Below are 115,343 nucleotides of genomic sequence, written 5' to 3'. Positions count from 1 at the left end.
CAATTTGATTAAAATCATAATAAGATGGAATAATATTAAAATATCTTTCGTATAAGAGCATACTAACAAATAGGAAGGAAAGACATAAATTTAAGAACAATAAAAAGTATGCAGACCATGAACGCATCAGCAGGGAAATGATAAAAAATATACTAATGAAGATTGGCAGCTCCAGTAGAACCAGATTTAGAGGATTTCTGTCACCAAGCAACAAATAACGTAGTACTAAAACTTTTAACATTAAACCCAAAAACAGCAAAACATGTGGAGAAACAAGCCAACGAGTAAATTTAATCATTTTATAACACCTCGTTTACAATTATCTCACCCCCACCCTTTAATGTAAATATAATGTAAATAATATTACAGAAAAAAGTCTGCTTGATTCCTTTCTGGAATCAAGCAGACTTTTTAATAATCTTTAGATCTTACTCCTCAAGATAGTCATTTAATTGCTGAACAACATCGTCAGAAACAGCAATCGTTCCACCAATGACTTTCACATACTCAAAATCTTCATCAACTAGATGGTTACCAAGGCCTTCTGAAACGGAAGAACCAACCAAGAACAAGCCAGAATTATTTTTGGCTGCTACTGCTGCACCGGATAAAGCATCTGCATAATCTTTCCCAGTTGCAACATAGGCAATGTCGGATTCCTGACCGAAGAACTTCGCTACTTCAAGTGAAGTCAGATAACGATCTTTGCCTGAAATACGGTACGCTCCAGGTGCTTGGTCTGCAACAGCATCCGGGATAGCCAATGTACCACCGACTACATACGTGGTTTCCACACCAAGTTTAACCAGCGCATCCTTGGTGGCTTTTGGCATAGATTTGTCACCAGTAAGGAGAATTGGCAGATTCTGTTCAGCTGCGTAACTTGCAACAGAAAGTGCATCTGGGAAATTTCTGCCGCTTACAAGCACCGCTTCTTTTGAAGCTCCGACCTTCTCAGCAATCTTGCTTGCTGTTTCATAACGGTCTTTGCCTGAAATTCTTTCAACACTTACGCCACTGTTTTTAAGAGCAGTTTCTACTTCAGCTGATATTGCAATTTCTCCACCAAGTATAACTACTTTTTTTGCACCAAGACGCGCAATTTCATCCATTGTAGATTGCGGAAGAGAAGCTGTTCTTGAAAGCAGCAAAGGAGCGTCATGCTTCTTCGTTAATGGAACACCTGCCAATGCATCCGCATAGTTGTCACCGCGTGCAAGAATGACTGTGTCAGCTGAATCCCATTCAGTCTGGCTAAGTTCTACCGCTGTTTCGTAACGATTTTTACCTGAGATACGCTCTACAAACAACTCAGAATTATTTCGAGTGATCGACAGCTCGTAAACCGTTTCGTTGCCTGCTGCGTCATTTGCTGTAAATTCAAATGTGTTCGAGCCTTTTTCCAGGTCAAGTGTAACAGGAACCTTTCCTTCAAACGGTTTCGTGTATTCCCCATTTGAATTAAAGCTGCTGAATAGTACATCGTCTTCGAGGGACAATTCAACTTCATTGAAATTGTCGCTCAGCAGCACGTCTACATCAACCTGATCCGTTTCGTTGTTAACCAGTTCATCCGTATTGATAACAACCTCTGGTGCAGCCGTATCCACCCAGAAGCCGCGTGCGATGCTAGTTGAATTACCATTAACATCCGTTGCTTCTATTGTAACATCATGCTTTCCGTCAGACTCTACGGTTACTTCTGTAGAGAAAACAAACCCGTCTTCAGTAGAAGTGAAAGGTACTTCCTTGCCATTCACTTTGACTGACTCAAGAGCATTTTCTTCATCAATCGTACCAGCTACAGGAATGGTACGCGTATTGTAGTAATTTAGCGCAATTGGAGCATTGTCGTTCAAATAGATGATCGGTGCATCTCCATCATCTACAAAGCTTGCTTCATAGCCGACATTCCATGCATGATCCACTGGTACAATTTCCACTGCTTGAACCTCATCCGCACTAAACCCGTAATCACCAAGGTTAACAGAAGTCGTATCCCCATCAATGAATTCTGATTCAGTGATATACTGCCCGTTAACGTAAAGGTCATATCCCAGAATTCCTACTCCCTCTTCCACTCCAGTAAAGCTTAATGTGTTAGAATCTTTGTCAAACGACACATCTTTCACTTCAGGTGCTGTGTTATCAACATAAACTGGCACTTTTTTCGATTGCCATTTAGCCCCGTCGTAATCAACTCTCGACTTGATTTCATAGAAATACAGGCCGTCATCGACTGTTTTATCTTTAACTGAACTGTCCCAGGCTCTTACAGAGCTGTATGAATACTGGCTCGCTGCAAAGTAATTTTTTCGAATATTATTTTCCAGGGAAATCGTTTTTAATTTTGTGTTGTCCTCTTTCAATACATTAAACTGTACTTCTTTTGCATTTCGCAGGAATGTAGGGATGGCATTAATATCGTCATAGAAGCCATCTTTATTTTCAGTAGATAATGGGAAAACCAATTCCCCATCTACTTCTACTCCATTCTCAAAGAAGCCGGATTGGATAATGCTTGAGGGAACATCATAACGTGGATCCGGATCGTTCAAATAATCTTCATAATAACGATCTTTTCCTTCGAAAGTCATATTATCCACAATTTCAGGATTCTCCCATTTCCCGTAGAAGCCAAGATAAGGAACCGCAAGATCAGGGTTTGCAAGATCCTTAGATACTAACTTCACAAATCCTTCTACAAACTGATCTGCTGGAAGATCGATAAGTTCTTCGTTTCCATCTTCATCTGTCCCTTTAACCTTTGCATTTGTTAGATCAATAGAAACCGTTACATCTACTGAACCGTTTGCAGGTACAGTAACGGTTTCAGGACCACTTATGACAGCCCCTTCTAAGTCCCCGGCAGCAAGGGCATTGTATGTTGTGTCACCGTCTTTTGCAAATGTATCAGCAAGGACTGAGGTGTCGACAGTATACTCAGCATCCTCTTCTGTAAGGTTTGTTGCAGTCAGCGTCATCGATACAGTTTTAGAAGTGAAATCTTTCAAATTCACTTTCGCTTCCTTTGTTTCCTTATCCGTTACAAAAACCGGCGTGGAAACAGCGGCATAAGTCTGCATCATCCCTGCACCCTGTCTTCTAGGCGAGAACGGCTGACCCTGCAGATCATGGATAATGTCTGCTGTGTTCATAAGCAGTGTTTTAGCCAAGCGTGTCCGTTCGTCAGAAGAATAATCGTTAAAACGGTCATCCCCTAAAAGATACTGCTGAACTAGGGCACTTCCTCCTGCTACATGAGGAGCTGCCATGGAAGTACCACTCATGACGGTATACTCATCATCGTTAACGGTTGATAAAATGCCGCCGCCCGGAGCTGTTATTTCAGGCTTGAATTCAAGATCCGGCGTTACACCCCAAGATGTGAAGTCGGTTACACGTCCTACCTCAGGTCCATCTTCTTTAGCTGTTTGGGTTACATCCATCATAAGGGACGAGCCGTCTTGAAGCACCTCTTCAAGATCAAGTCCGGCTGCTCTCTCCGTCAGCATAAATGGAATATCCCAGCCACCCTGATTTTTAAAGAAGCTAGTGGCACCTGCTGAATTATAAACAATGATTCCTGCCGCTCCTGCTTTAGCTGCATTGATAGTTTTGTCTACAAAAGTGTATTCGCCGCGCTCAACTACAACTACTTTGCCTTCAACGTCGATCTCGTTGTAATCATCCGGACCCCCAAGCGCTTCTAAATTGCCTGTCAGAGCCTTTAAGCTCACTACTTCTATTTCTCCAAGCTCACTCCAGTCATCAATGCCGTAGCCGCTAAATTCCGGCACCCCTTCTCCATTGACTGAATGAGTGTAATAATCCATTTGATTTCCGGAAGCTGCTACCTGTAGAGTATCTGCATTTAAACCGGGAGCCCCTACAAGACCAATATCCGGATTTTCGTATAGAGGGTTGCTGAAACCAGTACCTATGTGACCGGAATTCCCTGCAGAAACGGTTGAAACAATCCCATTTTCAACTGCACGTGTGATGGCCAAATCTTCAGGAGATTCTTCTTCATAGAATGAAGCAGTCGATCCAAGACTCATATTCAAAACATCGGCGCCGAGTTTAATAGAGTCATCAATCGCTTTTAAGTAAATATCAGAATATGTAGACGGGAAGTTAGGATCATTCGAGAAAACTTTCATTCCAAGGATCTGTGCTTCCGGTGCCACTCCTTTGATCCCGCCATTTTCGGTGTCGCCATTTGCAGCAACAGTACCCGCTACATGCATACCATGCATGGACGCATCAGGTCCAAGATCTTCCACGGTATCATTTAAATCGTAATAGTTATATGCATATGGGACTTTCTCGTTGTAAAACTTTCCGGTAACTGCGTTTTCTGCTTTTAAAGAAGAAACTTCTTTTTCTGTCAGTTCGCCTTCTACACCTTCACTTAACACGAAATCACGGTGGTCGACATCTGTTCCGCTGTCGATAACGGAAACGACCATTCCCTCACCTTTATATTTTGCATCTGCCCAGGTTTGATAGGATTGAATAAACTCATGGCTTGTCACCATATCTTTTTCAAATTCAGGACGCTCGTATTCGTTGGCAATGTAAACTTTCTTTACACCTGGAAGCGATTCAATCGCACCAAGATCTTTATATTGAATTAATCCGCTGAATCCATTAACTGAAGCAGAAAACGAATTCTTGTATTCTATGTCTACGCCTTTGGACGCGATTGATTGTTTAACAGATTGCTGAGAGGATGCAGCTTGCTCCTCAAAGCTTGCTTTCTCTGATTCTGTAAGCTCTTTATACAGAACGCCTTTTTTTGTAGCATGTTCAATTGCTGTCTCACCGGTTACTTCAACAATGACCCTAACCTCATCGGTATCCTTCAATGATGCCTTATCTTCGGTCACTTTAGCCTCATCAAACTTTGCCATTTTTGCTTGAGCATTTGATAATACGTTTACCGGCACTTCTCCGTTTGCGTCTTTCTTCGGTAGTTCATTCTGATTGTCCTGCCCTAATGCTACAGAAGAATTCCCTAAAACCAATGATAATGCCAAGGCAGCTGTTACGTTACTTTTCCACTTCTTTGTCAACTTGTTTCCCCCTTAAGAATATAGATACCGTTGCAAAGCTGAAACTAATTTCACCTCACTTTTCCATTTATATCCGAACAAACATAATATTATATAATTTATTCAGAATAGTCAATAATTTTTGATATATTTATAATAGATTTGTAATGTGAGTAATGCGAATTAAAAGAAATGTTATCTAAAGGAAATTTATATAAATATCACTATTTTCTAGTTATGTATTATGTATAAAGATCTATTTTCTATTAAAAGCAAATTGAAAAAGCTTGCATTCCCTTTGTCTCTGCCACTAAGGCAAGAGAGCAATAAAGAATACAAGCTTTTTATAATGAACTATTATTTGTTAATCACATCTACTGCCCCGATATAAGCGGCTTTCCAGTAGGAATTATTTAAAGATGAAATTTCAACGCCATCATTACCTGAATGGATAAACTGATTGTTTCCTATATAGATTCCGCCGTGAGAAGCACCCGGCTTATAGGTTTCAAACATTACGATGTCACCTATTTTTGGTGAGCTTACTTTGATGCCGTAATCCCAGATCGCAGCTGTTGTACGAGGGATATATACATCATGTTTATTTAGTACATAACCAAGAAAGCCGCTGCAGTCAAATCCTGAAGGGGTTGTTCCTCCCCATAGATACGGCACACCAAGATACTGCTTAGCTGTTGATACTACTGCGTCTGATGTTTTAATAGATGGAGACGGTTTTGGTGCTGGTTTTGGGGCTGGAGGCTTAGGCTCCGTAAAAGCAGACGCCTGAATAGCTAACTTCCCACCAATGACATTTATATTTTTAACTTTTTTACGTTTTAAAACATCCCATATAGCCTGAGGCATAGAAGACTGCTTTACCAATACGATTGGCTGATTCTTTTTTGCAGCGTAGGTAGAACCTGTTAGTGCATCGGCAAAGCTCTGGCCTGTTGCTGCTGTCACTGTACCAAAGGTTGGTGGATACAGAGCTTGAACTACTTTTGCAGATGTTTCGTACCGGTCTTTACCAGCTAACCGTGTTGCGTTTGGCAGCTTATTAAAAAGTTGATCTGAAATGGCTATTGTTCCGCCTACTACATATGTACTCGTATAGTTTTTCAACACATTGCTTACAGATGTATGCATAGAATCTTTATTAGCTAACAGGATCGGCTGCTGATTTCGTGCAGCATAGGCAGCGATAGATAAACTATCGGCGAATGTTTGACCATTTACAACAATTGCCTTTGAACCGCCAATCCTCTCAGCGATTTTAGCTGAGGTTTCTGCACGGTTCTCACCACTGATTCGATCTATTTCAACGCCGGAAAGGGAATTTTTTAATTGTGATTCGACATTTGCTGTAATAATAGATTTGCCGCCTAGGATAACGATGGTTTTTGGCTGCAACCTTTTAATTTCCGCCATTGTAGAGGCATTAACACTGTCTTTGGCAGTCAACAGGATGGGAGAATTCAATTTGTGAGCTAGAGGAGCACCTGCCAGCGCATCGGGAAAATTATTTCCTACAGCCAGCACTACATGACTGGATGTACCTTTCCAAAGGCTTTTTGATACAGCTACAGCGGTTGAATATCTATCTTCTCCAGAAATTCTGTTTAATCCAAAAGATGATGCTTCAGCAGAATTAATCTTTATGACTGAGAGGAACATGAGGACAACAACAAAACTTAAAAAAAATTTGGTTTTATTCAATACTGATGATCTTCCTTTCAAGTATAAAGTCTTTGTAACGTGTTTTATTGTAGCATTATCTATTAATCTATTACTTTACAGTTCGATTACAATTAGATTAAATAGGTTTAATTCACAAAACTTTAATAAGAGAAAGAAAGCTATAATTATTTATTTGTAGTCGTTATGAAGATAAAGATATTCAGAAAGCTTCCACATTAGGGTTCGTTCAATTTCACTTACTACCCATCGCTTAGGAATTTCTCCAGTAATAGTCCACTCTTCGTCACTCTGTAAATAAAAAGACACATCTATATACCAGGAATGCATAACGGAACGGTCAATAAACTCTCTTTCTAAACCATTTATGCCTTGTTCAGAAGCTAAATATTTATGATAAAATTTATCGTGATTGTGAGTAAGAAGATCATCCATGGAATTTCTGATCCTAGACTGAAATTGAAGAATATGCTGATCAAGAGCAGGAAGAGATTCAAATTTGTCACCACGAAGAAGATTAGTAATTGTACGTTTTATTTCTTTTTCCACCTCTAAAAAGTAGATTATGTTTCTCAATAAAGAATATTTGTAATCATCTTTAGAAGGGTTTGCAAACCTTTTTTTATCAATTTGTAATTTAATTTTTCGTTGGATTGACTCTGCAGAATAAGGTTTGAGCAGCCCATCTGTCATTTCAAGCACCCTTCTTTGAAGAATAGCTTTTTCTTCTTTAATCATTATTTGGTTTTGTCCAACATCTTTCTTGCTGCCATTACCCCTTTTTTTGCCAAATGATAGAAAACCCATGCTTAAAATCTCCCCTTATAATAAATTAAACTTATATGAATATTTTAACTATACCATACGTAATCTTTAATTAAATTCGGTAAAAACATAGAATTAAATAAAACTAAATACCACTTAGCCTTAGGAACCTTTCATCTTATTAAGTAACAGGAACAGCTTAAAGCACCGATATAAATTATCCCCTGTCTCCTCATCAATTTGATAATCAGGCAGATAAAATAGTTTATATCAAAAAAATGCCCTCATTTATGAGGACATTTTAGTTTGATTTATATTACGTAACTCTTTTAGATTTTTTTGAAATGATCATAGCCATAAACTGAGGGATCGAAATCATTCTTTTCCATCTGGAGGGCTCCTGCACCAAACGAAACAACCATTCTAAATAAAGTTTTTGAAAAATCTTTGGTGCCCGTTTTAAATTACCCGAGTAAACATCAAAGCTGCCTCCAAGCCCAACAAAGAGACCTTGTTGAAACTCATTTAAATTTCTATCTATCCATTTTTCCTGCAATGGATAACCTAACGCCACAAATACAATATCTGGTTTTAATGCATTAATTTCTTTTACCATATGTGCATCAGTTGGTAAATCATAGCCCGACTTAAAGCCTGTTATAATAATATTTTCATACTCATTATTAACTTTTGACACAACTTTTCTTACATTTTTTTCTTCTGCGCCCAGAAAGTAGACCTTTTTTTTATAGGTATTCGCTTCTTGAAGAAGTCTAATAAAAAGGTCATATCCCGCTATTCTTTCCGTCACTGGTTTATTTAGCCATTTGGAAGCCAAAACAATTCCGATCCCGTCTGGAACAATAAAATCAGCCCTTGTAATAATAGATCGAAAATCATCATGTTTATTTGCATACATAACAATTTCAGGATTAGCTGTTACTATAAAATTTTTTGCTCTAGCTTTTATTTTGGGTAGAATGTGATCCTCCATGAGCTTGTCCATAGAGCGACTGTAAAATTCATATCCTGCCAGATTGACCGTTTCGGGATCTGTTGAATGTTTGTTCATATACACTACACTCCATTTTCAAGATAATACTTACGACGACTGCTGATGATTATACTCACTTTGAAGATTCGTACCCTTTTCTCTAAATACTTTTTGCTCTTTTTTAGACATTTTCTTATAATCCTGTAAAAAAGCTTCATACTTTGGCATTACGTCTTGTATATTTCCATATTCTTTTATTTTACCGAATTCAAGCCATAGTGCTTTTTCACAGAATTCCTTCATCTGGCCTATGGAATGACTGACAAAAAATATCGTTTTTCCCTGTTTCTTAAATTCGTTCATTTTATCCAGGCACTTTGCTGCAAATGCTTTATCCCCAACAGAAAGGGCTTCATCAATTATCAGGATGTCAGGATCAATGGTAACGGAAATCGCAAATCCAAGACGCGATTTCATACCACTTGAATAGCTTTTAACAGGCTGATCAATAAATTTACCCAAATCAGCAAATTCGATAATTTCCGGTTCCAATGTTTTGATCTCTTCTTTAGTAAACCCGAGCATCAGACATTTAAGTTCTATGTTTTCACGACCTGTTAAATTGTTGTTCAAGCCTGACTGTACTGCGATTAAGGCTGACTGACCATTAACTTTTATATTGCCGTAGGTTGGGGGAACGATTCCCGCTATAATATTCGAAAGTGTGGATTTTCCCGAACCGTTTACGCCTATAAAACCTATTACATCACCTTTTTTTGCCTCAAAGCTTAACCCTCTAAGTGCATAAAACTCTTCTCCATAGCTTTTAGGAAGGATAAGATCGAGTATTTTTTCTGATTGTTTAGTATATAGCTTGTAGCGTTTCGCAATATTATTGACAACCACTGAATTATCCATTTAACTCCACCCTAAATTATAAATAATCAATTAACTGATCTCTGAATTTCACATGTAAAATTGACCCCAGCCACAGCAGAATAAAAATCAGCACCCAAAAATATAGTGTATATTCCCATTGCTCAACCATGTACCAGGTTTGATAAAAAAATGCTGCCCTATACCCTTCTATTAAATAATACAAAGGATTTAATCTCATAATCGTTTGAACAAAGTCCGGCAGACTAAAAGAAATCCATAGAATAGGTGATACATAAATCAGCATTCTTAGCACAGCTTGTACCACCATTTGAACATCGCGTATAATTGTAGCCAGTGTGGAAGTAATCAAATTGATCGCAAAAACCAAAATGATCGTAGCGCCTAGGAAATAAGGAATCTGAAGATAGTAAATGGATACGGGAGAGCCGGAAAACTGAAAAATTATAATAGCAATAGCGAGTAGTGCAAAATGCGGATAAAGCTTTGAAAACATTACATAGCTGGGAATAGCACTTGTTGGAAAACTCATTTTTGCTATCATTTTTATTCGCGTATAGATTGATTTTGAGCCATGCAGCAAAGCTGGCTGAACAAAAAACCAAATCAGCATTCCTGCAAGCAGCCAATGAAAGAAAGGGACACCTACTACAGGTTCTCCTCTTCTAATTGCGTACCCAAAAACAAACCAGTAAATCGCTAGTTGAATCCCTGGATTGATTAATTCCCATGCCAGACCAAGGTAATTATTATTATTCGTACTTTTTATTTCATATATAGCAAGTCTTTGTATCAGGTAAAAGCTATTTATTTGTTCTTTTATTACATTCCATAAAGCATTCATTTAATTATCTCCCTGTCACTGGCGCTTGGAAGGATTCCTGGATAGAAACACTTCGTTTACCACTCTTTGAGAAGCATGTCCATCTTCCCAGGCACAATATTTTTCTCGAAAGCTGCTGCTTATGCATTGGTTGTCATGTTGCTTTTCAAGCCCTTTGATCGTCTTAATAATTTCATCTGTTGTTGTCACAAGCGGTCCTGGGGCAGAGGTTTCAAAATCAAAATAAAATCCCCGAAGCTCTTCTTTGTATTTTTCTAGGTCATACACATAGAAAATAACCGGACGATTTAAATTGGCGTAATCAAAGAAAACTGAAGAATAATCTGTTATAAGCAGATCTGATACTAAGTAAAGTTCCCTAATGTCTTCCCAGTTGGAAAAATTAAAAGCAAACCCTCTAAATTCGTCCAGTTCCAGTTTTTCTGCAATTAAGTAATGCATACGAAGAAGTACAATATATTCGCTCCCCAGCTGTTCCTGCATTTTCTTTAAATCCATTTGTAAGGAGAATTTATATTTACCTACTTCAATAAATTCGTCATCCCTCCACGTTGGAGCATATAAAATGATTCTTTTGTCTTTTGGAAGATTTGTTTTCGTAATAAATTCGCTCTTTACGTTTTCGTCGTCGCTTTTATATAAAATATCGTTTCTTGGATAACCCGTCAGCAACATGTTTTTTTCATATTTAAATGCTTTTTTGAAAATTTCTGCAGAATATTTGTTTGGCGCAATCAAATAATCCCAATTACTGGATTCAGTTATAAAATTCCTTCTGTATTTTTCTGTCGTTGTGCCAGGCATCTTAACATCAGAAATATCGAGTCCCAACTTTTTTAAGGGTGTCCCATGCCAGGTTTGTAAATAAACCGTTTTTTTAGGTTTTTTCATCCAGAGAGGCAAACGGGTGTTAATAACCCAGAATTGAGCAGTTGCCATATAAAAAAGCCACTTTAATCTAAACCTGGTTAATAATTTCAGTCCCAGCCCTTCAAACTTATGCCGGTCCGATTTATTCACACTCCAGTACATATTATATTCAGGATGATGTTCGTTTAAATATTCATATACCGCACGTGGATTGCAGCTGAACTGCTTTCCATGAAAACTTTCAAATACTATTACATTCTTTTTTCGAGGAAGCTTCCCTAAAATCAAGAATGCTTTTCTGTAAATCCTGGAAATACTGTTTTTTGCTCTTGAACTTATTGAGGCTGCTAACACATTTTCACCCCCTAACACTATTTCTATAGTTTCGAGAGAATATAGTCCACCAAGTTTTTGGAAGAGGAACCAGTTGAATAGCGATTCCATCTTTCACAAAAAGAATGATAAAATTCAGGGTTATATATCTTCTCTTCTTTAATGGCTTTAACCAGCGCTTGATTAGTCTCAACGACAGGTCCAGGAACTAATTTATGGTAATTGTTCCATATGCCGCGCTCTTTTATATATTTATCTAAATCATAAGCAAAAAAGATCATTGGTTTTTTTAATAAGCAAAATTCAAATGGGATGGATGAATAATCTGTAATCAGGATATCAGTAATTTGCAAAAGCTCATTCACATCGTAACCAGCATCTATTCGCAGAAAGAGGTTCTTCAGGTGATCTGGTATAATGAGTTCTTGTTTTGTAACTGGATGCAGTTTAATGATAAACAGATAATCATCCCCGAGTTCATTCCCTAGGAAAGAAAAATCTAACAGATGGCTGTGACTGGAATAATCCCTGAAAGTAGGAGCATACAATACTATTTTTTTCTGACGAGCCTGCTTAAATTGATTAAAAAAAGAAGAACGTATTCTTTCCTTTTCAAATTGCTGGTAGAAAAGATCGGTTCTAGGAATGCCCGTTTTAAGAAAAACCTTATCCTTTACATTAAACGCTTTTTTAAAAACTGAAGCCATTTCTTCGGAACCAATCACGATTTTATCAAAACGATCATATACTTTTTGAAACCTTTTCACAGCTGCTTTTGATCTTAATAACGTACCTTCATCCTCCAGACCGAAACTTTTTATAGCTCCGGCAGCGTGCCAAACTTGTATACATTCCACATTTCTTTTAAATTTGGTAACGGCAAGAAATGGAAAATAGTTGTCAACAACAATTATTTTAGAAGAAGCTAAATGGTAAATTCTCCGTATAAAGGATTTCCTGCTCTCCAGTGAGATGATCTTAACGCGGTCATCACTCAAGTTCTTAAATGTTTCGACGGAATGACGATTGCACACTAAAACTATCCGCATATCATCATTAAGTTCCAGCAGCTCATGAATAATAAATTGAGCGTTTTGCTTAAACGTTACATAAAAAGTAATTTTTCTGGCAGCAGGCATGACATTGCACACGACAAAAATCAGCTTGAAAAAAAGTAAATACAAACTTTTTAACCAATCTATCATCACGTATGACGGGACCCGATCAATAGATCTTTCTTTATTTTCGTCGTGGAAATGCCATTTGTTCGATCGAGATAAACTACCTCACAATACTCCTTCAGAAAATCAAATTCGCCTTTCCAGTCATCACCCATTACGAAAATATCTACTTTATGCGTTTTCACATCACTTATTTTTTGTTCCCAATTTTCTTCAGGAATAACTTTGTCCACATATTGAATTGATTCAAGTATCAATTTGCGATGCTCATAGGAATGATACGCATCTTTATGTTTCAATTCATTAAACTCGTCTGTCGATAGTGCAACAATCAATTCATCTCCTAAATCTCTCGCTCTTTTAAGCAAGTGAATATGACCCCAATGAAGTAAATCATAAGTTCCATATGTGAGAACCGTTTTACCCTTTTTCATGGTTTTTCACCTCTATAAAGTTTCAGAATTTAACCTGAAATTAATACTTCCTTAACAATGTAATACTATAATAAATTTAAATACCTTTATTAGACGTATTTTTGTGAAAATAGTTTCTTACCTATTTTACAATCCTGAATGGAAATATACATCTTAAGTTAAGACAAGTTCGTGAACCTTTACCCTACAACGCTCAAATCCTCAATTTCTTGAGCGTTTCTTCTGAATTTCTTTCTCTACTTCGTTCCAGATGCGTTCACAATTTTTTTGATCTATATGGTCAAAAATAAGATGTTTTTTATTATTTGCTTCAGCATTTTCATGGAAACCAATCTCAATGCTTTTCTTAATGCATTCTATTAACTCTTCTTCCGTGTGAACTACATCACCCAGGAAAGTTTCTTCAAAAGGCCTCATAATGCCTCCTTTAAAAAATGAATCACGATCAAAATGATAGTAAATAACCGGTTTGCTTAGGTAAGAAAAATCAAAGGACACACTTGAGTAGTCCGTTATCATTAGACTATTTTCTTTTAAAAGATCCTGAACATTTTTTTCTCCCAGACGAATAAATTTAATAGAATCATCAAAAGATACGCCAAAGTCATCAAAAAACTGCTGCATTCTATAGTGCGGATAAAAATTTAAGGTGAGATTATACCTCTTTAAAAGCTTAATGAGCTCCGGATTTTTAAGAAAGCTTGTATACCTCTTTAAGTATTCAGACTGCATGAGAGCATCTGTAGTGTTCAACCACTCACGCCAGGTAGGAATCAATAGAATCTCTCGTTGAGGGTCATGATCTTTTATTAATTCGTCAAACCTTGACAAACCCGTTACTTTAAGATCATTGTCTTCGTAGCCGAGCTGTTCCACCACCATGTTTTTTTCATCTGTAGAACTGACACAAAAAATATCAAACGGATACTTATAAAATTTTTTGTTATATTCTACCATTTTCCTCCCTAATACCCCATGCTGCAAAAATACTTTTACTGCTCTTTTATAGTTTTCTGTCTGCGCTCCTTTAAACGGAAGAAAATAATCAAAGTCATGTGAGCCAATTAGCGCAGTTGCCATTGATGCTATCTTAAAATGCTCAGGAGAACCTGCTATTAATACATTACCAAGATCTTTTATGTTTTTTAAATCATGTGAACCTTCTTCAATCGCATAATAAACTTTTGCATTTGGATGTTCCAAACGGCAATACCGGAAAAAATGATATCCTGTATCTTGCGCAGTATCCGGTCTTTCACCGATTAGCCAGATGTCATCATCATTGTCTGAATTAGAATTTACAGACATAAAGTTCTCATTAATTTTAAAAGTTTCTAACTTTACATTCCCTCTGGGGGTCATCGTCAAACAGTAGTTAATGTTTATATGTTCATATTTAGAAGGAAGAGAAACGGAGGACAGCACGTCATCCTTATAGTAATTATAATGGCGCAAACCGATTTTTTCCCTTCTGTTAAATGAACCTGCAGTAACCTGTACATAGAAATCAATTATCTCTTTAGAAGAATCAATTAAAGACTGAAGTTCAATTAAAGAAATCTCAGCGGAAAATTTTGGCATCTTAGTTCCAATAGAGTCGTTCTTAATTGCAGCAGGAAAGTAGATTTCTTCCTCACTTAATCTATTTTGAGCGATGAGTTGAATACTATCTACTCGATCTTCACCTTCAATATAGGCCAACCCTCTTAATGTCAAATTCAATCCATTAAACTTATAGCCAATAATATTTCTTTTTAAAGGTACTAACGAATAAACGATCGAAAGTCTTTTGTAAATAGTGGGATAAAAATACATAGAATACATAGAATCTCTAAATTCATAGGATTGTCTGGATTCCACCTCAAAATTGTTGGAACTAGTTGTTTTGATTCTAAACCTTCTTATCCCGTCCCCAACCTTAGCGTCCAGATATACATCCCAAATTTTCTTTTCATGTGTGATCTCTTGGTAAAGATTCTTATAGTTAAAAGAGCCTTCAATGGTGTAAAGATCATCTGTTAAACTATGCCTTATTGGAATATAATACCCTTCATTCGTATCACGCTGTCGGATGAACAGTTCTATTTCCGTAGCATCCTCGTTCCCGGCCAAATAAAGAAATCTTCTTTTAAATTCAGCATCAATTTGAACATTTTCATCTTGATTCGTAATTTTTAATGCACTAAGAGATAGTATACAAGGCTTCATCACCATAGATAAACCCTTTTGCTTTGATCGGTAATGTATTCCTCGTAATGACTCTTTTGATGAAGAGTAGAAAAAATCCCGCTCCTCTTTAAAAATCTCTTTTTCAAATATTCTCATCCTGAATAGCAAATGCTCTTCGCTAGTATCCAAGAATAAATAGTAATCCCAAATTCCCTTGCTGAAATCCACATCATCTAAATTTAAGATACTTTCCCATCGATCATTTTGAAAATTCAGAGGAAAATAATGCACATGATTAGAACCTCTTCTCTTTACCCCTGCTTTTAAATCAGCAGAGTTTATACCAAAGAAGCGTAAATAGTGTGCATCAACCCAGCCTTTAATAGTCAAATTATTACCTTGTAGCTTATACTCCTCCACTCGATTGGGCAAGTTTCTAGATAACGAAAGATCTTCTTTGCCTAAAGACAAGACACTTAAATTTCCGTGAGTGGTCCGATAAGGTACCAGCAGATTCTCTTGATAACTACCATAATAATTTATTACCTCTTCTTTAATATTCTTTACGGGCAAATACAATTTGTATTTCCTAGTTACATTTGTGGAAAAATTCATTAAAAATGTCCACTTATGTTGATTAAAAGTTTTATTCTCCAATTTGTTTAAATCAAATACCACAGAAAATTTCTGTGTGTTTCCTGGAATAAGAATGTGATTTGACGAATTAATTTTTATAATTTCTGTTAATTCGTTTTTATTAGAACTTGTGGAGATCAAGGACATTGTAACAGGGTGTTTCCGAGTATTAATTGGGCGTATGAATTTTACCGTTCCTTCAATTGTCAACTTACTTTCCTGAAGAGTAATTGCACTTGCATAAACTTGAGTGCGAATTTTTTCCCATAAACCGCTGCGTGCCGATTTTATTTTATTTGCTATGACTCTTCTCGTTACTCTTGCTATTTTCCCAGTAAAGGTTTCCATAAAAATGTTCTCCTTCATGATAATGTCATCAACGTATTATTGCGTCTATCTCTATCGACTAATACTATAGTGCACTTATAAACTATGCAAATTTCATTTCTGTAACAGTTATTACTTTTATTTTTAATCATAATAAAGCCACTATGCAATGGACATAGCGGCCAGAATCTATATACCGTTAGTTCTAATGACGGTTACATTGCTTTTTTTATTTTTATGATTTAACGACTTAGCAGCCTTGACCAAAATCCCTTCATCTTCATCTCCATTGGGGGATTCAGATGCAAAGACTGTCCTTTTAGAAGTCTCTCCGCATTTTCCGACACCCCAAGGTCATGTCCATGCGAAGCTTCAATTACTTCCAAAGCCCGCGTTACTGCAAAGCCTCTACTTTTTGTATCATGAGCATCGGAAGCAATAAAATGCGCCAGCTGATGTTCTAGCAGCTCCATAGAGAATTTTTGAATTTTCTTCCCAAAATCTCCTGCAATGCTTGCTGCAGTTACCTGCGAAAGAGCACCTTGATTAATAAGTGTATAAAGCTTACCCGGGTCTTCCATAATAGCGGAATTTCGTTCCGGATGGGCAATGATTGGGACAAGTCCTGCTACCTGCATTTCGTATAGAACCCGCTCAGTATAGGCGGGCACCTGGCTTGAAGGAAGCTCCACGAGTACGTAGTTTGTTTTGTCTGCTAAGGGTAAAATTTCGCCTCTTGCGTAATCTTCAGCAATCTCTCCATAAATCCGTATTTCTTGACCGGGATGAATAGCAACGGGAAGACGGTTTTCTTTGGCGAGAGCATTTACTTTATCAACCCCCGCCAGAACATCCGGTTTTTCATTTATATAATGACGGTTCCGGTGATGAGGAGTAGCAATAATATCCGTTATGCCGTCTTCAACTGCCTTATGCAGCATTGCCAAAGTATCCGTTTCATTCTGAGGCCCGTCATCCACACCATATAAAATATGGCAATGAATATCAATCATGCAATGGCCCTCCTATCAACTGTTTCCATAATAGTAATATTCATCGTTGCTCTTCATTTTTTTATCGTTCAGAACTACTCCTAAAATCTTCGCTTTAGCTGCAGTCATTGCTTCTTTTGCTTTTGATACTTTGTCTTTATCCGCTATTCCGGCTCGTACGACCAGAATCGTTCCGTCACATTGATGAGACAGTACCTGTGCATCCGTTACGGCAAGGACAGGAGGCGTATCAAAAATGATCAGGTCATACATATGTTTAGCTGCATCAAAGAAACGGTTCATGACTCGGGATGATAAAAGTTCAGACGGGTTAGGAGGAATAGGCCCGGATGGCAGAATATCAAGGTTCTCGATTTCCGTCTGCTTCGCTGTCTTATCAAGCTCCGATTGTCTAGTCAAAACAGTGGTTAATCCGATCGTATTCATGATATTAAATGTAAAATGAACAGTTGGCTTTCTCATATCAGCGTCAACCAAAAGAACTCTTTTTCCCTGCTGAGCAAACACAATGGCAAGATTTGCTGCAGTTGTAGACTTTCCTTCACCGGGACTTGATGAACTGACTGTTATTGTCCGGATGTCTTCCTCAATGGCTGAGAACTGGATGTTTGTTCGTATTGTACGGTATTGTTCTGATGCGACAGATTTAGGATTGTATTCTGCAATTAAATTTCTTTTTTTGTTATCCATGCCGCCTTTTTTTGCTTTAGCTGCCATACCGTTCACTCCTAACCTGACTTGTGCGGGTGCTTTTGCCCTGAGGTTCTTCATCCACCATATTCGTAATGTTTCCAATTACGCCCAATACAGGCAAGTCCAGTGTTTTTTCAATATCCTGCTCGGTTTTAATAGTATTGTCAAGGTACTCTAATAGAAAAGCAATCCCGACTCCAACCATCAATCCGACGACAAGCGCAATGGCCATATTTAAAAACGGCTGAGGACTTACAGGTGACTGGTCATTGGACACGACTGCAGGTGTTAAAATACTTACGTTATCTACACTCATTAAGTTTACAATTTCATCTTGAAACGCATCTGCTGTGCGGTTTGCGATATCAGCGGCAACATAAGGATCCGGATCTTGAACGGTTAGGTTTACGACCTGAGAATCCTGTTCTGTCTGAACCGTGATTTTTTCATTTAACTGACCAGCTGTAAATGTTCCATCCAGCTGTTCTGAGACTTTATCGAGAATGACCGGGCTTTTAATAATTACATTATATGTATTTATTAATTGTAGGTTTGCTTGAATATCTGAAACGTTCAAATTCGGCTGATCACTTTTCTCCTGATTGACTAAAAGTTGCGTTGAGGACTGATAAACAGGAGTAATTAAAAAATATGAGACCGCCGCACTAATTGAAACCGCAAGCAGCGCAATTACTATAATCATCGCCATACGTTTTCTGAGCGTTCCAAATAACTCCTTCAAGCTAATAGTTTCTTCCATAACAAATGTTTCCTCCTGACATAGATAAAAATAACCACTTCATTATAGCATAGGGATTAGCAGACTAGCTTTATATTTTTCAATTTTCGTTAAAGATTTACAATCATTCTATCAATTGGACAAACTTTCTTATATAATTATAACGTACTTTTTTATGTATCTTTTATATCATATTGCAAAGGGAGTTTTAACCTATATGCTGAAAAAAATTTTGATCGTTGCAGCTATTGTTATAACAGGGGCAGTCATTTATTTAGGACAGGCAGCTTGGGTAAATTCTCAAAAAGAAGTTCACCGATCTGTACCAGCTGTGGTAGAATCTACTAGTAATGCCAATTCAGAAGATTCCGGTGGTTCCTCCGAATCTAATGAAGCCGAATCTCAAACACCGGAAGGTACTGGTGATCTGGCAGACTTAATTTCCAGCCAGCCGGAGGATGTACAGGAATTTTGGCTTTCCAGTCAAGAATCCGGAGAAACGGTCGATATTACGTTTGTAGCTACTGAATCTGCTGTTACACAGGAAGAAAACTGGACGACATTAGTGGAAGAAGGATTTCTTTCTTCATATGAAGAAGTTGATTTTACTTTTTCCCTGATTACCCATGAAAACGAAGGCACTTCTCAGGACTGGCTGACCTCCCTTCAATCCGAAGCGGTTTCCTTTGAAGGAAAGGATATTATCCTTTATGAACTTCCCGTGATCAATGATAATGGGATGCTCTCAAGCCAGGACCAAGTCTATTATACTAATCGCTTTATTGAAGAAATGCAGTCAGATTTTCCTGATGTACATTTATTTACACTTCCTTCACAGCCGCTTTACAATTCTACCTATTATCCGGGTGAATTGGAGACAGTGAGAGAAGTCGTCGAGGATCAGGATATTCCTTTTTTAGATCATTGGGAAGATTGGCCTTCCATAGATGATGAAGAGCTGGAAAACTATTTAACAGAAGACAATGACCCTAACGAACTTGGCAGCAGCGCCTGGGGCACATACCTGGTCAACTATTTTTCTGCAAATTAACTTATCTATAGGAGAGTGGAGAGTCAGATGAAAAAAACATTATTCGCCGTAGCCGCAACAGCAGCTATCACAAGCTTTTGGGGCTTTGATTCAGAAGCTGAAGCAAGTACTACACATAAAGTCAGCTCAGGTGATTCTTTATGGAAAATTGCCAATCGTTACAATACCACGGTGAATAATTTAAAAGATTTAAACAAATTATCATCCGATATGATTCATCCTAATCAGGTGCTTAAAGTTTCAGGCAGTACTGCTGCACCTTCTTCAAACCGCCCATCTTCTTCTGTATCCAATTCTTCAAGCGGAACGTATACAGTTAAATCTGGTGATACTTTAGGGGCAATTGCTCAAAAACACGGGATGTCATTGTCAAAATTGCAGAGCCTGAACAATGTGTCTGGACATTTAATTTATCCAGGACAAAAATTAAAGGTCAGCGGTTCATCACAGGGATCTGCTCCTGCACCGTCTCCTTCTGTTTCTCAGCCAAGCCCAAGTACATCTAGCTCTTCCTATACCGTAAAATCCGGAGATACATTAGGTCGAATCGCATTAAACTACAAGGTAACAGTAGCGAACCTGAAATCCTGGAACAACCTGTCTTCTGATTTAATTCGTGTAGGTCAGAAATTATCGATTAAAGGCAGTTCTGGATCAACTCCGTCAACCCCATCAACACCATCTGCGCCGCCAAGCAGCAGCAACGGTGGATCTGTAACTGCTATAGCGATGGAACAAATGGGTGTTCCTTATGTATGGGGCGGTTCTACTCCTTCAGGTTTTGACTGCAGCGGTTTTATCTATTATGTCTATAAACAAGCCGGTTTTGATATTTCCCGCACGAACGCAGAAGGTCAGCACGCCCGTTCGTATGAAGTCTCTTCTCCTACTGTCGGCGATTTAGTATTTTTTGAAAATACATATAAAAGCGGCATTTCTCATGTAGGAATCTACATTGGAAATAATCAATTTATCCATGCAAATGACGGCGGGGTTCAGATTACCAGCTTAAGCAACAGTTACTGGAAATCGAAGCTTGAAAGCTTTAAGCGCTTCTATTAATCTATATAAGTAAAAAGCTGCTTCAACAACCGATGTCCTCGATTGTTGAAGCAGCTTTTTTTACTCGATCGATTGATCGATTCAATTATGCTGCGAAATCTGAAGAGTCTTTGCTGCAGCTTAATGATCCAGCATTTTCATTCTGAAAAGGTCAGAGACTTTTTCGACGGAAAATGTTTTTCCATATATACTTAAGACATGCCCTACTATTCTAAAATCGAAAGGACGATCACGGTGAATGTAGGTTCAATTATAAAGTATTACCGCACGAAGAAAGGGCTGACTCAGACAGACCTTGCTGAAGGCATCTGTTCCACCTCCCATTTAAGTAAAATTGAAACGAATATGTACACAGCAAATGAAGAGACCCTTAACATGCTTCTTGAGCGTCTCGATCTTCGCCTGGAAGATGAAAAAAACAGGATGAATGAAATAGAAGATTTGTTACAAGAATTTATTGAATCTCTGTTTGCTTATGATGAGGAACAAATTGATCATCTTTACGATCAGATTGCTGAAATAAAGGATTATATTGAAACAAGTGAATATGTGAATTTATATCATATTTATATGTACCGGTATTTCGTGTGGGGTAAAATGCCCGAAAAAGAAAAAGAAATGTTAGGCATACTTCAGCGAATTAAAACAACTTTTACACCAACAGAACAAAATTTATATTTGTTTATCCAGGCTTTAAATTCATCTTTTTCAGGAGACCACAAAGCCTCAATCAAACTTTTTAAAGAATTTCTGGATAACCCCCTTCCGGTCAGCAAATTCTGGATCGGAGAGGCGCATTATCAATTGGCTTTATCCTATAGTCATATTAATCAGCATGAAGCCTCTGTTATCTATGCGAAGAAAGCATCAGAGGTTTTTGAAAAAGAAAGCAACTGGAAACGTTTAATTCATACACAAATGATATTGGGCATTTGCTATATGGAGTTAAGACTTTTTACTGAAGCCACGGAGTTATATAAACCGCTCGTCAGAAACTCCCGCATTTTTTTCCGGGACAGCGTTTATCCACATATTCTGTCTAATTATGCGAGATGTCTGTTGACGTCTAAGGAGTATGTAAAAGCCAGAAAATTAATGGAAAAAGCACTGGATTTGCTGGGGAAAGGCTCAGAACAGTATATGATTGTGCTGTTAAATTGGCTTGAAAGCGGTCTAAAAATCGACCTTATAACTGAAGAGTGGGAAAGAAATCTGAATGATTTTCACGATTTCAGTCTAAATTTAGAGAATAAATATTATTTTTACTATGCTGTTTACTTAAAAAAAATGCAATTTTCCCAAGTCGATGGCATTAAATATGCGATAAAATGGTTGTATCCCTATTTAATCAAAAATTCCTATTACCAAGAAGCGGAAGAATTGGTACCGGGCATCATTGATTATTATAGTGAAAAAAGAGATTCGGAAAAAGTGATTTACTATTACGGTCAGTGGAGAGAGCTGATCAAAAAGGAGAGGTCGTATAATGAAGAAGGCTTTTAAAACCATTTTAACTGTATCTTTTGGAGCTGCCATCCTGTTTGCTGGTATCGCTTCTGTTCCCACAGCAGATGGAGATTCTGCTGAGAAATTGCGTGTAAATGTAACGCCTGATTCAGGAAAAGTAATTTACCCGCCGGATAAAAGAGTCGGTTAATGATCAGAATTTTCCCAATAGACGAAAGGGTTATTTTATTCTACAATAAGATTATGAAATGACCCAGCAATACCCTCTCATTGGCCGCCCGCTTAAAGCAGGCGGCATTTTTTTGTGTATACATGAGTTACGTAGGATCCAGTTGTTAACTGTACCTATTTTGTTAAAAATGCATTTAGTTTCATTAACTCTTCATTCGTGACCTGAAATTTAAAATATTGTCGAAAAAAACAGAACTTTGTCCAATTTTCCCAAGTGTTTGTAACTTCGGCAAAATAAAACCGCCTAGCTCCGTAAAGAATTTTTTCTCTTCACGCAGTCAGGCGGTTACGTATTTTTTAGCGGCCGAAGCATTAGTGAGCCGCCTCCTCTAGTTTAAGACGGTCTGTCAGCTCCATAAATAAGTCTTTGTCTCCAGTAAGAAGCGCTTTATCAATTAAACGGCGAAGATTTTGGCGCTCAAGAAAGAGAATTTCTTCATTTAGTGCCTCATCCTCCTGGTCTGACTTAATTTGCTGGACATAAAATGTAATAATGGATTTTAAATGATCTACTAAATCAGATATTTGAAGAAGCTGAAATAGTGGAATTCGGAAAATTCGTGTTCCCCGTTGAAAGACAAAAGTGTCCGTTAAATTTTCGATTTGTTTTGTTTTTAGATTTATCCGAATCTCATTGGCTTCTACAGGAATAAATTGATACACTTCTTTTCCTTTAACAACAGAGAAATATTGATAAGCAAACACCAGCTTAAGATCATGTCCTTCTTGCAGCGTATAAAAAGGCTTCATCATTTTGATCGTCAGCAACATATTCCCTCCCCCTGTCTTTATGTTGGAATATTCAGTTATTTAATTATATTATCAACTATTTTATGAAAAAGATAAAGGGTTAATGCTTACCAAATATCTTTCATTCTTTAGGAGATAAAATTAAATGCTTTTTGGTAAGGGATCTTTCATTATTTTTTCTATAGTATTCAATTGGCTGCAAACTTGCCTCATCCTTTTTCAGCAAATTATTAATTTTTTTATCATCAGCGCTGCAAAGAAAACACGTTAAAGAGTAGAAGGCAATGATAAAGAAAAGCCACCTCCGGATGGAGATGGCATAAATAGGAGTTACCCTATACTATTCAAGGATTTTAACTTGTACTTCTTGAACGCCATAGTTTAGCGCATCTTGCTGAGAAGGAATGAACAAGTCAATTTTGTTGCCTTTAATTGCGCCGCCAGTGTCTCCAGCGATCGCTTCACCGTAGCCTTCAACCCAGACTTTTGATCCAAGTGGAATGACATTAGGGTCTACTGCAATTACTTTTTGATTTGGATTTGCTCGAAGATCAATTCCAGTTCTTGTTACACCAGAACATCCATTGCAATATGCTGTGTAAGCAGTTGCTGTAACAGTTAATTCCTGAACGGCTTCAGAAGAAGCTTCTTCTCCGCCAGTTCCTGCTACGCCTTCTTCAGATTCAGTATAGCCTGAATCTTCTGCAGGTGCTTCTTCAGCTGGTGCTGTTTCTTCAACAGGCGCAGCTTCTTCAGCTGGTGCCTCTACTGTTTCTGGTGCCGCTTCTTCAGCTGGTGCTGCCTGAGCTGTACCGCCAGCTACAGTTAATTGATCACCAGGGAAAATCAAGTCGCTTGATAAGCCGTTCCAGCTGTAAAGCTTGTCTACTGAAGTACCATGATCTTTTGCGATTCCGGATAATGTATCACCGCTCGCAACTGTGTACGTTTCAGATTGCTTTACGTCTTCGCTGCTAACCTTGATCTCTTGGCTAGGATATATAATATGGGATGATAGGCTGTTCCAATCTTTTAGTTCTTGAACCGTGACGTTATTTGCTTTTGAAATTGCCCACAGCGTGTCTCCTTTTTCTACCGTGTGGGAAGATGATGCTGATGCCTGACCTGCTGCCCCAGCAGTCAGTGCTGCTACTGCAGTTAGTGCTACAATTTGTTTTTTCATGAAATGAAGCCCTCCTTTTCACTAACAGTGCCTATCATATCATCTATAGATTGCAAGAACATATCAGTAGAGTTAGAGTGTGGTAACAATTACATTACGCCATTTACTGTTCTCCACTCATTGACACATGTCCTTCGTAGAACTATACTAAGACCTATCTTTGTGAAGAAAGTTTCATAGTTTAGCAGCTAATGGAGAAAATTAGAGGAGTTGAGTGACATTGGATCGCGTAGTAAATTTTTCCGCAGGACCTTCTGCTCTTCCGCTCGAGGTGTTGCAGCGAGCACAGTCTGAGCTGGTTAACACCAATTTTAGCGGCATGTCGGTAATGGAAATGAGTCATCGATCAAAAGCATTCGAACGAATTTTAATGAACGCACAATCCCGCCTTAAAAAAATAATGAATATACCGGATTCCTACAAAATTCTTTTTTTACAGGGGGGTGCATCATTACAATTCTCCATGATTCCATTAAATTTGTTACAAAAAGATCACAAAGCTGCCTATTTAATCACAGGTTCCTGGTCAAAAAAGGCTTTTCAGGAAGCAAAAAAAGCAGGAAAAGCAGAAATTTATGCAACTTCTGAAGAAGAAGGCTTTAAATCGATTCCGTCTTTTGCAGATTCAACTCTTTCGTCTGATACAGCTTATCTGCATATCACAGGCAACAATACTATAGAAGGAACTCGTATTACAGAGCTTCCCGATACCGGATCTGTTCCAATCGTGACCGATCTGTCATCCAGTATTTTATCAGAACGAATAAACGTGGAAGACTATGGCGTCATCTATGCGGGCGCGCAGAAAAACCTTGGTCCATCCGGAGTAACTGTTGTGATTATTAGAGAAGACTTAGTGGGAAGGGCCAGTCCATCCACTCCTGCCATGCTGGATTATGCCACACATGTAAAAGCCAATTCACTTTATAATACACCACCCACATTCGGCATCTATATGGTTGGACTTGTACTTGAGTGGATTGAATCGCTTGGGGGACTGGATGAGCTTGAAGCCCGGAATAAGGAAAAAGCTTCTTTCCTATACGAAGCAATTGATCAGTCACCCCTGTTTTCTTCTCCGGTTCATAAAAACGACCGGTCCTTGATGAACATTCCTTTTAAATCTGATGACCCGGATGTAGACTCGGCATTTCTTCATTTTGCAGAATCAAAGGGGCTGGTAGAATTAAAAGGACATCGATCAGTTGGAGGAATGCGGGCAAGCCTTTATAATGCAATGCCTTTTGAAAGTGTTGAAAGACTCGTCGCCGCTATAAAAGAGTTTGAAAAAATGACCGTAGCAACACCCGATAAAGGAGGATACAAACTGTGACCTATCAGATTCAGACGTACAATCAAATTGCAGAAGCAGGCCTTTCATTACTGCGTGACCCTTATGAGCTTAATACAGCAGAAGAGCCGGATGGTATATTGCTGAGGAGCCACTCCCTTCACGAGCAGACTCTTCCCCGTTCTGTTCAGGCGATTGCCAGAGCCGGTGCGGGAACAAATAATATTCCGCTGGACAGATGCTCAGAAAACGGCATAGTTGTTTTTAACACACCAGGAGCCAACGCAAACGCAGTGAAAGAATTAGTCCTGTCCTGTTTAATTGCCAGTGCAAGAAATTTATTCTCTGCAATCCGGTGGACTCATACACTCGAAGGCACTTCTAACGTAGCCTCTCAGGTAGAAGCAAATAAAAAAGCGTTTATTGGAAATGAAATCAGAGGCAAGAAGCTCGGGGTAATTGGTCTTGGAAATATCGGCTCTATTGTGGCAAATGATGCGCTCGCTCTCGACATGGATGTAATGGCGTATGATCCGTTTGTATCCGTTGATGTGGCCTGGACCATTTCAAGGAATGTTCAACGGGTTCATCAGCTTGAAGAGCTGCTGTCTTCCTGTGATTACATCACAATCCATGTACCGTTGTCTGAAAAAACAACTGGATTTATCGATAAAAAAGCGTTTCGTTCCATGAAGAAAGGAATGCAATTCATTAATTTTGCACGAGGGGAATTAGTGGATGAACAAGCGCTGACTCATGCCCTGGAAGATGGCACGGTTGGAAAATATATCACTGACTTTCCAAATGACCACATCTTCAGCCTTGATAATGTAGTTGCCATTCCGCATTTGGGAGCATCTACAACAGAGTCTGAAGAAAATTGTGCAATTATGGCTGCTCAGCAGTTAAAAGTGTTTTTGGAAACAGGAAATATTCGCAACTCTGTGAATCTGCCTAATGTCAGTTTACCGCTGACCTCTCCGGGCAGACTGACCATTATGCATCAAAATATACCGAACATGGTCGGTCAATTTTCCACTCTTCTCGCTGAAAGAGAATTCAATATAGCAGACATGCTTAACAGAAGCCGTGGTGACTGGGCTTATACATTAATAGATATTGATAATAAACTTACAGATAATCAGGCAGAAGATATTCTGAACCGGCTGCAGAAAATCCAAGGTGTAGTAAGAGTAAGACATCTTGTCAATGGGTGGCATGAATAAATTTATTTTTGAGAGATATATGAGAACATAAGTAGTATATAGAACTTATTAAAGGACGCCTCAGGTATTTAGTCTGAGACGTCCTTTTCTGCTGTTTAAGTAACCAGCTTTCGTTCTGGAATTGAGTTTGTCCTGTGCATAGGCTTCTTAACCTTTCCAATTCCCCATTCACCATACGGAAGAACGGAGAGCATCTTAACGATTATGATAGAAATAATCAGAGTCCCAAAGAAAATTGAAAGAAGCTGAAGAATCCGGTTATCGAAAAGCTGAACCAGGTCAGCTGCAATAAATCGTTGCACCTGCCAATGCACTAAATAAATACCAAAGGAAAATGCACTGATACGATTGATTATGAAGTAATATTTCACTCTCTTACCAATTGTTAAGAGCAGCAAAGCAAAAGAGATAGTGAATGGCAGCAAGTCCAATCTCCTTGAGTTGACGAGTGTGTACCCATTAAAGTAATTAAAAATTATAAAGGATGCTGTTAGAAATGTCGTAAGCGCAATAACCCACCAATTTTTATGTAGGAAGGCAGATACTGCACTATAATGCTTACCTATAACAAAACCTGTTGTGAAATAACCAAACCAAGCCAGAAAAGGTAAATGAAGAACAGTCCCATAATCAGCAAAAGCAGGGATATCTAATGTAATAATATAACTATAACTAAACATGACCACATAACTAATTGGCAAGAGCCAATTCATAGATATTTTCCATTTAACTACTGCATAATGAAGAATGTAAAATTGAAATATTATAATAATAAACCAGCCTATAAAAGAACCTAAAAAGATATTATTAAAGATCTTCAACGGAACATCTATAGCTGGATTAAAATGATAACGGACCAAAGCATCCACCACTGCAAAAAATAAATATGGACCAATGATCCATTTTATTCTCTTACCGAAAAAATTTTTAGGTAATTTATTATTATAACGATTAGCCAAGATAATCTCAGACAGCACTATAAATACTGGTGTGGCAAAACATAACAGGATCCGTATTATATTAAACAGATCTCCATCAGGATAACCTGAAGCCCTCCCAAATTGAGTAGTACTATGAAGCATGACAATACTTAAACAGGCAGCGGCTCTAAGAAAATTAAATTCTTTTATCATTAATGTTAACCCTCAATCAATAAAGAATATCCTCATTTAATATGAGCTTCTTATTATTAGTAGTTTTATACATTCGTATATACTCACATGAAAACAGCAGTTAGTCAATGTCTTTCAGGAGAATTTGTATATAATCAAATTTTTCTTTTAATTGAATATTTAGTTTATGAATAATTCCTTAAACGTTTAGTTGGATTTTTATGAATAAAACCGCTATAGTAGAAATATACGTAGAAAATGAGGGGCAAGCCCCCCATCTCCGCAGCAGCTTTTCATATAGACTGGCTGACTCGGAATCTGATTATTAGGAAATAACCGTTATCCTTGCCAAGGGGGACGGTTATTTCTTTTTTTGGCTGATGATTAAGGAAACGACCAGAGTGAGGACACTGATCGCCAGGACACTATATTGTGCTACCACACTCACTGCCTCATACACTGTCACCCGCACCACCTCCCTCCATTGGGAAGTAGCCTGCCAACTAATTATTGCTGCGCACAATCATTATATCACCTTTCGAACATATGTTCTATTTTATATTGGAATAAGTTCCATTTTACTGCTATGTATCTAGACAAACCAATATTATGAGTACTTAATACTATTTTAATCAGTCAAATTCGCAATAATCGACATATTATCATCAAACTTTCAATGAATCTTCGTGTTAAGATATTCCTTTTTCACTCCCATCGTGCTATCTTAATAAGAGATAATTCTGAAATGAGGGACAATGTGTGAGAAGAGAACGGAAGAAAAAGAAATGGCTGAAATGGCTTTTACTCAGTTTCGCAGTTTTGCTGCTGGGGGCTGGAGCCTACGTTTTTACAGTCTATCAATCTTTAAATACAGCTACAGAAAAAATGCATGATCCTATAGAACGTGAATCCTCTGAAAAAAGAGTAGAGCAGGTAAAATTTAATGAACAGGATCCCTTTTCTGTCCTTATGCTGGGGGTAGATGAGCGCGGTGATGATCAGGGAAGATCTGATACTATGATCGTTATGACCGTCAACCCGAAGGAAGAGACAACTAAATTGCTGAGCATCCCTAGAGATACCATGACTGAAATCGTGGGTAAAGGGATCGATGATAAAATAAATCATGCCTATGCGTTTGGCGGAATTCCTATGGCTATGGATACGGTTGAAAATTTTCTAGATATTCCAATAGACTATTATGTACAGGTAAATATGGAAGGTTTTGAAGATATTGTAGATGCAGTCGGAGGAGTGACAGTCAATAATTCCTTTGCGTTTGAGCATGGCGGACACAACTTTCCTGAAGGAGAACTCACTCTCGACGGAAACGAAGCTCTCTCCTTTTCACGTATGAGGTATGAAGATCCTGACGGAGATTTCGGACGTCAGGAAAGACAGCGTCAGATCATCCAGGGAGTTGTACGTGAAGGCGCAAGCATAAATTCACTTTGGAATTATGGAAATATTTTTGATGCGCTGGGCAACAATATAAAAACCAACCTGACATTTGATCAAATGGTAGATATTCAAAGCGAATATCGCGCCGCTGCATCAAATTTCGAACAAACTTCTATTCAAAGTGGCTATGGCGAACGCATTGATAATATTTATTATTATATTGTACCGGACGAAGAAATTCAGTCCATTCAGGCTTCACTAAAAGATCATTTAGATATATAACAGATGAAAAATCCACTGCATGCATCCATGCAGTGGATTTTTTATGTAGTAGACGAAATTAAATTATTTTTCGAAAGGTACACATTTCCTTTTTCAGTGAGCTTGTAATGAATTTTGTTTTCCACTTTTACTTTCATAACCATCGGACGCGCTCTGCTCAGCGCAGTTTGAACAGTTCGGGGACTGCCTTTATATTGCTTAAGCTGCAAAAGAATTTGATAAACCATGATGGTTCGCACCAAATTTGTGATCCCCTTTTCATGCAGATAATACAAAATCAAAAGGAGCTGCTCTTCAAAGTTTCTCAGCTTTTTAAGCTTTGCGTACTCTTCAGGCTCAATTGTTTTTACGAAAAGATCCACCTGTTTTTTTTGTTCATCGGATTCAAATTGATCAAGCAGAATTTTCCCGTTTCTTTCCTTCCGGCTATATTGAATGCGGTCTTCAATATGTTTAATGCCTAATGGAGTCATTTTATATACCTGTTGGCTGCTGGAAGTGCCCACTAATTCCAGAAAACCTTTATCTACACATTGAAAAATTGAAAAATGAATATTATTTGGCAGAAGAATTTCTGCCTTCGGGTAGAGTTTGCTAAGGGTACGTGCAGTCGTAACCTCATTTCGCTGAAATAAAGAAAGGTAATACGAAAAAGAAAGTACATACAGCCATTCTGTAGAAGGTTCAATCTCCTCAAGCAGCGTCACAAGTTCATTTTTTTCTGCGTCTAGGGCTGATGCTTCTGCCTTCTCTTCCTCAGTCACCTCATTTTTACGGGTAGGGGAATTTGTGTTGATTTGAATTTTAATTTCTTTTTCTAAAGAAGATGAATCTCTATTATCGGACAAATGATCTAAAAGAGTTCTGAGGTGATGTTCAATGACTTGTGGAGATCCTTTTATGGAATGCTCACCATCTAAATATTGAAGGGTAAGAAGTAACTCTTGATTCTTCAAAAAGTCGCCTCCTAAAAGAGTAGTTTTCATCCTTTTACTGGTAAAGGATGTAGGACTTTCATTAAAGATTAATTTTATCATAACTTCTTCATTTAAGCATAGGGTATATGATTTTCTTTCTGTTAAAAATTTCTCCTTTTTCGAAGCAAAAGGACGAAAAAGAGTGCCACAAGAATGAGGCCACCCATGACCAGCCATGAGATCTTAAAGCTGCCGGAAATGTCCGATATCCACCCAAGCAATGGCGGCAGTACCATCACGCCCATCGAGCCGATCGTTAAACTGAAGCCACTTGCAAGTCCAGCCCTCTGTGGTTCTGTCAATTCCGTTGCAATATTCATCCAGAGGCCGTTAAAACCTGAAACCGCAAATCCAAGGGTAAATAGAAGTATACATAGAATCCAAACAGGGGTAACCGGAGTAAGAAATATCATTGCGACAGCTCCAGTGGAAGCCACAACCATCAGGATGAGTGTAACCGGGAATCTCCTTCCTTCAAACAAAGCATCACTTATCGTTCCCCATACAATCCTGCCTGCAGAACCCCCTATTTCAGAGAGAACATACATCGTCCCTGCAATGCCCAGTCCAAATAAAAGCTCATTGCCTATGTAAAATAAAACATAGATTGTCAGACTCATCTGAGAGCCATTTAATATAAAAGCAGCCAAACTAATCAAAAGCAGATCACGGTTCGTTGCCATATGCTTTATTTTAGTTACAAGCGATTCTTCATTTTGATTTTTCTTTTTATTTACGACAGCGTTCTCATTGTATAGAAAAGATGAGATCACCCCGACAGCAAACAGGATTAAACAAGAAGCGGTCACGGCCATTTTCCAATCTGTATAAAGAGCAAAAGGAAGAAGAGCAGCTGCTGCGAGCGCAGATCCAAGAGTAATTCCCATTTGTTTAATTCCCATTGCCATTCCTCTGCGTCTTTGGGGAAACCAGTAGAGTATTCCCCTGTTTGTAACCGGGTGCATCGTGCCATACGCCATTCCCCCCAGTAAAATACACAGCAATAAAAAAGCATAAGAAGTCACGATAGTAGTGGCTGCATAAAAAACACCTAAAAGGAGACATACAATAAATAGAAGCTTTTTTGTTCCGATTCGGTCAACCACTATTCCGCTTGGAATACTAACGAGCATTTGACCTGCAAATAATGCAGATGGAAGTCCGCCAACCTGGGCATTAGATAAACGTAAATCTGAAGCAATTAGGGGAGAAAGAGGTGCGATCCCTCTGCCAACCAGTGCGACAAGAACTTGAGCAAGCAGCAGCAAACCAAGCATCTGCCAGGCCCGTTTTGCCTGATAGACCGATCCATCCACTGTATGGGGGTGATTCTTCATGTCATCTCCTGCCTTTCAACACTCATCCTGACCGGCAATCTAATAACTACATCTTGTTAAATACAATTATAGAAAAGATAGTTTTTTTCCTCAGTGGTGGTATTTATCTTTTTTCCTCCACTACCCTGCACATCTAGTATTTTTCAATACTAAAATCAGGGGGTCTATGATGAGCTTTACAATTCTTAATTATATCTCCTGGAAATCCGATACACGTAGTATACTGCTATCGCCAGCATCCCCCCCGACATATCCAGCAAGACGTCCTGAATGAGTGGTGTCCTTCCGCCTGTTAAATGTTGCCGATACTCATCAAGAGAAGCAAAGAATAGCAAAAATACAAAGGTCGCTGTTGAAGAAACAAGAAGTTTAGTATAGACATAATGCAAAAAGCTGCTCAAAAACAACCCGATCATAAAAAAGAAGCCTACATGCGCCCCTTTACGAATAAAGAACTCGATAAACCCTGCATATCCGATCGCTTCAATACTTACAACAGACTTCGCATACGTAAATTCAATCCAGGAAAGCTGGTCGCTAAACAGCTCCCTCGCTGTGATCCGGTCCAAAATCGGAACTAATGATTGCTGTTCATAGGTTTGCGAGGAGGAAAACCAGATTGCGCCGCAAAAAAGAATAAAAGGAAATAATCGCAGCAAAGCACCTTTTAATTGTTTCTTCTTGTAAGTTTCTCTTCTCTGCCTTCTCAATTTAATTCCCCTTTTCTTTAACGATGCAAGCTTTGGTAGACTAACTCTCTTTTTCTATTATATGTATACTCTCTAGTAAAGTTCTTTTAACTATCGATCATACCATGAAATGAATAAACAGTCCCTGTTCACTTCAAGCGGCTCTATCATTTCTGTCAACAGAACTGGCAGGTAAAAAAAGAAGACTGCTTAAAAGTTCGCTCACACGAATTTTTAAGCAGCCTCCTATAGAAGCCATTTAGCGCTTGCGTCCGGAACTGTCCGGTTTTTTCTTGCCGCAAACAATGCAGGTGTCCGTATAAAAGTTATATCGATGCTTTTTCTTAAATCTGCAATCAAACCAATATTTTAGCTTCATAGGGTCACAAACTCACTCATCCAAGTTACTTTCAACTTTATTCCTCCTAAAATACAAGAATATCGTATTTCAGCGGCTCAGCCATCGTAGTAAACCTACCTTAGATCTGTAGCTTTGCAGTCTCAGCTTTTCAGCTGGTTTGCCTTTTATAGTACTAAAAATATTCTTTTCTCTATGAATATAATAGCATTCTCCATTACAAAAGCAAGAAAATTATATATTATGTATATTGTGTGGGTATATATAACTAGCACACGCTAGTTTATGTATCCAATATTTAATGAAGAGACTGAGACGAATAACCCTTGTCCCAGTCTCTTGATCGTATACTTTTTAAAGGTTCGTATAAATTTATTGCGCTGTAATGCGCCCTTCTATTTCAGGGATTTGCTGACCTGATGAAATGGCTTCAATTAAAATCGCGCTTAGTAATTCGCCACTGTTGTATTCAATAAATTCTTCACCAAACATGGTATAGCCGTCTCCCCCAATAGCGGTGAAGTCATTTGTTGCTACTGTATATTCCTTTGTTTCGTCCAGAGGTTCTCCGTCAACCAGCACTTCCTTCACTCGTGATCCTTCAGCAAGGGATGGATCGTACGTGAAGCTCATACCTGAGACATGCAGAAACCCTCCATTCTCAGCTGGAGCAAGACGAACTGAGTGCTCAAGAGCTGCTTTAATCGCAGCACCGTCTATCTTCATTTGCACCAGTGTATTAACAAATGGCAGCACTTCTTCAACATCTCCGCGGGTGACCTCCCCTGCTTCGATGCTTGCACGGATTCCTCCGCCATTAGTAAAGGCAATATCGCTGCCAAGAGTCGTTCTCATAGAGTCTGCGATTAAGTTGCCAAGATTGGTTTCCTGAGTTCGTACAAGTCTTCTGTCACCTTCAAGCTTTACATCTGTGCTCCCAATCACAACATTTAGCAGCTCATCCACCTCATCCTTATACGGCTGAATGATGTCATTGATGCCTGATTTCCCCTCTATTGCTGGATTGTCACGATAAAGAAATCCGTTGATTCCTATCAATTCATCTTCATGGAATACAAGATTGGTGTGTCCAAGTGCTTTTCCGTATTCAAAGGCTTGAGTAACATATGCCTCATCATACTTCACAGGAGTTTCAAATGTGTCATGGCTGTGTCCGCCAAGGATCAAATCTACTCCTTCTACCTCATCAGCAATCATTTCATCCGTGACTTTTCCGGAATGAGAGAGAAGAATGATATGGTCCACTTCGTCCTCAATTGCATCAACAATTTCCTGCGTACGGGTAACTTCATCTTCAAAAACGATGCCTTCCAAATTTTTCGGGCTCGTTTTTACAGCTGTGTCCGTAGCCGTCATACCGATCACACCGAATTTTCTACCGCCGCGCTCCAGCACAATATAGTCTTCCAAATATGGGTCCCCATTTTTGAGAATATTTCCGGAAACGAGCGGGAAATTCATTTCTTCAGCAGCTTCAAGCAAATATTCATTGCCGTAATTAAAATCATGGTTGCCAGGAACCATTGCATCAAAGCCCATTTCGTTCATAGCTTCTATTGCCGGCTGGCCATTAAAATTATTCACGACAGCCGTGCCGTGCAAGGTATCGCCCATATCAAATAATAAGGCACCTGGATCGTGATCTCTGACGTCGTCTACAATCTGGGCTACTTTCGCAAGACCCATTTCTCCAAGCTCTTCATTATGCAAAATCCGACCGTGAAAGTCATTTGTATGGACAATGGGCATCATCTCAAAAGACGAATCAAACGTTTCCATCAAATCTGCCAGTTCGTAAGTTGTTAAAGGCTTTTTAGGATGTATTGTGTTTCTCTTATGTGTTTCAATCAGACCAAGGGCCGCGGCTGCAGACATTTCCTTAATATATGCCGGTTTAATGGCCCTGAAATCTTTGTAGGAAAATAGATGTCTGACAGAATAATAGTCTCGAAGATTTAAGGAGCGGACTAGAAATACATAGGCTTGCTCTTTCGTAATTTTTTCGTTAGGACCAAATTCTTCAATCATTTTTTCATCAAGAATACCAACTCGGATCGCAGCATCTATGTACGGTTTATCTGCATCTGAGACATCATCAAAAGGCAGTTCTTCAGGAGTTTGCAGGTCAATCCCAATGGTAGTGACCAATTCCTTTAAGAAGATAGTTCCTGTAATCTTTTCATTTTTGCCAGGTGCATTACCTGATAAAGCATCCGACGAACCTGTAAATGCTGAAAACGAAAGTGAGAACGCTAACAAAAGTACTAAAAAAGCTTTACATCCAGCTCTCAAACTAAACCCTCCCTATTTAACTAGTCGTATTACCTCTTTATCATAAAGCTTGAGCAATAGCTGAAACAACTCTTAATTTGTAAAATTTTATTAAATATTGACAATTTTAAAAAAGCTCTTCATTCGACAGTTATTTCCTGGGACATAAGCACAGTGAGTGATGAAAGCTTTCAAAATTAATTACATTGAACTGTTTCTTTGAGCTGATGACCATAATCGTGCCAGATTTTCAGCCGTTGTTTCGACATTCCTTGAGCCATCTTCTAAAGCAGCTTTCAGGGAAACGGCTCCATTTACTATACTGAAGGCCGCATCGATACCGTAATCATAGACAGCTTCATATCCCTCTCCAAGGCTGCCCGCCAACGCAACTACCTTTGCTTCACCACATATTTTTGCTCTTTTCGCTACCCCGACAGGCGCTTTGCCTTGTATCGTTTGATAGTCCATTTTCCCTTCACCTGTAATCACAAGGTCCGCGTCATACACTTTTTGATCAAATTGAATGACGTCCAGCACCAGATCAATTCCGCTTGTCAGTTCACCGTTTAAAAAAGCGATAATTCCTGCTCCGAGACCGCCAGCTGCTCCTGCTCCTGCCTCTCCGTCCACCATCTTATGCAGCTCTTTTTCAAGTATGGCGGCATAGTGCGTAAGAGATTGATCCAGCACGGCAGCCATCTCCTCATCTGCCCCTTTTTGAGGTCCGAATACCGCTGAAGCACCGTGCGGACCGGTTAAGGGATTCGTTACATCGCAGGCAGCTTTTATTTTCACCTGCTTAAGTCTCGAATCAAGGCCTGTGATGTCTATGCTGGCTAAACGCTTTAATGCCGCACCTCCGGGAGAAAGTTCCTGTCCGGATTTATCGTATAGTTTTACGCCAAGCGCCTGAGCCATGCCTGCGCCTCCATCATTAGTAGCTGACCCGCCGAGTCCAAGTACGATGGTTTCAACTCCCTGATCCAGTGCATGTTTAATCAGCTCACCAGTCCCCCTGGTAGTCGTATATAAAGGGTTTCGTCTGTCTCGGGGCACCAGATGAAGACCCGATGCAGCTGCCATTTCTATAACAGCCGTTTTTCTGTCGCCTGTTAGTCCATAAAAAGCCATGACCGGTTCACCCAGCGGACCGGTCACATTCACCGGCAGGATCTCCCCTCCAGTGGCTGCTGCGATTGAGTGAACGGTTCCTTCTCCTCCATCGGCGATAGGCAGCAAAACATAATCTGCCTCAGGGAACACTTTTTTAAAGCCTTTTTCGATTGAAAGACAAACTTCCATTGCTGACATGCTTTCTTTAAATGAATCCGGTGCGCATACGATTTTCATTTATCCACCTGCCTACTCATTATTTTTCATACTTTTAAAAGTCCAGTAAATTCATATCTTCTCATTTATTTTACTACTTTATAGTGCCCTGTTGAATTATCCTTATTACACCTTCTTGAAAAGAGGACAAAACTCCTCTTTTCTGTCTCATAGTTCTCCCTTCATAGACAGAAGAAGGAAAGTACCCTAAAATAAATGATAGATTAAGCTTGGGAGGCGTTTCAATGACCACTATAAATGATATAGCGAAAATGGCGAACGTGTCCCGTACGACAGTTTCCAGAGTATTTAATAATGGCTATGTAAGCGAGGATGTACGCAAGAGAATTATGAAAATCGTTGAGGAAACCGGGTACACACCCAGTCTTTCTGCAAAATCATTGCGCACAAAAAAATCCGGTGTAATCGGCGTTATTCTCCCAAAAATCAGCACAGAAACAGCAAGTCGTGTTGTCAGCGGGATTAATGAAGTGGTCGCTAAAGAGGACTTTCAAATTCTATTAACGGATACCGAGCTGCAAAAAGAAAAAGAAATCGAATATATACGCCTGTTGAAAAGCCGGCATGTAGACGGAATTATTTTACTTGCCACCAACATTAATGCTGGTTTAATTAAAGCGATCACAGCAGCGGACCTTCCTTTCATTTCAATTGGCCAGGATTTGCCTGGTGTTACGTCTATTTTGTATGATGACTACCACGCAGCTTCCGACGTGACCACTTTGCTCATTACCCATCAGCATACTAAAATTGCATATATCGGAGTTGGAGAAGAAGATCCTTCAGTAGGAAGGCAGCGAAAAATGGGCTATCTGGATACGTTAGCGAAATTCAATCTTCCGATCAAAGAGGAATGGATTGAAGAAGGCGACTTCAGCATTGAATCGGGGTATGAATGTACGAAAAAAATCATAAAGAATAGTGAAACTGACTTGCCATCAGCCATTTTCGCGGTAACAGACCGGATGGCGATCGGCGCTATGGAATATTTACGCGAACAGGGCTTTGGAATACCAAAAGATATGGCAGTTGCAGGTATTGGTGCTTCCACGATGTCAAAATATCTAACGCCATCGTTAACAACTGTGGACTATTTTAATAAAGAAGCAGGTGAAAAGGCAGCAAGGCATCTGCTTGCTCAAATGATTCAAAAAAAGGACAAAGAAAAATTCACGCAAACCTATAGACTGATTAAAAGAGATAGTGTATAGTACTAATCATTAAAGGACATGTAATCGATTCCACACATGTTCCTTTTATTTTTTACAGATCATTACAAACGCTTACATTTTTATTTTTCCAATATGGAATCGATCACATATATTGAACACTTAAAGTGAGCTGGAACGATTTTAATAGGTGTGGAATCGATCACATATTAACGATAAAAGGAGGAATTATCATGGCTGAATATTCAGATATTGCAAAGCAAGTCATTGAGGCGATCGGCGGAGAAGAAAACATCCAGTCGATTGCACACTGTGCCACCCGCTTAAGAGTGATGGTGCACGACCGCGAAAAAGTAGATACAGAGGCAATTGAAAATATTGATAAAGTGAAAGGGGCGTTTTACAACTCCGGACAGTATCAAATAATCTTTGGAACCGGTACGGTAAACCGGGTGTTTGAAGCGGTAGAAGCGCTTGGCATTACGGGCAGCACAAAGGCGGATATTAAAAATGAATCCGCTAAGCAGGGAACTGCATTTCAACGTGCCATCCGGGTATTTGGAGATGTATTCGTTCCGATCATCCCTGTACTTGTAGCAACAGGACTTTTTATGGGACTTCGCGGTCTGCTATTGCAGGAAGCAGTACTCGGCTGGTTTGGTTTAACTCCCGACAGCATTCCAGAAAATTTAATTCTTTTTACAGAAGTATTGACGGATACGGCATTTATTTTTCTTCCGGCACTCGTAGCCTGGTCAGCGTTTAGAGTCTTTGGCGGCACTCCGATTATCGGTCTCGTGCTCGGACTCATGCTCGTTTCACCTGCCCTTCCAAACGCCTGGGCTGTTGCTGAAGGGGCTGCTGAACCAATTTATTTCTTTGACTTTATTCCGATCATTGGCTATCAGGGATCGGTTCTTCCCGCGTTTTTCGCCGGATTTGTTGGGGCTAAACTTGAAAAAGCGCTTCGAAAACGAATTCCAGAAGCACTTGACTTAATTTTAACTCCTTTTCTTGTTTTGCTGATCATGATTGCGTTGTCTCTATTTATTATCGGTCCGATTCTTCATGCTGCTGAAAACGGTATTTTTGAAGCGATGCTTTTCCTTCTTGACCTGCCATTTGGCTTGAGCGGCCTGATCATTGGTGCTACCCATCAAATCATTGTTATTACAGGGATTCACCATATCTTTAACTTCCTTGAAATCCAGCTGCTCGAGAATCTGGGCTTCAATCCATTTAACCCGATCATTACAGGAGCAATCGCAGCACAAGGTGGAGCTGCACTTGCGGTTGCAGTAAAAACAAGCTCGAAAAAGCTAAAGGCACTTGCTTTTCCTTCTGCTCTCTCAGCCTTTTTAGGGATTACTGAGCCTGCTATTTTCGGTGTTAACCTTCGTTATATGAAGCCGTTTGTCATGGGCTTGATCGGTGGAGCGGCTTCTGGCTTTCTTGCCTCTATTCTTAATTTGCAGGGTACAGGTATGGCCATTACCGTTATTCCGGGAACGCTGTTATACTTGAATGAACAGATCTTTGGCTATTTACTCGTAAATGCAGTGGCAATTGGCGTAGGCTTTGCCCTGACCTATCTATTCGGCTTCTCAGATAAAATGCTGGATAAAAAATAATAAACTAAAAAGAGACCTGGATCACGTTCTGGGTCTTCTTTTATTATAAGGAGCTCTTGATGATGAGTCTTAATAAAGAACTTACAAAACAAGCGTATGAAGAAGTTGAAAAACACACGGAAAGAGTTCAAAAAGATCCATATTTTCCTGGTTTTCATTTAGCTCCTCCTACTGGATTGCTCAATGATCCAAATGGCTGGATTCAATGGAAAGGTGTTTATCACCTCTTTTTTCAGTGGATGCCGTTTAAAACGGGACACGGCGCTAAATTCTGGGGACACTTCAGCTCAGAAAATCTGACAGACTGGACGTTAGAGCCGATTGCCCTGACTCCAGGTGACTGGTATGACAAAAATGGATGTTACTCAGGAAGCGCCATTATTCATGAGGACAAGCTGAAGCTCTTTTATACAGGAAATGTGAAGGACGAAAACGGTAATCGTGAAAGCTATCAATGCTTAGCTGAAAGTAAGGACGGTTTCTCGTTTTCGAAAAAAGGGGTTCAAGTTGAACTTCCAGATGAATACACGCCCCATTTTCGTGATCCGAAAGTGTGGAAGCACAACGGCCGTTGGTATATGGTGATCGGTGCACAAACGAAAGAGGAAAAAGGTGCCGTTGCCCTATTTGAATCAACGGATTTAAAAGAATGGAGAAATAGAGGAACGATCAGTCACGCCAACCAGGCGCCCCTTTCCGCGTTCGGCTACATGTGGGAATGTCCAGATATTTTCTCATTGAGCGGGAAGGATGTTTTGCTGTTTTCTCCACAGGGACTTTCACCGGATGGCATTCAGTTTAATAACACGTATCAATCTGGTTATGTATTGGGTGAGTTGGATTACCCCAAAGCTTCCTTTAACCACGGATCTTTTGAGGAAATCGACCGGGGCTTTGAATTTTATGCTCCGCAAACGACAGAGGATGAAAAAGGAAGACGTATTTTATTTGGCTGGATGGGCGTGCCTGACCAGCAGGAATTCGATCAGCCTACCATTCAAAACGGATGGGTCCATCAGATGACGCTGCCAAGAGAACTTCGCCTCGTCAACGGCCGTCTGCATCAGCTCCCGCTGCCTGAGCTTGAAGAGCTGCGCGCAGAAAATGTCTTTAATGGTCCGATAGACAGTCAGTATGAAGGTTCAATTGCCCGGACCTCTGAAATTCAACTAAAAGGAACGGTGAAAAAGCTCTGTTTGTTTGACAATATGACGCTCACTTATGACCCAAAACAAAGCCTTTTGACTCTTGAAAGACCAAATGTTGCAGATGGTAAGCCAGAGAGAAGGAGCTGTATTCTTTCCAGTGCTCTTAACAGCCTTCATCTCTACATCGATCACTCCTCGCTTGAGATTTTTGTTAACGATGGAGAAGCCGTTTTTACTTCAAGAATGTTTGCTGATCCTGCTAACCGTTCGCTCGTTATCGAGTCCGGCGGAAAGGTTGACATGTCGATCTGGAAGCTTAAAGACAATACTGTCTCTTACATGAATCATCCCGAATAGTGATATGAAAAAAAGGTTCAAAGACGGGCTTAACCCGCTTTGAACCTCTTTTTTCTTTTCTACTTTACATGTTGATCCAATTCTGATTTTACATCTTCCCCAACCGCTCCTGCACTCCCGAAAATGCTAAAAGCATCATAGCGTGCAAGAAGATTTTTTGTAGCTTCAGGGATTTTATGTTTCTTTACCAACAGAATACCTGCATCTCTTTTAGCCGCAAGAGCGGATCCTGTCAGTACATCCGGAAAATCCTCTCCAGTAGCTGCATAGGCATTTGTTGTACCCATCTTTAAATGCTGATTGATTTCAAATGCAGTATCGTAGCGCGTTTTGCCGCCATAGCGGGTTGGGTTCGGGAACAGCCCCATTGTTTCATCGCTCACAACTCCTGTGCTCCCCACAATAATGGCTTCAGTTATAACCGACGTAGCCGCTTCCGTTTCTCTAGGGACAGAGTCTTTTCTTGTCAATAAAATCGGTATGCCATTTCGTGAGGCATACGACGATACAGCGAGTGCATCTGGAAATGCGGAATCACCTGCTATAATGGCTTTTTGAGATGCCAATTTTTTCGCGATATTGGCAGCTGTTTCGAAGCGGTTTTTTCCGCCTATCCGCTCTACTGATAGGCCTTTTTCTTTTAATTTTGCTTCCACATTAGCTGAAACGGCAACGGTTCCCCCAAGAATCACTACCTTTTTTGCTTTGAGGCGGTCAATTTCTTTTTCTGTTATAGAATGAAGAGAAGAGGATCTTGTCAGAAGAATAGGAGCATTCTCCTGATAGGCAAGAGGTCCTCCGGCTAAGGCATCCGGAAAATCGGTACCTGTTGTCAGAACGACCGTATCAGCTGTTTTCCAGCCATCTCGAGAAATTTTAACCGCTGTTTCATACCGATTCGCTCCTCCTATGCGGTCCGTTTTTGAACTGATCGTCAGACTGGTATCAGAACTTTTATTCCCTGCTTTGTCCATAGCCGTAACATTTAAAACCGTTCCTGTTTTTTGAGTGTCGATTGATAGGATAAAAGTACCGTCTCCTGAAGTCTGCCCTTCTGCAAGAACGCTGCTGCCGGCTTTAATCGTGATCTTGCTTCCCGCTTCAGCTGTTCCGGAAATGGAACCTGACATTCGATTTGCCCCTTCCACTTTCGGACGGGCCGGCGGTGTCACGTCTATCACACGATACTGGATCGATTTTCCTTTGGATGAAGGCACTTTAAAATTAGCAGCATTTCCGACCGGTACTGATATAGCGCCTCCTCCCGTTAATTTATGAGGAAGTGTACCTTCATACAAAGGACTGACGATCTCCGAAAGGACAGGTTCACCGTTGAACCCGTACAACCCGCTATCATCATTGACAAACAGCGCCTGACGGAAATCAGTTAAAAACTGTCCAGTTGTTTTCTTTTGATTAATATGCGTCTGGATCATATCTTCAAGCGCCTGGCTGGTTGACTCTTCACTCTCAAGAAGCTCCTTGTAAATGTCATCTCCCTGCCCTGCTTGAATACGCAGATACTGTCCAAACAAATAGGATAACGAATAATTGGAGAGAACATCTCCATTTTGCCCCCAATTAAGGAGCGAATGCCCATTTGCAATGGATTGAGACGCTTCATAATAATTTACACGGCTTCTCAGCGGCCCCTCGTACATATGCTCAGCTGCCATGGAGAGCGCTTCATTCATCCAGTCCTCCATTTCAGGACCTTCCTCAACAAGCACATTTTGATTGTAGTTCACCATATGCTGAAATTCATGCGCGATCGTTGAAAATGCTTTGCTGACATCGTAGGAGCCTTTGCTTCCCATCGAAGGGTACGTATCGATGTAAAAAATCTCCTGATTATTGGATTTAGCTGAAGCGGTCAGATCCCGATTATAGAAATAGCCCCCGATGTAGCCGCCAAAAATATTAAACCCATCCTGAATGTCATATATTAAAATTGAAACCTTCCCGTTGCTGTCAACATCTGATTCGTCTGCAAAATTTTCTGTAACAAGTGGGTAGATCTCCTGATCAAATTCATCACTGATTTCTTTTGCCTGAGCAGCTGAAATCTCATGATCATGCACCCATATTTCCGCGCGTTTTCCGATATGCTTTAACTCGGCATTCAGCTGATAATCTCCATTAGTAATGGCATTAATCACCCAAAAGCTTTGTTTATCTCCAACTGCATGTGCCTCACTTTTCATCGCTTGCTTATTAAACTGGGGAGCTTCTTGTTTTGACGGTTCAAAATCAAGATGAAGATCTAATCTATACGCCTCCTGAGATAGTGAGTCATGCTTTGTCAGATTCTCATTTGCCTGCTTCATTGAAAATGCACCGGTAGATTGTGAGTCCTTATAATTACCAGATTCATTATGTATAATTACCGTGTCGCCTTTCCCTGCTTCAGCCCCTTCGACTGGCTGCTTGGAGAGCGGTGCTACGAAGGCAGCCGCTAACACGAAGGAGGAAAGTACCTTTAGTGGTTTCAAATAAGCCCCTCATTTCTTCTTTTTATCTTATATCTATAATAAACTATTTATGTATAAAGACATATAGATATGGATAATTTCTTCTTTCTTTCTATATATCTTTACACAACCAAAACATTTATCCCATGCGAAAGATGTTACCGGTAATAGACTAAAATTTTACTTATTTCATATCTTAAATACAGAAAGGTCCCATCCCTTTACCAAAAGGAGGACATCATGAGCAGACGACAGGCTAAACATAAATTCCTTTTGTTGATGATTGGTGCGGTTCTTCTATTCATTTTATTCTTTTCCTTCGTTTTTCGTTTCTTTTCAGATGAATACCAGTCTAAAGCAGTCGTGGAAGAATTTTATGAGCATGAACAAAAAGGGGATTTTACTGACTCGTGGGAATTGCTTCATTCATTTATGAAGGATCGATGGAATAAGGGGACGTTTATTCAGGATCGGGCGCATGTTTTTATTAATCATTTCGGTGCGGACACCTTTCAATTCACCATCGAAGAAGCGGATGAAATAGAGGATTGGAAGATGGCAAAGGACCTTCCTCCGGTTGTAAAAGCACATAAATTTATCGTGTTTCAAACGTATAAAGGAAAGTACGGGAAGTTCAGCTTTATACAGGAAGTATACGTAGCAGAAGAACATGGAGAATGGCGGATTCTCTGGGATTACAACTAACTTTTCAATGACATCGAAAAGACCGATCCGGGGCGGATGGCCTCATGATCGGTCTTTTCAGATTTCAGGAGGAGGGTCAGGGCAGAGACAACTCCCTGACATAAACAGCTGCGCCTAATACACCCGCTTCATTGCCATGCACTGCATAAGCAAAATCAAAGGAATGCTTCAAACTTTCATACACTCGTGCATTGGTTTTTTCTGCGAGAATGGGAAGCAGATAGTCATGATGGGTCATCACTCCGCCGCCAAATACAAAGATTGCGGGGTTCACTGTGTGAACGATATTTGCGATGGCAATGGAGAGATGATCCATGGTTTCATCAATCAGCTCTGCCGCTTCTTTTTCACCAGCGATGGCACGCTCGATTGCTTCTCTGGCTCCGTTTTGCCAGCCGAATCGTTCTTTGCTGATCGCAGAGATGGCGGTTCCGCTCACATAGGATTCCAAAGCTCCGGGATTTAAGTTTGATTGACGGCGGCCTTCAGGAACTATAATCATATTTCCGATTTCCCCCGCACATCCCTTTGCCCCTTGAATGAGCCTGCCGCTATTTACATAGCCGCTTCCGACACCTGTTGAAACCGTTGTAAACCATACACTCTCATATCCCATCCCTGCACCGCTTGCAGCTTCGGAAAGAGCAGCAGCATTGGCATCATTCAGCAGACGGACCGGGAGCGAAAAAACCTCCTGAATCACATCTGTTATCGGCACAAGCCCCCAGTCCGGCAGATTCGGTGGGTCGAGTAAGACACCCAGCTTATGATCCAGCGGTCCTGGAGCACAAATTCCGATTCGCTCAAACGGCATTTTTTCCTGGGCCCGTTCAAGCATCGCGATAATAATGGAGAGAGTATGATCAGGTCCTCTTAATACGTCAGAGTCCCGCTCTTCCCAATGAAGGAGCTTTTCTCCATCAAGTACACCCACTCTCACACGGGTTCCCCCGAGATCAACTCCTGCTGTCAGCATCATCTATTACTCCTTTAACTAATAAACTTGCTTTCTCTTACGTTCATTTTCCTGCTCTCTTACTTCTCACCGTCAAGATAAACGGCTCTTCCTGTTTTTGCAGATTCATATAACGCTTCAAGCACCTGAGTGACAACAAACGCTTCCTCCGGCTTAACTACCGGCTGGGTATCCTGCTGAATGCATTCTATCCATAACCGGGCTTCAAGATCCGCTTCGTTTTCCTGTTCCCCGTCATAAAAAGCAATATTGCCGTCATTCAAATCCACTTTAGTCGTGTACAGCTGGCTGAGATTTTCACCATTTAAGCGCAGTCCGTCCTTCATATCCGCTCCGCCTTCTGTGCCGCTTAGCGAGCATTTTGCTTCATCCACATCCAGTGTATTTAATGCCCAGCTCGATTCAAGAGAAATTGTAGCTCCGTTTTCCATTGTAATAAAGCCAAACGCTGAATCTTCTACTGTGAACTTTTCAGGGTCCCATGAACCAAATAAATTAGCGGCGTTTTTCTTTTGTCCAAGCTTGTGATACGTCGTACCAAGTACTGCTTTTGGCTTATAGTTATTCATCATCCAAAGCGTCAAATCCAACGCGTGCGTGCCGATATCAATTAAAGGTCCGCCGCCTTGCTTTTCTTCGTCCAAAAATACGCCCCAGGTAGGAACGGCTCTTCTTCGGATCGCATGGGCTTTTGCGAAATAAATATCACCGAGATCTCCTTTTTCACATAGCTGCTTTAAATAACGGCTGTCCTGTCTGTAGCGGTTATTGTAGCCGATCGTCAGCTTTTTGCCTGTCCGCTTGGCTGCTTCAACCATCGCTTTTGCTTCCTCAGAGGTTTTAGCCATTGGTTTTTCACACATCACATGCTTGTCTGATTCGAGTGCCGCAATGGAGATTTCTGCATGAGAACTGTTCGGTGTACAGACATGGATGACATCAAGAGAAGAATCGTTAAGCAGTTCTTTATAATCTTCATAAACCTTTGCTTCTTGAGTTCCGTATTTGGAGGCAGACTGCTGTGCTTTTTCTTTTTCAATATCACAAAAAGCAGTGATCTCCACCTGCTCTAACTTTGACAGGGACGGCAAATGTTTAGCATTGGCGATCCCTCCGCATCCTATAATCCCGACCTTTATCTTTTTCACCATTTCTCTCCACCCTTTCCCTTCCGCTTTTGCGAAATGTTAAAGATTCACGTTCGCTTTCCAAACAGCTGCCATTAACCGGTTGCCTGCTTCTGTCATATGTACACCATCTGTTGTTAATGGAGCATGATTTCCTTTTGCCAGCGCTTCCATAAATGCAGCATACGTTGGAACATAAAAAGCGCGGTGCTCCTCTGCTAATAGCCTGACAATTTCCGCATAAACAGACAGTTCCTGATTTCCTTTTGACAATGGATCCTCTTCAATAATCGTCGGCTCCATTAACACAAGCTTCGTATCCGGGGAAAGCTGGCTCAACAGCTTGCGATACACCTGTTCAAATTCGTCCGGTGTAACCTGCTGCTCTTTCGGATGATCAAGCTGATGCCAGACATCGTTCACACCGATGGAAACCGACAGCACATCCGGGTCATGAGCAAGTACATCTTCTTCCCATCTTTTTTCAAGATCCGATACCTTGTCGCCTGATACACCCCGGTTTAAAACGGTCCAGTCTGGCCTTTGCGACATAATCTCATCATACAGAAATTTTACATATCCGGTGCCAATATGGTTTGGATCTTCAAACCTACCGCATTCTGTAATGCTGTCGCCAATGAATACAATCTTTTTTGTCATCGTCTTTCCTCCTTACTCTTTTCTATTCATTTATCGTAGCATGAATGTGGGGGTCCTGTTTATTCCCAGCCACTCAAATTTAGATTTTTTTAATCATTCAGTAAATATCCCAAGAAAAAAAGACCTGAAAGCAGCCTGCACTTTCAAGTCATTATCTGTTTTTTTAATTACGCCTCACTCGTCACCCATTCCATCGACCCTTGGGCGATCAAACGACCTGAATCCTTAGGAATAAGAAAATGGTCACCCTTTGCAACAGCGGTTATTTCGCCTGTCTTTTCTGCGCGCAGGGTGCCTTCTCCCTCAATGACACTCAACAATTGAAAACGACTGGCATCCGGCAGCTCATAACCGGTTGCTGCGTCATGATGCCACACCGTAAATTCCTTTGTTGAGACAAGTTGGGTCAGCGTTCCATTTTCAAGCTCTGTTAGTTCCCGCTCAGGTGTCGGGTTATCATGCGGGATTTTAGACACTTCAATAGCTTTGTCTATATGCAGCTCGCGCTTATTGCCCTCTGCATCCCTGCGGTCAAAATCATAGACACGATAAGTCGTATCGCTTGATTGCTGGATTTCAAGAATCATGATCCCAGCTCCTATCGCATGAATGGTGCCGCTTTCCACAAACACAAAGTCGCCTTTTTGGACGGGCTTTTTTTGTAAAAGGGACGACCATTCTCCTGCTTCAACCCGTTGGACAAATTCTTTTTTTGTTTGGGCAGTGTGGCCGATAATCAGTTCTGCACCTGGTTCCGCATGAAGCACGTACCAGCACTCTGTTTTTCCATAAGGCTCCCCTTCAAGCTTCATCGCCTGCTGATCATTGGGGTGAACCTGTACAGATAAATCAGCGGCAGCATCCAGCACCTTAACCAAAAGAGGAAATTCGTTCAACTCATACTCCCCAAACACCTCTGCCTTATGCTGTTCCCACAGCTGAGAGAGGGTCATGCCTTTATAAGGACCTGTTTGAACTGTACTTTCTCCGTGTGCATGAGCGGAAATCCCCCAGCACTCTCCGATCGGACCTTCAGGAATCTCGTAGCCATACTCCGATTCCAGTTTTCGTCCTCCCCAGATTCGTTCTTTAAAAACAGGTGCTAACTTGTACAAGCTCATCTATGTTCAATCCTTTCATTCTAAAGGTTTAGTATCCGTATAAACCATAGATCAGTTTACTCCCTGCTGTCAATTGTCTTTGTAAACGGTTAAAAGAACTTGGGACAAAAGTGTCTCAAGCTCTTTGACCGCTTCGGTTCACTTCGCTTCAGGTGGACACTTTCCGCAGGGACGGCGCTGAGCCCTCCTCTGGCTTTGCCTTGCGAGGTCTCAGCTTGCCGTCGTGTCCTGCAGGAGTCGCCACCTTCCGCTCCGCTCTCCTACTACTATTCATAAATATATCCTCATATTTTAAATTTTTTTGAGTTTTGTCCCAGCATCCTTTCCCTGCTATTGTTCTTCCATTAAGAGATCAGCCAGTCTGCTCTGATGAAATAGAATTTCCTGGATGCAGATTTCTTCCTGGTCTATTCTTGAATTTCCACCTCCAGTGATATGAGCTTCATAATATTGGTGCTGGTCCTGTTCATCCAATGTAAAGCTGATAATACTCGCTTCTTCCAATTCTGTTCTCGCAGAAGCTTTTAATGGGCCTTTTTCTTTGGAGAATGCTTCCAGCCTTTCTCCGAAAATAAAAAACCCTTCTGAGTCGCCTACTTTAGCCTTGATCTTCATTTCCTTTAAAAGCAGCAGCTCTTTGAAAAACTCTGAAGTCAGACCGCCATAAATATAGATCCGATTTCCATTTTTCAACTGTGCATGGAGCAGCTTCTGAAGAGCGGGATCTTGTTTAACTTTATCCACGTGTGCCGCTATACTTTGTTCATCAGTTGATTGCGGCAGATGTTCAAGAGAGGTGCCACTTGTAACAAGGAGCTTATCCTGACTAAGCTTTTCTTTAACTCCGCCAATAGAATCGTCCTTTTTTTGCTTTATCCGCTCCATTAAATCAGCCATTTCAGCTTTATCATTAGTGATAAAATGAATGGCATGCACAGGATAATTCACAAGGTTGATTTCCTCCTTGCGCTCCTTTTCCTCCGAGGACGCCAGCTGCGGTAAATAAACGATTCCAAGCAGGACCATCCAAACGCCTGCTGCTGTCAAAAGCCGAATTTTCAAGACCGTTCCCTCTCCTTCTCCCATCCATCTTATCCCAATACATAATTCTCCAGTACTTCTTCCCTTTCCTGCCGGCATATCAAAAAAAGCAAACCCCGCAGGATCTGCTTTTTCTGATAGATAAAATCTTACCCTTTTACCGACCCTGCTGTCACGCCTTCGATAAAGTAGCGCTGCAGGAATAGATATGCTAAAACCATCGGTGCTGAAGCGATCAGGACACCAGTGAACAGCATCGGATAATTGGTTGCATATTCTCCCTGAAATTCAAGAAGAGCAAGAGGGAGCGTCTTGTATTCGTTTTTTGTGATAAACAAAAGCGGATACAGGAGATCATTCCAGTGCATCACGAAAAGGAAGATTGAAGTTGCAGCAATGGATGGTATAGACAAAGGAATCGCAATCCTTCTGTACATTTTCCATTCGCTTGCACCATCAATTCTCGCTGCCTCAAAAAGTGACTTGGGAATGGATTTCATAAACCCGCTCATAATGAAGATCGCAACCGGCATCGTAACAGAAATATTCACCAGAATGAGACCAAGAAGAGAATTGGTTAAGCCAAGATCAAATACAAGTTGATAAAGAGGAATCATGTTGACCTGTGCCGGAACCATCATCCCGAGCGTAAACAAGGAGAAAAAGACCACTCCGATCCAGCCAAACATCCTTGTAATCGCATAGGCAATTAAACTTGCAAAAAAGATCGTAAAGGTCACAGAAAACAGCGTAACAATGACACTGTTCATAAAGTATCTTGCCATCGGCTGATCGATAAAAATGGAAACATAATTATCGAAGCTGAAGGATTCAGGAATACCAAGAATATTTGCAAATACCTCAGTCGTCGACTTAAAGGTGGTAAAAATTACGGCAATTAGCGGGATGATTATTACCAGTGCAAAAAGACTGAGCAAAATAATTTTAACAGCTTTCAACGCTTCTCACTCCTTTCTATTCCTGCACTCTGCTGGCTCGTAATAGCCTGAACTGGGCGACTGTAATCAGGGCAATCACAATCATGAAAATGACAGATTGTGCAGAAGCGTATCCAAACTCAAAGCTTCTAAATGCAGTTGAATAGATCAGTGTCGCCAGAATTTCAGTTGAATAATTCGGGCCGCCCCGGGTCATCGCAAAAATTAAATCAAAAGCTTTAAAGGACTGTATCGTAGTATACGCCATAACAATCGTAGCGGATGGCGCGATCATTGGCCAGGTTACAAAGCGGAATCGATCCCACTTGCGGGCGCCTTCCATATCTGCCACTTCGTATAGATCCTTTGGAATTGCCTGAAGACCTGCAACAAAAATAATGAGCATTTGACCTGTGTGGAACCATACCTGCGTAACCGCAACAGAAAAGATCGCAAGGTCCTGGTTGCCAAGCCAGCTCTGCTTTAAGAACCCCAGATTGATTGAGTCGAGCACTGTATTGAGAACTCCGATGCCGGGATCGTAAATAAATGTCCAAATAAAGGCTACGGAAACCGAGCTTAGGATGGTAGGGAAAAAATACAATGCCCGCAAAAAAATATTTGTTTTCGTATTTTTAATTAAAAACATAGCGAAAATGAGTGAAAAAAGCGTTTGGAAAATCAGGACAAACAGCATAAATTTAATGTTATTTACAAAGGCTTTCAAAAAAATGGAATCATTGCTGATAATATTTACATAGTTATCAAAACCAACGACATTAAAATCCGGAGACAGCCCGTCCCAATCCGTAAACGAATAAATGACCGCGTTGATGGTCGGCACGATAAAGAAGATGGAATATAAAATGAGGCCCGGTAAAAGAAATAAAAACAATGATTTATTTTTACGAAAATTCAATGGGGTCCCCCCTTACTTAATATATTGATTGGAAAAACAGTTTAGAAAATAAGAATCAGACCGTTGGCTGATGCCTGCACCTTCACTAGTTTTCAACTGTTTCGCGCATTGCCTGTGACAATTCGCTAAATCAGGAATTCTCAGTAAAGTGTGTAAGCGCCAAACCAGCAGTCTGATCTGAATTGATTTTCTATTTTCTTCGTTTTGCGATCTGCAGCGGATCAGTCCAGATTTTCATCGACGATCTGCTGGGCTTCTTCTGCAGCAGCTTCAGGCGTTTCGCCTCCAATAACGGATTGAATCGAAGCGATCACTGCTTTTTCAATATCTGCATTGGTGATCAGGAATCGCGGCTGAAATCTTGTATTTCGGTCCATCCATTCAGAAGTGGATTTAAGCTCTTCCGATTCGTATTCAACGTCTTCTACTGTAACGTGCTGCCCCGTCTCATTTGCATAGGTAGAAGCATTATCCACGTCAGATAAGAATTCAACAAATGTTTTCGCTGCTTCTTTTTTCTCTGAGTTGGCATTCACTGCAAGCATAAATGTAGTGGTGTTAATGCCCTCCCATTCTGCTTCTGCTGCCTCTGTCGTAATCGGGGCGAGCAGGCCAAGTTCTATATCAGGATTAATTTCTTTTACACCGGCCATTGCATAAGAACCGCTCGCAAGCATCGCTGCTTCTTCGTTGGCAAGCTGTGAAATTGCAGAAGTATGGTTGGTTCCAAGTGAATCAGTATTCAAAAAGCCTCTTTCTTCAAGCTCCTGGAATTGAGTCAATGTTTGAACCCACCAGTCCTCTGTCAATTTTGCTTCTCCTGCCATCAGCCTTTCAAAAATATCTTCTTCTGGAGCATTATTCATCATCATTGGATTCATAAATTGTCCAGGTCCAATATCAGATCCCGGGAATGCAATCGGAGTATAGCCCGCATCCTTCAGTTCCTGACAAAGAGCTAAAAATCCTTCCCAGTCATCCGCAGGCTCTAAGCCAAGCTCTTCGAATAAGCCTGCATTATAAACCGGCTGATTGAATACGAGCTGCAGTGGTACAGCCATCTGCTTATCGTCAATTTGTCCAGCCGTTATCAGTTCATTATTGTAATTTTCCAAAAACTCTTCACCACTTAGATCTTCAAACAAACCTGCTTGATTGATGATTTCCATTTGAGACCCTGGAAAGCTCGTGAATACATCTCCTGTTGAACCATCCCTTAGGAGGGTTTGAGCAGTAGATTGATATTGTTCGGAAGGATAAATTGTCATATCGACCTGAATGTCAGGATTCTCTTCTTCAAACTTGGCAATTAATTCATCAAAAACTGCCTTATCTTCCCCTCGCCAGTGAATGAAGCTGATTGTGCCTTCTCCGCCGCCGCCTTCTTCAGATTCATTACCGCCGCCTGAGCCGCCCACACAGCCAGTTAGCATTGTGCCTAAAGCCATCGTACTGATGCATACCCATTTTTTCATCATACGTAAAATCCCCCTTATTCCCGTATTCTGCTAGATCGTGCCTCTGCAGAGAGTGTGTTCCAAGATTTTTTTACCGGCATTATAAGAATAGTATAGAGTTGGACTGTTCCGATAAACAGCCGGAGAGCAGAAGATAGTACATTTAGATTTGTTATGTATAAGGAACCAATCCATTATGGCAAAATATTATTTCTTCTCCTCTTCAGCGCTTCTCAGGTCACGTATACCTTTATGACGGTAAAAGACTTATTATGTAATACCTTACATTTACTATACATAAACATTTTTCTACAAAATATTTTTAAATAAATGGAATAATAAGAGAAAAGGCCCATTCATGAAACGACAATTTTCCTGAATATCCTCTTTATTACGGCTATTCCCCCTCCAGTCATTCTCACTTGACCTTTTGATAAGCTCTTCTTTCGGCATACTCCCGGCAGGCACTGCAAATCTTTATTACTTTCCCAGAATCATTTTTGTACCGGAACAAAGGCTTTACTTTCCGTTTGCAGATAGAACAGGATGATTTAAAAATTGAAAACATACTTGTTCCCCTTCCTCTTGGTGCAGTCAGTTTATAAGACATGAATGTAAAATTCCACCTCTAAAATATCCTCTTAGATGAACCATTATATCTTAATCAGTACGACTTTTCAGTCTTACATTCCATTGGAAACGCTTAAATTAACGAAATACTGTTTTTTTTCTGAAAATGGGTTCCCCTCCTTACATCTCCGTGTTACTATTCCCTATATTCTATTCATTCACTGACGCAGCAGGAGGGATAATCATGGTAACGTTTTTCGCAGCAATTGTTTTACTGATCGCAGGCTATGCTTTTTATTCGAAATTTGTAGAAAGAGTTTTTGTTATTAATGATGAGACCTCCACCCCCGCCTATACAAAACGGGACGATCTGGACTATGTTCCAATGAGCTGGTGGAAGGGTAACCTGATTCAGCTTTTAAATATCGCCGGACTCGGTCCGATCTACGGGGCAGTTGCCGGTGCATTATATGGACCATCTGCATTTATATGGATTGTCATTGGCACGATTTTTGCAGGAGGCGTGCATGATTACTTTTCCGGCATGCTTTCCATGCGGCACGGAGGCGCGCAATATCCCACTTTAGTTGGGAAGTACCTCGGCAAAACGCTGAAATCGATGATAAACGGGCTGTCTCTTGTGTTAATGATGCTAGTGGCTGCTGCATTTACAGCAGGTCCTGCACAATTAATCGCTCAAATTACACCACTCAGCTTTACGGTCGCTCTTATTCTTATTTTCAGCTATTTTATACTCGCTACCATACTCCCGGTAAACCGTGTGATCGGAAAAATATATCCGGTACTTGGCGGCATTCTTCTTTTTATGGCAGTCGCAATGGGAGTGGCTTTACTATTTGGGGATAGTCCAATCCCTAATTTAACGCTTCAAAATCTTCATCCTGGGGAACTGCCCATTTGGCCGCTTTTGATGGTCACCATTTCATGCGGAGCCATTTCGGGTTTTCATAGTACACAAAGCCCGATCATTGCCCGCACAATGAAAAAGGAATCAGACGGCCGCAGAATTTTTTACGGGGCCATGGTAACAGAAGGCGTGATTGCGCTGATCTGGGCAGCAGCAGGCATGACATTTTTTAATGGCACTGCCGGATTGCAGGAAGCACTTGCAGCTGGCGGACCATCAGGTGTGGTAAATGAAATTTCCACCACATTATTAGGGTCGCTTGGAGGCATTCTTGCCATTCTCGGAGTCATCATCCTGCCAATCACAACGGGGGATACAGCTCTGCGCTCGTCGCGAATGATTTTAACAGAGCTTATGTCTAAATTTTTTAATATGGAAAACAAAATGAAGATCATTCTGGTTACCATTCCAGTCGCAATCCCGACCTTCTTTCTTGCTACGATCGACTACACATTTTTATGGAGATATGTTGGCTGGACTAATCAGGTTGTAGCCTCTGTCATGCTTTGGACCGGCGCAATGTATTTATTGAAGCATAACCGCTTCCACTGGATCTGCGGCGTTCCGGCGATGTTTATGACCGGTGTGGTCTGCACGTATATTTTTTACGCCCCGGAAGGCCTTGGGCTGGATTACCATTTATCAGTCGGCATCGGACTTGCCCTGTCTGCTATCGTACTGGTCTGGTATATTACTCAAATTGTTAAATATCACAGTCTCCACCGAAATGAGAGAGACTTAAAATTAGCTTAATCTATACGTAAAAAAGCGATTCTGATCTTATCAGAATCGCTTTTTATTCTTTATATAGAACAAACAACTTTTAAAAAATCATTTAGTTTATTTGACCCGATACAGTTTTGGCTTTTGAGTGCGTTGTTTCGGACTTTTTCTTGTTGCATACGATACAGCGCCCTGTAACTATGCTGTATCTGTGCTTCTTCTTTAGTCTGCAGTCAATCTTGTACTTTAGCTTCATAGGCCTGGACCCCCACTTTCTAGATCATTCTTTACCTTCCCTCTAGTCTGAAAGTGTCAATAAGATGAGTTGTTCTTCATTAAGAATACTACTTATATGTATATAAATCAAATGGTTTTGTCGTTTTTTTATTTTTTCTACCCTGTTCCATTCGCTGGGGGAAAACGATCATAATAAATGAAAGCAGCCCCCATGAAAACGGACTGCTTGAGATTTTAAGTGAAATATTCGATTTTCGCGTCCGGAAACATATGGTCAATGTACCCGGCAATCGTATCTTTAATTTGTTCCTGCTCGTCATCCTGATACACATATTTTCCAATGCCGTATCTTCCCCATTTCCACTTACGAGCAGATTCATCAAGTTCAAGCTTGGTCATGGGATAGTTTTTTTCGATAACCCGTTTAGCCGGTTTGGTAAACCGATGCTGAATCATTTCAAACGTCAGGTCTTTTTTCGCAAATGAAGGAAGCTTGGATTCCAGCTTCTCCATCATTTCACCATAGCCTTCCTGCCAGCCGTCATGCAAATAGATAGGGGCTATGATAAAACCGAGCGGATATCCCGCTTCTGCTACTTTAACAGCCGCTTCAATCCGTTCATCAAGCCTGGAGGTTCCCGGTTCAAAATTCTTGATAATATAGTGATCATTGATGCTGAAACGAAAACGGGTTCGTCCGTTGTGCTTGGCATCAAGCAAATGATCCACATGGGCAAATTTTGTTACAAAGCGAAGCCTTCCATGCTCTGTCGCTCCAAAGTATTCAATTGCCTTTTTTAACGTATGGGTTAAGTGGTCCACCCCGACAATATCAGACGTACAGGATGCCTCAAAACGGGTTTCTTCCGGCATCCGTTCTTTCATGTATTCGCCTGCCTGATCAAAGATTTCTTCCACATTTACATACGTTCGGATATACGGCTTATCGCCCATCGTGGTTTGCAGATAGCAATAATGGCAGTGTCCCATGCACCCTGTCACAAAGGGGATGGCGTATTCTGCAGATGGCTTTGATGTATCAAACTTAAGCGTCTTGCGCACACCAATCACAAGCGTGGATTTTGCTTTTCGATATTTTTGAAAATGATTGTCTCCTGGCAGATTTCGAATTTGATTGTGAGACGTCGTTTCTTTTATCTCAATTCCCATACCCTTAAACTTCTCAACAAGCTGCTTGCCAAGCGGGTAATCCATTGCACGGGGCTCTACATACACCAGCTGCGGAACAAACGGCTTAACCACGATAGATCTCCTCTTCTGGAATGCCAAAGGCTTCCCTGAAGGCACGGTCTGCTTCAAACGCAGAGGGATACACCGCTACTTCGTCCGTGTAAGGATAGTAGGTATCATACAGATACAATGATTTTTCGTTAGGGTTCTCAGGGTGTGAAACAATAAATGCTTCCTGTACATTCGCTACGCCCTGAGAATGAGGATTCCGTAAAATCACAAATACACTTTCTTCGCCAACGCACACTTCTTTTTCATTCATAATTCCACCCAACCTTCTCTCAATATACGTCTATTGTTTCCGTAAAAAAGAAAGTTATTTGTCTAAATGGAATTTTTCTGTTTTACTGTTTGTTGCGATAAAGTACTAAAGGGGCCAGGCCCCTTTAGTACTTTACCAATGTAAAGTTGATAGAAGCTGTTTATGAGGTACACAAAAAAAGGCAGGACCGTGAATAACGCCCCTGTCTTTAATGCAATCGATATGGTGAAAAGTATGATGAAGCTCTATAACAGTTTTCTTTTATCTTCTGAAGCAAAGGAGATTTTAAAACAGGGGCTGAAGGATTAAGAAATGACCCCGGTACAGCGCTCAAGTGCCATTGCCAATAGCCGCGTAAAAGAAGGATCAGTTAATCCTTCTTTGTTGTGAGCAGGTGTCAGGCAGACTACTTTTCCGCTGCCATATTGGTGAGACCACCCTGCGATGGATTCGCCGTCGACAGATGAGGAACGCATGAAAATGTCCTGATCTTCAGTCTCGCAGCTGACAAAATAATGTTCATCTAGCAGGGAAAACGAGTCCAATTTAGAAAAAGCTGAGTCCCGTTCAATGGCGTAGCGTACCATTTGGTGTTTTTCAGGATGGTAATCAAAGGAGCCTTTCACCATGTTCGTATATGTACTCAATTCTTTATAGGAAGCCAGACCGGAGTGCCAGGCGAGCCAGCTTCCACCTTGTTTCACGTAGGAAGCAATTGCATCTGCTGCAGCTGCACTCATCCACGTTTCCACCTGCTCATCCTCAGGGTTCAGCCTGTTTTCTGCAAATAGAATCACGCAGTCCCACTCCGCACGAAGCGTTTTTTCAAGGTCCTGTACTTCTCGATAAGCTACGTCTACCGGCTCTTTCATTTGTTCGACGGCCAGTTCCAAAGATACTTTGGCCCGGTCTGCCGGATGATAATAATCGCCTAAAATAGCAAGCATTTTCTTCGTCATATTTTCACCTCTAAAACTTCATTTTATTTCCGTTAAAATCAATAAAACGACTGCCTTTATCTACGTTGGTTTGGCGCTCAAGCAAACGGTAGATTCCCTCTGTTGGCTCCATAGGATCTAGTGAGGCATTTTGCCCGCCCATGTCGGTTTTTACCCATCCCGGATGAATGGAGAGAACCTGAATATCTTCACCCTTTAACGAGCGATCCAGCTTTTCACCCAGCATATTAAGTGCAGCTTTTGACATGCCATACGGGTAATTCCCTGCATAAGCATTGGTAAGGCTTGCAGCATCTGAAGAAATGTTTAAAATGGACGGCTGGTTCCCTTTCTTAATCATCGGCAGTAAATGCTTAATAACACGGAGCGGACCGAGCGTATTCACATCAAAGGATTGTTTGCACGCTTCTATATCCAGCTCTTCAATATCACTTTTACTTTCCAGCAGGATGCCGGCGTTGTTAATAATGGCATCAAGATAACCTGTTTTTTTCTGTATGTCTTCTTTTGCTTGAATAACTGACTCTTCATTTGTTACATCCACCTGCAGCACCGTCAGCTTGTCTGTTGTTTCCATTTGATTGATCAATTCTTTTCCTGTTTCAGAATCCAAGCTTCTTACACCAGCGAAAATCCGGTGGCCGTCTGTGAGCCCTTTTTGGACCAGGGCATAGCCGATTCCTCTGTTGGCACCCGTAATAAAAATATTCATTTTATCCCCCTTATGATTTATCATTTTCAAGAAGCTCCAACACTACTTTCAAGTCCTTCACCGTATCCATATACGCATAGCGGCCTCCATCATATTCCCCTTTTTGAATAAGAGGCATGCCCTCACTTTCCATCTCACTCACTTTCTCGTTTAAACCATCGACCACAAAAGCAAGATGCTGGACTCCTTCTCCGTGCTCCTCTAAGAAATCTCTCCACGTGCTAGGGAATTCATCCGGCTGAATCAATTCAAGCTGCAAGGAGCCCATATCAAAAAAAGCCAGCTGTGCCCTCGCCTGGGACGGCTCTCCTTTATATACTGTCTGTGCTTTGTCATAGCCGTCGGTCCAGACCGCTTCCGGCTTCTCCACCCCAAAAAAATCGGCATAGGCCTTAGAGGTTTTTTCAATATCTTCAACTATGATCGCTACCTGGGCAATCACGTTCGTTCCAAGCAAATTCTTCATTTTTAATCCGCTCCTTTTTATCAATGTATGCGCATTCATTTATGCATTTGTTTTACCCCTTTACCTGCACCCACTTTTCCTGTTGATGACTTTCCAGAATGGCATCAATTAAACACATGGAAGCATGTCCATCCTCAAAGGTGGCAAAATTGGGTTTGTCTTTCGCAGGATCTTTCCCTTCTTTTACATAGGTATAAAAGTTTAACATCATATTTTTCAGGGCGTCCGGCCACCCTTCATTATGTCCGCCGGGATGATGAATGGAGGATCGTGCCTCCGGGGTAAACAAAGTCGAATCCGCCAGCAGAAGATCATTCGGCTTTTCCCGGTGCCCCACCCATAATTTTTCAGGCTCCTCCTGATTCCAAAAAGCAGAGCCGAGGGTGCCATTCATTTCAAAGCTCAATCTGTTTTTTCTTCCTGCGCTGACCTGTGAAACAGAAAAAACCCCTTTAGTTCCGTCGTGAAATCGAAGTAGAACCGATGCGTGATCCTCTGTTTCCACTGAAAACTCCTCGTACAAATCCGGATCAGAGGATTTCAGTTTTTTTCTGATCGGAAGAACCGTCGCCATATCGGCAAAAACGGCTGTAATCCGCTTGCCAGTCACAAACTGAACCGTATCACACCAATGAGAGCCAATGTCTGCAATGGCGCGTGTCTTTCCCCCTAACTTCGGGTCTAGACGCCAGTCATAATCTGTTTCATATAACAGCCAGTCCTGAAGATAGCTGCCATGTATTAAATGAATGCTGCCAAGTGACCCGTTTTCAACCAAATGCTGCAGGTTTTGCACACTTGGAAACTGACGATAATTAAAGTTAACACCGTGGACAATCTTATTTTTCCTGGCTAATTCGAGCAGTTCAATCGATTCTTTGCAGGATACAGCGAGCGGTTTTTCAGATAAAACATGTTTTCCTGCCTTCATAATCTCCATATTGATTTCGTGATGAAGATAGTTCGGTGTACAATTATGAACAACTTGAATAGTGGGATCCTCAAGCATCTCACGATAATTTCCATATGCATGAGTGATATCGAGGTCATCTGCCTTAGCCCTTGCTTTTTCGTAACTGCTGGCAGCCAATGCCTCCACTTCCACAAACCCCAGCCTTCTGACCGCTTCCACATGTGCAGGACCAATAAATCCGGTACCTATAACTCCAGCCTTGATTTTATCCATCAAACCCTATCTCCTTTCATGCTTAACGGCTGCAAAACTTAAACTCTTTTAATTAGAATATTCAGTTTTATTCATCTAAATGGAAACGACTGAATCAATTGTATTATACCAACATCATCCAGCCAGGCAAACATGACATAAGAGAGATAAAGAGGATGGAGGAAGGGTAAATGATTCCAGTGAAAGGATATTCGGAGCAAAAATGCAAAAAGAAAAAGGAAATAAACAAGATTTTTTAAGCATCACACCCAGAATACGAAAATCTGTAACCGAGCCGAATGACTAAACATACGATAAACAATCACCTACTTAAGGAGGTTGGACACATTGAGTAAAGGATTTGGTTCTGGATTTGCATTGCTTGTTGTATTGTTTATTTTATTGATCATCATCGGCTGTTCTTATGGACAGGGCGGTTACGGCGGACACGGTTACTGCTAATTGAATAAGTAAAAAAGCGGCACCCTGTTTATTTTGGGGTGCCGCTTTTTTCTCCTTCTTAACATCACTAGTAGATGTTACTATGAAAATCACATACCTCTGTGTATAGATGATATTTTTCTTATATATCTGTCTCGCAGGCGTTAAATCCTGTTCAGATAGTCCCGAACCTTAATCGACGTTTCAAAACGATCCTCTCCAGAAAGTAAGGTAATCATAGAGGCCTGGATGCCATCAGCAGATCCCCCGATGACGATTAGTTCTCTCGCTGCACCCGCTGTCAATGCTGACCTTGGATAGATCGGTACGTTCAGTCGATTGGCAACTGCTTCTGCTGCAGGATAATCGATAAATGAATTGATCACAATTGCTTTTTCAAGCATGTCTTCTCCCTCCGTTTCAGGTATGATAACTAAATTAAAAAATTCCACAATTCCTCTTGCAATGGCTTCTCCAGCTGCTCGAAGCACCTGATTGTTTCTCATTCTGACGATGTCAATCCTTGAGTCCATGAACCCGCATTCTACTAAAATAGCCGGCATGTCCGTTTCTCTTAGCACATGAAAGTTAGCCTCTTTTATCCCTCTGTCCTGTATCGCCATAGCCTGCACCACTTTAGGGTGAATCACTGTCGCTAATCGAACCGCCTTGGGATAACTTGCTCTCGGCGTCATAACGTAGGTTTCCGTTCCAGTATGGGAACCGTAGACACCATTTAACGCATTATGATGTACAGCTATATAGATGTCTGCTTTCCAATCATTGGCCCGATTCGTTCTTGTAACCAGCGGCACATCTGTCCTGCCTGTCATGTCATCCACCCTTAATTGCTCAACTCCTCGATACTTCGACAGATAAGCCATCCCAGCTCTCACCACCCGGTCATTAAACGTCCATTCAAACTCACCATCAGGTGTTCGTTTCCCTGGGGTTGAATTATTCCCCCCATGCCCTGCATCCCATACAATTTTTGGCATTTTTTTCTTCCTCTACTTTTTTTATTCGCTAGATTGACGTAATCTTCTAGACTACTACTAGTGTATGCAGTAAAAGATTCTTGAAAGTAGGAGCTTTCCCTAAAAGAAATAACTAATTTTGAAATCAAGATTTCTGAAATTAAATTTTCAACCGTTCTATAAAAATGGCACCGACCCATTACAAGATTCATATAATAAAAAATGAACAGGAGTGAAGAAAATGGCAGAAAAAATCTGCACAATTAAACTAGATTTAAATAAGGGTTTATTAGGTGATAATCCCTATTTTATGTCAGAGGACAAAGCACAGTTGGACATCGAGCTTTATGATCAGCAGGAACCTATTAATGTCAGCAGCTATCAGTCCATTCAGGTGGAGCACATTTGCCAGAATGGCAGGATCGTAAAGGGATTTGGAAGTATTGTAAATAAGGAAGATGGTAGTTATATTCTCCGCTACAACTATCATGGGATTGAGTTGGAGGAACCGGGTACAATCAAAACAACCGTTTCATTCATCGACCAACAAACAGAAAAGTATCTTCCGTCCTTTGAGGTTTTGAGCGTTGATAAAAATATGAACCGTCAAATGAATCTTTTGGCTGAAGGGGAGGGTCCGGTATATCTTATAGAACTCAGCCGCTTTGGTATTGTCCAGGGGTCATTTGGTAAACCTCCTTATTCGTTAGACGAATGGACCACTGCATACAATAATATAGTAGGGTTTAATCAGGCTCTCGCCTATGCAAATGCAGAGGGGTTTACACATGTTGTGGTACCGAGGGGCACGTACAGTTTTTGCTATTCCAATTCGAATCCAAATGGAAATGAGCCCTACCAGCAAGCAGGCCTTCCTATTACTCTATTCAGCTATCAGACCCTTGATTTAAATGGTTCCACCTTCGAAGTTATTTACGACTCTATTAATCGAAATCCATTTGATCAAGCTTCCACCAACCCGGTCTGGAAACTTGCCGGGAGCCTTATACTCATCAATGAGTGTACAAACACTCATGTTATAAATGGCACCATTATCGGCGACATACCAAACAGAAGCTTTTCAGATGGAGGAACAGGATTTAATTCCGAAAGAGGGATGGAACAGACGTACGGGATTTATTTTAATAGAGGGAATGCTTTTTGTTCAGTAAAAAATATTAATGTTTCGATGTTTATGGGCGACGGCATTACAATCGCTGCGTATCCCACAGCGTCAGGATCATGGATCTTAAATCCTACAGCGCAAAGCAGAATTGCCTATCCAGGGATGGCGAACGCCTCTGGCACTATCGTTCAAACGGTACCTGGTGCATATATCTCCGACAAATTTTCTCTTATTCAAGGAGAGCATAAACAACTCCAGATGAGAACTGCTGGCGGCTACACAAGAATTCCACTCATCCAAAACAAAACCTTTGAATATTTATTCTACAATAGTTCAGATGTTCTACTTGCAAGAAAAACAGCTGTATATCTACAAACTGTTACAGTGCCGCTGGATGCTGCCTACGTAAGAATTCAGTTCCGGAATGAAGCCGTCGGCCTGCCCTCCATCACAATTGAATATGCCATTACAAAACCTCAGTCCCACCATATTACGATCAGTGACTGTGAAATTCATAATAATCACCGGGGAGGCATAAGCGGCGGAGCAGATTTTACGTCGATTAAAAAAAATAAAATCTATCATAACGGCATGGATTCCGGCTTGAATATTCCTCTATTTCCAGACTCTACACGCTATGCAATCAATTTTGAAGACAGCTACTGCAATGATGTGACGGTTGAGGACAATCATATCTTTTCTTCCTTTAATGGAATTCTGCTTGGGGCTTATCATATTAAGATAAGAGGAAATAGTTTAAGTGAAAACAACGGCATCCGCATTTACAATAACGCTAGTGCATTGATTGAAGGCAATGTATTAGATCAGGCTGGCTTTTCGATCTCGACCACGGTTCCAACACAGGAACGACATATCCTTTTTCTAAATAACGTTGTCAATTCCCCTACTTTTTCCCTTCAGCCAATCAATAAAACGACCATTGTGATCAAAAATAATCGCTTGAATGTTAATAGCATGAATGTAACCGGGGATGTTGAGTTTGATGGAAACTACGTAAAAAGCTTGTTCGGTTCCTCTCACACAGACTACACAACCCTGCTGCTGAACGTCAAAAAATGTACGAATAATACATTCGAAGACTTCAACTATGGCTCCCACTATCGATTTGCACTGACAAAACCTGCTTACTCTTCGCATTATATTGACAACAATGTTTTCAGATCCGTTTCGTTTAACAGTGTGAATCTCTATAATGATCTTGAATTTGACTGCTGCACCTTTTTTAACTGTGCCATAACCTTTCAAGTAAGCAATTTAGCTGCATCAAGCAGCCTGCGTTTTACAGATTGCACACTTCAGGATACGTATGTAGAAGCAGGAGGACGCTATATCAATAACGTCACAAACGGTGGTCTGACTAGTAAAGCATCCTTCTATGACTGCCGGGTCATCTTGACTTCTTCCTATTCCAGACCTGCATTTTTCACCTTAGCTGACAATAAACCGGAGGATACATTAAATCCTGGTGTACTGCCAAGAAGATACGAATTGTACATGCGTAACTGCGAGCTCGATATCGCTGTTACCTCCAATGTCGTTCTAATGAAATATGGCTCTGGGACAGACATTAAACAACCGAGGAAAGTCGTGATTGAACAGTCCCTTATTCATGTCAGAGACCTTACTAAATTTAAAATTCTCGAAGGAAGCCATGGGAACAATGCAAATTACGAAGCAACCCTCATCGACTGTACCTTCATCGGCTTCACCGACCTGCCCGCTCCAACTTACGGCAGCCTGAACGTATACAAAAAAGTACTCACACTCAATTCCTCCGCCCCATCAAACGATGTCCCTAAAACTCCAAATTAAACCCTATAGTTTAACAAGAAATTTGCTATTAAAAATGCTTTACCACATTAAAGGGGCCTGGCCCCTTTAATGTGGTAAAGCTACAAACCACTGTTCGCTGCATTTGTTATTTAAAGCACTTCCTGCCCATCCACAAACACTCGCACAACCTTAGCCTTAAAGTCTCTTAAGGGGTTGCTTGACCAGAGGACAAGGTCCGCATCTTTTCCAACTTCAATGGAGCCGAGGCGATCACTTAAGTTGATGCTCTTGGCTGCCTGAATCGTAATGGCTTCGAGGGCTTTTTGTTCACTAAGACCGTGTTTAATGGCGTGGCGGACGGAGGTGATTAATTCTTCAATCGGAAATACAGGATGGTCGGTGGTGATCGAAAATGGAATTCCCGCCTGTTCAAGCTGCCTGTAAATTTCCCAGGACTGATTGGCTAACTCTACTCTCGTTTTGCCTATCATCGTGGGTCCAAGCACTACATCGTAACCAGACTCCTTAATTTCATTCAGAATTTTTCCGCTTTCCGTCGCATGAACAAGAGTTAGATCTAAATCAAACTCTTTTCCGATCCGGATGGCCGTTAAAATATCATCCGCCCGATGAACATGCGCTCTAACAGGAAGTCTGTGTACTAAGACATATTGCATTGCTTCCTCTGCCATCGTATCTGGAGGCTCTTGCCGGGTTTTGACTGTCTGCCAAAAAGCTTCACGAATCCTTGCTGCAAGTCCCATTCTGCTTCCAATTGACGCCGGATAGGCCATTTTCGGATTTTCTCCAAAAGAAATTTTCAACCCCGCTGGAAATGTAATCACCTGCTGCTCCACCGAACGATCCGGCTTAACCTTCAGCACTGCTGTCAGTCCCCCAATTACATTTGAGCTTCCCGGCAAAATATGAACAGTTGTAATCCCACCGCTCAATGCCCGGTAGTATGCAGGATCAAAGGAGTTAATGCCGTCAATCACGCGAATATGCGGGGTAACGGGGTGAGACGTTTCATTGTAGTCGTCCCCTTCTGCACCAATCCCTTCTTCGTTGATGCCCAAGTGAGTGTGAACATCGATAAATCCGGGAAACACCACGCCTCCCTTTCCATCGATCCACTCCATTTCCTCATCGAATGCAGGCACCTGCTGAATCGGCCCAACATATCGGATGATCGAATCAAAAACAATGGCTCCCTGTTGAATAAATCCTTTTGTGACGGTTTCAACTGATATATTATACAGCCCCTTCACCACATCACCTCTTCCTCTTTATTATAGGAAAAATAATGACAGGCAGACCAAAAACCCTCTATAGAAAGACACAAAAGCGGAAGACCATTGGCCTTCCGCTCCCTCATTTATTCAATTTCAAGCTCCACTTCCACACCAAAGTGATCAGAGACGATCGGCTGATTTTCTCCGTTGAAAATAACGCGGGAATAAGCAACAGGCAACGGCTGATTAGTGAGGATAAAGTCGATCCGCAGCTGCTGCTCATTTTTAGACCAGCCATCAATTTTCCCCGGAACCGTGACGCCGCTGTCTTTTTCTTTAGCAAGCGTGTACGTATCGAATAATCCTTTTTTAAGCAAATACGTATAGCCCTCTCCTTTAATCCCGGCATCATTGTTGAAATCTCCGAGTAAAACGGAGAGGCGCTCCGGGTCCACTTGTTCCATCAACCGGTCCACCTGATCCTGATACGGTTCATCCGTATCGCTCCACCAGCCTAGATGGCAGGAATAAAGATCGATTTCCTGCTTTTCATAAAGCACTGTTGCTCTGACAATCGATCTTGTTTTCCATACATCCGGGTCGTGGGAACCGGTGATAAAAAACTCCGAGGTGCGTACAATAGGCAGTCTTGTGAGAATAGCCAGACCTTCAGCCTGAGTTCCGTAGCTGTAATGACTGAACGTCCACACCATCTCGTCCTCTTTCCGGCCAAGCGCTTTTAGTCTGTCTAACAGCACATAGCCGTAATGTTCGTCCAATTTTGCATCACTTGCATCCTTTTGGCTCACTTCCTGCAAAGCAATCACATCGTAATCGTTGTCAACAATCGTTTTTGCGAGAATATCCAGCTTTTCTTCCTGGTTTTCTTCCTGCCATGAATGACAGTTGAGTGTTAGCAAACGCATCATATCAAGCTCCTAATCGATCCTGAATGTCGGATTTTAATACATCCGCTTTTGGTCCATAGATTGCCTGTACCCCTTTGCCGCGTAAAATTAACCCAAGTGCTCCTTTTTCTTTCCACTCTTTTTCTGTACCAACTGCACCTGGATCCTTTACCGTCACACGAAGGCGGGTCATGCATGCATCTACTTCTTCAATATTCTCCCGGCCGCCAAGCAGCCCGATAATTGAAACAGCAAGCGAATCATCATCTGAAACCGCAGCTGCTGAAGAAGAAGCGCCTGCGTCAGCAGTTTCTTCAATATAATTGCCAGCACGGCCAGGCGTTGGAAAGTTAAATCGTTTAATTAAAAAGTAAGACACACCGAAGTTTAAACCAAACATTAAAATAGCCACAAGTGCCAGATTCAATAAGTCGCTAGCGAGTCCCGCATTAATGATTAACGGCGTTCTTGTTAAAAATTCAATAAAACCAAATGCATGAATACGTAAATCAATCAAGTCTACCAGCGCAAAGGAAACCCCAGTCAGCACCGCATACACCACATAAAGAAGTGGAGCTGCGAACATAAACATGAATTCAATCGGCTCCGTTACACCTGTTAAAAATACAGCAAGACCAGCTGAGAGAAACATGGATTTATATTTCGTACGCTTTTCTTTATCTACATTAAGGTACATAGCTAATGCAAGACCCATTAATGCAGCGGAAGACGCAAGAAACTGCCCTACTTTAAAACGTGCAGGCACGACATCTTCTGTCAGCTGCTGGTAGCCGGCTGTGTTGCCCTGCTGAAGCATATTATACAAATCCGTCACCCATGCAAGCCAAAGCGGGTCCTGTCCTGAAACAACACTTCCTGCATTTGAGCCGGTTAATATCGTATACGTACCGCCAAGCTCCGTGTAGTTAATCGGTACAGTCAGCATATGATGAAGTCCAAAGGGCAGCAGCAACCGTTCGACCATTCCAAAGACAAACGGCGCAACGATCGGCGCTGAATTCCGCGAAGTCGCAATCCATTGTCCAAACTCATTTAGCAGTCCTTGAATAAATGGCCAAATCACCGACAGCAGCAAACCAACTACAACGGACCCCGCAATTACGACAAACGGCACAAAGCGTTTACCATTAAAAAACTCCAGTGCCTGAGGCAGTTTACTGTAGTTATAAAATCGGTTGTAAAGATTAGCACCGAGGAATCCGGAGATAATCCCGACGAAAACGCCCATATTTAATGCCGGGGCTCCTAGTACAGAGATAAAGTAGTCACTGACGGTCAGCTGAGCACCCAATAAAGAAGTAACCGTTGCTTCTGAGTCCGCCAGCATGTCAGCGTTTACACCAAAAATAGAACCTGTAATACGGTTGATCAATACAAATGCAATCAAGGCAGCAAACGCTCCGCCAGCCCGATCCTTCGCCCATGAACCCCCGATCGCTACAGCAAAGAGCACATGCAGGTTGGTAATAATCGCCCACCCGATGTCTTCCATCACTCGCGCAACCGTTTGCATTAACATGACATCACCCGTCATCATCGCAAGCAGTTTACCTAATGAAATCATAATCCCGGCAGCCGGCATAACAGCTACCACGACAAGAAGCGCTTTCCCAAACTTCTGCCAAAAATCAAAAGATCCGAAAATTTTCATGTTCATCCTCCATCACATCTATCGTTTTTTAGTATGTTAATAAATATAATTTAATGGTGCAACCGTTTGCACTTTATTATTGTATAGACAAGTTAAATAGATTGCAAGCGTTTTTACAAAAAATATTTCCTGCCAAACTTTGTCTACTGAAAATAATTTTTATCGGAAGAAAGAAGTTGGTATGATAGATCTTTTCTAAAACATAGAGCATTCGGGGATAAAAACATAAAGAGGATTTTATCTAGTAAACAAAAAACTGCACGAAACCATCAAACTGATTTCGTGCAGTGTATTCTCATTTATTGAGCCGTGTAGCCGCCGTCGATCACGATCGCCTGGCCAGTAACACTTTTTGCTTTTTCACTGGATAGGAACATCGCATAATCTGCAATTTCTTCGACTTCCAGCAATCGTTTTTGAGGTACGAGCGGGTAAATGACTTCTTCAAGTACTTTTTCAAGCTCTACGCCGCGTGATTTCGCTAAATCTTCCATCTGCCCGCGAACAAGTGGTGTATCTACATAGCCGGGTGCAATCGCATTTACGGTAATGCCGTGCTCTGCTCCCTCTAATGCTGATACTTTTGTCAATCCGATTAGACCATGCTTGGCACTATTATAAGCGGCTTTACCTGCAAAGCCAATCACTCCATTAATGGAAGACATATTCAAGATTCGTCCAAATCCCTGCTTCTTCATAATCGGAAATACTTTTTTTGTCGCGATAAAAGGAGCGGTCAGCATAATCTCCTGCATTAATCTAAATTTATCAGTTGGAAACTCTTCGATCGCAGAAACGTGCTGAAGACCTGCATTATTGATTAATACATCAATTCGTCCGTAGATCTCTACTGTTCGATCAATCGCCGCTTCGATTTCTTCTTCACTTGTTACGTCTGCTTTAATGCCTGTTGCTGTATAGCCTTTTTGCTCCAAAGCTTTTGCAGACTCCTCCACACCCTCCTGATTAATATCAGAAAGAACCACCTTAGCTCCGTTTTCTGCAAAGGTTTCACCTATTTCGTAGCCAATTCCCTGTGCGGCTCCTGTAATAAATACTACTTTATTTTCAACCATTTCTGTTCATCCTCTCTTCATTTACGCTGGATTGCAAATTGAATTGCGTCTGATGCTTTATGCATTCCACAAAAAAACAAAGAAGAAACATTATTTTAGGATACATTAAATACACACAATTTTCCCACAAGACTGAATTAAAGGACTTTCAGAAATAACGTTTAAACCTCTACTATAAATGGAATGACACAATTAGCTTATTTTCTGTTAAATGAAAGAAGCGGAGAATAAAATAAATTTATTTTTTCGAAATAATATATTCTCATTAATTAGGAGGTTTTTCAATGTTTGCCATTATTGTCGGGCTGGTTGCCTTGATGGCGATGGCGTATATCGGCTGGTCGATTTTATGGATCGCCCCGGTTGCCGCCGCTGTTGTCGCGCTTTTGTCCGGAATGAACGTATTTGATGCGTTCACATCTGATTTCATGTCCGGATTCGCTTCCTTTGCAAGAGATTTCTTTCCTGTCTTTCTTTTTGGAGCGATCTTCGGAAAACTGATGGAGGTGACGGGAAGTGCGCGCACGGTTGCCCAGTTCCTATCTAAAATCGTGGGTAAAGAACGTGCCATCTTAGGCGTCCTGCTTGGAGCAGCGATCTTAACGTATGGCGGCGTAAGCTTATTCGTTGTTGTGTTTGTGATGTATCCTCTGTCACTCAATTTATTCCGTCAGGCCAATATCAGCCGGAAAGTCATCCCGGGTACGATTGTCCTTGGTGCCTTCACCTTTACTATGACGGCACTTCCAGGAACAGCTCAAGTGCAGAACTATATCCCGACTGAATACTTTGACACCACGATGATGGCTGCGCCAATTATGGGTACGGTCACAGGCCTGATCATGGCAGTTGGCGGCTATTTCTACTTATCACGCAGAGCCAATACCCTCACGAAAAACGGGGAAGTTTTTACAGAACCCAAAGATGCCAAAAAGGACGATGAGACGAAAGAAAAAGATCCGAACATTATTTTGTCCTTCCTTCCACTGCTCACAGTTGTGGTCCTGATCAATGTTGTAGACATGGAAATGCTTACAGCCCTTTTAGTCGGAATCGTATTGAGCATGGTGCTCAGCTTTCAGACGTTTAAACGTTTCACAGGAGCGATGAACGAAGGAGCAAAAGGAGCCGTTACAGCGGTAGTGAATACAGGAGCTGCTGTTGGGTTTGGCGCTGTTGTACAAGCAGCCCCTGCCTTCCCTGCTATTCAAAACAGTTTATTGAATATTAAAGGAGGCCTTGTGGTATCTGATGCCCTAGCCACTCAGGTACTTGCGATGATCACCGGTTCAGCATCCGGCGGTATGAACATTACACTGAATGCACTCGGTTCGGAATACTACCAGCAGGCGATGGAAATGGGCATGAACCCGGAAATTCTTCACAGAATTACAGCACTGGCATCCGGTGCATCCATTCTGCCGCATAACGGAGCCCTTCTAACCGTCCTTGCCATCACCGGCATGACACACAAGGACTCTTACAAAGATATTTTCTTTGTCGCTTTCTTGATTCCAACGATCGCTTTAGCGGTGGGGATTGGAATGTCGTTTATAGGGATTGTTTAATGCTTTAAAGGAAGTACAGCTCAGGGCTGTGCTTCTTTTTTTATTCTGAATACCCTCCCACCTCTATATGATAAACAGAACGACCAGACTGTTCTTAAAAGTGAGGGACAATAGATGAAACGGATAAAGGAAGGCAAATGGATGAAGTGGGCGCTTGGCGTGTTGGCGGCAGCGCTTTTGGCGGGGGCAGGCGGGCTTACAGTTATCTATTTTTCTCTTTACTCAGCCTCTAAAGACATGCATGACCCTCTCGATCGTGAGGTTTCAACGAAGCGCGGGGAAGTTGTACGGATTGAGGAAAAGGATCCTTTTTCGGTTTTGATTCTTGGGATTGATGAACGTGATAAAGATGCCGGCCGATCAGATGCCATGATTGTCCTAACGGTTAATCCGAATAAAAAGACCACCAAGCTGTTAAGCATCCCGAGAGACACCTATGCTGAGATAGCAGGATATGGGACGAAGGATAAAATCAATCATGCCTATTCATTTGGCGGTGTGGAAATGGCGATGGAAAGTGTGGAGAAGCTTCTCGATATTCCACTTGATTACTATATTAAGGTGAACATGGAGGGCTTTGAAGATGTGATTGATGTTCTTGGAGGCGTCACCGTGTCCAATGAGTTTGAGTTTGAAGCAGGAGGCTATCGTTTTCCTGAGGGAGAGCTGATACTAAACGGAGAGCAGGCGCTGTCCTTCAGCCGGATGCGCGCACAGGACCCTGAAGGCGACTTTGGCAGACAGGAACGGCAGCGGAATATTTTAGAAGCAGTCATTAGCGAAGGCACGACCCTTTCAGCATTCCTAAACCTGGGTGATCTATTGGATTCACTGGGTGAAAATATTAAAACAAATCTGACCTTTGATCAGCTGATGGACATCCAAAATGATTACCGCCAGGCAGCGGACAGTATAGAGCATCTCCATCTGAACGAAGGAACCAATCAATACATAGGAGGCGTGTATTACTACGTGATCCCTGAAGCCGATATTGCCGCTGCACAAAAAATTCTGCAAAGCGAGCTTGAGTTGTAATTGAGTCTGGGGCACCAGGTCTCAGGCTCTTTGCCGATTCGCTGGGCTTCAAGAGGGACGCTTTCCACATGGACCGCCATCCCTGAGAAGTCTCAGCTCGCCATCATATCCTGTTAAGTCCCCACCTGCCACTTTGCTATTGGCACAGCAATTATATGGTAAAGCTTTCTTCTGAATATTCCTTCAATATTCATCATAATAAGTATTATTACTCAGTATATTGACTAAATAAATACTAAAGACCTATAATTTATTTATACAATAATAAATTCATTTATACCTTAAGGAGAGAAATGAATAATTCTAAACGAAATAATATAGCTCAATTAACCGCTATCGTTTTCACATCTATCAGCTTTTATGTCGCCTTTGAAACAAATACTTTTAACATCTATACATTTTTCGGTATTTTAATGATTGCTGCTATGCTGAACGGAGTTGTTTACTCACTGTTGCCTGCCAATAGGACGAAGAACTCCTCTAAAAGAAAGAGCAATAAACCTTCTAAGAAAAAGACGAACAATATAAGCAAAAGCAAGGCAGCATTAAAAAAAACCATAAATATTGTCCGACCTGATTCAACTATTATCCAACTGCCTATAAATGAATTGGGATGGAGGGAATTTGAAAGACTTTGTTTTCTTTATTATAAAGCGAAAGGGTACAAGCCGGAAGAGACTTCAAAAGGGGCTGACGGTGGTGTAGACATCATTCTTTATGATCCTTCTGAGCATACTCGTGTGGCAGTTCAGATTAAGAAATATCAGAAGCAAATTACTGTCAGAGAAATAAGGGAATTACACGCAGCTAAAAGAAATCATAATTGTATGCTTGCCACATTTATAACGAGCTCCTCATTCACCAGGGATGCCTTGCTCCAAGCAGATCGTTTCGGAATAGAGACATGTGATAATAACTGGCTAACTAATAATATTGTTAAATGGCAAAACCAATTAAATTCTCAAAACCAAAAAGTGAATTAAGCTAGAGCCTCATTACACAAATTGTTTAAATTGAGTCATTCTAATTTTAAGTAAGAGGTGACCGGAGCGGAAGGTGGCGACTCCTGCAGGATATGACGGCAAGCTGAGACTTTACAGGGCAGCGCCCTGAAAAGGCTCAGCGCCGTCCCTGCGGAAAGCGTCCGCCTGAAGCGCAGGGAACCGGTTAATTTAGAGTGAGACACTTTGCCCGGAGACCCGTTAGTACTCCTATGAGATCACACCAGATTCACCCTGCCTTTTTCATCTCCAACTCAAACACTTTCCTCTGCTCAGGATGAACCATCATAGCAATGAGTCCAAAGACTGCAAACAAGCAGAGAAAGGAAAGTACAATGATCGTCAGCCGCAGGGAAAATAGATCAGCAGCAAACCCAGCGCCTAAAACAAAAAGGATTTGAAAAAAGCTTACGGCAACTCCATACAAACTGGTGACTCTTCCCATGATAGAAATGGGCACCATATGCTGATACCAGGTCGTATAGCCTGTGCTGGCAGAAGCATGAAAGAAGCCGAGCAGGATAAAGCCGGCAGCAATCATCGTAAAAGAATGGCTGAAGGCATAGATGAGATAGCCGAGAGCAACCATCCCAAAGCCGCCTCCAATTAACTGCTTTACAGATAGCTTCTCCGATAAAGAGGCGACTGCAGCAGCTCCTAAAACCGCGCCGATCCCTGTAATACTGATCAACAAACTATAATTCACTTCACGTAAACCGACCTCCTGCCTGGCAAAGACCACTTCCTGCGCATCCATTGCAAAAGTAGAAATCAAAATAATTAAATTGAACAAGAGTACATAAAGAAATAAACTCTGTTTCCTGCCAAATTTCATCACAACAACAAAATCACCACGAATGGCTTTCCAGGATAATGGATTCAGTCCCGCAGTTTTTTCTTCGTCTACATTGGGAAGCCAGATCAAAATAAGAGCGGAAAGTCCGAATGTAACCGCATTAACCCAGATGGCCATATCGATGGAACCCACCAGAAAAAGCACTCCCGCAATAGCAGGTCCAACAACAAAAGCTCCGGATGATGCCAGCGAATAAAACGAATTAAATCGTTTTCTTTTTTCTTCCGGCACCAGCATTGTAATATAGGTTAAAGAAGCCGGAGAAAAAAAGGATTTCGCCATGCTGATCAGCCAAAGAAGCGCGTAAATCCCCCATACAGAAGGCATAAAAGGAATCACCGCAACCAGCACCCCGCGAATCACATCCGTCCAAATCATCAGCCTCCTCTTATTGGCTCGATCAATTAAACTGCCTGCCCAAAATCTTGTAAAAATAGCTGCTGCTGGACCTGCAATCCACAATCCGGCTACTGCTGCAGCAGAATTGGTCATTTCAAGCACGAGTAAATTAATGGCAACCAAATAAACAAAGTCCCCCACCGTCGATAACCCCATTGCTGTTAAAAGCATGGTAGGGAATCTCCAGCCTCTCCAACTTCTTTTTCTCATTGTAAATCGCCCCTCTGCTCAATCTGCAGCCATCATTATTTCAACCTTTAAGCTTTCTTCTCATAACAATCCTATCAATATTTACCAAATAAAAACAATAGTTTTCAGAATAATAGCACGATTTATAAGGAGTTGTTCTAAAATCGTTCATAAATTTAAAAGAGAAACCGCTATCAGCTTAAGCATTTAATTCAAATTAAAAGAGCAAGTGAATCCAACTCGGACTCACCTGCTCCTATTTTGCTTGAACTAGACTTTTCATCTTATTAATCCGGTCCCTCACCACAAGGGTCAGCTCCCGCTCTGCTTCAAAAAATCCGTATTTCTCCAACCCGTCATCGCATTTTTTAAATACGCCGGAAAGCAAGAGATCTGCGCGCGCTGAATCTCCCTCTATGAAGGCAAGCATCGCTTCACTTCGCCCGTAGCTGACCGGTTCGATTTTAGATAATTGCCGGTGCAGGCTTTGAATCAGTGAATAGTCAGGCTCTGGAGAAAGAAAGAAATCGATCTGCCGAATATGAGTAATCAGCTGTAACCGTAATTTAGTTTTTTTAGTGAGGGGAAGCTGCTTGTACGGAGTAATTGCTTCGGATGCCTTACTGTAATTTTCTTTGACGAGCTTCGTATAAAGCAATAAGCAGGCTGTCATGGTCGTATCGATGGTGGCTTCAGCTTTTTGAGCCTGGATAATCCATTTTTCATCCCATTCCTTTGGACTTTTAGGTGTCAGCATTTCTTTTAATAGGAATAGCTCTGCTAAAAATGTTTCGGCTTCTTTTCCGCCTTTATGCAGGGTAAGAAAAACCCGTCCATCTGATTTGAACGTCCCTTGAAACGGGATCGCAGTAGCTAAAAAAATAGCGATGTTTAGCGCAGCAAGCAGCATGGCAAACTCCGTCTGCGTCACATACCAGATCATGAAGCTAATGATAAAAGCGATCATTGTTAGAACAGGACCTCCAGCAGTATAAAGCTTGTGCCCTTTCAGTAAATTCTTCAGATTGGCTTCTGCGGGAACACAGCTGGCCACACCGCCAAAGGTCATCCAGCCATGATTCGGGATAACCTTCAACTGAGGATCCTTTATGATTGTAATAGGACCCACTGTCAGAGAAATAAAGGTGTAACCTGCAAGCCTGCCTCCAATCACATGTCCCAACTCATGCAGAAAAATCACCATAAATGCTACTAAACTATAAAGTCCTAAAAATTGTGCTGTTTCTGAATACGGGGTGAACGATAGAACCGCAACAAGACCGAAAAATAATAAGCTTACGCCAAACGGGGAAAATAGCTTCTTCATCCAACCTCTCCTCTATTAACTTCTCACTCCTTTAAAAGAAGCCATTTCTGAGGGCATCATGACCTGCAAAGCACTCATTTATAAATATCCGAAACTCACTTTTATTATTCTATTTTATCTTCTAAACTAGTTTTTTCCAATTATATTTTCCTGTATAGTAAATAAGCAGAAATTATTTACATATGGAGGTTAATTAGCAATGATAAATCTTGTTCAAAAAACAGCAGATTTATTGAAGAGTACCAACAGAAAAACAATCGTTGGCATCTCAGGACACGGAGCTGCCGGAAAATCGACTTTTACCTCTAAGCTCATGAACCTTTTCTTAGAAAATGAAGTCAATTACGTGAATACCGATCCGTACATCATTCCATCCAGTCTCCGTCAGTACACCACCCTCAAGTATCTCTATCAAAATGTGGAGCATCAATCCAAGCTGACGGCCTGTCATCCCGCTGCTCACAATGTCCCGGCTTTAGAACGGGATATTAACATGCTCCGCGGGGAATTGGATCTATATACGATCGGGACCGATTACGCGGAAAGCGTCCACCTCTCTTCAAAAAGAATAACGATTATTGAAGGCATGACATCAGCATTTGTTAATCCGGATTTATTTGATCTAATGCTTTTTTTCTATACAGATGGAGAAACAGAATTGGAACGTAGAGGAATTCGTGATGTGACAGAAAGAGGAGCAGATTTTTCGTACCTGCAGCAATCACACGAGCAGCGAAGAATGCAATATGAATTATTTATGCATCCTTACCGTGAAAACTTCGATATCGTCATCCACAATTCAAACGATAATTTCTCATTGGAAAAGGGCTTTGAGAAGCTGAAAATACAAAAACCTTGAAGAGCTCAAAGCCCTTCAAGGTTTATTTCTTGGTTTCACTTATTTTTTATCCACACAAACTGATAACCCGCCAGCTCGACCGACTCTCCATAATCCACCCCGCTCCAAAGGTCACGGCCGCCGTAAGGCAAACGAACTTCAACCTTTTCGTTTGATGTATTGACGACAGCCAGCAGCTCATCGCCTGTTTCATCATTCGTTCTCTTCACTGCAAAAACCTGAGGATTGAGGTCAAGGATCTCCTGTCCGGCAAACGGTGAAAGAGCTCTTGCACTTTGTCTTGTTCGAATTAATTGTTTCATTCCGGCAAAGACTTTTTTTCTGCGAGATGAGGAAGATAATTCTTCAACAAGTTCATCATATTCAAACTTTTCTCTGTTAATGCGGCGGTTAATTCCCGATTCTTCGAGTCCTTCGTAATCATTTTCTGAACCCAATAGCGAATGATAATACACGGCCGGCACTCCCATGACAGAAAAAAGGATAGAATGAGCGGCCAGCATTTTTTGCACTTGAATATCCTCTTCTTGATCTTCCTCCGGATTGATCAGTGCGTCCATATAGTTACAATTTAACTCATAGGGTGATTCCGAGCCATCCGGATTGCTTTTATAATTGACACGGCCTCCGTTTTGAAGCACTTTGTCTGCCAAGGCATTTCGTTCTTCCTCGGTTAATATCCCTTCAGTTGGCCTCATTCCAATGCCGTCATGACTTGCAAGAAAATTAAAGTACGTTGCCTTGTCTGATACTTTATCAATTGATTTCGCCCAGTTGGACAGGGTTTTTGCGCTGTGCGTTGTAAACGAATGAAGGACCAGAGGCGGCAGAGAAAACTGGTACACCATATGCGCCTCATTTTCCCCGCTGCCAAAATAAGAGATGTTTTCTTGATGCGGGACATTGGTTTCTGTGATCAAGAGTGTGTTTAGCTTAAGCTCATCTAGAATCTCCCGCCATAACTGGATGATGGCATGCGTCTGTGGAAGGTGGATACAGCTTGTCCCCGATTCCTTCCACATAAACCCGATCGCATCGAGACGGATACTTGTACCGCCACGCTGTGCATACTCCAGTAAGATCGTCGTCATTTCCAGAAGGACAGGCAAATGCCTGAAATTCACATCCACCTGATCCTCGCTGAATGTCGTCCAGGCAGTTTTGCCGCCTTCATACGTGTGAATCAGCGGTGAGGTTCTGGGCCGGACCACATGTGATGTATCAAACGCGTCATTGTGAGAGACAAAGTAATGTTTGTACGCAGGATCGTCCTTCAAATACCCCTGAAACCAGCTGCTCGATTTGGACATATGATTGGCGACGAAATCAAACATTAGCCTGTAGCTTTGAGATAGCCGCTCAATATCCTGCCAGTCCCCCAGTTTCGGATCAATCGTCCGATAATCGGTGACTGAAAAGCCATCATCTGATGTATAAGGAAACATCGGCAGCAAGTGGACATCCGTTATTTCTTCTTTTGCATGTTCGGTTAAAAAAGTATTTAACGTCTTTAAAGCAGGCTCTCCCTTTTTCTGCACGATGTCTCCATACGTAATCAAATACACATTTCGCTCGGTCACAGACGAGGTTTCCGGCCAGCTTTCTTTTTTCCATTTTTCTACTAACGTTTGCATTTCATTTTTGAAGCGATCCTCATACTCACTGCCATAAATGGTTTTCAGCTGTTTTTCAGCTTTTTCTGTAAAACTCATTGCTGATCCCCCTTCACACGAAGTTTAACTGTCACATATCCTTTAGGCTGAATCAACACATCGCTTTTTGCTTCTTGTTCTGATTTTTCATTTAGAGTGGTGAGGGCAAGAGATTGATAGTGCTCACTTGTTAAGTGAAACGATTGGACATCCTCTGTCGGGTTAAATAAACGAACAATAACAGCATCATCGTCATAGGCTTTTTTCATCGAGCTGAAAATGACGTGTTTATTCGTTATTTCAAACAAACTGAACGCAGCCGGCAGTTCCGTCACAGGATATGGAATTTCAAACCGGTCCAACCGCTCTTCAAATGAATTCAGGGACTGTTTCTGGTAGCTCACCTGATGATCGTGGTAAAGACTTGCAATGGAGAACAGCTCTTCTTCTTTGCCGCCAGCTGAAACATGAATCGCATAGTCAAACGTCCATTCCCCCTGCATCTGTGCATCCGGCGTCGTGACGACTTTATTATTAATTCCGGAAGCTCTGCCCGGTCTCCACGCAAGATTATCTTTTCCAAGCAGCCCAACACTCCTAAACAAAGTAAGCGCGATTTCACCTGTTTCTAAAACCTGATACTCCTTGATTCCTTTGGTGATCACTGCCGCCTTAGTTGTTTCATTGGACACTCCGGCAAAGGTTTCAAGCGGATAAATCGGAACAGGCGCTTCAGCAAATTTGCGTTCTTTCCAGTTTTTCATATACGGATTTTCAACCGCCCGCTCGATTAAACTAAATCCCTGGTCTCCGAAAGAGTGTGCTGCATCTTCAATAGAAGTTTTAAGTAATACTCGCACACGGTGATCCTTCACGTCATTGACGATCAGATGAGAAACACGAATGAATGGCTCGCCTTTTCGCAGCTCAAACCGGGAAACGATTGTCAGCTCTTTCGCCTCCCCGCCTTTTACCCGGCTCTCCAAATCAGTAGGAACAGTCAGCTTATGTGTGACTTCCATGCACTCGACTCCAGCCTTTGTCTCAGTGTGAACACTATGGGCTTCCTTCGAGAGAATAGGTGCATCATTTTTAAGGGGAGAAAAGTCATAGGAATCTCCTGCGTCTGCGACATTTTCAAATTGAATAAGGTCTTCAATTATGTGATCCGTTGTTAAAACGTGCAAATGGAGTTTTCCTTTGTCAGTTGTCATCCTTAAAAAGTCATTTTCAATGCTCTCAGAAGGCTGGGTTACTGCAGCAGTCGCGCCCATTCCTTCACCGTCAATTACTTCAAACGCCTGCCAGCCCATCGCAGGCAGCGAAAGGTTTTGAAGAAGGATTTCGTTTCGGTAATAGCCCGGCGCATCCACTTCTTTTTCCCCGTCTGCTGTGACAACAATGAGCTTTCCTCCACTCATAAACTCCTGCTTGAGCACGTCCATTTCGATCAGGTCTCCGTTCAGATCCTTAACAGAAAAGGCTTGTTCTTTTGTGAAAATAACGGCCTTTTGAGACCCTTGGAAGCGCTTGGGAAGCAAATGAAACTGCATAAAGATCGAGTCTTTGCCTGTTTGCGTGCTCACGGCTTGAGTCATCTGCTTTTTGATTACGTTCAAACAGCCATCCGCCAAGCGAATCACTTTGGTTAAGCGATTGACAATCTCCCGGTTTGTGTCGTCCGAGTTGCAGCCGCCGATGCTGTCATGGGCATGAACATCAAACAGCATCTTCCACATCTCATCCAGCCATTTGCCGGGATAGCGGACGCCGAGAGTACTTGCGATACTTGCCAGCGGCTCAAGCTGGGAAATGATTTTTTCTTCTGCAATTGCATTTAACTGTTTAATATCATATCGCTGAGAACGAATGGTATTGTGAATGCGTGATTTTTCGGTCGCAATCAGCTCGCCTTCAATCACATTCGTAAAACGTTCTTCGGCGTCAAACGTTTCTTCCATAAACGTTTCAAAATCAGATAATACGTATTCATAACGAGCATCTTTTTCATTTAGCGCATCAACCGTTAAAGGAAAATGCTCACGAACAAGCACCTGGTCTCCTCCTGCCGGCAGCAGCAAGTGATCCGTGCTTTGATTCATTTCCTCAAGTTTTTCTAAAATCGGAAGCAGACGCTCATTTCTGTATGTGTCATCCTCTGATAAAAATTTACCGGGGCCATATCCATAATAAAGATTATTGGCTTTCACGCTTTTTCCATCAGGAGATTGCCAGATGAAATTCAAATCGCCATTCAACTGGTCCGTATAAATCCCGCGCTGCAGAACACTGTAGTCAATATCAAATTCGCGGAATATGGAAGGCAGGTACGTATTCTGACCAAAAATATCCGGTAAATAGCCGATATTCATGCTGTGGCCCATTTTTTCTGCAATTCTTGTTCCATATAATAAATTTCGAATAAGTGATTCTTTGTTTACAAGCAGCGAATCGGCCTGTGTGTACCAGGGGCCTACAAAGATCCGTTTTGCAGAAATCAGCTTGCTTAATCGTTCCTTTTCTTCGGGACGGATTTTTAGATATTCATCTAAAATCGAAGACTGTGCATCGAATACATAGCCTGTGTAAGCTGGATCATTTTCCATGACATCGAGCAGCCGGTCCATATTTTCAACCAGCAGCAGATTGGAATCTTCTATTGTAAAGTACCATTCACGATCCCAGTGGGAATGCGGTACGACGTATACTTTTTTTTGTTTCATCTTTGTTTCCTCCCAAATCGTGATCACAGTTATAGAAAGAGAGGCGGGGGCAAATATGCCTCAACCTCTTCAAACCGGTTTTCTTCGCTTCAGGCTGACACCTTCCGCTCCGATCACCTAAAATTTACTATTAAAAGAACTCAAATTAAACATCTTTCACAGTTCTGTCCCAGCCTCTTTCTTTTAAGCTGCACGGCGTTCTTTTCGTTTTTCAATGGAAAAGCGGATAAAAATATTGGCAAATGCAATAAAAGCAGCCCCAACGACAAGTCCAATCAGATACGCCCACAGGTTTTCAACAAGCGGCCAGCCCCAGATTGCAGGAAGCGGCAGCCATTGAACAGCTCCGAGTAAAACAGCTGTTGTCGCACCTAAAATAGCCCCAATAATGTTGATAGGAATCGTAATTAACGGATTGCGCAGCATAAATGGAATCGCACCCTCACTGATGGCGATAAAGCCAAGCAATAAGGAGGTATTACCTGCTACACGAAGGTCTGTTGGAAACACCCGGCGGCCGACAACATATTTATCAATCACGGTTGCCAGACCAAGACCAATCGGAGGTATGACAATCGCAAGCACACGGGCCGTTAACGGATACACTTCATCTGCAGCAAGTCCAATTGCAATCGCTCCTGCTGCTTTATTTATCGGTCCGCCTAAGTCAAATGCAGTTGCTGACGCAATAATGGTGGCAAGAACCACATCGCCTGTTCCTTGAGCTGATTCAATCCAGTTGCGCAGGACTACATTCAAACCGCCAAACAATGGATCCACAAGATAGAAATTTAAAAAGAAAATCGATAGCACACTAATGGCCGGAATCAGAAACATCGGCTTCATCGCCTGGAAGTTCTTACTCAGCTGAATTTTTTGATTTAAGAAACGGGCAATGTAGCCTGCTGCCAAGCCAAGGAATAACGCGCCTAAAAAGCCGGATGGAATGCCATCCTCTATTCCCCAGAAGGTATGATGAAGGCCGCCTGCAAAAGCCCCTCCAATAAAGCCGGCCACTAAGCCGACACGATCAGCTAACGAATACGCAACAAATGCGGCAAAAATCGGGTACATAAATTTAAAGATTAACGCGCCAAACTTATCCAGGTGGTGCAAAATCACAAACAGTTCATTTGAATGAGTCGCATACTCCGGATTGCCAAGTTCATTAACAAGTCCAAAAGGCATTGCGCCAAGCTTTGCGATCCCCATCATTAATCCTGCGGCAACGATTACGGGAATCATATACGAAATCCCTGTCATAACCGCCTGAACCGCATCTTTAAAGAAGCCGCTGCCTGAAGAAGCCGGGGAAGACATCTCATCTTCTTCTCCTTTTTCTACTGTACCGTCCGGATTCGATAGTGCATTTTGCACCATGTCTTTTCCTTTTCTGAGCGGTTCAGCTACGCGTGTCTGCACATAAGGTTTTCCTGCAAACCTTTCTTTCTTTTTCGGTGAAATATCTGTTGCGAAAATGACAGCATCTGCTTCTTTGATTAAGGCTGCACTCAGTTCATCCTCAATCCCGCTTGCTCCCTGCTTTTCAACAACGACGCGCACGCCAAGCTCTCTTCCGGCTTTTTCAAGCGCTTCAGCTGCCATATAGGTGTGTGCAATCCCTGTTGCACACGCCGTAATTGCGACAACCGTTTTATTGTAGGACTGAACAGCATCGGATTCAGATGCTTGTTCCTCATCAAGCCGCGCCATAAATTCATCCGGCGTTTGAGCTGCCATCAATCCTTCGAGGTACCCTTCTTTCATTAGATTTGTGCTTAATGTAGAAAGGACTTTTAAATGTGTCGTATCTGCTTCACCCTCCGGAATGGCAATTAAAAAGACAAGCTGCACCTGATTGGTTGGATCAATGCTTTCCCAGTCGGAAAGAGGCGTTTTTAAACGGGCAACCGCAAATGCTGCTTTTTTTACCGTGGACGATTTGCCGTGCGGAATCGCTAGCCCCCGTTCAAGTCCTGTCGGAGAAACTTCCTCACGCTCTAAAACCGCTTTCAAAAAAGCTGGTTCAGATTCAAGATATCCTTCTTTATTTAAAGCTGAAATCAGCTGTTTTATAACCTGTTCTTTTGTTGACGCTTCCACATCAAACTGAATGATGTCTGGATGTGTCATATTTCTTAGCTGCATGAATCTCACTCCTGTCTGATAAAATCATTTCATGTCTTGATCATCGCTCATTTCTGCTGCAGCACACCCATCAGCGATCATTACATGAAAGCACTTTCAATTCACTATCTATAGTTTTATCACAGAAAGCAGCCTCTCTTTTGTACAGTCTCTGTATTTTTGTACAGAATGAAATGTGGGAATGCTATACTTGGAAAAAGGAATGCACCGAAAAGAGGAATGGCAATGGGGATATTACTTGATCGATTTGGCAATCATTTAGCCAAATTAACACCAACAGAAAAACAGGTGCTGTACTATATGGACCAGCATTTACATGAAGGCATGCGGCTGTCTCTTTCTGAAATTGCGAAAGTCAATAATGTGAGCACAACCACGATCGTGCGCCTGTCACATAAACTGGGACTTGAGGGGTTTTCTGAATTAAAATACATTTTAAAAAGCAAAGACCAGCCCGCATCCCCTGCCGCCAGCAATCCAGTTGAGCTGTATAAACAGGAATTTATCCAGGCGTTTGATACAATCCGGCCCGAGGACCTTGAGAAACTCAGCGAACGCATTAAAAGAGCGCATCAGGTCATTATCGTAGGAGTCGGTCTGTCGAAAATGATCGCTGAATATTTCAGCAAGCTCCTCATGCAGACTGGAAAACAAACCTACTACACCTATGAATCCCATATGATCGACCTGCTGCCCAACATGGTCAAACCGGATGATCTGGTATTTTTTATTTCCACAAGCGGCGAAACGAAGACACTCATTCAGGCAGCAGAAAAGCTCTCTTATCAGGTCGTCGATACTGCCGCCATTACCAACTCATCAGACTCCGCATTAGGCAGACTAGTCAAAACGAATTTAAGCATGACCGTCGAAAAAGTAAACTTCGCCGGCTACGATATCACCGCCCGCTCCACCCTCATGCTGCTGATAGACCTATTATTTGCAAGCTACCTGAAAAAATAACAGCAGGCCGCGTCCTTCATGCAATGAAGCGGAGAAAGACACGGTCTGTTGTTATGTTTTATGAATGATGCTTGTTGTCTGAAGCAAGTAATTTGTTAAAATTTTGATGCGGAAGATCGTTGAACGAATGAATGGTTTGGGGTATAAAATTAGTCTGGAGGCAGTAAGATGAACAGGCTCACATTTACAAGATTTGAAAATGAGATAGAGGACCTTGTTTCGTTCATGACACAAAGCAGCTGGGATTTCACTCTGGTCCTAAACCATCACGGGCAGAAATTATCAAAGACTATAATGATGGCTTGTATGACAAGGATAAAGAGATCTTCTGGATTGAACTCGAACAGAAAAAAATCGGATTGATCGTGATCCATGATAGCAGCGACACAATTCCTTTGTTTGATATTCGTTTGGAAGAGAAGGCCCGTGGAAAAGGGATCGGAGAGCTGGCTTTGAAATGGCTGACTCAGTATATTTTTAGCCATCCTGTTAAGAAAATACGAATAGAAGCCTATACTCGAAGCGATAACACAGCGATGAGAAAAACGCTGCATAAGTGCGGATTTGTGAAAGAGGGCTATTTAAGACAGGCGTGGGAACATGAGGACGGCAGCGTTTTTGATTCTGTCTGCTATGCAATAATAAGAAATGATTGGGAGAACCAAACGCGAACGCCTATAAAGCTAGATGACTTGCCCTATTAAGATTATCAGGCAAGTCATTTTTGTTTTTACTCCGTCTTCTTTATAGATGAAGATTTGACATTAGTTTAGCACAGTATCAAAATCAGCCGCACTCGTTACGTCGAAAACTTCTCCTTCACTCAGATTGACTGCGTATCGACCGTTTGTGGAAGAATGACCAGAAACAATGGAGGAATACCGGACAATCACAAACTCGTTGATGGTGCCGTCATATTGCACAAAATTGTTTTCATCTTCAATTGGCTCATTTAGTCCGCGCAAAAACTCCTCCGTTAAGGACACTGCTTTTGCTTGTTCTTCTTCAGTTGCCAAATTCTCAACCGATGCACTGGCAGTTTCCTGTTCGTCTTCCTCTGCCTCTACTACTTCTTCATCGCTTTCTATAGCTGCTTCATCCTCTTCAGCTATCACTTCTTCTTCTGTCTCCTCAATTTCTTCAGAAGAATCTTCATCTTCACTATCGGAGGTCTCGATTACTTCTTCCTCTGCAGCAGGTTCAGTCTCTGTCTCTGCACTCGAGACCACCTCCACTTCCTCCTCAGCAGAAGCTGTTTCTACTTCTGTTTCTGTTTCTGTTTCTGTTCCTGTTGTTGAGCTTTCCTCTGAGCAGCCTGCAAGTACCAGCGTAAGAGCGGAAACAGCAAATAAGTAATTGGTAGACTTGGATCGTTTCTTCATCTTTCCATTCCTTTCAATTATGTAATTCTTAGACGATTGGATAATAATGCTAACCCTATGCAAGAATACCATACTCATTTAGCTGATTGTAAAAAAACAGGGAATTTACAATAAAATAATTTTAATTGACACTAAGGTTGTTTCAAACTATTATTATCATTATCGATAATAATAGTGATAAGGACTGAATAGATGAAAAATAAACATATAGATTTAATTTTACACCCTGTACGCTTGCGGATTATTCAGCATTTATCAAGGGAACCTGCGACGGTACATCAATTAAAAGAATGGATGTCGGACATTCCTCAGGCCACGCTTTATCGGCATTTAACGATACTTAAAAAAGACAATCTCATCTATGTGGTCGAGGAAAAGAGGATTCGCGGTGCGATTGAACGAACCTTTGCGCTTGAAAAGGAAAAGCCCATCCTATCGGCTGAAGAGTTGAAGCAAATGTCCGGAGAAGAGCACTTAAAAATGTTTATGAAGTTCCTTTCCAATGTCACCGGCCAAACAAAAAACTATCTGCTCAGTAATCCCGATCTTGAAAAAGACCCGTTTGGATACAACCAGCTGGAGCTGCACCTTACGGATTCTGAAGTGGAAGAGCTGCAAAAAGGCATGAACGATCTTTTAAGCAAATTCACTTCAAGCAAGCCTTCTGTTGAAAACCAGAAAGTGACGCTCATACAAATGCTCGTGCCAGATCCTAATGAGACAAAAGGACGTGACCCTAATTGATGAAAGAACGATTTTATAGAAGCATTTTTGAATTAAATGGACATCCCGTTCTGGCTAAGTCACTAAGAAAATTCGCAAAATCAAAAGCCAGCAAGCCGCTTATTCGCTCCTTTGCCGGCCTTTATAAGCTCAACATGGAGGAAGCACATAGGAGTATTCACGAGTATCAATCTCTTCACGACCTTTTCACCCGGCAGCTGAAAGAGGATGCACGCCCCCTTGCAGAGCCTGCCGATGCTTTCATCAGTCCATGTGACGGGGTATTATCGGTTGTGGAAGAGCTGACAAAAGACAGCACCTTTGTGGTCAAGGGACAAAATTATACGATTTCAGAACTGCTTGGCACAGAAAAAGCATCCGAAAAATATGCTGGAGGCACCGTGTTAATCTTTTATTTGAGCCCAGTCGATTACCACCGCGTGCATGTTCCTTTGGATGCAGAAGTTGAGCATGTTTACACATTAGGCAAAAAAGCGGCGCCCGTTAACACATTGGGATTGCAATACGGGCTTCGTCCATTGACGCGCAATTACCGTCTCATAACGAATTTTAATGCATCGGGTACTTCATTTTCTCACGTGATGGTCGGGGCTCTGAATGTGAATTCCATTGAAAGAACCAACCCGAATTTTCATGTTAAGCGGGGAGATCCATACGGATACTTTTCATTTGGATCGACCGTTGTCATTTGTGTGCCTAAAGGTGCCCTCACCTTTACCGGAAAGACGGGACCTGTAAAAATGGGAGAAGAAATCGGCAAGTGGCAGGCATAGCCGTGCCTTTCCAAGAAGCTTTCTGCAGTTGAAATAAACAATAAACAATTAAGATTGGGTGCGTGAATATTCTATTCATGCACCCAATCTTAATTTTGTGTTTAATGGATCCAATAACCGCAGCCCTGCTCTGTTTTCACGATTGAAATCTGGAGTTTAGGTCATAATACAAAGAAAGAGTTCTGCTAAAAAACAGGAGACGGATCAAGATGACACTACAATTGCTTGAGGTATATGCACCCAGGGATTTTTTAAATATGGAGGAGATCGAAGGGAAATTTCCTGTGGTCTCTTTTTGGACTGCGGATAAAGAGCTTGAGAAGAAGCTGACGAGGATTCTGGTGGAAACCAATGATGTGGAGCGAATTCTTGACTATTTAGAAAACCTTCCAGGCGGAATGGATACGTATCAAGCCATTTTGCTGCCGGTTCAAACATATCTTCCACGCAAGGAAGAAAAGCAGGAAGAAAAAGAAAAGGAACTGCAGCGGGCAAGCCGGCATGAATTGTTCACTTCAGTTGAGGAGTCCAGCCGAACCTCGATCAGTTATATGCTGTTTATTGTGTTTTCTTCACTTGTAGCAGCCGTCGGGATTATCAAAAACAGCCCGGCCATTGTCATCGGAGCGATGGTCATTGCTCCGCTAATCGGTCCGGTTACAGCTGTTTCATTCGCTTCTGTTCTCGGAGATTTCAAGCTTATCTGGAAAGCCTCGCTGACTTCTATATACGGGCTCGGCATTCCCATCGCCATTGCGGCGTTATTCAGTTTTTTCTTTTCTCCGCCCATTTACAGCGATGAATTTTTAGCAAGAACCGATATTCAAGTCGTGGATGTGATTGTGGCTCTTGCCTCAGGAGCAGCCGGTGCTCTGTCCTTTGTTAAACGGAATGAAGGCGCATTGGTCGGAGTTATGGTTTCAGTCGCCTTACTACCGCCTGCTGTTGTATTTGGGATGTCCATTGGCTCTGGAAGCTTTCGTGACGCCATTGTGCCTTTTATTCTCCTGCTGGTAAACATTAATTCCATTCTGCTCTCAGCCGTCGTCGTATTCTGGCTGAGCGGCATAAAACCTGCGAGATGGGAAGATCAGCAAAACGCCAATACTTCACGCAAGCTTTCATTGTTGTTCGTATCTGTTATTAGTATTGTGCTGTTAGTGGCAATTATTTTTATAAATATTGTTTAAAACAAAGCATGATCAAGAGGACTTTTCTTTACTTTTTGTTTCATTTTTTCTGCTTCCATTCCAAAGCCAGCTTAGCGTGAGTGTAACACTGATCATAATAAATCCGCCGAAAAAATTTTCCACCCAGTCTACCGGTTCATGTTTTATGAACTGCTGCAAAGCAAAAAAGATTGAAATACTTAACACACCTGCTATATATAAGACTGTTTTACGCATAAGGCATGCCCCCCTGAAAGAATTCCTTATTCATCAGAGATGTTCTTTTTTTCAGCTGCTGCCTCATATTCTCCCCACGCTAAATAACTAAACCCGGCAATGAAAGAGACAACGCTTAAAATAGTCAAAGGAGCGCCAATGTAACTTAGCATCGCATTAAATAAGTTTTGATCCCAACTGGCCACTCCCGAACCAAAAATCGCTGCGCTTATATATTTTGTTGAAAATAAAATGGCTGAAATGAAAAGAAACGACATCCCAGCAGCTCTTTTGTTCATGCTCTTCACCCTCCATATTTTCCCTATTCCTCTACAAAGAGTGTATCATATCCACCCTAGGGGCATTGGAAGTTTTTTTAATTAATACTGGCCAATCGCTCAAGTGCATCACATGCAAGCTGGGCCAGCAGCTCTGTCCCAATGACTAATGACTCTTCATTCACATCAAATTCAGCGTCATGAAGCGGTTTTTGAATATTTCGTTCAGGGATGGCTGTTCCAAGCCACATATAAAAGCCGGGATAGTGCTGTAAAAATCGTCCAAAATCTTCTCCTCCCAGACTTGGGTTCACACTCGGAGCGGCATGTTCTCCTAAAAGGGAATGCACAGAAGAACGAACCGTTTCCTCCCATTCAGGCGAATTCATCGTTGCGGGGTAGCCATCTGAGTAATTCAGCTCGATTTCGACTTCATTAGCCATCGCAAATCCATCGATTGAATTTTGCAATCGGTTTTTCACACGCTTCTTCACATCATCACGGTTGGTGCGGACAGTGCCTTCAATGGTCACGCTGCTTGGGATCACATTGTAGCGGTCGCCGCCTTGTATCGTGCCGAATGTGACAACTGCTGATTCCAACGGATCTACATTTCTGCTTACGATCGTTTGTAAATGGCTGATGAGTTGAGCGGCAATAACGATGGCATCTTTTCCCTGATGCGGCATGCTTGCGTGGCCTCCTGCCCCTTTGATGGTCAAGGTGAACTGATCGGAATTTCCCATTATGGGTCCTGCCATTACGCCGACTTCTCCCACTTGAAGATCCGGCCACATATGCTGGGCAAATATCACATCTGGTTCGTGCTTCGTAAAAAGACCGTCCTCCATCATGACCGATGCACCGCCAACTGGCCCGAGCTCTTCAGCCGGCTGAAAAACCAGCAATACTTTTCCTGCAATCTCGTCCTTATGCCGGTTCAGTAAAGAAGCAGTCCCCATCAGCATGGCCGTATGCGCGTCGTGTCCACATGCATGCATTTTCCCTTTTACCCGGGATACATATGGCTGGTCATTTTTTTCTTCTATGGGCAGCGCGTCCATATCCGCTCGAAGTGCGACCGTTTTGCCCGGCTTTCCTCCATCTATGATTCCGAGAATTCCGTGGGTGGCAAAGCCGTCCTCAAACGGGATGCCTTCCTCTTTTAAAAATTTCCGGATGGTTTTCGCGGTTTCAACTTCTTCACGGCTCAGCTCAGGATGCTGATGAAACTGCCTGCGAAATGCTACAATCCTTTCATTTAGTTCTTTTCCTTTGCCTTTCATATCCAAGGCCACTTCCATCCACTCCTTTTCTTACTCTTTTCCAAATGATTCTTATATAAATAGAACAAAAATAGACACCAGGACTGAACTTCCCCCAATTATCAGCGTTGAATCCCCAATGCTGCGGGTCGTTACATCCTTGAACTCTTGAAATTTCCGGTCCTCACTTACCAGCTGATCTGCCCGCTGCATGGATCGTGATTTATGCACCATTTTTTCACCCACCAGCTTAAAGCCTTTAAAGACGGGATCTAAAAAACGGGATCGATGAATCATGACCGATGCCGAGACAAGTAAAAATACCAGTCCGACTAAAAAGGATAGATTCACCCATTCGATCGGTGAAAGCGGGACGACAATCATCAGACTTTGCCAGATGACGATCATTGCGATAAATAAAGCGATCTTCCATTTCATACAGATCCCCTCCTACTGGGAAACGTTCGATAAGAACGGGATCTCTTTACAAGAGACCCCGTCAGATCAACCATTATTCGCTTGTTTTTTCCGCCCATTTCAGATATGGATAGCGGTTTACAGGATACACAATATTTTCAAAGTCCTGTGATGTCATATAGGTATTTGTATAATGATAGATTGGATTAAACGGCAGATCTTCCATCAACACGGATTCTGCTTGATGAAGCAGCTCATATCGTGCTTCTGAATCCTGCTCAACTTTAGCGTCTGCAATTAATTGGTCATATTCTTCGTTCACCCAGTTTGTACGGTTATTCGGGCTGTCTCCAAGGTAGTAGTCGAGAATGACAACCGGATCTACAAGGACGCCGATCCAGCCCATACGCGCCATTTGGAAATTCCCCTGTTTAGTGGTATCCAGGTAGGTATTCCACTCCTGATTAGAAAGTTTGATATCTACACCAAGATTTTGACTGTACATTTCCTGGACGGTTTCTGCTACTTTTTTATGGTTTTCTGAGGTATTGTAAAGCAGTTCAACCTCCGGCAGTTCGTCCCATCCTTCTTCTTCCATTCCTTCTTCCAGAAGTGCTTTTGCTTCTTCATTGTTTTCTTCAAAGTATTCTCCACCTGTTTCACGGAAGTCTCCTGATGGGGTTTCAGCCCCTTCCGGAACAAATGCATACGCAGGGGTTTCTCCAGCTTTTGTTACATTTTCAGTCAGCAATTCACGATCAACCGCCATGGTGAAGGCACGTCTGACTTTTTCATTTGTGAAAGGCTCTTCTTCAACGTTGTACATATACATGTACGTTCCAAAATAAGGGGTTTCCATGTATTCTTCACTGTCTCTTTCCTGGTCAATTACATCGGTAGGCACCGTTTGAATTAAATCCAGTTCATCGGTTTTAAACATTTGATAATACGTAGTGGCATCATTGACCATCTCGTAGGTGATTTTATCGAGCGTCACCACTTCCTGATCCCAGTACTCTTCATTTTTCTCAATGATCACTTCACTATCATGCGTCCAGGTTTCCAGCGTGAAAGGTCCGTTGCTTACATACGTATCAGCTTCTCCGGCCCAATTTTCATTTTCTTCTGCCGTTTCCTGCTTCACCGGGTAAAACGTCCACATGGTTAGCAGTTCGTCAAAATAGCCAAGAGGTGCATCGAGTTCCACAACAAATGTGCGGTCGTCTTCAGCTGTCACACCTACATCCTCAACAGAGCCATTTCCTTTGTTATAGTCTTCTGCGCCTTTAATGTAATACATGTAAAAGGCAAAGGAGCTTCCGGTGTCCGGGTTCAGTACATTTTTCCAGGCATATTCAAAATCCTGTGCAGTGACTGGCGTTCCATCGGACCATGTGGCATCTTCACGAATGGTGAAGGTATACGTGGTGCCATCCTCTGACTGCTCCACTTCACTTGCTGCTCCGAGGACTGGATTTCCTTCCTCATCTTTCGTGTAAAGACCTTCAAACACATGATCAAGGATCCAGCCAGAGGTTGTATCCGTTGCTAATGCAGGATTTAAATCCGGCGGCTCACTCATGGCGTTGACGACAATTTCCTGATCGATATTTTCTGTGGAACCGTCGCCGGAGTCATCTCCTCCGCTGCACCCAGCCAAAACTGACCCGATGACAACTGCCGGCACTACGCCTTTTACCCATTTCTTCATGTAGAATTCCCCCTGTAGTAGTTTTTAATTGTATAAATGACACGCCGTCCAATGATGATCTTTTACTTCCTTCCACTCCGGCACCTGTTTAGCACAAATCTCCATGGCATGCGGACATCTGGTGCGGAACCGGCAGCCGCTCGGTGGATTCACCGGACTTGGCGGATCGCCTTCCAACACGATTCTTTCTCTTGCGTTAGCCTCTGGATTTGTGACGGGAATCGCGGATAAGAGCGCTTGAGTGTACGGATGAAGCGGATCGTTGAACAGCTCGCTGCTGTCAGACAGCTCCATCATTTTCCCTAAATACATCACGCCAATCCGGTCACTGATATGCTTCACCATGCCTAAATCATGGGCGATAAATAAATACGTTAAATCTTCTTGTTCCTTTAAGTCCTCCAGCAAGTTAATGACCTGTGCCTGAATGGACACATCAAGGGCAGAAATCGGTTCATCTGCTACAATAAATTTCGGTTCAACAGCAAGCGCCCTTGCGATCCCGATCCGCTGACGCTGTCCACCGCTGAATTCATGAGGATAGCGCATCGCCTGATCCGGCTGCAGGCCAACCCGTTCTAACAGTTCATAAATTCTTTCCTGCCGCTTTTTTCCTTTCGCCAGGTTATGAGCGTCGATTCCTTCGCCAATAATGTCTCCCACCCGCATTCTCGGGTTCAAGGAAGCATGGGGATCCTGAAAAATGATCTGAATTTCCTGGTTGGTGATTCTTTTTTCCTTAGGCGGCAAAGCGTTAACATCTTGTCCGTTGTAAAGGATTCTTCCGGATGTCGGCTGCTCAAGTCCTGTAATGGTTTTCCCGAGCGTCGACTTGCCGCTTCCGCTTTCTCCAACAAGCCCAAACGTCTCTCCTTTTTTAATTTCAATCGTAATATCATCGACCGATTTTACCGTTTGGTCTTTATTCAGCTGAAAGTATTTCTTCATTTCCTCTACTTTTATAATCGTATCTGCCATTACGCTTCCCTCCCTGCTGCAACAAGATCTTCAAGCTTGGGAGTCCTTGGATCGTTTAACCAGCATTTGGCATGGTGGCCTTCGCTGACATCAAACGCCGGAGGCATCTCTTCCACACAAACCTCCATGGCATATTTACACCGCGGGGCAAATGGACATCCCTTTGGCGGAGAAAATAAATCTGGCGGTGACCCTTCGATTGGCACGAGACGTTTTTTCTCGTCTTTTGTAATATCCGGAACGGACTCCAGCAGTCCCCAAGTATAAGGATGCTTGGGTTCCCTGAAAATATCCTCTACTGTGCCCGCTTCCACAATGATGCCGCCATACATCACCGCCACGCGCTGTGCAGTCTCTGCTACCACCCCTAAATCATGGGTAATCAGAATAATGGAGGTATCCATTTCATCTTTCAAATCCTTCATTAAATCCAGCACCTGGGCCTGTATCGTCACATCCAATGCCGTTGTCGGTTCATCGGCAATCAACACCTTCGGCTGGCAGGCAAGGGCGATGGCAATCATAATCCGCTGCCTCATCCCGCCGCTGAATTCATGCGGGTATTGGTCATACCGTTCTGCCGGATTGGAGATTCCGACTAAACGGATCATTTCAATGGCACGATTTTTTATTTCGTTGCCCTTTAGGCTTTGATGGGCCCGGATGCTTTCCTCGATCTGCCTGCCCACTTTCATCGTGGGATTCAGGGAAGTCATCGGGTCCTGGAACACCATGCCAATCTTTGAACCTTTTATTTTCTGCATCTGTTTTTTGGATAGCTTCAACAAATCCTGTCCATCAAACAGTATTTCACCATTTTTAATCTTGCCCGGCGGAGTAGGGATCAGCCCCATTACGGTTTGAACAGTTACACTTTTTCCGCTTCCGCTTTCCCCGACAATCGCGACCGTTTCCCCTTGATCAACATGAAACGATACATCTCGGACTGCTTTTACTTCTCCTCCATACGTCTTAAAATGGACTTCGAGATTTTTGACCTCTAGTAAATGCTTCAATCTCCCCACCTCCTATTTGTTGGCTCTTGGATCCAGCGCATCCTGCAAGCCGTCACCAAATGCATTAAACGCAAACATGGTCAGTGAAATCATGAAGCCCGGGAAAAACAGGCGCCACCACTGCCCGCTTAAAATAACTCCAAGCGAATCATTCGCCATCGTTCCCCAGCTGGCAAAAGGCGCTTGAACACCTAGACCTAAAAAGCTTAAGAAAGACTCGGCAAAGATGGCCTGCGGAATGGTAAACGTAAGATTCACGATAATAATGCCGGCTGTATTCGGGATCAAATGACGCCAGATGATTTTCGGATGAGAGGTTCCAAGCTTTTGAGCCGCCAATACATATTCCTGGGACTTCAACTGAAGAACCTGCCCCCGTATAATCCTCGCCATCCCGACCCAGCCGGTGACAGACAAGGCGATAATAATCGATACAACACCCGGTTCCATAATCACCATTAACAAAATGACCACTAGAAGATACGGAATGCCGTATAAAATTTCAACGATCCGCATCAAGAATGAATCAATCCGGTCGCCAAGCTTCCCGCGTCCGGCCATGTAGCCCGAAATACCGCCGATCGTAACGCCAAGGATGACATCAATGGCGGCTGCCACTAACCCGATGGTCAAGGAAACCCTTGCGCCATACCACGTTCTTGACCATACATCTCGACCAAGATCATCTGTGCCGAACCAATGTTCAGCTGAAGGCGCTAAATTGGTGGCCACCAGATTTTGTTCAGACGGTGTAAAAGGCACCATGCTCGGACCCGCTATTGCAAAAAAGATCGTGAGCAGCAGGAGGGTCAGTCCCAGGATGGCCATTTTGTTTTTCAGTACATTGATAACCGTTTCTTTCCATGCGCTCATACTTGGGCGCTGGATCGGATCCTGCCCTCTTTTTTCAGGTGATAAGGGGCGAAAAAGGGCATCTTCTACTTTTTTGGAAACCATATTACTCCCCTCCACTTGTTAATTTAATTCTTGGATCAATGAAGCGATAGGAGAGATCAATCAAGAACAATGTGACGACAAGAATTGAACTGAAAAAGATCGTCGTTCCCATAATGACCGGATAATCGCGATTAAAAATGCTATCTACGAAATAACGGCCGATTCCTGGAATAGCAAATATTTTTTCAATGACAAAGGTACCGGTAATTAAAAAGACAAACAAAGGTCCGATAAACGAGACAACCGGCAAAATGGCATTTCGAATCCCATGACTGATGACAAGCTTTGTAACAGGAAGTCCCTTTGCATCAGCGGTTTTAATATAGTTCTGGTTCATTACCTCAAGCATGCTTGACCGCATAAAACGGGCGATCACCGCAAGAGGTGTTGCAGCGAGAGCTAAAGACGGAAGGATAGAATGCTCCCATGTTCCCCATGAAGCGACCGGCAGCAAGCCCCAATCCACTGCAAAATACTTGATTAATAGAGGAGCCAGAATAAAACTCGGAATAGAGATGCCGATAATCGCGATAAACATCGAGAAATAATCCAGAAATTTATTGTGATTTAAGGCCGCGATAATGCCAAGCAGCAATCCAAAAACCAGGGCAATCACAAGAGCCTGTGTGCCAAGCAGTGCAGAAGCAGGCGCACCGTCAGCAATAATCCCGTTAACATCTCTCGTTTCGGATTGAATGGAGATGCCTAAATCAAAAGTGGCTAAATCTCTCATATACATCAGATACTGAACAGGAATCGGTTCATCCAGATTGTACTTTGCCCGGACATTTTCCAGCACTTCCTCTGGTAAAACATCCGCATCAGAAGCGAAAGGATCCCCCGGGATGATTTTCATGATCAGGAAGGTTAAACTTGCAATGACCCAAATGGTAACGAGCATCGTTAATAGCCGTTTTACTATGTACATCCTTTCACCTCCATTGATGGTTCGTTTGACGTTTTTATCTACGCATTCACACTGCCAAGCACGCCGTTTGTCGCGGTCATAGCAATAATCACGCAGCCCCACATATGCTTGTACGCGGTGACAATATCATCACACGTAAACCGGATTTTCTTCGGACCGATTAATTCAACCGTCGGGAGAGTGGTCGTCATTTGTGCCTGCTGCGACCCTTTAAATTCAATCTCAAATGTGACCGGACCATCGACCGTAACCGCTTCAAACGACCGCGCATTTTTTACAGCGAGCGCTGCTTTTTCCCGAATTTCTTTGCGTACGGCCTCCGGGTGAAGAAGCTCCGCTGCAAAGCGGTCAACTGCCCGTTTTGTCACTGCTCCGTAAACATTAGGCAAGGTTTCTTGCACTTCTTTTACGTATGCATCATCTCCGCTGATAAATACTGCAGGTACACCAAAGCTTCCCGCCACAAGTGTGTTCATTTCCGTTTCACCGACCACCTGGCCGTTGATCTTCATTTCGTTTACGCAAATCCCAGCCAGTGTGTGACTGATAACCGCAAGCTCCGACCCGCCTTCACGGCCGTGATGCCCAACAAACATGATGCCGTCAAAGCTTTCGTTAAGCCCTTCAAGCTGACACATAATTCTGTTATTTCCAGATACAAGTCTTGCACGCGGGTCCATTTCCTCAATTAAGATATTCGACATATTTCCGTGCCCATCTGCGACAACTACCTCTGTTGCGCCTCCTGCAAATGCGCCTTCAATCGCTGCATTTACATCCGCTGTCATTAATTTACGGAAGCGCTGATACTCTGAATTTGTTTTTAACTGCTGATTGGTTGCTACACCGGATATGCCTTCCATATCTGCTGAAATAAAAATCTTCATATTAAAGCCTCCCTTATTGATCGTATTTCAAGTCATTTAATCTTCTAAAATTTAAAGCTCGCAGATTCATCTAAACTTAAAATAAACGCTTTAACTAAATCCTTTGTTGCCACTACGTCCCCAAGGTCCACGACTTCTATGGATGAATGCGTGTAGCGGGAAGGAATGGAAAGAACGCCCGTTGGAATTCCTTTATTCGCGTAATTTACCGCTCCGCCATCTGTCCCGATTCCTGTGAATACTTCAAGCTGATACGGAATCTCCTTCTGTTTGGCGAGCGTCAACAGCTTCTGCTTCATGGTTTTATGGACAATCAAGCTGCCATCCATTACTTTGATTCCTGTGCCATTTCCAAGCTTTAGGCTTTGATCCATCGTGGCTTCTGCCGTGTCGCTTGTTGGAGTCGTATCAATGGCAATGCCAGCATCTGCTTTTATATGTTCAGAAGCCGTTTTGGCTCCTCTCAGCCCGACTTCTTCCTGTACAGCAAAGAGAAACACGAGTTCACCTGCAAAGGATTCATGTTCAAGTTCCTCTAAAACCTGCAACAGCACGGCACAGCCTGCCCTGTCATCCAATGACTTTGCCCGAATCTGGGGCTTATGTTCAGGACCAAACATCAGAAATTCAGTTCCCCATGCAACGGCCGTGCCAATATCAATCCCCATTGCCTCGACCTCTTCTTTTGAACGGGCCCCAACATCGATATAAAGCTGGCTGTGTTTTCGAACCATCGACGGATCGTCAAATTTTGAAAAATGAGCCGATAGTGTGCCGATTACACCATCGACAGGAGAGTGCTCCCCAAGCAGTTTGACCGGCTGCGCGAGTAAATTCCGGTCGTCATTGCCTCCCAGCTTTTCAAATCGGATCAGTCCGTTTGATTCTATTTTTTTGACGATAAACCCGACTTCATCCATATGAGCGGTTAATAATATGACAGGACCTGGAGCTGTCCCTTTTTTTCTGGCGATGACGTTTCCGATCGGATCAATTTCAACTTCGTCCACTCTGCTTTTTAAATACTCTTCCAAATAATAACTGACCTCATGCTCAAAGCCGCTTGGACCAAGCAAACCAGTCAAGGTCTTTAATTTTTCTATCATGTTGGCTGCCTCCTTTTTAGATATATTCAAAAGTATTCTTATAGTTTTCCAGTTGGATAATCGTGTTAATGTCTACAATGCCTTCGATCTGATCGAGCTTCAAGATGCTCTGTCTGATGTCTTCCTGGCTTTGGACATTGATTTGAATAAGCAAGGTGTAGGGGCCTGAAGTCATGGTGATAAATCGGATTTCTTTCATCGTTTTTAATTTTTCCATGACCGATTCAATGCTTCCCTGAGTGGTTCGAATTTGAATAATCGCTCCTGCTTTAAGACCGATTGCAATCGGGTTCACTACACCGACCACTTCAATGATTTCGTTTTGCACTAAATTTTTATATCGAAGCCGGATTGTTTTTTCCGTTACATTTAACTGATTGGCTATTTCGGAAAAGGCGATCCTGCCATCTTTAGATAAGATCCTGATAATCCCGCGGTCTAAATCGTCAATCTGGTATTCCATTCCATCTCCTGCTTTCGGACTAAATTAGGTGAACATGACCTGAATATGTTATCGTTTATAAAAATTAAGATTATTTACAATACTCAAATTATAATTTAATATCATAGGTGGAAATAGGTATAGGTGTCATTATAAGGAGAAAGAATTCAGAAATCAATAAGTATTTAGAATTTAATGAATTTATTAACAGGAGGGGAAAACGATGAAAGCAGTTACAAATGTGACAGGAGTAGACGGCACAGGAAAGCAGGTAAAAAATATAAAAATTTTAATTGAGGATGGAAGATTTTCAAAAATAGGACAGGACATTGAAATTCCTGAAGGCTGTGAAGTCATTGATGCAGGCGGGAAATATTTTACCCCTGGTCTCATTGATGTCCACACTCACTTAGGCGTTCATGAAGAAGGCGTTGGCAAAGAAGGACAGGATTTTAATGAGACAAGCAGAGCCGCCACCCCGCAAGTTCGAGCGATTGACGGCATTAATCCACTTGAAAAAGGCTTTTCCGATGCACGCAAAGCAGGCGTGACAACGGTACAGGTGATGCCGGGAAGTGCAAATGTGATGGGCGGTGAAATGGTCGTATTAAAAACCGCCGGCACCATTATCGATGAAATGGTGATTAAAAATCCTTCAGGACTAAAGGCGGCAATGGGAGAAAATCCGAAGCGTTTCCATGGGGACAAAGGAATCATGCCAACCACACGAATGGGAGTAGCGGCCATTCTCAGAGAAAAGTTTATTGAAGCTCAAAACTATTCGGCTAAAAGAAAAGAGGGAAAAGCGGATCGGAACCTGGAGCTTGAAAACATCGTAAAAGTACTTGATAAAGAAATCCCGCTGCGTGTTCATGCCCATCGTGCAGATGATATTGTCACCATCCTGCGTCTGAAAAATGAATTTCAATTTAATTTGACGATTGAGCATTGCACCGAGGGACATAAAATTACCCCCTTCATCGCAAAGCATGATGTCCGGGTGTCGGTAGGGCCAACCATGTCCCCCCGCTCCAAAATCGAACTGGCGGACAAAGGCTGGAACACCTTAACGGCTCTTGCTGAGGAAAACATTCCATTTTCCATCACCACCGACCATCCCGTCATCGCTATCGAACATTTAATGACCAGCACCATCCTCGCTGTCAAAAACGGGCTGACAGAAGAACAGGCATTGCGCGCGATTACCCTTGATGCCGCCAAGCATCTCGGCATTGACGACAGAACAGGCTCCGTTGAAGTTGGAAAAGACGCCGACTTTGTTTTATGGAGCGGCGACCCGTTTGATCTTCGCAATAAGGTGGAGCAGACATATATTAATGGGGAACTGGTGTAGGGTTTCTTAAAGCAAAGAAAGCGTTTCTGCTATTTAATTTGCAGAAACGCTTTTATATATTTTTATGAGGTCTGGCCTTTTTTATCGTTCGGACTACCACAAGAACTACTACAATAAGTTCATCAATTATTGCTTCTCAATATGTTTTCTATACTCTATATAGTATCTTAAAGTTCTTTCATATTCGCCCGTTTTATTTACATAATATCCTTTAATCATTTCGGATATTTCAGACGTTACAGACCCTTCATCGATGTATATACCTTTATCTATTAAATTTTCTAAGCGACTTTTATATTGCCGAGCCGAGGTATCTCCAATCCTATTTGCTTTTTCAATGTGTAAATGTCTATTCTTTAGATAGTCAATAAAACTCATTAGGATCTTCCCTTCTATATGTTTAAATCTATAAAGAGAAAAACGAAGAAACTTTTAAGATTATCTTATATAATAAATCCCTCCTCTGCACCCATTCCCTCCCTGGGACATAGCCTATAGAATCAAGCCTATAAATGGCTTAATTTAAACAGACAGGGTGATCCGATTGAGTGACTCCTTTGATTATACTTCACCGTCCGCTCAGTTTTTCTTCGATGTGAATACGTCTCCGCTTTTTATTAAAGATGAACAAAACTATATTAATGTTCTCGGAAGAAAACAGCTCAATACGCTGAATGGCAGTTCGCTTTTAGATATATTTTTAAGCCGGAGCAATGCGGTAGAACCCCATTACCATCAAAATGCGGCTGAACTGGTGTATTGCATTTCGGGTTCTGCCACTGTTTCTATCCTGAATCCATTTACTAAGCAGTTTCTGCATTATTTTATTACGCCGGGACAGGTGGCCAATGTGCCGCAGGGCTGGTGGCATTATGAAATTGCGACCACAGACAATACTCATCTGCTCGCCATATTTGATGCGCCGAATCCAGAGGTGGTATTAGGATCTGATATTCTTGCTCTCACCCCGGCAAACGTTATGGCACACACCTACTGCATGGATGAAACGCAGTGGAAGCAGGTCACGGCTCCTGTTGAACCGTCCACCTATATCGGACCGCCAAGCAACTGCACTAGACATCAGCCAGCCCAGACATATTATGACTACTCCTACACTCAGCCGGTGTATTCTCCTCAGCAGCAATATTGGCAATAATAGAAAAAGACCTGGTGAGTTATCACAGGTCTTTTCTATGTTAACGAAAGGAATAAGAATCTCACATGAAGAATAAATAGCTATTGACTGCACATTTACTTAAAGAATGGAGGTAACCAATGAAGCGTTTGATTCAGGTGTTGTTGATCGTGATGCTGGTTTTAATTGGACTATATTTTCTAACGTATATGTAGAATGCTATTTTACCCGGAACTTTCTGGAGTAGACATATTCTGTGATGGGCACCGTTATAAAAGTAAGACCCACAACGAGCAGCAACGGATAGTTGTCAATCTCATTCAAGTTGCCGGTTCCCTCTGAAACAAAGAGGATTATGCCGGCTAAGACCATTAATACATAATAGCCGATTTTAGTGCTTTGCGTTTCAACATGGCGGTCCAGTTCATCTTTCTCGCCGCCTCCCTCATGCTGCCCCCATGTCAGGCAGTTAAAAAAATAGGTGAGAGCAACAAAACTGAAAAAGATTCCCGCCCCATCAATCGTTCCGGCACTGAGCCATTTGTAAAATGAAAAACCCGCAAGGATGTCGAATAGAAGAAAAGCCGCTGCAGCCATCCAATTTTTCTTTTTATCCATTCCGATTCCCTCCCCTATCTGACTGAAAAAGTTCTTCCATTGCTACCCCTAGGCTTCTTGCAATATCAAATGCCAGTTGAAGACTCGGATCATATTTATTATTTTCAATGGCATTGATCGTCTGCCTGCTAACCTGACAAACTTCAGCCAATTTACCTTGAGAAAAACTCTTCTTTTCACGATATTCTTTTATCTTATTTTCCATCCGGCATCCACCTTTGGTGTAAAAGGTTTTTTACACTTTGATTATAACGGGGGACTGGATGGGGTGTCAAATAAGTTTTACATTTCCTTAGGGTGATTTATTGAGCTACATATCTCTTTAAGAAAGAATCTCATTATCTAGTTTGATACACTATTAATATCAGTATTATTATTTTGAAGTAATATTAATAGCAGAATGTTTATCTTTCAAAATGATTGTATTTCCACCCATTTCCCCTCCCCGCCATCTCGTTTCCCCCACATCCCCCTCTCGTTTACACTAAACCACACCAAATCCCCCTCCATTCACCTAAAACGGTCATTCGTACAGATTAAAGAACCCCTTTACACTGGGGTTACTCGAGAATAACCGGCAGGCGCGCCTCCTTAATGGAGCAGAAAGATGAATTCGTTTGATGAAGTTTTTGCACAGTTTGAACCGATGATTTTTCATATGATCAGAAAGCTGAATATCCATCAGGATCATGAGGCTTATATTCAGGAAGGCATGCTTTCTCTTTGGCGTGCCTGGGAGAAATTTGATCCCGCACAGGGGGAATTTGCGCCTTATGCCTATCAATGCATTAGAGGCGGCATGCTGACATATATGCGGAGTGACAACAGACGAAAGGAAAGAGAAAGCGTTCATTCTGAAGAGTTTTGGGAAATGCGGGAGGATTCAGCCCCAGACACTGCTTTTCAAAGAGACATCTTCAACAGCTGTGCGAAGCTCCTCACGCCTGCCCAGCAAAAATGGTTCTGGCTTACCTTTGAAAAAGATTTAAGTGTAGCTCAAATTGCCGAGCAGGAAGGAGTCAGTGTATCTGCCGTTAAAAAGTGGAAAAAGGGAGCAGTTACCAAGCTGAAAATCTCTCTTTCTGATCAATTGGAGTAAAACCCAAAAATCCATTGAAAACCTCCTCTGTTTTTGACAGTTTAAGAAAGGAGATTCAATGGATTTTTAACAATTCAGTAACTCAATATTTACAATTTGTATATATTATTCCAAAATAATATCCTATATAATGGGTAAAAAGAAGGAGGATTGTAAATGGCTTATTTTTTGGAACACGATTATTACATAAGCTCCACCACACTGGCATTGCTGCCTGCATTGGACATACGCTATCAAACTGTAATTCACGATAAACGAGGAATTTTTTATTCTGAGAAATCAATGAAAACGCTGCTCGAAGAAGCCTGTCTGCGCTGCGGAAGCCGAATGGGCGGGCGGTTGGATGCAGCAAGATGCATGTTGAGCATACGGAACAAAATCCCACTCATCATCGATCCGTTCAATCATATTTATGCATTTCCTACTCATTCCAGTAAAAACCGGCAGAATTCCTGGTTTTTCCTAGACCATATAGATCAAATAAAACCTTTCCCGGACAATCCCAAGCAATCGAAAATCATTTTCTTCAACGGTCAGTATATGATCGCGGACTGTTCCTACAGCACTGCCAAAGAACAATTTATCAGAACCACGCTGCTATTCGTTCAATACTCCATTAAGCCGCCGCGCAATAATGGACCAAAAGACTTTTTTACAAGTTAAGACTCACCCCAATTCTGTTTCACAGCTTAAAAAAGCCAGGGGCTCCATCCCAGGCTTTTATCATTTCTCTATTTAAGTACCTCATAATGCAATTCAACAAATTGATTAAATGTTCTAGTACCGCTCAACGAAAGATCCAGATGATAGTCGCCCTTCTTAAATAATGGAATTCCATCTCCTAAAACCCTTGGTGCAACGGTAATCCTCAATTCATCCACAAGACCTTCTTTAAAGAATGAATGAAGCAGGTTTCCACCGCCTACAACCCAAATATCCCTTCCTTCCTCCTTCTTTAAATTTGTTATAAATTGGCTAATATCCCCACTAATAAAAGTCACATATTCAGTATCTTCATTGTCTGCCTTTGAAAAGATGTAGCACTTTTTATCAGGATAGGGAAACACCCCATTTTCTTGCTGCATGACCCAATCATACGTCCTCTTTCCCATCAAGACGGTATCAACCGTGCTAAAAAATTCAGCGTATCCGTTGTCCCCTTCCCCTTCAACGCTAAATAACCAGTCTAATGAGTCATCATGAGTCGCAATATAGCCATCCAGACTTTGAGCGATAAACAACACGACTTTTCTCATATACTCACTCCTCAACCGTAATTAAATCCAACAGATATAACGATCCAAATCAAATTAAATTATATTACACCTTGAACAATAACAAAAAAAAGACCGCTAAATAGCGATCACCTGCTTTAAATTTTGCACTTCTACCTAACATTTAAAGACCAACCATATTCACCGCATTTTCAGCGTCAGCCTGATCAAAGCCTTCAAAGACTAATTGTTCGATGAGACCTGCTCTTGAAAATGCAGAGTAATCAAGATAATTCTGCGCCATTAGAACTGCCTGCTCACTCCAGTCCACACTGATGTTGTCCACCGCGAAGGCAGCATCGGCATTGTCAAACCCCTCAAATTCCAATTGAGCGATTAATCCGCTTTTTGAGAAGGCAGTATAATCTAAATAGGACTGAGCCATGCTTATCGCCTGCTGCTGTGACATGGTCACCGTATTTTCTGCCGCTTCCTTCTCCGCTTCTTCTGCTGCTAAACGCGCTGCCTCTTCTTCTGCTTCCTCCTCTGCTTCCTTCGCTGCTACCCGAGCTGCCTCTTCTTCCGCTTCCTTCTCCGCTTCCTCAGCTGCTACTCGCTCTGCCTCTTCTTCTGCTTCCTTCTCTGCTTCTTCAGCGGCTACCCGCTCAGCTTCTTCTTCCGCTTCCTTCTCTGCTTCCTCTGCTGCTACTCGCTCTGCCTCTTCTTCCGCTTCTTTCTCTGCTTCCTCAGCCGCTACTCGCTCAGCTTCTTCTTCCGCTTCTTTCTCTGCTTCCTCTGCTGCTACTCGTTCTGCCTCTTCTGCTGCTTCTTTTTCAGCCTCTTCTGCTGCTAGCTTTTCCTCTTCTTTTGCCTGCCTATCGGCGTCTGTTTGGCTCTCAATACCAGCAATATCTTCTTCTAGCGGATCTATTGTAATGGCAAATAAAATAAAGAACACTACAATTGCGGAACCAAAATACACAGCTGCTCTTCTTCTATTTCTTTTTTCCTCTGGCCCCCACCTTAATAAAAGAGAGGGTTTAATTAAACCTGTAATAAACGCGAGAATGGAAAAGAAAAATAACAATAAAAACAAATCATCCATTGTCTTTCCCCCTTTTAGTCGTTACACGGACATTACAGTGAGAAAAGCCTGGCGAACGTGATATCTTATTTCATTCTTGTTTTGCTTATCCTAACCCATACCATAATTCAATTCTCTCTTTATTCCTTAAACTGCACCTCCCCCTATCAGTTTATGAGGCATAGTTGGATATTATTACATAAATATATTGAAATACATTCTGAAAATTGATTTAGATAGATTCATTAAAGAGTTCTTTCAAATGTGGACACGAAAAATGCCAATTGCATATCGCAATTGGCACCATCGTCTTCTATATAGCAGTAGACCTTGCATTAATCCTCGTAAATAACCTTCTCTTAGCCTTCTGTAGTACCTCATAGCTCAGATAAGAAACAACCAAAATCACAGGTGTAAACGAGATATTCCATATAAAGGTTTGTCTAACAGCTTCTACATTCAGCCAGCTGACAAAAAGCAAGCTTGCACTAATAAAGAGAGGATGCAGAACGAAGATTCCAACTGATTTGTTCCCTATTTTTGCTAAAGGATTATTCTCAGCCACCCCGCTTGAAGTCAGAGCCAAAGCAATTAAAGAAATACTTAAGGGAATCGTTGAAAGATAATAATTATCGATATGTGAATCTAATAGATGAATAAGAGATAAGCCTTCCGCAATCTGCAAGATCGAGAATAAAATCGCTAAGCCTGACCAAAGCAAAGGGTTCCGCTTTAATCTCAGCTTCCCGCTGGCAAAACAGCAGCCTAGGGCTGTGTAAAATAAACCAAAGAACAATGCGTCTCTTGTGTGCAAGGGAAAATCGAAAAATACGTGGTAGGATTGTCCAAAAAGACCCATCACGTTTAGAGCAAAGCTGACAATTAATAAAGGTATGAGCTTATTTATCTTTACAAAGAACGAAACAATAAGCGTCGACCAAACTAGAGCAATTAAAAACCAAAGATGGAACGAATTCGTCTCTGTTCCATAAAACAAGAGTCAGATCGTAAAAAACTCACTAAAATGATCTGTTAATGCATTCCCTATAGAAACCCCTTTTAGATTCGCAAAGAGAATCGTCAGAAAAAAATCATAAACGAAAAAGATGAAGATCCATGTTATATATAAAGATAGATTTTTAATAAAACTCTTTTTTATATACTGGCCAGGATCCTTTTTAGTTTGTAGATTTTTACCTAAGAAATAACCCGAAGTCATAAAAAAGAATGGTACAGCAAACCTTGCAAAGATATTGATTGTCTCATATATCAGAGGTTCATTCTTGAAAGGACCGGTATGAATGACGACGACAAAATAAATCGCAAAAAATTTTATAAAATCGATTGTATAATTTCTTTCCACAAACTTACCTCCAAAATAATAAAACTTCATCTATAATATCAAATATTTCAATAAACTGTAAGCTGTTTTTCTCTATTCACTAATTCTATGAAATTGCTTACATACTCTATCCGCTAATTATCTTTACCGTTGCCATGAAAGAATAGATAGTCCACACACCCGTTAAAATCTACCTATCTTGGCTATACTGCTCTTATTCGCTACAAAGCATTTAGGAGGAGTATTAAATGAAGAAGATGATAGCAGCATTCACCATTATTCTCGTATTCTTTTTTGTAAGTTTGGTATCCCAGGCGGAAGTAAGTGAGGGGACGTATAAAGTAAAGGCCGGGGACACGCTGTGGAGCATTGCCGCTCAATACAGTACGACAGTCAGAGCCATCCAGTCCCTAAACGAACTGACGTCTGATTTGATTGTGACTCATCAGATGCTCAAGGTTCCCCAAACAGACACTGTTCCTGAGAAGCAGACTGAAGCTTCGCAGACCTATACGGTAAAAGCTGGGGATACATTGTTTTCAATTGCCAATCTTTACAGCATGACGGTGGATCAGCTGAGGGAACTCAATCACCTTTCCGGAAATTTACTGCTGCCAGGGCAGGAGCTAAAGGTTACTGGAGAAAGCAGTTCACCTGTCGTACCAGCTTCCACGGGCAGCGACTCCTGGCTGACGGAGGTTTTGGATATTGCGGGCAGACAGATTGGCGTGCCTTATGTGTGGGGTGGTGCCACACCGGATGGGTTTGATTGCAGCGGATTTGTTTATTATGTATTCAAAGAAGCGGGGTTCGAGATCGCACGGACGACAGCAGAGGATCAGCATGCACGGGCTCTTCCAGTGGACTCCCCGCAGCAGGGTGATTTGGTCTTCTTTGAAAATACCTATAAAGCGGGTATTTCCCATGTAGGCATATACCTTGGAAACGATCAATTTATCCATGCCAACGACGGAGATGGCGTTCAGATCTCCCCTTTGTCAAACCCCTATTGGCAGGAGAAGCTGGAAGGATTCGGACGTTTAACGGAGAGTAATTGAAAAAAGCGCCATTTGACTTTCGCAAATGGCGCTTCTTCTATATCGATTTTAAATCAACATTCACCCAATTAATAGTAAAACTTCTATATCCCTGGCTTTCGCTCCAAGACTTCAGGTAATCGTGATCTTCATGTGCCGGGTCTGCCATGACCTCAAGGAACATTTCATAGCCGCCTTCTCCTCCGATATCTTCCGGTGGTGTGTCCCCTTCTCCTTCGAGACAGAGGGGATGGTTGAATGCATAATCATCTACCATTTTTTCAACGGTAATACGATGCCTCCAATCATCTCCAAAGTCATAAATATACATCATCTCAGCTGGCAGATAGTCTGCGACTTTCTCCCCTTTATCCAGCTTCATCGGAATTCCTTTGTCATCATTCAAGGCATCCTGATGACTAACCAAATTCAAGACCGGCTTACGGTTCTCCGTTTCCTTCACGCGATCCGGATCAAAAGGTTTACTTTGGAACAACAGGAATTCATGAAGATGAGCATCCTGCCAGTTAAAAGCGATTTGCAGCGTCTTATGCAGCTGTGGAAATGTGATCCTTTTCGGTACAGCGATCCTGCGCCAGACCGGTTTATTAATTTCTAATTTGACGTGAAGAATCATCGCTTCAGAAGGAAAAATCGGCTGCCCCGCTAATTCTTCTAAATTTCTATATAATTCTTCATTCGGAACGACAAGGCTCTGTTTTCCTTCGCCCACCACCATACGGTTGACCTTTTTCGTTAAGCTGCTCTGATGCTGTGAATCCCCCTTGATTTTTTCATCAAAAATGGAAACCAGCTCGCACGTCTTATTCAGCCTGGCAACAAAGGTTCGATCTTTTGTTTTTGTGAACAAGACTTCGCCGACTTGAGAAAGATACGTCTGAATTACTTCTTCCTCAACGCCTTCTTCCCTGTAAGCTCGTTCAATCGCTTCAGGAATCAACTCATTCAGCCTTTTAAAGTCTTTCGCCTTCAATCCATGAAGAACAATCCCATACCGATTGCGATCATTCATAAGGACAAGCGTCTTTCTGCGGTTCACCATCATCAGATTGGCGTGCCAGCTGAATAACGGATCTTCTTCAGCTGCCTCCGCCGGCTGAACCTTTAATTCGGTTAAAAGTTTTTTTGTACATTGGATATTCAAGCTTAGCGCTCCTTTTTACGTGTTTATAGATGCATACTGACGCACCTTCTTAGCGTCATTATAGCATGCCTGGAGTGAGGGATAGTGGAGGGATTTTCAATTAGAAAAAACCTTGATAGGCAGACAGCCATTCAAGGTTCATAGTGAGAGTTTTAAATAGAGAACGATCAGTTTACAGCTTCTCTCTTTTGTGAAGTAAAGAACATGGTGATTACTTCAACAATGCCGACTGTTGCAAGAATAACAAGAGGATAGACAACCCAATTACTTGCCTGCGGAGCAGTGCTGTTTAGAGCTGCGGATAGTATGTAAGCAAGAACAAAAGCTGTCAGTGCCCAGCAAATGCCTTTTCCTATGCGTTTTCCCAGTTCATTCACCTCCCTTCAAATAAGGATTGCAGATCAGTGTGATGTTTTGACACTATAGCTTCTTTTTAACTTCTATAATTTCAATCTCACTTTCACTTACTACTTTTTCATAGTAGTACTTATCCGTTCGTTTAAATCCATATTGATAGGCAAGTTCAGCATCTATTGTTCGTCTGAATTCTGAGCCAGTATTATTAAAACTTAAATTAAATTTCTCTCCTCTATACGTTGCTTTGTAGTCCACTTCATACATTTCGTCAATCTCTGCTTTCTTGATTTCCTTGAAATATAGCGTCGGTAAGTTCTCTCTATCTATGTATTTACTGGAATAAATTACTTTCGTAAATTCCTCGCTCGTGTTTGAATCTTCACTAACTAACCTAATAGTTTCCCCATCAATGTTACTGACATTGAATGTTTTGTTCTTATGTTTTGCGAAGATACCTTTTTTCATAATCTTTACCTCATTCTTAAATAAGACTTCGGATTCATTTTCATTATTCTAGATGGACACAGTACATCTTCTGCACAGTTTTCTCAAAAATAATAAATAATTTTATCTGATTTAAAAATGATAATCTCTTATTTCCAGCCATTATGTTCTAAAAACTTATCGGGTATTCTCAATTCAATTTGCTCTTTAAGTTCTTCGCAAAAGATATCTAAATCTGCTTTATCATACCACTCTTGACTATTCGGAAGACCAATCCCGACATCTCCGTTTACTATTGGACAACCAAAGGAACCCCGATCATAATTTAATATTACATTAAAGTAGTTATACATTATAAATTGCATACTAAACATTGTGTATGGAGTATCGGTCTGTCCAAAAATAGAAAAACTTCCAATTCTATCATTAAAATGGTCTTTAAGAGCTTTTTTAAGCTCCTTTTTTATTGTCTCATAATCTTTATTTTGCAGTCCAAACATCTCCTTCTTTTTCCAATTTATCAAATCCCCAGTTTGTTTCGTGTAGTCCAAATGGTTTTAGAGGCTATTAGAGCAACAGGAGGGAAACCCAAGCTGTAAAGAAACGATGCGATCTGCATTCCCCTGGTATAACCAAAAAGTTCTACTAGATAGTGCTCCTCATCAGGACCAGAAGGATAGACCACTCCCTCATAACCAGTTCCACCTGAAGCAAAGACCGTCACGATGAGAAAAAATAGCAATGCAGAAATCACCAGCCAGACCGGAAATTTTCCTGAAGGAAGAAACCGCTCTCCAAAAAACACCACAAAAAATACGACACCCCACATGAGGCCCAGTGTGATAAGGGGAGCTGGATGACCCTCGTGCATTTTTACTCCCGGTACAAGGAAAATAATCGATGCCACAAACAGACTCGATGATAAGTACAAATTATATAATAAGCGATTCTCGTTCATTTTCAGCCAGGCAATCAAACCAAACACAGCTAAAGCAGTTAGAAGAATACCTGTGAACGCCGTATAAGGCAGTGACTGAAAAGGAATAAAAATACTAACGACACCAAAAAACAGCGTCAAACAGAAGAAAGTAAGTGGATGCGGCCTGCTGCCATCCACTGCAGCTTCAAACTTGTATTGCTTATCCATCGTTATAACCTCCCGCCGTTATCCATACCTGATATGTATACGACATCCTATAATAGTAGGTTTCGCCAAATTAGTATGATAAACATCAACTTGTACTATTTTATTAGATTATACAGTTAAATTTTACCTCACAAGTCCCAGAATTGTTTTACAATAAGTGGAGTACAAACTAGCAAAAAAAGGGGAGTGTAGCCATGAGCATCATTTCAGCAAAAGCAAACGCTATTTTTGTCCCAGTCAAAAATATTAACGACGCTAGGGATTGGTACTGTTCCATCCTCCATTTGGAGCCGGATTATGAGATCATAGCAGGACACTTGTGCTGTATACCCTTCGATAACAATGGATTAAGCCTAGTTCTCGACAGCAAGATCTATCAGGAAGACGCTGTTTATAAAAACCCTGCTTTTCATTTCAATACGGATGACATCCATAAAGCCTATGAATTCTTACAAGAACAGAATGTTGAACTGGTGACCGAAATTCAGCATGGACATTGGTTTAACTTTAAGGATCCGGATGGGAATGTGATGATGGTTTGCCGGTGTTAGCCTAAGCTTTAGGATTTTAAAAATAAAAAAAGCGTGAGAAAACTCCTCCCACGCTCTTTTTAAACTTTTCGACATTCCTTTAACTCAGAAGACTAATCAGTTAATTCATATAAATGATCGATAAATTCAGTAAAATCATTGCTTATTTTCTCTTCTTTTTGTCGTTCTTGGCTGTAAACTACGATCGAAGGCTGCTCATTTCCGCCTCCATATTTAAAACAAACAAAGTCTCCTCCCGGTTCATCAGCAAAGGGTATTAGTTTCACGTGTTCATTCAGTTGATTAACTATTTTTGAAGCTGACGAAACACTCTGCATCGATTCAATTTCAGTAAGGGGGAGAAAGCTTTTCAGCATCTTCTCTTTTTCAGTTTCTGTATCAAATATGTTTTTTGAAGGACGTCCTCCGTGACATTCTAAGACTAATTTCTTATAGGAAGCGGGATATTGTATGGAAAATTCTTTTTCTACTGCTTCGATTGCTGAATCGTCTATTTCTTTTTTACAATATTTCCATTGCATAATATAACCTCCATTCTTAGCGCTGTGCTGCTCCGCCGCTCCATATTGCTTTTCCGCCTGTATGTCCGGTTGCAGCATGTACTTGCTGATCTACAAGCTGCATTCTTCCTGTATCCTGGTGATGATGCCATGAATAACCATCAGGCGTGTCGCCATTTGCAATTTGTTCCAGCTGTTCTGGTGTAAATTGCTTAGCTAATTCCGGATCTGCTGCAATCTGTTCTGCAAGCTCCTGATTGCAATAAGCAAATTGCCTGGCATCAGAAGCTACTTGCAGGTCAGGCGGTAGCTGCACTTCGGCAGCGGCCTCAAAAACAGGGAAAACGCCCTCTGCAATTGTACCATCTTCCAATATCACAATCGTTCGTTCAAAAAACACACCTGTTTCGGGATGATACTGACCTTCAAGACCGCTGTTATTCGTGGGGATTTCAAGGGCTGCTTCAATTTGTAGATGTTCAAATGCGACCATCGTTTCGGGTTTTACAAAAGACTCATTGATCGCTTCAATTGAGCCCTCAAGAGAAGCCGTTTCAGCAGCAACAATTGCAGTTTCACTGATCTCAGCTGCTCCAAGGGCGCTGGCTCCCATTACACTTGATTCAATTAACGGCATATACGTTGTCCTCCTGCGTCCATTTTTTAAAAAGCAGCCACAATCCTTCATTATTACTAGCAATCGTTAATTGCTTGAGTGTGCGGTGTAAAAGTTCTTTTGCATATTCGGAATCACTGCTTAGATAAAATTGGTCCTCTGTAAACAATTTACTGGATTCATATAAGACCCTTGCATTTTCTTCAGCATTTTTCTGCGCATTCAGTTGGTCAAATATACTTTGCGCAATCAAGGTGGAGGCCAGGTCCACTGCATCACAGTTGGCAAAATGCGGTTGAAGGGTCATCCACTCTATATGTTTTTCGTCGAATAAAAGCCTGGCCCCGCTTTCTTTCATCAATGGGAAAATGCTTCTTTTTCTCTGTTTGTCCATCACAGCCAATTCTTTTTCTGACCAGAGATACTCACTGTTTGTTACAAGCAATGAAAGATAGTGCAATAACATATCACGGGTGCGGAGGCTGTTTTTATAAAAAGAAACTGTGTGACAGTAATGCACTGCCGCTTTTTTGAGTAAAGCTTTCATGAAGCTCTCTTTTTGATCGGAAGGCAGCTCATAGCCAGCCTTTAATGTGATGCCGATCGCATGAGTTTTCAACGCAAGGACAAGCTCGTTTAATTTTGCAGCGTCACCGTACAGCGCAGAAAAGTAAAAGCGCTTCATGCTTCGGCTAAGCCGGTCAACCGTTTGCTGATCCTGATTAAAGATATGCTCTGCCAAAGGATGAACAAGATCACGTTCTTCAATAAAGGAATTATAACGGAGAGCTTTTTTAACAAACTCCTCTTCGCTTATAAAATCCACTTGATGCTTTGAAGACTCAATCAGAACATGGGCTGCACGTTTCATTCCACTTGAATAAATCAGGCCCTCTCCCCGGTTCAGCTGAGATAAAAATTGAATATCTTTTTCTTTATTCAGGACTAAGGATTGAGAGACATATTCTGCGTCGTCCAATGAGACGATCCGGTGAATAATCTTCGTATTAGTATTTTTCAAGGTATCGGGCGCAAGCTTTGTTGGAACCTGATCCACAATGATAATGCCTTCTCCTTTTGAACGGATTTCACTCAGAAGATCGCAGAAAAAGGCCACAGCCTTTCCTTTAATATTGGCAACCTCAGGATTTCCGCTCTCCTCGTGATTTTTGAATAGGCGATGTGCTTCTTCAATCACGGTGAAATGCTTAAGTGGCTGTTCGATCTTGTCTTTGCCCGTTAATTTCAGCTCTTCGGATAATCGGATAAAAAACAATCCCATAATTAACGCCTTATCGTCTTCATCGGCAATATGCTCTAATTCAATAATGGTATTCGTTGATATAAGATGCTTGAAATCAAGGGAACGCTTTGTATTTAACAGCATCCCTTTGCTGCCGGTCATCAAGCTTTTTAATCTGGTCAGCAGCGCTGCACGAATATTTGATTTCTGCTCTTCTGCATAGCCTGACTGGTGCAGGTATTGATCGATTTCCTGGTGGAGATCCTGAAGGGTTGGAAACAGATTTTCGCGATTTGTTCCTTCGGTCATGAATACATTATTGGAATCATAGAGATTCCAGCCTGTTTTTTCATAAATGGAATACAGGCATTGCTCCAGAATATTTGGCATCGACGCATACATGGAAAAAGCAGACATAAACACGGCTTTTAGTGAATCAATATGGGTCATAACAGATATTCCTTCAGAAAAATAAAATGGATTGAGCCGGACAGGAGAAAGCGTTTCATCTCCTAATGTGTACAGTTCAATTGCCGGATCCTTTGAAACTAAATGACGGTATTCCTGTTTAGTCGGTTCAATAATTAAAAAAGGCGTCGGCGTATTCCTTAATAAATGAAAGATGGTGTTCGTTTTGCCGCTTCCAGTCAGACCCGCTACCAGAATATGCTGATTAATAAGGGAGACAGGAAAAGTAAAGCTTGTTGACGTTAATTTATTTCTGCGAAAAAAAGTTCCCAGCTTCCAGCTCTCTTCCTCAGGAGCAGCACGGGGCCCGGCTGTGCCAAAATCATTGACTGCTTCAATATCAAATCCCGGATATGCTTCTGAAGGCAGTGACAGCAACATTGACAGCTCTTCAGAATTAAGAATGGAGGCTGCTGGATGACAATTGCCATTTAATAGCGAATGTGCTGAATTCTTAGGAGGGAGCATGCCTGTCTCCATGTAATTCCGCCAGTTTTCATTCACATCCAGTTTAAAAGACTGTCCGGTTTCTTTCCCCGCCACTAAGCCTGTTAATGAACGCTGTACGGAATAAAGCACTTGTTTTTTTTCAGCCGAAACATATATGGCCGTATGCCATAAGCCTTCAGAATATCCTTTTTCAAAGCGGTCCATATGATGCCTGATTAAATCACAATGCTGTTCTGCCAGCGCACTTGACGTTTCATTGGACGCATCACTGCTGTGGGTCGTGCCTGTTGTGGTCGAGTCGTTTTGACTGTCATTGTAAGCAAAGGGGTTTAAACCCAGCGTTTGTGCTTTATTATTGCCTTTTTGCTTTTGAGAGGACTCCCCTTGAGAAAAGGATTCCGTGACACTTTTCTTTTTTGACCAGTAACGAAAGCGTTCTTCCAGCTCACTCAGCAAGGAATCCGGCTCTGTCTTTTCAGCTGTGATCAAAACAGTAAACGCCTCGTGAGCATGCTCTCTCAGAAAAGGAGTCATCCATGAAAAGGGCTGCTCCTCATCCAGTGCAGGAATACCTGATAACGCAGCAGTATGCGCATACGTTTGTATAAATGACTCCTCTTTATCCGTTGTCACACTAGGAAAAATGCCATCTGCAGCAGCTGCATCCATCCCTCCTATTGACTCAGCGAACGAGATCTTGATTTCTCCTTTATTGCCATGCAGCAAAAAGAGGACGTTGGTTTCCAAAACAGAGAGGCCGGTAACCCATTTTCGAATTGCCTCAAAAATAACTTTTGAGAGATCTTCTTCCGGATGGTCCTGTATGTAAATGGAGGACAAATGAACGAGTGAAAAACTGCGGGGTGCTTCGCTAAGCTTGGGCACCCTTGTAAGCACTTTTTCAAAAAAACTTTTTTTCTCATTTATTAGTTCTGTCTTTTCCTGATACGTCAGCAAATCGGTCCCTCCCTCTGCAGCTAAATCGCTTTTTCCCGCAAGATAATGGCTTGATAAGTACTCTCTGCCCGCTCGATTCCTGCCATCAATTCCTTCTCTACTTTTTTGCGTCTAGCATCCAGCAGATTCGACAATATCTCAACGCTGATTTGGCCGGATTCTTTTTTCTGATCGTCAGAAGCAGGACTCTTTAATTCGGACTTTTTCGGCTTATCCGTTTGCACAACGCTCACCTGGTCATGCTGATCTAAAAAAACGTAATATAGAACAGTTGCTCCTGCTACCACAATAGCGCCGGAACCAGCCCACATCAGCACACGGCCAAGAGCCAGTCCTTCTGTTAGCAAACCAATTAATCCGCCTGCTGCAAAACCCGCTGCAGCTCCCGTTCTAACTTTTATGCCTGTATGGCGGCGTAAAATCTCTTCTGCTTCCCGATTAAACTTCTCGCTTGTGTCAATCTTCTGCCTTGTTTGCCTTTCCTGCTTCCCGTCCAAAGATACAGCGTTAAAACGAACGGTTGACAATGATCGGTTATACTCTTCTATCAGTTTGTCTGCCGCTTCTTCCCCGTATCTCACCTCAAACTCTTCTAACACATCAAACTCTATTTCTTTAAAGGTGCCGTGAACATAGTTA

At 41.7% G+C, this 115,343-nt stretch carries 104 protein-coding genes, 1 pseudogene and 1 riboswitch (2 of these 106 only partly in view); of the genes and pseudogenes, 29 read left to right on the top strand and 76 right to left on the bottom strand.

Going from position 1 to position 115,343, the window contains the following annotated elements:
* From ACQCT8_RS02115 to ACQCT8_RS02050, 14 genes are all read right to left on the bottom strand, one after another.
* On the bottom strand, positions 1-298 hold the start of the coding sequence (locus tag ACQCT8_RS02115; protein ID WP_426868036.1) for an LTA synthase family protein. Its footprint begins 1,586 nt before the window's first position; only the first 298 of its 1,884 coding nucleotides appear in the window; the start codon lies at positions 296-298; the stop codon falls past the left edge of the window.
* A 130-nt stretch (positions 299-428) separates the two neighbouring features.
* Positions 429-5,078 (bottom strand): cell wall-binding repeat-containing protein, encoded by a 4,650-nt coding sequence (locus ACQCT8_RS02110; RefSeq protein WP_426868035.1) that lies wholly within the window; start codon positions 5,076-5,078, stop codon positions 429-431.
* A gap of 336 nt (positions 5,079-5,414) precedes the next feature.
* On the bottom strand, positions 5,415-6,776 hold the full coding sequence (locus tag ACQCT8_RS02105; RefSeq protein WP_426868034.1) for a cell wall-binding repeat-containing protein: 1,362 nt from the start codon (positions 6,774-6,776) through the stop codon (positions 5,415-5,417).
* Between the two features lie 150 nt (positions 6,777-6,926).
* Positions 6,927-7,562: a hypothetical protein gene (locus ACQCT8_RS02100; protein WP_426868033.1), complete on the bottom strand. Its 636-nt coding sequence runs from the start codon at positions 7,560-7,562 to the stop codon at positions 6,927-6,929.
* A gap of 274 nt (positions 7,563-7,836) precedes the next feature.
* A complete protein-coding gene (locus tag ACQCT8_RS02095; RefSeq protein WP_426868032.1) occupies positions 7,837-8,592 on the bottom strand; it encodes a WecB/TagA/CpsF family glycosyltransferase in 756 nt (251 codons plus the stop codon).
* A gap of 30 nt (positions 8,593-8,622) precedes the next feature.
* Positions 8,623-9,432, bottom strand: a complete 810-nt coding sequence (gene tagH, locus ACQCT8_RS02090; protein WP_426868031.1) for a teichoic acids export ABC transporter ATP-binding subunit TagH — start codon at positions 9,430-9,432, stop codon at positions 8,623-8,625.
* A 16-nt stretch (positions 9,433-9,448) separates the two neighbouring features.
* Entirely contained in the window at positions 9,449-10,255 is an 807-nt protein-coding gene (locus ACQCT8_RS02085) for an ABC transporter permease (RefSeq protein WP_426868030.1), read from the bottom strand.
* A gap of 15 nt (positions 10,256-10,270) precedes the next feature.
* Positions 10,271-11,479: a CDP-glycerol glycerophosphotransferase family protein gene (locus tag ACQCT8_RS02080; RefSeq protein WP_426868029.1), complete on the bottom strand. Its 1,209-nt coding sequence runs from the start codon at positions 11,477-11,479 to the stop codon at positions 10,271-10,273.
* 23 nt (positions 11,480-11,502) lie between these two features.
* Positions 11,503-12,663 carry a CDP-glycerol glycerophosphotransferase family protein gene (locus ACQCT8_RS02075; RefSeq protein ID WP_426868304.1) on the bottom strand — a complete coding sequence of 387 codons (1,161 nt, stop codon included), beginning with the start codon at positions 12,661-12,663 and terminating at the stop codon, positions 11,503-11,505.
* Positions 12,663-13,073, bottom strand: a complete 411-nt coding sequence (gene tagD / locus ACQCT8_RS02070; protein ID WP_426868028.1) for a glycerol-3-phosphate cytidylyltransferase — start codon at positions 13,071-13,073, stop codon at positions 12,663-12,665. The genes ACQCT8_RS02075 and tagD overlap by 1 nt, the downstream gene beginning before the upstream one ends.
* Positions 13,074-13,274: 201 nt before the next feature.
* Positions 13,275-16,226: a CDP-glycerol glycerophosphotransferase family protein gene (locus ACQCT8_RS02065; protein ID WP_426868027.1), complete on the bottom strand. Its 2,952-nt coding sequence runs from the start codon at positions 16,224-16,226 to the stop codon at positions 13,275-13,277.
* A 221-nt stretch (positions 16,227-16,447) separates the two neighbouring features.
* Positions 16,448-17,218, bottom strand: coding sequence for a tyrosine-protein phosphatase (locus ACQCT8_RS02060; protein ID WP_426868026.1), 771 nt, complete (start codon positions 17,216-17,218; stop codon positions 16,448-16,450).
* Between the two features lie 15 nt (positions 17,219-17,233).
* On the bottom strand, positions 17,234-17,935 hold the full coding sequence (locus tag ACQCT8_RS02055; RefSeq protein ID WP_426868025.1) for a CpsD/CapB family tyrosine-protein kinase: 702 nt from the start codon (positions 17,933-17,935) through the stop codon (positions 17,234-17,236).
* Positions 17,925-18,671: a YveK family protein gene (locus tag ACQCT8_RS02050; RefSeq protein WP_426868024.1), complete on the bottom strand. Its 747-nt coding sequence runs from the start codon at positions 18,669-18,671 to the stop codon at positions 17,925-17,927. The genes ACQCT8_RS02055 and ACQCT8_RS02050 overlap by 11 nt, the downstream gene beginning before the upstream one ends.
* Before the next feature lie 196 nt (positions 18,672-18,867).
* On the opposite strand from ACQCT8_RS02050, the gene ACQCT8_RS02045 reads away from it, so the two are divergent.
* From ACQCT8_RS02045 to ACQCT8_RS02030, 4 genes are all read left to right on the top strand, one after another.
* Entirely contained in the window at positions 18,868-19,701 is an 834-nt protein-coding gene (locus ACQCT8_RS02045) for a hypothetical protein (RefSeq protein ID WP_426868023.1), read from the top strand.
* Positions 19,702-19,728: 27 nt separating this feature from the next.
* A complete protein-coding gene (locus ACQCT8_RS02040; protein WP_426868022.1) occupies positions 19,729-20,763 on the top strand; it encodes a LysM peptidoglycan-binding domain-containing protein in 1,035 nt (344 codons plus the stop codon).
* A gap of 234 nt (positions 20,764-20,997) precedes the next feature.
* Positions 20,998-22,266, top strand: coding sequence for a helix-turn-helix domain-containing protein (locus ACQCT8_RS02035; RefSeq protein WP_426868021.1), 1,269 nt, complete (start codon positions 20,998-21,000; stop codon positions 22,264-22,266).
* Positions 22,250-22,420 carry a hypothetical protein gene (locus ACQCT8_RS02030; protein WP_426868020.1) on the top strand — a complete coding sequence of 57 codons (171 nt, stop codon included), beginning with the start codon at positions 22,250-22,252 and terminating at the stop codon, positions 22,418-22,420. The genes ACQCT8_RS02035 and ACQCT8_RS02030 overlap by 17 nt, the downstream gene beginning before the upstream one ends.
* A gap of 353 nt (positions 22,421-22,773) precedes the next feature.
* Here ACQCT8_RS02030 and ACQCT8_RS02025 read toward each other — a convergent pair whose 3' ends face one another.
* Together ACQCT8_RS02025 and ACQCT8_RS02020 are read right to left on the bottom strand one after the other, a co-directional pair.
* Positions 22,774-23,232 carry an IDEAL domain-containing protein gene (locus ACQCT8_RS02025; RefSeq protein WP_426868019.1) on the bottom strand — a complete coding sequence of 153 codons (459 nt, stop codon included), beginning with the start codon at positions 23,230-23,232 and terminating at the stop codon, positions 22,774-22,776.
* Between the two features lie 319 nt (positions 23,233-23,551).
* Positions 23,552-24,394 carry a LysM peptidoglycan-binding domain-containing protein gene (locus tag ACQCT8_RS02020; protein WP_426868018.1) on the bottom strand — a complete coding sequence of 281 codons (843 nt, stop codon included), beginning with the start codon at positions 24,392-24,394 and terminating at the stop codon, positions 23,552-23,554.
* A 220-nt stretch (positions 24,395-24,614) separates the two neighbouring features.
* Here ACQCT8_RS02020 and serC point away from each other — a divergent pair, with 220 nt between their 5' ends.
* Together serC and ACQCT8_RS02010 are read left to right on the top strand one after the other, a co-directional pair.
* The gene (gene serC / locus ACQCT8_RS02015) at positions 24,615-25,727 is read left to right on the top strand and encodes a 3-phosphoserine/phosphohydroxythreonine transaminase (protein WP_426868017.1); all 1,113 of its coding nucleotides are present in this window, start codon (positions 24,615-24,617) and stop codon (positions 25,725-25,727) included.
* On the top strand, positions 25,724-26,911 hold the full coding sequence (locus ACQCT8_RS02010) for a phosphoglycerate dehydrogenase (RefSeq protein WP_426868016.1): 1,188 nt from the start codon (positions 25,724-25,726) through the stop codon (positions 26,909-26,911). The genes serC and ACQCT8_RS02010 overlap by 4 nt, the downstream gene beginning before the upstream one ends.
* 95 nt (positions 26,912-27,006) lie before the next feature.
* On the opposite strand, the gene ACQCT8_RS02005 is transcribed toward ACQCT8_RS02010, so the two are convergent.
* Together ACQCT8_RS02005 and ACQCT8_RS02000 are read right to left on the bottom strand one after the other, a co-directional pair.
* The gene (locus ACQCT8_RS02005; protein WP_426868015.1) at positions 27,007-28,044 is read right to left on the bottom strand and encodes an acyltransferase family protein; all 1,038 of its coding nucleotides are present in this window, start codon (positions 28,042-28,044) and stop codon (positions 27,007-27,009) included.
* Positions 28,045-28,384: 340 nt separating this feature from the next.
* The gene (locus ACQCT8_RS02000; protein ID WP_278240244.1) at positions 28,385-28,489 is read right to left on the bottom strand and encodes a putative holin-like toxin; all 105 of its coding nucleotides are present in this window, start codon (positions 28,487-28,489) and stop codon (positions 28,385-28,387) included.
* Positions 28,490-28,782: 293 nt separating this feature from the next.
* Here ACQCT8_RS02000 and ACQCT8_RS01995 point away from each other — a divergent pair, with 293 nt between their 5' ends.
* On the top strand, positions 28,783-29,706 hold the full coding sequence (locus ACQCT8_RS01995; RefSeq protein WP_426868014.1) for a LytR family transcriptional regulator: 924 nt from the start codon (positions 28,783-28,785) through the stop codon (positions 29,704-29,706).
* A 41-nt stretch (positions 29,707-29,747) separates the two neighbouring features.
* Here ACQCT8_RS01995 and ACQCT8_RS01990 read toward each other — a convergent pair whose 3' ends face one another.
* The 5 genes from ACQCT8_RS01990 to ACQCT8_RS01970 all read right to left on the bottom strand — a co-directional run bounded on the left by ACQCT8_RS01990 (position 29,748) and on the right by ACQCT8_RS01970 (position 36,712).
* On the bottom strand, positions 29,748-30,662 hold the full coding sequence (locus tag ACQCT8_RS01990; RefSeq protein ID WP_426868013.1) for a hypothetical protein: 915 nt from the start codon (positions 30,660-30,662) through the stop codon (positions 29,748-29,750).
* A gap of 122 nt (positions 30,663-30,784) precedes the next feature.
* Entirely contained in the window at positions 30,785-32,020 is a 1,236-nt protein-coding gene (locus tag ACQCT8_RS01985; RefSeq protein WP_426868012.1) for an MFS transporter, read from the bottom strand.
* Between the two features lie 185 nt (positions 32,021-32,205).
* The gene (locus ACQCT8_RS01980; protein WP_426868011.1) at positions 32,206-32,730 is read right to left on the bottom strand and encodes a VanZ family protein; all 525 of its coding nucleotides are present in this window, start codon (positions 32,728-32,730) and stop codon (positions 32,206-32,208) included.
* A 426-nt stretch (positions 32,731-33,156) separates the two neighbouring features.
* Positions 33,157-33,242: riboswitch (cyclic di-GMP riboswitch) on the bottom strand.
* A gap of 197 nt (positions 33,243-33,439) precedes the next feature.
* On the bottom strand, positions 33,440-35,380 hold the full coding sequence (locus ACQCT8_RS01975; protein WP_426868010.1) for a bifunctional metallophosphatase/5'-nucleotidase: 1,941 nt from the start codon (positions 35,378-35,380) through the stop codon (positions 33,440-33,442).
* Between the two features lie 180 nt (positions 35,381-35,560).
* Entirely contained in the window at positions 35,561-36,712 is a 1,152-nt protein-coding gene (locus tag ACQCT8_RS01970; protein ID WP_426868009.1) for a glycerate kinase, read from the bottom strand.
* Between the two features lie 224 nt (positions 36,713-36,936).
* Here ACQCT8_RS01970 and ACQCT8_RS01965 point away from each other — a divergent pair, with 224 nt between their 5' ends.
* The 3 genes from ACQCT8_RS01965 to ACQCT8_RS01955 all read left to right on the top strand — a co-directional run bounded on the left by ACQCT8_RS01965 (position 36,937) and on the right by ACQCT8_RS01955 (position 41,017).
* Positions 36,937-37,923: a LacI family DNA-binding transcriptional regulator gene (locus ACQCT8_RS01965; protein WP_426868008.1), complete on the top strand. Its 987-nt coding sequence runs from the start codon at positions 36,937-36,939 to the stop codon at positions 37,921-37,923.
* 191 nt (positions 37,924-38,114) lie between these two features.
* Positions 38,115-39,512 (top strand): sucrose-specific PTS transporter subunit IIBC, encoded by a 1,398-nt coding sequence (locus ACQCT8_RS01960; protein WP_426868007.1) that lies wholly within the window; start codon positions 38,115-38,117, stop codon positions 39,510-39,512.
* Between the two features lie 62 nt (positions 39,513-39,574).
* Positions 39,575-41,017, top strand: a complete 1,443-nt coding sequence (locus ACQCT8_RS01955; RefSeq protein WP_426868006.1) for a sucrose-6-phosphate hydrolase — start codon at positions 39,575-39,577, stop codon at positions 41,015-41,017.
* Positions 41,018-41,076: 59 nt separating this feature from the next.
* Here ACQCT8_RS01955 and ACQCT8_RS01950 read toward each other — a convergent pair whose 3' ends face one another.
* Positions 41,077-43,509 (bottom strand): cell wall-binding repeat-containing protein, encoded by a 2,433-nt coding sequence (locus tag ACQCT8_RS01950; RefSeq protein ID WP_426868005.1) that lies wholly within the window; start codon positions 43,507-43,509, stop codon positions 41,077-41,079.
* Between the two features lie 219 nt (positions 43,510-43,728).
* On the opposite strand from ACQCT8_RS01950, the gene ACQCT8_RS01945 reads away from it, so the two are divergent.
* Positions 43,729-44,193 (top strand): hypothetical protein, encoded by a 465-nt coding sequence (locus ACQCT8_RS01945; RefSeq protein WP_426868004.1) that lies wholly within the window; start codon positions 43,729-43,731, stop codon positions 44,191-44,193.
* A gap of 76 nt (positions 44,194-44,269) precedes the next feature.
* Here the strand turns inward: ACQCT8_RS01945 and ACQCT8_RS01940 are convergent, their stop codons facing one another.
* The 8 genes from ACQCT8_RS01940 to ACQCT8_RS01905 form a co-directional block, all read right to left on the bottom strand.
* Positions 44,270-45,169 (bottom strand): ROK family protein, encoded by a 900-nt coding sequence (locus ACQCT8_RS01940; RefSeq protein WP_426868003.1) that lies wholly within the window; start codon positions 45,167-45,169, stop codon positions 44,270-44,272.
* 59 nt (positions 45,170-45,228) lie between these two features.
* The gene (locus ACQCT8_RS01935; RefSeq protein WP_426868002.1) at positions 45,229-46,320 is read right to left on the bottom strand and encodes a Gfo/Idh/MocA family protein; all 1,092 of its coding nucleotides are present in this window, start codon (positions 46,318-46,320) and stop codon (positions 45,229-45,231) included.
* Positions 46,321-46,356: 36 nt separating this feature from the next.
* Entirely contained in the window at positions 46,357-46,956 is a 600-nt protein-coding gene (locus ACQCT8_RS01930; protein ID WP_426868001.1) for an SGNH/GDSL hydrolase family protein, read from the bottom strand.
* A gap of 167 nt (positions 46,957-47,123) precedes the next feature.
* The gene (locus tag ACQCT8_RS01925; RefSeq protein WP_426868000.1) at positions 47,124-48,077 is read right to left on the bottom strand and encodes a type I phosphomannose isomerase catalytic subunit; all 954 of its coding nucleotides are present in this window, start codon (positions 48,075-48,077) and stop codon (positions 47,124-47,126) included.
* A gap of 330 nt (positions 48,078-48,407) precedes the next feature.
* Positions 48,408-49,139 carry a hypothetical protein gene (locus tag ACQCT8_RS01920; protein WP_426867999.1) on the bottom strand — a complete coding sequence of 244 codons (732 nt, stop codon included), beginning with the start codon at positions 49,137-49,139 and terminating at the stop codon, positions 48,408-48,410.
* Positions 49,140-49,267: 128 nt separating this feature from the next.
* Positions 49,268-50,077, bottom strand: a complete 810-nt coding sequence (locus ACQCT8_RS01915) for a carbohydrate ABC transporter permease (RefSeq protein ID WP_426867998.1) — start codon at positions 50,075-50,077, stop codon at positions 49,268-49,270.
* Between the two features lie 16 nt (positions 50,078-50,093).
* On the bottom strand, positions 50,094-50,975 hold the full coding sequence (locus ACQCT8_RS01910) for a carbohydrate ABC transporter permease (RefSeq protein WP_426867997.1): 882 nt from the start codon (positions 50,973-50,975) through the stop codon (positions 50,094-50,096).
* 221 nt (positions 50,976-51,196) lie between these two features.
* Positions 51,197-52,450: an ABC transporter substrate-binding protein gene (locus ACQCT8_RS01905; protein ID WP_426868302.1), complete on the bottom strand. Its 1,254-nt coding sequence runs from the start codon at positions 52,448-52,450 to the stop codon at positions 51,197-51,199.
* A gap of 796 nt (positions 52,451-53,246) precedes the next feature.
* Here ACQCT8_RS01905 and ACQCT8_RS01900 point away from each other — a divergent pair.
* Positions 53,247-54,683 (top strand): carbon starvation CstA family protein, encoded by a 1,437-nt coding sequence (locus tag ACQCT8_RS01900; RefSeq protein WP_426867996.1) that lies wholly within the window; start codon positions 53,247-53,249, stop codon positions 54,681-54,683.
* 441 nt (positions 54,684-55,124) lie between these two features.
* Here the strand turns inward: ACQCT8_RS01900 and splB are convergent, their stop codons facing one another.
* From splB to ACQCT8_RS01870, 6 genes are all read right to left on the bottom strand, one after another.
* On the bottom strand, positions 55,125-56,153 hold the full coding sequence (splB, locus tag ACQCT8_RS01895) for a spore photoproduct lyase (RefSeq protein ID WP_426867995.1): 1,029 nt from the start codon (positions 56,151-56,153) through the stop codon (positions 55,125-55,127).
* Positions 56,146-56,403 (bottom strand): transcriptional regulator SplA domain-containing protein, encoded by a 258-nt coding sequence (locus tag ACQCT8_RS01890; RefSeq protein ID WP_426867994.1) that lies wholly within the window; start codon positions 56,401-56,403, stop codon positions 56,146-56,148. Before ACQCT8_RS01890 ends, splB begins: the two co-directional genes overlap by 8 nt.
* A gap of 305 nt (positions 56,404-56,708) precedes the next feature.
* Positions 56,709-57,362: a ThuA domain-containing protein gene (locus tag ACQCT8_RS01885; protein WP_426867993.1), complete on the bottom strand. Its 654-nt coding sequence runs from the start codon at positions 57,360-57,362 to the stop codon at positions 56,709-56,711.
* A 10-nt stretch (positions 57,363-57,372) separates the two neighbouring features.
* A complete protein-coding gene (locus ACQCT8_RS01880) occupies positions 57,373-58,074 on the bottom strand; it encodes an SDR family oxidoreductase (RefSeq protein WP_426867992.1) in 702 nt (233 codons plus the stop codon).
* Between the two features lie 10 nt (positions 58,075-58,084).
* Complete coding sequence (locus ACQCT8_RS01875) at positions 58,085-58,540, bottom strand: VOC family protein (RefSeq protein WP_426867991.1); 456 nt, start codon at positions 58,538-58,540, stop codon at positions 58,085-58,087.
* Between the two features lie 52 nt (positions 58,541-58,592).
* Positions 58,593-59,726, bottom strand: coding sequence for a Gfo/Idh/MocA family protein (locus tag ACQCT8_RS01870; protein WP_426867990.1), 1,134 nt, complete (start codon positions 59,724-59,726; stop codon positions 58,593-58,595).
* 327 nt (positions 59,727-60,053) lie between these two features.
* On the opposite strand from ACQCT8_RS01870, the gene ACQCT8_RS01865 reads away from it, so the two are divergent.
* Positions 60,054-60,167 carry a YjcZ family sporulation protein gene (locus ACQCT8_RS01865; protein ID WP_278240203.1) on the top strand — a complete coding sequence of 38 codons (114 nt, stop codon included), beginning with the start codon at positions 60,054-60,056 and terminating at the stop codon, positions 60,165-60,167.
* Positions 60,168-60,310: 143 nt separating this feature from the next.
* Here ACQCT8_RS01865 and ACQCT8_RS01860 read toward each other — a convergent pair whose 3' ends face one another.
* A complete protein-coding gene (locus ACQCT8_RS01860; protein WP_426867989.1) occupies positions 60,311-61,144 on the bottom strand; it encodes an N-acetylmuramoyl-L-alanine amidase in 834 nt (277 codons plus the stop codon).
* 220 nt (positions 61,145-61,364) lie between these two features.
* Here ACQCT8_RS01860 and ACQCT8_RS01855 point away from each other — a divergent pair, with 220 nt between their 5' ends.
* Complete coding sequence (locus ACQCT8_RS01855; protein WP_426867988.1) at positions 61,365-64,082, top strand: hypothetical protein; 2,718 nt, start codon at positions 61,365-61,367, stop codon at positions 64,080-64,082.
* Positions 64,083-64,192: 110 nt separating this feature from the next.
* Here ACQCT8_RS01855 and ACQCT8_RS01850 read toward each other — a convergent pair whose 3' ends face one another.
* The 4 genes from ACQCT8_RS01850 to ACQCT8_RS01835 all read right to left on the bottom strand — a co-directional run bounded on the left by ACQCT8_RS01850 (position 64,193) and on the right by ACQCT8_RS01835 (position 68,934).
* A complete protein-coding gene (locus ACQCT8_RS01850; protein ID WP_426867987.1) occupies positions 64,193-65,314 on the bottom strand; it encodes an amidohydrolase family protein in 1,122 nt (373 codons plus the stop codon).
* Positions 65,315-65,421: 107 nt separating this feature from the next.
* Positions 65,422-66,204, bottom strand: a complete 783-nt coding sequence (locus tag ACQCT8_RS01845; protein WP_426867986.1) for an endonuclease/exonuclease/phosphatase family protein — start codon at positions 66,202-66,204, stop codon at positions 65,422-65,424.
* A gap of 4 nt (positions 66,205-66,208) precedes the next feature.
* Positions 66,209-67,858: a PTS transporter subunit IIBC gene (locus ACQCT8_RS01840; RefSeq protein ID WP_426867985.1), complete on the bottom strand. Its 1,650-nt coding sequence runs from the start codon at positions 67,856-67,858 to the stop codon at positions 66,209-66,211.
* A gap of 299 nt (positions 67,859-68,157) precedes the next feature.
* A complete protein-coding gene (locus tag ACQCT8_RS01835; protein ID WP_426867984.1) occupies positions 68,158-68,934 on the bottom strand; it encodes a 3-hydroxybutyrate dehydrogenase in 777 nt (258 codons plus the stop codon).
* A gap of 284 nt (positions 68,935-69,218) precedes the next feature.
* Here ACQCT8_RS01835 and ACQCT8_RS01830 point away from each other — a divergent pair, with 284 nt between their 5' ends.
* The 3 genes from ACQCT8_RS01830 to ACQCT8_RS01820 all read left to right on the top strand — a co-directional run bounded on the left by ACQCT8_RS01830 (position 69,219) and on the right by ACQCT8_RS01820 (position 72,520).
* Positions 69,219-70,502 (top strand): GntP family permease, encoded by a 1,284-nt coding sequence (locus ACQCT8_RS01830; RefSeq protein ID WP_426867983.1) that lies wholly within the window; start codon positions 69,219-69,221, stop codon positions 70,500-70,502.
* Between the two features lie 114 nt (positions 70,503-70,616).
* Entirely contained in the window at positions 70,617-71,537 is a 921-nt protein-coding gene (locus ACQCT8_RS01825) for an LCP family protein (protein ID WP_426867982.1), read from the top strand.
* A gap of 293 nt (positions 71,538-71,830) precedes the next feature.
* Positions 71,831-72,520: a restriction endonuclease gene (locus tag ACQCT8_RS01820; RefSeq protein ID WP_426867981.1), complete on the top strand. Its 690-nt coding sequence runs from the start codon at positions 71,831-71,833 to the stop codon at positions 72,518-72,520.
* A 247-nt stretch (positions 72,521-72,767) separates the two neighbouring features.
* Here the strand turns inward: ACQCT8_RS01820 and ACQCT8_RS01815 are convergent, their stop codons facing one another.
* A complete protein-coding gene (locus ACQCT8_RS01815; protein ID WP_426867980.1) occupies positions 72,768-74,003 on the bottom strand; it encodes an MFS transporter in 1,236 nt (411 codons plus the stop codon).
* A 235-nt stretch (positions 74,004-74,238) separates the two neighbouring features.
* Positions 74,239-75,309, bottom strand: coding sequence for a hypothetical protein (locus ACQCT8_RS01810; protein WP_426867979.1), 1,071 nt, complete (start codon positions 75,307-75,309; stop codon positions 74,239-74,241).
* A gap of 199 nt (positions 75,310-75,508) precedes the next feature.
* Here ACQCT8_RS01810 and ACQCT8_RS01805 point away from each other — a divergent pair, with 199 nt between their 5' ends.
* Positions 75,509-76,168, top strand: coding sequence for a uridine kinase family protein (locus ACQCT8_RS01805; protein WP_426867978.1), 660 nt, complete (start codon positions 75,509-75,511; stop codon positions 76,166-76,168).
* A 35-nt stretch (positions 76,169-76,203) separates the two neighbouring features.
* On the opposite strand, the gene ACQCT8_RS01800 is transcribed toward ACQCT8_RS01805, so the two are convergent.
* The 3 genes from ACQCT8_RS01800 to ACQCT8_RS01790 all read right to left on the bottom strand — a co-directional run bounded on the left by ACQCT8_RS01800 (position 76,204) and on the right by ACQCT8_RS01790 (position 82,691).
* Positions 76,204-77,880 carry a sugar phosphorylase gene (locus ACQCT8_RS01800; protein ID WP_426867977.1) on the bottom strand — a complete coding sequence of 559 codons (1,677 nt, stop codon included), beginning with the start codon at positions 77,878-77,880 and terminating at the stop codon, positions 76,204-76,206.
* Positions 77,877-80,543, bottom strand: coding sequence for a glycoside hydrolase family 38 C-terminal domain-containing protein (locus ACQCT8_RS01795; protein ID WP_426867976.1), 2,667 nt, complete (start codon positions 80,541-80,543; stop codon positions 77,877-77,879). The genes ACQCT8_RS01800 and ACQCT8_RS01795 overlap by 4 nt, the downstream gene beginning before the upstream one ends.
* A 183-nt stretch (positions 80,544-80,726) precedes the next feature.
* Positions 80,727-82,691, bottom strand: a complete 1,965-nt coding sequence (locus tag ACQCT8_RS01790; protein WP_426867975.1) for a fructose-specific PTS transporter subunit EIIC — start codon at positions 82,689-82,691, stop codon at positions 80,727-80,729.
* A 225-nt stretch (positions 82,692-82,916) separates the two neighbouring features.
* On the opposite strand from ACQCT8_RS01790, the gene ACQCT8_RS01785 reads away from it, so the two are divergent.
* Both ACQCT8_RS01785 and ACQCT8_RS01780 read left to right on the top strand, forming a co-directional pair.
* Entirely contained in the window at positions 82,917-83,654 is a 738-nt protein-coding gene (locus tag ACQCT8_RS01785; protein ID WP_426867974.1) for a MurR/RpiR family transcriptional regulator, read from the top strand.
* Positions 83,655-83,956: 302 nt separating this feature from the next.
* Positions 83,957-84,358 (top strand): GNAT family N-acetyltransferase, encoded by a 402-nt coding sequence (locus ACQCT8_RS01780; protein ID WP_426867973.1) that lies wholly within the window; start codon positions 83,957-83,959, stop codon positions 84,356-84,358.
* 60 nt (positions 84,359-84,418) lie between these two features.
* On the opposite strand, the gene ACQCT8_RS01775 is transcribed toward ACQCT8_RS01780, so the two are convergent.
* Positions 84,419-85,036 carry a hypothetical protein gene (locus tag ACQCT8_RS01775; protein WP_426867972.1) on the bottom strand — a complete coding sequence of 206 codons (618 nt, stop codon included), beginning with the start codon at positions 85,034-85,036 and terminating at the stop codon, positions 84,419-84,421.
* Positions 85,037-85,228: 192 nt separating this feature from the next.
* Between ACQCT8_RS01775 and ACQCT8_RS01770 the strand changes: the two genes are divergently transcribed.
* From ACQCT8_RS01770 to ACQCT8_RS01760, 3 genes are all read left to right on the top strand, one after another.
* Entirely contained in the window at positions 85,229-85,780 is a 552-nt protein-coding gene (locus ACQCT8_RS01770) for a helix-turn-helix domain-containing protein (protein WP_426867971.1), read from the top strand.
* Positions 85,780-86,553 carry a phosphatidylserine decarboxylase gene (locus tag ACQCT8_RS01765; RefSeq protein ID WP_426867970.1) on the top strand — a complete coding sequence of 258 codons (774 nt, stop codon included), beginning with the start codon at positions 85,780-85,782 and terminating at the stop codon, positions 86,551-86,553. Before ACQCT8_RS01770 ends, ACQCT8_RS01765 begins: the two co-directional genes overlap by 1 nt.
* A 209-nt stretch (positions 86,554-86,762) precedes the next feature.
* A complete protein-coding gene (locus ACQCT8_RS01760; RefSeq protein WP_426867969.1) occupies positions 86,763-87,743 on the top strand; it encodes a TIGR00341 family protein in 981 nt (326 codons plus the stop codon).
* Positions 87,744-87,755: 12 nt separating this feature from the next.
* Here ACQCT8_RS01760 and ACQCT8_RS01755 read toward each other — a convergent pair whose 3' ends face one another.
* From ACQCT8_RS01755 to ACQCT8_RS01700, 12 genes are all read right to left on the bottom strand, one after another.
* Positions 87,756-87,959 carry a hypothetical protein gene (locus tag ACQCT8_RS01755; protein ID WP_426867968.1) on the bottom strand — a complete coding sequence of 68 codons (204 nt, stop codon included), beginning with the start codon at positions 87,957-87,959 and terminating at the stop codon, positions 87,756-87,758.
* A 26-nt stretch (positions 87,960-87,985) separates the two neighbouring features.
* Positions 87,986-88,237, bottom strand: coding sequence for a hypothetical protein (locus ACQCT8_RS01750; protein WP_426867967.1), 252 nt, complete (start codon positions 88,235-88,237; stop codon positions 87,986-87,988).
* A 77-nt stretch (positions 88,238-88,314) separates the two neighbouring features.
* Positions 88,315-89,514: a M20 metallopeptidase family protein gene (locus ACQCT8_RS01745; RefSeq protein ID WP_426867966.1), complete on the bottom strand. Its 1,200-nt coding sequence runs from the start codon at positions 89,512-89,514 to the stop codon at positions 88,315-88,317.
* Positions 89,515-89,553: 39 nt separating this feature from the next.
* Complete coding sequence (locus ACQCT8_RS01740; RefSeq protein ID WP_426867965.1) at positions 89,554-89,919, bottom strand: DUF3899 domain-containing protein; 366 nt, start codon at positions 89,917-89,919, stop codon at positions 89,554-89,556.
* Between the two features lie 73 nt (positions 89,920-89,992).
* Positions 89,993-91,609, bottom strand: coding sequence for a peptide ABC transporter substrate-binding protein (locus tag ACQCT8_RS01735; RefSeq protein WP_426867964.1), 1,617 nt, complete (start codon positions 91,607-91,609; stop codon positions 89,993-89,995).
* Between the two features lie 24 nt (positions 91,610-91,633).
* Positions 91,634-92,587, bottom strand: coding sequence for an ABC transporter ATP-binding protein (locus ACQCT8_RS01730; RefSeq protein ID WP_426867963.1), 954 nt, complete (start codon positions 92,585-92,587; stop codon positions 91,634-91,636).
* Positions 92,587-93,603 carry an ABC transporter ATP-binding protein gene (locus ACQCT8_RS01725; protein ID WP_426867962.1) on the bottom strand — a complete coding sequence of 339 codons (1,017 nt, stop codon included), beginning with the start codon at positions 93,601-93,603 and terminating at the stop codon, positions 92,587-92,589. The genes ACQCT8_RS01730 and ACQCT8_RS01725 overlap by 1 nt, the downstream gene beginning before the upstream one ends.
* A gap of 12 nt (positions 93,604-93,615) precedes the next feature.
* Positions 93,616-94,560, bottom strand: coding sequence for an ABC transporter permease (locus ACQCT8_RS01720; RefSeq protein ID WP_426867961.1), 945 nt, complete (start codon positions 94,558-94,560; stop codon positions 93,616-93,618).
* Position 94,561: 1 nt separating this feature from the next.
* Positions 94,562-95,488 carry an ABC transporter permease gene (locus tag ACQCT8_RS01715; protein ID WP_426867960.1) on the bottom strand — a complete coding sequence of 309 codons (927 nt, stop codon included), beginning with the start codon at positions 95,486-95,488 and terminating at the stop codon, positions 94,562-94,564.
* A gap of 38 nt (positions 95,489-95,526) precedes the next feature.
* Positions 95,527-96,375: a M55 family metallopeptidase gene (locus ACQCT8_RS01710; protein WP_426867959.1), complete on the bottom strand. Its 849-nt coding sequence runs from the start codon at positions 96,373-96,375 to the stop codon at positions 95,527-95,529.
* A 44-nt stretch (positions 96,376-96,419) separates the two neighbouring features.
* The gene (locus tag ACQCT8_RS01705) at positions 96,420-97,481 is read right to left on the bottom strand and encodes a M42 family metallopeptidase (protein WP_426867958.1); all 1,062 of its coding nucleotides are present in this window, start codon (positions 97,479-97,481) and stop codon (positions 96,420-96,422) included.
* A 16-nt stretch (positions 97,482-97,497) separates the two neighbouring features.
* On the bottom strand, positions 97,498-97,944 hold the full coding sequence (locus tag ACQCT8_RS01700; protein ID WP_426867957.1) for an Lrp/AsnC family transcriptional regulator: 447 nt from the start codon (positions 97,942-97,944) through the stop codon (positions 97,498-97,500).
* Between the two features lie 202 nt (positions 97,945-98,146).
* Between ACQCT8_RS01700 and ACQCT8_RS01695 the strand changes: the two genes are divergently transcribed.
* On the top strand, positions 98,147-99,277 hold the full coding sequence (locus tag ACQCT8_RS01695) for an amidohydrolase (protein ID WP_426867956.1): 1,131 nt from the start codon (positions 98,147-98,149) through the stop codon (positions 99,275-99,277).
* Positions 99,278-99,403: 126 nt separating this feature from the next.
* Here ACQCT8_RS01695 and ACQCT8_RS01690 read toward each other — a convergent pair whose 3' ends face one another.
* Entirely contained in the window at positions 99,404-99,655 is a 252-nt protein-coding gene (locus ACQCT8_RS01690) for a hypothetical protein (protein WP_426867955.1), read from the bottom strand.
* A gap of 166 nt (positions 99,656-99,821) precedes the next feature.
* Between ACQCT8_RS01690 and ACQCT8_RS01685 the strand changes: the two genes are divergently transcribed.
* Positions 99,822-100,433, top strand: coding sequence for a cupin domain-containing protein (locus ACQCT8_RS01685; protein ID WP_426867954.1), 612 nt, complete (start codon positions 99,822-99,824; stop codon positions 100,431-100,433).
* A 198-nt stretch (positions 100,434-100,631) separates the two neighbouring features.
* Here the strand turns inward: ACQCT8_RS01685 and ACQCT8_RS01680 are convergent, their stop codons facing one another.
* Both ACQCT8_RS01680 and ACQCT8_RS01675 read right to left on the bottom strand, forming a co-directional pair.
* Positions 100,632-101,030 (bottom strand): hypothetical protein, encoded by a 399-nt coding sequence (locus ACQCT8_RS01680; protein ID WP_426867953.1) that lies wholly within the window; start codon positions 101,028-101,030, stop codon positions 100,632-100,634.
* Positions 101,023-101,235 (bottom strand): helix-turn-helix transcriptional regulator, encoded by a 213-nt coding sequence (locus ACQCT8_RS01675; protein ID WP_426867952.1) that lies wholly within the window; start codon positions 101,233-101,235, stop codon positions 101,023-101,025. The genes ACQCT8_RS01680 and ACQCT8_RS01675 overlap by 8 nt, the downstream gene beginning before the upstream one ends.
* Before the next feature lie 402 nt (positions 101,236-101,637).
* Here ACQCT8_RS01675 and ACQCT8_RS01670 point away from each other — a divergent pair, with 402 nt between their 5' ends.
* Together ACQCT8_RS01670 and ACQCT8_RS01665 are read left to right on the top strand one after the other, a co-directional pair.
* A complete protein-coding gene (locus ACQCT8_RS01670; RefSeq protein ID WP_426867951.1) occupies positions 101,638-102,129 on the top strand; it encodes a sigma-70 family RNA polymerase sigma factor in 492 nt (163 codons plus the stop codon).
* Positions 102,130-102,285: 156 nt separating this feature from the next.
* Positions 102,286-102,792 carry a competence protein ComK gene (locus ACQCT8_RS01665; protein ID WP_426867950.1) on the top strand — a complete coding sequence of 169 codons (507 nt, stop codon included), beginning with the start codon at positions 102,286-102,288 and terminating at the stop codon, positions 102,790-102,792.
* 68 nt (positions 102,793-102,860) lie between these two features.
* On the opposite strand, the gene ACQCT8_RS01660 is transcribed toward ACQCT8_RS01665, so the two are convergent.
* The 3 genes and pseudogenes from ACQCT8_RS01660 to ACQCT8_RS01650 form a co-directional block, all read right to left on the bottom strand.
* Positions 102,861-103,385, bottom strand: coding sequence for a dihydrofolate reductase family protein (locus ACQCT8_RS01660; protein ID WP_426867949.1), 525 nt, complete (start codon positions 103,383-103,385; stop codon positions 102,861-102,863).
* A 142-nt stretch (positions 103,386-103,527) separates the two neighbouring features.
* A complete protein-coding gene (locus ACQCT8_RS01655) occupies positions 103,528-104,448 on the bottom strand; it encodes an Ltp family lipoprotein (RefSeq protein ID WP_426867948.1) in 921 nt (306 codons plus the stop codon).
* Between the two features lie 292 nt (positions 104,449-104,740).
* Positions 104,741-105,790: pseudogene (locus tag ACQCT8_RS01650) on the bottom strand (acyltransferase).
* Positions 105,791-106,017: 227 nt separating this feature from the next.
* Between ACQCT8_RS01650 and ACQCT8_RS01645 the strand changes: the two are divergent.
* Positions 106,018-106,827 (top strand): NlpC/P60 family protein, encoded by an 810-nt coding sequence (locus ACQCT8_RS01645; protein ID WP_426867947.1) that lies wholly within the window; start codon positions 106,018-106,020, stop codon positions 106,825-106,827.
* Between the two features lie 37 nt (positions 106,828-106,864).
* On the opposite strand, the gene ACQCT8_RS01640 is transcribed toward ACQCT8_RS01645, so the two are convergent.
* The 5 genes from ACQCT8_RS01640 to ACQCT8_RS01620 all read right to left on the bottom strand — a co-directional run bounded on the left by ACQCT8_RS01640 (position 106,865) and on the right by ACQCT8_RS01620 (position 109,919).
* The gene (locus tag ACQCT8_RS01640; RefSeq protein ID WP_426867946.1) at positions 106,865-107,971 is read right to left on the bottom strand and encodes a plasmid pRiA4b ORF-3 family protein; all 1,107 of its coding nucleotides are present in this window, start codon (positions 107,969-107,971) and stop codon (positions 106,865-106,867) included.
* A gap of 167 nt (positions 107,972-108,138) precedes the next feature.
* Positions 108,139-108,348, bottom strand: coding sequence for a hypothetical protein (locus ACQCT8_RS01635; protein ID WP_426867945.1), 210 nt, complete (start codon positions 108,346-108,348; stop codon positions 108,139-108,141).
* A gap of 43 nt (positions 108,349-108,391) precedes the next feature.
* The gene (locus ACQCT8_RS01630; protein WP_426867944.1) at positions 108,392-108,793 is read right to left on the bottom strand and encodes a hypothetical protein; all 402 of its coding nucleotides are present in this window, start codon (positions 108,791-108,793) and stop codon (positions 108,392-108,394) included.
* A 128-nt stretch (positions 108,794-108,921) separates the two neighbouring features.
* Positions 108,922-109,272, bottom strand: a complete 351-nt coding sequence (locus tag ACQCT8_RS01625; RefSeq protein ID WP_426867943.1) for a hypothetical protein — start codon at positions 109,270-109,272, stop codon at positions 108,922-108,924.
* A gap of 20 nt (positions 109,273-109,292) precedes the next feature.
* Entirely contained in the window at positions 109,293-109,919 is a 627-nt protein-coding gene (locus ACQCT8_RS01620) for a hypothetical protein (protein WP_426867942.1), read from the bottom strand.
* A gap of 194 nt (positions 109,920-110,113) precedes the next feature.
* Between ACQCT8_RS01620 and ACQCT8_RS01615 the strand changes: the two genes are divergently transcribed.
* The gene (locus ACQCT8_RS01615) at positions 110,114-110,470 is read left to right on the top strand and encodes a VOC family protein (protein ID WP_426867941.1); all 357 of its coding nucleotides are present in this window, start codon (positions 110,114-110,116) and stop codon (positions 110,468-110,470) included.
* A 92-nt stretch (positions 110,471-110,562) separates the two neighbouring features.
* Here ACQCT8_RS01615 and ACQCT8_RS01610 read toward each other — a convergent pair whose 3' ends face one another.
* The 4 genes in view from ACQCT8_RS01610 to ACQCT8_RS01595 are tightly spaced (at most 20 nt apart) and all read right to left on the bottom strand, a layout consistent with a single transcriptional unit that may run on beyond the window.
* Positions 110,563-110,991 (bottom strand): SMI1/KNR4 family protein, encoded by a 429-nt coding sequence (locus ACQCT8_RS01610; RefSeq protein ID WP_426867940.1) that lies wholly within the window; start codon positions 110,989-110,991, stop codon positions 110,563-110,565.
* A gap of 16 nt (positions 110,992-111,007) precedes the next feature.
* On the bottom strand, positions 111,008-111,607 hold the full coding sequence (locus ACQCT8_RS01605) for an HNH endonuclease (RefSeq protein WP_426867939.1): 600 nt from the start codon (positions 111,605-111,607) through the stop codon (positions 111,008-111,010).
* Entirely contained in the window at positions 111,594-114,704 is a 3,111-nt protein-coding gene (locus ACQCT8_RS01600) for an ATP-binding protein (RefSeq protein WP_426867938.1), read from the bottom strand. Before ACQCT8_RS01600 ends, ACQCT8_RS01605 begins: the two co-directional genes overlap by 14 nt.
* Before the next feature lie 20 nt (positions 114,705-114,724).
* Positions 114,725-115,343, bottom strand: the 3' portion of a protein-coding gene (locus ACQCT8_RS01595; protein WP_426867937.1) for a hypothetical protein. 134 nt of this gene lie beyond the right edge of the window; 619 of the gene's 753 nt are visible here — the last part of the coding sequence; the start codon falls outside the window, past its right edge; it ends in the stop codon at positions 114,725-114,727.

The sequence above is a fragment of the Jeotgalibacillus proteolyticus genome (genome assembly GCF_050107735.1).
GTDB lineage: Bacteria > Bacillota > Bacilli > Bacillales > Jeotgalibacillaceae > Jeotgalibacillus > Jeotgalibacillus proteolyticus_A.
This window is presented reverse-complemented; position numbering and strand designations above follow the sequence as displayed.

Coding starts and splice junctions, on each gene's coding strand:
- ACQCT8_RS01730 (WP_426867963.1), bottom strand. CDS start 92,587: ATGGCAGATACGATTATAAAAGTAGAGGAAATGAAGAAATACTTTCAG.
- ACQCT8_RS01960 (WP_426868007.1), top strand. CDS start 38,115: ATGGCTGAATATTCAGATATTGCAAAGCAAGTCATTGAGGCGATCGGC.
- ACQCT8_RS01905 (WP_426868302.1), bottom strand. CDS start 52,450: ATGAAAAAATGGGTATGCATCAGTACGATGGCTTTAGGCACAATGCTA.
- ACQCT8_RS01845 (WP_426867986.1), bottom strand. CDS start 66,204: ATGCGTTTGCTAACACTCAACTGTCATTCATGGCAGGAAGAAAACCAG.
- ACQCT8_RS01810 (WP_426867979.1), bottom strand. CDS start 75,309: ATGAAGAAGCTATTTTCCCCGTTTGGCGTAAGCTTATTATTTTTCGGT.
- ACQCT8_RS01940 (WP_426868003.1), bottom strand. CDS start 45,169: ATGCTGACAGCAGGAGTTGATCTCGGGGGAACCCGTGTGAGAGTGGGT.
- ACQCT8_RS02060 (WP_426868026.1), bottom strand. CDS start 17,218: ATGATTGATATTCATTGCCATATTTTATATGGTGTGGATGACGGGCCT.
- ACQCT8_RS01840 (WP_426867985.1), bottom strand. CDS start 67,858: ATGAAAATTTTCGGATCTTTTGATTTTTGGCAGAAGTTTGGGAAAGCG.
- ACQCT8_RS01705 (WP_426867958.1), bottom strand. CDS start 97,481: ATGATAGAAAAATTAAAGACCTTGACTGGTTTGCTTGGTCCAAGCGGC.
- ACQCT8_RS01655 (WP_426867948.1), bottom strand. CDS start 104,448: ATGGATGATTTGTTTTTATTGTTATTTTTCTTTTCCATTCTCGCGTTT.
- ACQCT8_RS01965 (WP_426868008.1), top strand. CDS start 36,937: ATGACCACTATAAATGATATAGCGAAAATGGCGAACGTGTCCCGTACG.
- ACQCT8_RS01740 (WP_426867965.1), bottom strand. CDS start 89,919: ATGAAATGGAAGATCGCTTTATTTATCGCAATGATCGTCATCTGGCAA.
- ACQCT8_RS01765 (WP_426867970.1), top strand. CDS start 85,780: ATGAAAGAACGATTTTATAGAAGCATTTTTGAATTAAATGGACATCCC.
- ACQCT8_RS01715 (WP_426867960.1), bottom strand. CDS start 95,488: ATGTACATAGTAAAACGGCTATTAACGATGCTCGTTACCATTTGGGTC.
- ACQCT8_RS01755 (WP_426867968.1), bottom strand. CDS start 87,959: ATGCGTAAAACAGTCTTATATATAGCAGGTGTGTTAAGTATTTCAATC.
- ACQCT8_RS01670 (WP_426867951.1), top strand. CDS start 101,638: ATGAATTCGTTTGATGAAGTTTTTGCACAGTTTGAACCGATGATTTTT.
- ACQCT8_RS01665 (WP_426867950.1), top strand. CDS start 102,286: ATGGCTTATTTTTTGGAACACGATTATTACATAAGCTCCACCACACTG.
- ACQCT8_RS01805 (WP_426867978.1), top strand. CDS start 75,509: ATGATAAATCTTGTTCAAAAAACAGCAGATTTATTGAAGAGTACCAAC.
- ACQCT8_RS01930 (WP_426868001.1), bottom strand. CDS start 46,956: ATGACAAAAAAGATTGTATTCATTGGCGACAGCATTACAGAATGCGGT.
- ACQCT8_RS01800 (WP_426867977.1), bottom strand. CDS start 77,880: ATGAGTTTTACAGAAAAAGCTGAAAAACAGCTGAAAACCATTTATGGC.
- ACQCT8_RS01775 (WP_426867972.1), bottom strand. CDS start 85,036: ATGAAGAAACGATCCAAGTCTACCAATTACTTATTTGCTGTTTCCGCT.
- ACQCT8_RS01695 (WP_426867956.1), top strand. CDS start 98,147: ATGAAAGCAGTTACAAATGTGACAGGAGTAGACGGCACAGGAAAGCAG.
- ACQCT8_RS01830 (WP_426867983.1), top strand. CDS start 69,219: ATGTTTGCCATTATTGTCGGGCTGGTTGCCTTGATGGCGATGGCGTAT.
- ACQCT8_RS01675 (WP_426867952.1), bottom strand. CDS start 101,235: ATGGAAAATAAGATAAAAGAATATCGTGAAAAGAAGAGTTTTTCTCAA.
- ACQCT8_RS01970 (WP_426868009.1), bottom strand. CDS start 36,712: ATGAAAATCGTATGCGCACCGGATTCATTTAAAGAAAGCATGTCAGCA.
- ACQCT8_RS02100 (WP_426868033.1), bottom strand. CDS start 7,562: ATGGGTTTTCTATCATTTGGCAAAAAAAGGGGTAATGGCAGCAAGAAA.
- ACQCT8_RS01690 (WP_426867955.1), bottom strand. CDS start 99,655: ATGAGTTTTATTGACTATCTAAAGAATAGACATTTACACATTGAAAAA.
- ACQCT8_RS01735 (WP_426867964.1), bottom strand. CDS start 91,609: ATGAAGAAATGGGTAAAAGGCGTAGTGCCGGCAGTTGTCATCGGGTCA.
- ACQCT8_RS01790 (WP_426867975.1), bottom strand. CDS start 82,691: ATGCAGCTAAGAAATATGACACATCCAGACATCATTCAGTTTGATGTG.
- ACQCT8_RS02030 (WP_426868020.1), top strand. CDS start 22,250: ATGAAGAAGGCTTTTAAAACCATTTTAACTGTATCTTTTGGAGCTGCC.
- ACQCT8_RS02020 (WP_426868018.1), bottom strand. CDS start 24,394: ATGAAAAAACAAATTGTAGCACTAACTGCAGTAGCAGCACTGACTGCT.
- ACQCT8_RS01835 (WP_426867984.1), bottom strand. CDS start 68,934: ATGGTTGAAAATAAAGTAGTATTTATTACAGGAGCCGCACAGGGAATT.
- ACQCT8_RS01875 (WP_426867991.1), bottom strand. CDS start 58,540: ATGAAGAATTTGCTTGGAACGAACGTGATTGCCCAGGTAGCGATCATA.
- tagH (WP_426868031.1), bottom strand. CDS start 9,432: ATGGATAATTCAGTGGTTGTCAATAATATTGCGAAACGCTACAAGCTA.
- ACQCT8_RS01720 (WP_426867961.1), bottom strand. CDS start 94,560: ATGGTTTCCAAAAAAGTAGAAGATGCCCTTTTTCGCCCCTTATCACCT.
- ACQCT8_RS02075 (WP_426868304.1), bottom strand. CDS start 12,663: ATGATAGATTGGTTAAAAAGTTTGTATTTACTTTTTTTCAAGCTGATT.
- ACQCT8_RS01630 (WP_426867944.1), bottom strand. CDS start 108,793: ATGAAAAAAGGTATCTTCGCAAAACATAAGAACAAAACATTCAATGTC.
- ACQCT8_RS01700 (WP_426867957.1), bottom strand. CDS start 97,944: ATGGAATACCAGATTGACGATTTAGACCGCGGGATTATCAGGATCTTA.
- ACQCT8_RS01825 (WP_426867982.1), top strand. CDS start 70,617: ATGAAACGGATAAAGGAAGGCAAATGGATGAAGTGGGCGCTTGGCGTG.
- ACQCT8_RS01750 (WP_426867967.1), bottom strand. CDS start 88,237: ATGAACAAAAGAGCTGCTGGGATGTCGTTTCTTTTCATTTCAGCCATT.
- ACQCT8_RS02055 (WP_426868025.1), bottom strand. CDS start 17,935: ATGGCAGCTAAAGCAAAAAAAGGCGGCATGGATAACAAAAAAAGAAAT.
- ACQCT8_RS01770 (WP_426867971.1), top strand. CDS start 85,229: ATGAAAAATAAACATATAGATTTAATTTTACACCCTGTACGCTTGCGG.
- ACQCT8_RS01900 (WP_426867996.1), top strand. CDS start 53,247: ATGGTAACGTTTTTCGCAGCAATTGTTTTACTGATCGCAGGCTATGCT.
- ACQCT8_RS02085 (WP_426868030.1), bottom strand. CDS start 10,255: ATGAATGCTTTATGGAATGTAATAAAAGAACAAATAAATAGCTTTTAC.
- ACQCT8_RS01985 (WP_426868012.1), bottom strand. CDS start 32,020: ATGAAGAATCACCCCCATACAGTGGATGGATCGGTCTATCAGGCAAAA.
- ACQCT8_RS01955 (WP_426868006.1), top strand. CDS start 39,575: ATGAGTCTTAATAAAGAACTTACAAAACAAGCGTATGAAGAAGTTGAA.
- ACQCT8_RS01885 (WP_426867993.1), bottom strand. CDS start 57,362: ATGACGAAGAAAATGCTTGCTATTTTAGGCGATTATTATCATCCGGCA.
- ACQCT8_RS01855 (WP_426867988.1), top strand. CDS start 61,365: ATGGCAGAAAAAATCTGCACAATTAAACTAGATTTAAATAAGGGTTTA.
- ACQCT8_RS01785 (WP_426867974.1), top strand. CDS start 82,917: ATGGGGATATTACTTGATCGATTTGGCAATCATTTAGCCAAATTAACA.
- ACQCT8_RS01870 (WP_426867990.1), bottom strand. CDS start 59,726: ATGGATAAAATCAAGGCTGGAGTTATAGGTACCGGATTTATTGGTCCT.
- ACQCT8_RS01680 (WP_426867953.1), bottom strand. CDS start 101,030: ATGGATAAAAAGAAAAATTGGATGGCTGCAGCGGCTTTTCTTCTATTC.
- ACQCT8_RS01660 (WP_426867949.1), bottom strand. CDS start 103,385: ATGAGAAAAGTCGTGTTGTTTATCGCTCAAAGTCTGGATGGCTATATT.
- ACQCT8_RS01710 (WP_426867959.1), bottom strand. CDS start 96,375: ATGAAGATTTTTATTTCAGCAGATATGGAAGGCATATCCGGTGTAGCA.
- ACQCT8_RS02040 (WP_426868022.1), top strand. CDS start 19,729: ATGAAAAAAACATTATTCGCCGTAGCCGCAACAGCAGCTATCACAAGC.
- tagD (WP_426868028.1), bottom strand. CDS start 13,073: ATGAAAAAGGGTAAAACGGTTCTCACATATGGAACTTATGATTTACTT.
- ACQCT8_RS02095 (WP_426868032.1), bottom strand. CDS start 8,592: ATGAACAAACATTCAACAGATCCCGAAACGGTCAATCTGGCAGGATAT.
- ACQCT8_RS02045 (WP_426868023.1), top strand. CDS start 18,868: ATGCTGAAAAAAATTTTGATCGTTGCAGCTATTGTTATAACAGGGGCA.
- ACQCT8_RS01890 (WP_426867994.1), bottom strand. CDS start 56,403: ATGAATGAAAAAGAAGTGTGCGTTGGCGAAGAAAGTGTATTTGTGATT.
- ACQCT8_RS01880 (WP_426867992.1), bottom strand. CDS start 58,074: ATGAATATTTTTATTACGGGTGCCAACAGAGGAATCGGCTATGCCCTG.
- ACQCT8_RS01605 (WP_426867939.1), bottom strand. CDS start 111,607: ATGCCGTTAATTGAATCAAGTGTAATGGGAGCCAGCGCCCTTGGAGCA.
- ACQCT8_RS01625 (WP_426867943.1), bottom strand. CDS start 109,272: ATGTTTGGACTGCAAAATAAAGATTATGAGACAATAAAAAAGGAGCTT.
- ACQCT8_RS01820 (WP_426867981.1), top strand. CDS start 71,831: ATGAATAATTCTAAACGAAATAATATAGCTCAATTAACCGCTATCGTT.
- ACQCT8_RS02005 (WP_426868015.1), bottom strand. CDS start 28,044: ATGATAAAAGAATTTAATTTTCTTAGAGCCGCTGCCTGTTTAAGTATT.
- ACQCT8_RS01860 (WP_426867989.1), bottom strand. CDS start 61,144: ATGCCAAAAATTGTATGGGATGCAGGGCATGGGGGGAATAATTCAACC.
- ACQCT8_RS01620 (WP_426867942.1), bottom strand. CDS start 109,919: ATGGATAAGCAATACAAGTTTGAAGCTGCAGTGGATGGCAGCAGGCCG.
- ACQCT8_RS01935 (WP_426868002.1), bottom strand. CDS start 46,320: ATGGTGAAAAAGATAAAGGTCGGGATTATAGGATGCGGAGGGATCGCC.
- ACQCT8_RS01945 (WP_426868004.1), top strand. CDS start 43,729: ATGAGCAGACGACAGGCTAAACATAAATTCCTTTTGTTGATGATTGGT.
- ACQCT8_RS02025 (WP_426868019.1), bottom strand. CDS start 23,232: ATGTTGCTGACGATCAAAATGATGAAGCCTTTTTATACGCTGCAAGAA.
- ACQCT8_RS01925 (WP_426868000.1), bottom strand. CDS start 48,077: ATGAGCTTGTACAAGTTAGCACCTGTTTTTAAAGAACGAATCTGGGGA.
- ACQCT8_RS01760 (WP_426867969.1), top strand. CDS start 86,763: ATGACACTACAATTGCTTGAGGTATATGCACCCAGGGATTTTTTAAAT.
- ACQCT8_RS01645 (WP_426867947.1), top strand. CDS start 106,018: ATGAAGAAGATGATAGCAGCATTCACCATTATTCTCGTATTCTTTTTT.
- ACQCT8_RS01815 (WP_426867980.1), bottom strand. CDS start 74,003: ATGAGAAAAAGAAGTTGGAGAGGCTGGAGATTCCCTACCATGCTTTTA.
- ACQCT8_RS01610 (WP_426867940.1), bottom strand. CDS start 110,991: ATGCAATGGAAATATTGTAAAAAAGAAATAGACGATTCAGCAATCGAA.
- ACQCT8_RS02050 (WP_426868024.1), bottom strand. CDS start 18,671: ATGGAAGAAACTATTAGCTTGAAGGAGTTATTTGGAACGCTCAGAAAA.
- ACQCT8_RS02065 (WP_426868027.1), bottom strand. CDS start 16,226: ATGGAAACCTTTACTGGGAAAATAGCAAGAGTAACGAGAAGAGTCATA.
- ACQCT8_RS01615 (WP_426867941.1), top strand. CDS start 110,114: ATGAGCATCATTTCAGCAAAAGCAAACGCTATTTTTGTCCCAGTCAAA.
- ACQCT8_RS01795 (WP_426867976.1), bottom strand. CDS start 80,543: ATGAAACAAAAAAAAGTATACGTCGTACCGCATTCCCACTGGGATCGT.